This window comes from Mycobacterium sp. RTGN5 (assembly GCF_033804465.1).
GTDB lineage: Bacteria > Actinomycetota > Actinomycetes > Mycobacteriales > Mycobacteriaceae > Mycobacterium.
Window position 1 is genome coordinate 964,216 of sequence record NZ_JAPZLA010000001.1, and the last position, 112,694, is coordinate 1,076,909.

Below are 112,694 nucleotides of genomic sequence, written 5' to 3' on the forward strand. Positions count from 1 at the left end.
CGGAGTGCGGTGCAGCGCATGGCATTTCCCGGGTGAGGGCGACGCCTTTGCCGGCCCGGCCGGGCGTCCGGTGGTGGTGATGGGGCACGGCTTCGGGGGAACGAAAGACTCCGGCCTTGAGCCCTTCGCCGAGCGGATCAGCGCCGCCGGCGTCGACGTGCTGGCCTTCGACTACCGCGGGTTCGGTGCGTCGGAAGGCATGCCGCGGCAGACGGTTTCGGTCGCCGCGCAAATCGGTGACTTCGAGGCCGCGATCGCCGCCGCCAAACGCCTACCCGGGGTCGACCCGAATAGGATCGTGCTGTGGGGGTCGTCGATGTCGGGCGGCCACGTGTTCCCGGTGGCTGCCGACCATACCGACGTCGTGGGCGTCATCGCAATGACGCCGTTGACCAGTGGCGTCGCCGTCAGCCGCGCGGCCGTCAAACACCGTGACGTCGGATCGGCGTTGAAGTGGACCGTGATCGGCGTCAAGAGCCGGGTCGACGTGGCCAGGGGCGGCAAGCCAACCCTCATGCCGCTGGTCGCCCATCCCGGTGAGCCCGGGGCGCTGGCGCTGGACGGAGCCTACGAAAGCTACACCGCGATGGCCGGACCGACCTGGCGTAACGAGGTCGACTCCGCTGTCGGCCTGCAGATCGCCTCGATCCGAACCGCGGACGCCGCCAAACGATTACGGTGCCCGCTGCTGGTTCAGGTCGCCGACTTCGACCGCTACGTACCGGCCGAGTCGGTGGTCAAGACCGCGGTGCTGGGTAGGGGCGAAGTACACCACTACCCGTGCGATCACTTCGACGTCTGGCCGGGGCACGACTGGTTCGAGAAGGCCGTCGGTGATCAGGTGGCCTTCCTGACCCGCTCGCTCAGTACTTCGTCGAGCCCTGATCGACTGAAATCGCCTCAGCGGTAATCAATTTGGCGTCATCGCTGGCCAGGAAGCACACCGTGTCCGCGATATCCTCCGGCTCGGCGATGTAAATCGGCAGGAACGGCAGCATCATGTTGTTCAGCGCCGGGTTGGTTTCCATCGCCTTGCCCAGCTCGGCCACCATGTCACCGGTACCCATGTCGGTGTTGACCGGCCCGGGGTGAACGCTGTTCACCCTGATGTTGTGCTTGCCGAGTTCGGCGGCGAACGCCCTGGCCATGCCGGTGACGGCATGCTTGCTCGCGGTGTAGTGCACCATGAACGGCTGCATCTTGATGCCGGCCGCCGAACTGATCAGGATGATGGAGCCTCCGACACCACCTTCTACGATGGATGGCGCACCTGCCATCACGGTGTTCCAGGTCCCAGTCACGTTGACGTCCATGACATCCCGGAACGCCTCCGGCGTGATCTCGTCCCACGCCGACGGTGACGTGATGCCCGCGTTGGCGACGATGATGTCCAGCCGGCCCAGTTTCGCCACGCCGTCCGCGACCGCGTCCTTCAGGCCCTCGTAATCGCGGACGTCCACGACGGCGGGCACGATCCGGCGACCCGTCGCCTCGACCAACCGCACGGTCTCTGCCAGGTCCTCCGGGGTAGCCGGGTTGTACGGCACACAGGCCGGCAGCTTGCCCGCGATGTCGACGGCGATGATGTCGGCGCCCTCGCTCGCCATCTTCACCGCATGCGCGCGGCCCTGCCCGCGAGCGGCTCCGGTGATGAATGCGACCTTGCCGCTGAGTCTTCCTGTCATGTTTTGCGCTGCGCTTCCTTGACTAGTCCGCCGCCGATGATCAGGCGCTGAATTTCACTGGTGCCCTCGTACAGTCGTAACAGCCGGACCTCGCGATAGATCCGCTCGACCGGTACGCCACGCATATAGCCCGCCCCGCCGTGCACCTGGACCGCGAGATCGGCCACGTTTCCTGCCATTTCGGTGCAGAACAGCTTGGCCACCGACGGTGCGATCCTGCGGTCTTCGTTGTCGACCCACTTGCGTGCCGCGTCGCGTACCAGTGCGCGCCCGGCCATCACTCCGGTCTGCTGATCGGCCAGCATCGCCTGCACCAGTTGGAAACTGCCGATCGCTGTGCCGCCCTGGGTTGCGGTCGCCGCGTAGGCGACCGACTCATCGAGCGCACGTTGGGCGGAGCCGACCGCAAGTGCGGCGATGTGGATGCGCCCACGGGCCAGTGACGTCATCGCCGCCCGGTAGCCGATGTCCTCGCTCCCGCCGATCAGGGTGTCGTTGCCGACCCGGACGTCGGTGAAGTTCACATCCGAGGTCCAGGCACCCTCCTGGCCCATCTTGGCGTCCTTGACCCCGATCTCGACGCCGGCAGTGTCGGCGGGCACCAGGAAGACCGCGATCCCCGCGCCGTTCTCGTCGGCAGGCCGGGTGCGGGCGAACACGATGAACAGGTTCGCCACCGGTGCGTTGGTGATGTACTGCTTGCGGCCGTTGATCACCCAACTATCGCCATCGGCAACGGCTTTCGTCTTCAAGCCGGACGGGTTGGAGCCGGCGCCCGGCTCGGTCAGCGCGAATGACGCGACCACGTCGCCGGAGGCGATCGGTTCGAGCCAGCGTGCCTTCTGCTCGTCGGTGCCGAACCCGACCAGCACCTGACCGGCGATGCCGTTGTTGGTGCCGAACATCGATCGCAGCGCCAGGCTCGTGTAGCCAAGTTCCATCGCCAGCTCGACGTCCTGGGCGATGTTCAGGCCCAGCCCACCCCATTCCTCCGGGATCGCGTAGCCGAACAGGCCCATCTTCTTGGCCTGGTCGCGCAAATCGTCGGGGACCTTGTCCTCGGCGAGGATCTCCGCTTCCCGGGGCACCACGGCCGACCGGACGAAGTGACGGGTCTGGGCCAGGATCTCGCGGAAGTCGTCATCGCTGACGTCGCTCATCAGGTTCCTTGGGTCGGGGGCACTGGCTCGGGCGATCATATATGAAATATGATGTTGTCGATTCGGGGGTCCGTCGAAGGAAGAGGGAGATCAGATGTCGTTGCTCGCTGGCCAGACCGCGGTCATCACCGGCGGAGCGCAGGGCCTCGGCTTTGCGATCGCCGAGCAGTTCATCGCCGAGGGGGCCCGCGTGGTGCTCGGTGACCTCAACGTCGAAGCCACCCAGGAAGCGGTCGACAAACTTGGCGGTGCCGACGTGGCGCGCGCGGTGAAGTGCAACGTCACCACCTACGCCGATGTCGACGCACTGGTCGACGCGGCGATCGAGCAGTTCGGCAGCTTCGACATCATGGTGAACAACGCCGGGATCACCCGCGACGCCACCCTGCGCAAGATGACTGAGGACGAGTTCGACCAGGTCATCTCGGTTCACCTGAAGGGCACCTGGAACGGCCTGAAGAAGGCGTCGACGGTGATGCGCGAGCAGAAGCGCGGTGCGATCGTGAACATGTCGTCGATCTCCGGCAAGGTCGGCATGATCGGGCAGACTAACTACTCGGCTGCCAAGGCCGGCATCGTCGGGATGACCAAGGCCGCCTCCAAGGAACTCGCCCATCTGGGCGTGCGGGTCAACGCCATTCAGCCGGGCCTGATCCGCTCGGCGATGACCGAGGCCATGCCGCAACGTATTTGGGACTCGAAGGTGGCCGAGGTGCCACTCGGCCGTGCCGGTGAGCCGTCCGAGGTCGCCAAGGTGGCGCTGTTCCTGGCCTCCGACCTGTCGTCCTACATGACCGGAACGGTCCTCGAGGTCACCGGCGGACGGCACCTGTGACCCGCACGGCCGTCATCTGCGAACCGGTCCGCACGCCGATCGGGCGCTACGGCGGCATGTTCGCCTCACTGACGGCCGTCGACCTCGGGGTGGCCGCACTGAAAGGTCTGCTGACGCGCACCGGGGTCGCGCCAGACGCCGTCGAGGATGTGATCCTCGGGCACTGCTATCCCAACAGCGAGGCGCCCGCGATCGGCCGGGTCGTGGCATTGGATGCCGGCCTGCCGGTGACGGTGCCGGGCATGCAGGTGGACCGGCGCTGTGGTTCGGGCCTGCAGGCGGTCATCCAGGCGTGCCTGCAAGTCGCCTCTGGCAACAACGATCTGGTTGTCGCCGGCGGTGCGGAGAGCATGAGCAACGTCGCGTTCTACTCGACCGACATGCGTTGGGGTGGTGGACGGTCCGGGGTGCAGCTCCACGATGGCCTGGCCCGCGGCCGGACCACAGCCGGTGGCAAGCACTACCCGGTGCCGGGCGGCATGCTGGAGACCGCCGAGAACCTGCGCCGTCAGTACGGCATCTCCCGCCAGGAGCAGGACGAACTGGCGGTGGCCTCCCATCAGCGGGCGGTCGCCGCGCAGAAGGACGGCATCCTCGCCGAGGAGATCATCCCCGTCACGGTCACAAGCCGTCGTGGCGAGGACGTGATCGACACCGACGAGCACCCCAGGGCCGACACGACGGTCGAGGCACTGAGCAAGCTCAAACCCGTTCTGATCAAAGCCGATCCGGACGCCACTGTCACCGCGGGTAATTCCAGCGGGCAGAACGATGCCGCCTCGATGTGCATCGTGACCACGCCGGAGCGGGCGGCTGAACTGGGTCTCACCCCGCTGGTGCGGCTGGTGTCCTGGGGATCCGCGGGAGTCGGGCCCGAGGTGATGGGCATCGGGCCGGTGCCCGCCACCGAGGTCGCGCTCGCGAAAGCTGGCCTGACACTGGCAGATATCGACCTCATCGAGCTCAACGAGGCGTTCGCCGCGCAGGCCCTGGCCGTCATGCGCGCGTGGGATTTCACCGACGCCGACCACCAGCGCACCAACGTGCACGGGTCGGGGATTTCCCTCGGCCACCCGGTGGGCGCCACCGGCGGACGGATGCTGGCCACGCTCGCCCGCGAGCTGCACCGGCGGGAGGCCCGCTACGGGCTGGAGACGATGTGCATCGGCGGCGGCCAGGGGCTGGCCGCGGTGTTCGAAAGGGTTGCACCATGACCAGACTCGCGCAGACGCTCGGCTTGACCGAGATCCAGACCGAAATCGTCTCCACCGTCCGGCAATTCGTCGACAAGGAGGTCATTCCCACCGCGCAGGAACTCGAGCACTCCGACACCTATCCGCAGGCCATCGTCGATGCGATGAAGGACATGGGCCTGTTCGGGTTGATGATCCCCGAGGAGTACGGCGGGCTGGGGGAGTCGCTGCTCACCTACGCGCTGTGTGTGGAGGAACTCGCCCGCGGGTGGATGAGCGTGTCCGGAGTGATCAACACCCACTTCATCGTCGCCTACATGATCCGCCAGCACGGCACCGACGCACAGAAGCAGCACTACCTGCCGCGGATGGCCACCGGTGAGACCCGGGGCGCGTTCTCGATGTCCGAGCCTGAACTCGGCTCCGATGTCGCGGCTATCCGCACCCGCGGCGTGCGCAATGACGACGGCAACTACATCATCAGCGGGCAGAAGATGTGGCTGACCAACGGCGGTAGCTCCACTCTGGTGGCCGCGCTGGTGCGCACCGATGAGGGTGCCGACAAGCCGCACCGCAACCTGACCGCGTTCCTGGTGGAGAAGCCGTCGGGATTTGGGGAAGTCCTTCCGGGACTGACCATTCCGGGCAAGCTGGACAAGCTCGGCTACAAGGGTATCGACACCACCGAGCTGATCTTCGACGGGTACGTCGCCAGCGCCGACGACGTCCTGGGCGCCAAGCCGGGACAGGGCTTCTTCCAGATGATGGACGGCGTCGAGGTCGGCCGAGTCAACGTGTCCGCCCGGGCCTGCGGGGTGGGCATCCGCGCCTTCGAGTTGGCGATCCGATATGCTCAGCAGCGCAGCACTTTCGGCAAGCCGATCGCCGAGCATCAAGCCATCGCCTTCCAGCTGGCCGAGATGGCCACCAAAGTCGAAGCGGCGCACCTGATGATGGTCAACGCCGCACGCCTGAAAGACTCCGGCGAGCGCAACGACGTCGCCGCCGGGATGGCGAAGTACCTGGCCAGTGAATTCTGCGCGGAGGTCACCCAGCAGAGTTTCCGCATCCACGGCGGATACGGATACTCCAAGGAGTACGAAATCGAGCGGCTGATGCGCGACGCGCCGTTCCTGCTGATCGGCGAGGGCACCAGCGAGATCCAGAAGAACATCATCAGCAAGCGGCTGCTCGCCGACTACCGGATCTGACATGAGCGCGCCCGATTTCGCGCCACGCCCGCAGCTGGCCGAAGATGTCGCCCGGTTCGTTAGGACCCGGATCTTCAACGGCACCTACCCTGCCGGTGAATACATCCGGCTCGACCAGCTGGCAGCCGAACTGGGCATCAGTGTCACCCCGGTCCGCGAAGCGTTGTTCGAGCTGCGCGGGGAAGGCCTGCTGGATCAGCTGCCGCGGCGCGGATTTGTGGTCCTGCCGTTCACCGACCGGGACATCACCGACGTCTCGAACCTGCAGGCGTACGTGGGCGGCGAGCTGGCCGCACGCGCCGCGCTGAACATCACCGACGACCAACTACGGGAATTGTCGACGTTCCACGACGAGCTCGTCGCCGCCTATGCCGCCGACGACGGCGACCGCGCGGTGCGGCTCAACCACGAGTTCCACCGCGCCATCAATGTCGCGGCGCATTCCGCGAAGCTGGCGCAGCTGATGTCCCAGATCACCCGGTATGCACCGGAATCGGTGTTTCCCACCATCGAGGGCTGGCCGGACAAGTCGGTGGCCGATCACAAGCGGATCCTGGCGGCGCTCAAGGCGCACGATGAGGAGCGGGCCAGGGCCGCGATGGCACAGCACCTGTCGGCCGGGGCGGCGCCGTTGATCGAGCACCTGGTGAAACAAGGTGTGGCGCAGCGTTTTCAGACGATGGAGTAGCCCGCCGGAAGGGGGCCGCGGCCGGTGAGGGCGCACATCAGTGCGTGACTGTCGCCGCGGCGCTGCGCGACGGCGGCGGCGAGTGCGAGGACGTTGTCGGTGACCTCGGGCGGCAGTGCTTCGGGCACGCCGATGGCGCGGGCCAGATCGACGCTGTGTAACCCGAGTTCGAAGATGCGGGTGGGCAGGTAGTCCGACAGCCGCATGCCACCGGCGATGGTCTGGATGACCCGGTCGTCGGTGTCCAGCGCTGCGATCGCGCGATCCTGCAGTTCTCGGATGGCGTCCACAGGATGCTCGCCCAGCGTGAGTCCGGCCTGCGTGGCGCGGGCGTCGATCTGGTCGGGGTCGGCGAGCATTCCGGCGATCGCGAGGTAGTACTGCGCGGCGTCGGCAATGTCCATCCGGTCCGCCGGTCGCGCGGAGTATTCGATGACGGTGGTGAACGATCGGCCGATGTGGCCGACCAGCGTGCGCACCGTCCACGTCCCGAGCCCGGGACTGTCCCACCGGTCCGCGGGTACCTGGGCGATCACCGATACTGCGTGGTCACCGGCCCGGCGATAGAGGGTAGCGTGCGCCTCGAGGGGTTCCGTGGTCGTGGCCATGAAACAGATTTCACCAGATCTCTGAACAACCCTGGTGAGGGGCGCGAAATTGAGCCGCTGGCAGATCGACGGAGTGCCTACCGCCTACAAGAGTCCATCGGGGCAGCATGCGGTCCGACTGTGGTGCTCGGAAGCCATCGCCCGCGCAGACTTCCCGCTCACCAGCATGACCGTGGACACCAGCGCCGGCCAGGTGCACCTCACCGCAGCCGGGGCCGGACGCCCGCGCGTGGTCATGGTCCCCGGCACCGGCTTCAACGCCGCGGTGAACCTGCCCTGGCTGCGGGCGCTGTCGGCGCGCTGGCCGACCACCGTGGTAGACCTGCCCGGTCAACCGGGACTGAGTGACCCGCGCCGGCCTCGCCGGGCCTCGGCCGGCTGGTACGGCCGACTGCTGGACGAGGTCCTGGCGGCCGCCGAACTGGACCGCATCGTGCTGGTCGGCAATTCGTTGGGCGCCGCCGTGGCCCTCGCCGCGCAATCACCACGGATCGCCGCGCGGGCGCTGGTCTCACCCGCTGGGTTCATCCGCCTCACGGTGGACCCGAAACTGACACTGGCTTCGGCTGTTTGGCTACTGCGGCCAACACCCGAACACACCCGGCGGATGCTTCGCATGTTCGTCACACCTGGTCAGGAGCCGCCTGAGACCGAGGTCGAATGGATGACCCTGATGGCCGAAACCTGCCGCACCACCCTGGCCCCGCCGCCCCTGCCAACGGACCTGCTCTCGCGCCGTATCGAGCGGCCCTGTGTGGTCGCGGTCGGTGAGTATGACCGGTTCCTACCGCCCAGGCGACTGGCACCGGCGGTGCGGCGAGCCATGGCTCTCGAACTGCGGGTCATCGCCGGCATGGGCCACATGACGACTGCGGTCCACCTCGGCGACGTGGTGTCACTGGTAGCCGAGGTCGCCGATCCGATTATCGACTAAATACCCACTGCCGCAAACATTTTCACTGAGTACCTACGACTGGCCAGTCAGCAACTCCCGCAGCCGGCGGACATCGACCTTCCCGGTGGTGCCGCGCGGAACCTCGTCGTCGGAGTCGAGGAGCAGCCACACCGTCGGCACCTTGAACGCACTCAGCTTCGTCCGGGCCTCGGCACGCAGATCGTCGACGGCGCGGCCGTCGGAGATGACCGCGGCGCCGACCCGCCCGTCCACGTCGGTGACGAACGCCGCCCGCACACCGTCGATCTCCCGCAGGGCGGTCTCCACCTCGCTCGGGTAGACGGTGGCGCCGCTGACCTTGAACATGTCGTCGGACCGGCCCTGGTAGAACAGGAACCCGTCGTTGTCGAGGCGTCCCAGGTCGCCAGTCGGGTAGAAGCCGTCGACGGTGAACACCTCCTCGCGGCTGCGCCGGCACATGCCGCGCAGCGTGTGAGGACCGCGGATCTGGATCATGCCGATCGTGCCTGCGGGCAGCGGGTCGCCGCTGTCGACGTCGACGATGCGAACCTCCATGCCGTCGAACGGCTTTCCGCAGCTGCCCCACGCCGATCGCGGCATGTCGGTGTCGGCGGGGTAGCCGCAGTAGGGCCCGAAGGACTCCGTCATGCCGAACAGCTTCGCCCGAGCACCGGACGCGGCGCGCCGATCGGCAGGCAGCAACGCGTCCAGGCTGCCCTGCCGCAGCGCGGACAGATCGACCCGTACGTCGGCCGCGCAGCGGGCCAGCGCCTCGGCCTGATCCGGCCAGCCGCGGAACAGCGTGACCTTCTCCCGGTCCAGTAACCGCAGGGTCGCCTCGGGCTCGGGGATCTCCTCGGTCACCAGCGTTGCCCCGGCGATCAGCGCAGACAGGATGCCGCTGCCGAAGCCGCCGACCCAGAAGAACGGCATCGGCAGGTACAGCCGGGTATCGGCGTCGATACAGCGGGCCGCCAAGCCGGATCGCACGGCCGCCAACGCACTACCGTGCGAGTGGATCACTCCCTTCGGTGGCCCGCTGCTTCCTGAGGTGAACATGATGACCATCGGATCGGCGGGCGTCACAGTATCGGCGAGTTCACCGATCTGCGACCGGCCGGTGTCGGTGGGGAGTTCGTCGGCCCGCCACACCTGCCGCAGCGCAGGCAGTTTCGCCCGCTCTGGCGCGAGCTCGTCGAGGTAGCGGTGGCCACGGAACTCCTCGACGGCGATCAGGTAGCGCACCGAGGCGGCTTTGAGCTGCGCGACCAGCTCACGCGCGGTCAGCAGTGTGCTCAGTGGCACCAGGACGGCGCCGATCCGTGTCAGCGCGAGGGCCAGCTGTACCCATCGCACGTTGTTTCCCATGATCAGCCCGACTCGGCTGCCCTTACCGATCCCAGCGCCGACCAGGGAATCCGCCAGAGTGCTTGTCACAGTGTCGAATTCGGCGTAGTTCATCCGGTTCACCGGGTCGATGACGAACGGCTTGTCGCCACGTTTCGCCTGGGTCCGGATCAGCGCGTCGACGGTGTCAGGCATCGAAGATCGCCGCGAGCCGGGGCTGGTCCACCTTGCCGCTGGAGGTCAGTGGCAGCTCGTCGGGCGCGAGCGTGGTGAACCGCCGCGGGATCTTGTACGACGACAGTTCGCCCTTGAGCTTCTCCCGAACGGCTTCTTCGTCGAACGTCCCGCCGTCCGGGACGAGCACCGCCGCGGCGACGAGCTGCCCGCGTCCGGGGTCGGGCAGGGGGAGTACGTGGGCGACCAGGCCGCCGGTGACCCGGGTGATCGCCCTTTCCACCTCGGCCGGAAAGACATTGGCGCCTGCGGTCTTGATCATGGATCCGCGCCGCCCGATGAAGTAGAAGAACCCGTCGGTATCGGTCCGGAAGAGATCACCGGTGTGGAACCAGCCGTCGGCGTCGAAGCACTCCTCGCGGCTGCGCTTGTAGTACCCCTGCATCATGTAGCGGCCGCGGATCCACAGCTCGTCGTCGACGATCTGTGCGTCGAACCCGGGCGCGGGCCGGCCGAACGAGCCACGCCGGTGCTCGGGTTGGTCGGTGTCGTCCCCGCTTATCAGTACGACGCTGCCGGCCTCGGTCATGCCCAGCATGTTGTGGCGCAGTTCCGGATCGCGCGGACGCACGTCGGGCGCCATGATCGGGTAGAGGTTGCCGCGGCGCATCGACGACAGATCCCGGCCGGCGAAACTCTCGTGGCGGGCCAACTGCAGACTCCCGGCGGCGAATCCGTTGGTCATCGTCGGCCGCACCTCGTCCAGCAGGTCGAGGACCGCACCGGGGTCGGCGTTGGAACACACCAGTGTCGAGCCGGCGACCAGCGTTGCCAGCAGAGCGAACCCCAGACCGCCGATCCAAAAGAACGGCGAATTGCAGAACAGCCTGTCCTGAGCTGTCAGGCCGCGGATCTCGTTGAGATTGCGCTGATGACCCAGCAGGGACTCGTGCGTGTGTACAACCCCTTTGGGTGTGCCGGTGGACCCCGACGTGTAGACGATGGTCAGCGGGTCGGAGCCGTCGACGTCATCTTCGAGGGCGGCGGCCACCTCGGGTACGCACGCGTCGGCGATCTGCTGGTCGAACACGATGTGGCGCAGCCACGGTGCGGTCACGCTGGCAAGTCGCGCGACATAGTCGTGTCCGCGGAAGGACGGTGTTGCCAGCAGGATCTCGGTGTCGCTGTGCACGAGTTGGTCGCGAAGCTCGCGCTCGGTCGAGAATGTGGAGAACGGGACCACGACCGCACAGATGCGCGCGGCCGCCAGCATCGCGACCACGAACGCCGTGCCATTGGGGTAGAGCAGCCCGATGTGCGTGCCTTTGCCGGCGCCCAGCGCGATCAGCCCGCGCGCCAACTCCGCCGAGCGCCGCTCGGCGTCGGCGTAGCTGAGCCGTTCGGCGTCACACACGAGCAAGAGATGATCTCCGCGTACGGTGGCCTGCTCGCGCAGCAGCGCCCCGACGGTGTCAGCGCTCACGGCCGGTGAAGTGCTGCCGCACCGCGGTCAGATCGGCCTTCCCGGACGGTGTCCGCGGAATCGACTCGACGACCGCGATTTCCGAGGGAATCTCATAGGGTGCCAGCCGGATTCGCAGGTACTCGGTCAGCTCGGCGTCACTGGCCGAGCCGCCGGCCCGCAACTCGACCATCGCCACCGGGGTGTCGCCCAGTCGCTCGTCGGGTCGACCTACCACCGCGGCGCCCAGCACAGCGGGGTGGCTCTCCAGTGCAGCTCGCACATCGTCGGGCAGCACCTTGAAACCGCCGCGGATGATGGCCTGATCGGCTCGGCCGAGGATCCACAGGAAGCCGTCGGCGTCGATGCGCGCGAGGTCGGTGGTCCGCACCCACTGCGCGCCCGGCCCGAGCTGACCGGGCTTCACCTCGAGTAGACCCTGTTGGTCGGGTTCCAATGGTGTGCCGTCATCGGAGACCACTCGCAGCTGGGCGCCCAGGCTGGCCCGGCCGACGCTGCCCCGCTTGGATTGCCAGTGCGCCCGGTGGTCGGCCAGCGTCCACCCCGCGACCCCACCGCCGAATTCCGTTGCCGCGTAGGACGTCAGCACGGGGATGCCGAACTTGTCGGTGAACGCCTCGGCATCCACGGCCGACAGCGGCGCGGTCCCCGAGGTGACGGCGCGCACCCCGGCCAGGTCGTCGGGGCCCAGATCCGAGTGCAGCACCATCCGTAGAGCGGCGGGCACCAGCGACACGGCCTTGGGTTGGTGGCGGCGTACCGCCTCGGCCCATGACGCGAGCTCGAAGCGCGGCAGCAGCACGAACGGCCTTGCTTCGCAGACACACTGCAGCACTCGGTACACCCCGCCGATGTGCACCAGCGGCGCGTTGACGATCGCGACGCTGCTCGACACCGCCGTCGCCGCGGTGGCGGTGGCGAAGTCGGTGCCGATGACCGATACCGCCAGCATGTCGTAGGTGAGGTCGACCCGTTTGGGCGGTCCGGTGGTGCCGCTGGTCAACATCCGCACCGCCACCGCCACCGTCGCCGGGCCGGGGCTGGTTGGTGCCCCAGCCCGGATCTGCGGCGGGCTGTCCAGGTCGTCGATCGACACCACGGTGGTGGACTCGGCCGGCCTCGCCAGCAGTGTGATGTCGCCGGGAGTTCCGATGATCACCGGCAGGTTGAGTTCGGCGACGTCAGCTCGGATGCGTTCGTCACCCCGCGACGGGTTGATGACGACGACGCAGGCACCTGCCGATAGCACCCCCAGCGCCGCCGCCACGTGGGCAGGTGTGTTGCGCAACAGGATTGCCACCTGGGTGCCCGGCTGCACCGCGGCGGCGATCTGCCTGCTGAGTCCGCCGAGCTGCGCCCAGGTGAACCACTGGCCGTCATACTCGATCGCCCTGGCTCCAGGGTCCAGCTCAAGAACCTCGCCGATCCGCCGGCTCAGTGGGTGCACCTACCGCACCCTCGGTATGACCCGGACCTGCTCCTGTTCGGCCAACTCGGCCTGCCCCAGCGGATTGCCCAACCGGGTGTAGATCAGGTTCTGCTCCATGGCTGCCCGATACGGCTTGTCCAGTGACTCCCAGATCGCCTTGACCGTGCCCTGCGTGGCCGACGGCGGTTTGGCGGCGATGGTGGCGGCGATCTCATGCGCCCGTGACCAGAGGTCGTCGGGGGCGGTGACTTCGGACACCAGCCCGATCCGCAGCGCGGAGTCGGCGCTCACTCGTTCATCGTTGCCCATCAACGCGATCCGCAGTGACTCACCGAGGCCGATCTTGCGCATCAGCCCGATCGGTTCGAGCGCACAGACCAGGCCCGCACTGACGTGAGAGTCGAAGAACGTGGCCTCCGAGGAGCAGATCACCACGTCGGACTCATTGACGAAGTAGAACGCGCCTGCGGTGCACATACCGTGTACCGCGCATACGACCGGCTTCCACATCTTCTGCCACTTCGGGCTGAGTAGTTCGCCCGGATCCTCGTGATTCCACACATTCTGCGGCTGGCCGTACGGGGTCTTGATATCCAGCCCGGCACTGAACGCTCGGTCGCCAGCGGCGCGCAGCACCACCGCGTTGATGGCGTTGTCGTTCTTCACGATTCCCCACGCGGCCGCGACCTCTTCGCACATCGTGCGGTTGAAGGCGTTGAGCTGGTCGGGACGGTTCAGCGTGATGGTCGCGACGTGGTCGGTCCTGTCGAAGTCGAGAAGGATGGTCTCGAAGGCGGCGGTCATCGGCATTGCCAATCGGGAGTGCGCTTTTCGACGAAGGCCTTGGGACCCTCCAGCGAGTCGACCGTGTGCAGGTTGCGTTCACGGAACGCCTCGGCGAGCATCTCGGCCTCGTGCATCGGGATCTCGCGGCCCTTGATGATCGCCAACCGGGTGCCGCGAACCGCCAACGGCGCGTTGCGGTTCACGGTGTCTGCGATCTCGTGGGCGCGTTCGAGGAGCCGGTCGTGCTCGACGATCTCGGTGATCAACCCGAGCTGATAGGCGCGCTCCGCGTCCATCCGTTCGTGCTTGCCCATGATCGCCATCCGCAGTGCGACTGTGCGGGGCAGCACCCGTGCCAGTCGCACCATCTCCCGGCCCGCGACCAGACCGATCGACACGTGTGGGTCGAAGAACGTCGCCTTGTCGGAGGCGATCACAATGTCGCCGGTGGTCACCCAGTCCAGGCCTGCGCCACAACAGATTCCGTTGATCGCGACGATCACCGGCTTGGCCATCCGCCGGAACGGCGGCGTGCCCTCCTGCGGCGCCTCCCACTGGTCGTAGGTGGACAGGTATGGCCGTTCGTTGATCACCTTGCCGTCTTCGGGGATCTCCTTGACGTCCGCACCGGTGCAGAACGCCCGCCCGGTGGCGGTGACGATCAGCAGCCAGATGTTGTCGTCGTTCTCCGCCTCGTCGTAGGCCGTGCGCAATTCGGTGACCATGTGTGGGCTGAGCGCGTTGAGCGCTTCCGGGCGGTTCAACGTGATCGTGGCCGTATGGCCCTGCACCTCATAACCGATGGTGTCGTACGAACGCGGCGACATCTGTGTTCCCTTCATCTCATCGACCGGTGAAGTCGGGGTCGCGCCGTTCACGGAACGCCGCCAGCCCTTCTTTGAAATCCGTGGTCCGGCAGGATAGTTCGAGGTTGAACAGTTCCTGCGTCATGGATTGATTCAGGGTGGCGTGCTGGCCGTAGTTGATGGCTTGTTTGGCCAGGCCAATCGCGACCGTCGGACCCGATGCCAGTCGATCCAGCAGGGCAGCGACAGTCGCGTCGAGGTCGGCGTCGTCGGTGCTGCGGTGGATCAGACCCCACTGTGCCGCCGTCGCGCCGTCGACCTTCTCGCCCAGGAGCAGCATTTCCTTGGCGCGGGCCATCCCGACCAGCCGGGGGAGCAGCCACGTCGAGCCGGAATCCGGACTGAACCCGCGGTCCAGGAACGGCTCCCAGAAGACCGCATCGGAGGAGGCGATCGTGAAGTCCGCGGCCAACGCCAGGTTGCAGCCCATACCCGCGGCCCAACCGCGCACCGTGCACACCACCGGCAGGTGCAGGGTGTGCACCAACTCGATCACCCGGTGGGCGGTGTGCGGGATCCGGCGGACCAGATCGCCGGTTCGGGGCCGCTGGCCGGCACTGTTGGAGCCGACCCAATCCACGCCGGCGCAGAAGTCCGCACCCGCTCCGCTCAGGTGCACCGCGCGCAAGCTGTCGTCACTCGCCGCGGCCACCAGCACACCGACCAGTGTGTCGATCATGCTGTGGCTGAGCGCGTTACGTCGACCGGTCCGGTCGAGCGCGATATGCAGTACGGCACCATCGCGTGATGTCGTCACGACACCATCTGCCGACCGGGCCTCGTCACCCACTGAAGAATCCGCCCTTCACGACTTTACAGATAGCCATACAGTAGTGCTATCTTGTACAAGATAGCAAGGATAGCCGCACGAGGGGACCCATGGGCAACGGCGAGGACCTACGGTTCGGTGAGCTGCCGCTGGCACAGACCGTCGAGGCCGCCGCGGCGATGCGCCGGCTGACCGGGATGCTGGTGTCGCTCGAGCAGTCCAATGCAGTCGTCGACACCATGCTCGCGCAATTCGCCGACTGGGAGCGCCAGCTTGCGCCCGCGGTGCCCGCCGATTCCAGTCCCCGGATGGGCACCGACGACGACACGAAACGGGTCTATCTGCAGCGGGCCATCGACATCGGCACGTACAACCCGTGCTTTCCCGAGTACCAGTTCGACGAGATCGGTGCCGAAACCGCCTCGGGCCGGGTCAGTTTCCCGGTCAACTACGAAGGGCCGCCCGGCCTGGTGCACGGCGGCTTCCTCGGAGTGTTCTTCGACTGCGTGATCCAGCAGCACAGCTGTGCGGTGGGCCGGGCCGGCTACACCCGATCCCTGACGATCAGCTACCGCAGGCCGACCCCGCTGGATACGGAGTTGCGATTCGACATCGCGCGCACCGAGGACGACGGGGGGATCAACGCCACTGGTCGCCTGGTCCTCGGCGACACGGTGCTCGCCATCGGCACGGCGGACACGGTGGCCATGCCGTCGGACCGGATGGCGGCGAACCGGTTCGGCCAGCGCAGGACCGGCTGACGATGGCCGCTACTCCACGTATCCGCTCGCCTCGCGTCGCCGAGATCGTGGCGTCCCGGCTGCGCGACGACATCCTGTCCGGGCGATTGCGGGAGGGCGATGTCCTGCCCTCCCAGGAGAGTCTGTTCACCGAGTTCGGGGTCAGCCCGCCCGCGCTGCGCGAGGCGATCCACATCCTGGAAACCGATGGTCTGGTGTCGGTGCGCCGCGGCAACATGGGCGGTGCCGTCGTGCATCTGCCGTCCGCGGAACGCACCGCCCACATGATCAGCATGGTGCTGCAAGCACGGTCCTCGACCCCGGCCGACGTCAGCGGGGCGCTCATGCACCTGGAACCGATCTGCGCCGGTATGTGCGCCGCGCGCACTGACCGGATGACGGCGGTCGTGCCATACCTGGAGGCCGAGATCGACCGTCAGGAAGAACAATTCGCGGACACCTCGCAGTACGTCCCGAACGCCCGGCGTTTTCATGAGGCGCTGGTCTCGCGGTGTGGAAACGAGCCGATGATCCTGCTGATCGGGTCGCTGGAGCTGATCTGGTCGGCACACGAGTCCTCGGTGTGGAGCGACGAGCCCGACCCGATGCGGCACAAGACCATGCGGGCCGCGTTGCTTGACCACCACAAGATGCTCGACGCGATCCGGGACGGCAACGCCGATCGTGCGGTCCGGTTGGCCCAGGACCACCTCGCCGCCGCGCGGCGCAACACCCTGGCCTTCGGCCGGGACAAAACCATTGAAGCCAAGCTCATTTCGAACGCAGACACCAGATGAGGAAACGACCATGACAGACGACGACCGGGTGCTGTTCGAGGTGGACCGCGACAAGCGCATCGCCACGATCACGCTGAACAACCCCGCCCAGCGCAATTCCTACGACGCGGCGATGCGCGAGACCGTCGCCAGGCACCTGGATGTCGTCGCCGAAGACGACGACATCACCGTCGTGGTGCTGCGCGGCGCCGAAGGCGTTTTCTCCACCGGTGCGAACATGAACAACGCCTACGGCTGGTACGGCGAGGGCAAATCGGAGGCACCCGCTAAGAGCCGGCCCAGCCAGCGTCGCCGACTTACGGTGGACCGCAAGTCATTCGGCTTCTATCACAATCTGATGGGCTTCCCGAAGGTGACCATCGGCGAGATCAACGGATACGCGCTCGGCGGCGGTTTCGAGATGGCGCTGATGACCGACATCTCGGTCATCGCCCGCGACACCAAGATCGGGATGCCGGCCACCCGGTTCCTCGGACCTGCGCTGGGCAGCCTGCACATGTTCTTCCACCGGCTCGGTCCGGTGCTGGCGCGGCGCATGCTGCTGACCGGCGACATCATCACCGCAGGCGACGTGGAGCACCTCGGCGTCTTCACTGACACCTGCGACGCCGGCTCGGTGGCCGCGCGGGCCCGGTACTGGGCCGAGAAGACGGCCAAGATGCCGGCCGACGGCGTCGTCATCGCCAAGGAGGCCTTCCGGCTGGTCGAGCAGAGCCAGGCGTATCAGGGTGAGGAAGTGGCCAGTTACCTGTTCCACGCGTACGGCACCAACCTGCAGTTCGCGCCGGGGGAGTTCAACTTCGTCAAGACCCGCGCGCAGGTCGGAACCAAGGAAGCGTTCCGCCTGCGTGACGAGCATTTCCACGTGCCTGAGCCGGAGTGACGCGGACCACTTACCGTCAGCGCTACACATTCTGTTATTTTTGTAACGTTGCGCTCAGCGCAACGACTCAAAGTCGAAGTGAGGTCGTCATGCCCGAACCAGTCATTGTCGGTGCCGTCCGGACCGCGATCGGTCGTTCCTTCAAGGGGACGCTGGTCAACACTCCGCCCGAAACGCTGATCACCACGGTGTTGCCCGAGATCGTCCGGCGCTCCGGGATCAACCCCGCCGACATCGATGACCTCATCTTCGCCGAATCCCATTACGGCGGCGGCGACCTTGCTCGGTACGCGGCCACCGCGACCGGCCTTGAGCACGTTCCCGGCCAGTCGGTGAACCGGCACTGCGCAGGCAGCCTGACCGCGATCGGTAACGCGTCGGCTCAGATCGGGTCCGGCATGGAGCGCGCTCTGATCGCCGGCGGTGTGCAATCACTGTCGATGACGCCTCTGACCAACTGGCGTATCCCCGGACCCGAGCTCAAGTTCGAGGAGCGGTGGATGCCGCCGACCCACGTCGAAACCCCGGATGCGCCCGCCAAGGACATGTCCATCACCGTCGGCTGGAACACCGCGCAGGCGGCGGGCATCAGCCGCGAGGAGATGGACGCCTGGGCCGCGCGTTCGCATCAGCGCGCAGTGGCAGCGCAGGACGCGGGCAAGTTCCTCGACGAGATCATCCCGCTCAAGGTCGAGCAGTTCGACGGTTCTGTGGTCGACTTCAGCGTCGACGAGCATCCCCGCCGCGACACCACCGCCGAGAAGCTCGCCGGCCTCAAGGTGCTGCACCCGGAGATCGAGGGCTTCTCGATCACCGCGGGCAACAGCAGCGGCACCAACGACGCCTGCGCGGCGGTCGGGCTGGTCGAGCGCGGCTACGCCGATGCCGAGAAGCTGGACGTGCTGGCCACGGTCAAGGCATGGGGTTCGATTGGCGTTGCCCCGCGACTCACCGGTATGGGCGGCGTCAGTGTCATCGGCAAGGTGCTCGGCCGGGCCGGCCTCAAGCCGTCGGACGTGACGCTGTGGGAGATCAACGAGGCCTTCGCCTCGGTGCCGATCGCGGCCTGCAAGGAGTACGGCATCGACGAGGAGCTGGTGAACTTCTCCGGCAGTGGATGCAGTCTGGGCCACCCCATCGCGGCGTCGGGCGCGCGGATGATCACCACCCTGATCTACGAGCTGCGCCGTCGTGGCGGCGGCATCGGTGTCGCGGCGATGTGCGCCGGCGGCGGCCAGGGCGGCGCCGTCATCATCGAGGTCTAGTTTCTTACGCCGAGCAGACGCAAACTTGTACGTTTCCGGTCTCCGGAGTACAAGTTTGCGTCTGCTCGCGGAGAAAGGTGACTAGCTTTTGCGCCGCGCCTTGGCAGCGGGCTTCTTGGCCTCGATGAGCTTGCTCGCGTGATCGAGGATGCACTCGAGACCGAACTCGAAATTGCTCTCGTCGGCGGCGCCGATCCGGTGTCCGTCGGCGCTCACCCGCGCGAGTAGCGGGGTGCTTTCAGCGGTACCGATGATCGCGTCCTCCAGCGCGTGCGCGTCCTCGCCGGCGGCCTGGTTCTTCTCGTAAAGCCGGTGCAGCACAACCGAACCGCGCACGTGCACGGAGACCGCGGAGTAGGTGTTGAACGCGTCCTCGGTGGACAGGCCCGCCTCGACCAGGCTGGTGATCGCCTTCTCCACCTCCAGCTCACCCGCCCGCACCGCCCGCGGGCTGAGCGCCGAGCGGATCAGGATCAGGTCGCACAAGATCGGACTGCTCATGAAGGTCTTGCGCATCGCCCGTGCATGATTGGCCAGGGTCTCCCGCCAGTCGGCGGCTTCGACGTAGGGCGTGGCAAACACATACTCGCGCAGCGCCCGGTCGGTCATCGCGTTGAGCAGATCGTCCTTCTTGCGGAAATACCAGTAGATGCTGGTGACGCCGACGCCGAGATGCTTGCCTAGTAGCGGCATGCTCAGGTTGTCGATCGACACCTGCTCGGCGAGTTCGAAGGCGCCCGCGATGATGTCGTCGGGGTTGATCGACCCACGCTCGCGCCGGGGGCGCTTGGTGGCGGTCGCTGGCTTGGCCACTGCAGGTCCACCTTCCGTTTGAAGAACCGGCGTAGAAATCTACCGGGCGTTGCGCTGTGAACTGCGTCTCCGCTGCAGATCCGTAGGTCTTTACCCGTTACTGTAAAGCCTATAGTAGGTTTTACCGATACCAGCGAATCACACACAGAGGAGCACCGGGTGTCGGACGCAGTGTTGCGCGAACGCCAAGGCCGGATTCTGGTCATCACCATCAATCGCCCTGAGGCCCGCAATGCGGTGAATCTTGCTGTGAGCCAAGGACTTGCCGACGCGGTCGACGAGCTCGACAACGACCCCGATCTGACCGTCGGTGTGGTCACCGGAGCGGGCGGAAATTTCTGCTCCGGCATGGATCTCAAGGCGTTTGCTGCCGGTGAAGTGGTAGCCATTCCCGGGCGCGGCATTGGCTTCACCGAACGCCCGCCGCGGAAGCCGCTGATCGCTGCTGTCGAGGGGTACGCAGTCGCCGGCGGGACCGAGGTGGTTCTCGGCACCGACTTGGTGGTCGCCTCCAAGACCGCGAAGTTCGGCATCCCCGAAGTCAAGCGTGGACTCGTGGCGGCCGGTGGCGGATTGCTGCGGCTGCCGCAGCGCATCCCGTATCAGAAGGCGTTCGAGCTCGCGCTGACCGGCGAGACGTTCTCCGCCGAGCAGGGCGAGGCGTGGGGGTTCGTCAACGTGCTCACCGAACCCGGGGAAGCGCTGGCCGGTGCGATCGAGCTCGCCGCGAAGATCAGTGCCAACGGCCCGCTTGCCGTAGCTGCCACCAAAGACGTGCTGCTGCAGTCCGCGGACTGGAGCCAGGCCGAAATGTGGAAGAAGCAGATGGAACTCATCATTCCGGTCTTCACCTCCAACGATGCCCGCGAAGGCGCCGTCGCGTTCGCCGAAAAGCGGGCGCCGAATTGGACCGGGACCTAAATCCCAGCCGGCCGTGGATCTCGGACTCGCTGATGCCACCGCCGTCGTCGTCGGCGGTGGTCGCGGAATGGGACTGGCCGCCGCCAGGTGCCTGGCCGACGACGGTGCCAGGGTTGCGCTGGTCGGCCGCACGGCGGCGGTGCTCGACGCCGCAGCCGAGGAGCTGACCGGTCGCGGCAGCCCGGATGCCCTGGCTTTGGTGGCCGACACCGGGGACAACGCTGCGGTGCAGCGGGTGTTCAAGCAGATCGGTGACCGGTGGGGCGGCGAGCTCAACATCCTCATCAACGCCGTCGGACCAAGTGTGCAAGGCACTTTCGACGACCTGACCGACGACCAATGGGGTACGGCCCTCGACGAGGGCGCGATGGGCATGGTGCGCTGCGTGCGCGCCGCACTTCCCCTGCTGCGGGCCGCGGAGTGGGCGCGCATCGTCAATTTCTCCGCCCAGTCCACGCAGCGGCAGAGCCCACGGTTGTCGGCCTACACCGCGGCCAAGGCGATGGTCACCAGCGTCTCCAAGAACCTGTCGCTGTTCCTCGCCCCCGACGAGATCCTGGTCAACGTCGTCTCGCCGGGCAGCATCGCCTCGGAAGCACTCACCGGCTGGGCAGAGTCCGTCGGCGTCGACGGATCCGATCCGTACGCACTGATGGCCGCGATCGACGAGCATTTCGGCCATCCGGCCCATCTGCCGCGGGCCGGGCTGACCGACGAGATCGGTCCCGTCGTCGCGTTCCTGGCGTCGAGGCGGAACTCGTACATGACCGGAGCCAACGTCAACGTCGACGGCGGTTCCGACTTCACCTAGGAGCAGCGATGGTCACAGCACGCGACGCCCGGGAGTGGGCGCGAACGGGTCTGCGCGGAATCGGCAACAGCCTCTACACGCCGTTCGCCGGCACCGACGGTGACGACATCGACTGGGACGCTTACCGAACGCTGGTGCGGTACTGCGTCGGCGAGCTCAAGCACCCGATGCTGTGGTGCACCAGTGGCATCGCCGAGTTCTGGTCGTTGACGCTTGACGAGCGAAAGCAGTTGCTGGAGATCGCAATTGAGGAAGGTCGGCGAGCCAACCCCGATGTCGTGATCCAAGCCTGCACGGCGGCAACGGCTCCCAAGGACTGCCTGGAGCTCACCAGGCACGCCCAGCAGGCCGGCGCCGACATCGTCTACATCCAGACCCCGATGATGGAGGCCCACGGCGGGGAAGGGGTGCTGCGCTTCTTCCACTACATCGCCGACCGCACCGACATCGCGCTGGGCATGTTCAACTCCCCGTCGTCGGGCTATGTGCTGACGCCCGCGGAAGGGGCCCGCATCTACGCCGAGATTCCTGCGGTGTGCGCGACGAAGGAAGGCGCGTTCCGCCCCGGGAGTAGTCGGACACTGCACGAGCTGGCACCCGGCCTGACGATCTGGGAGTGCGATCTCACCGTCTACCGCGCGGGCTGGTTGCGGGAGGGGATCGTCGGCGCTGCCCAACTGGGCACCGCGGGATATCTGTACGAGACCCCACGGCAGCGGGTCATGTCCGAGTACTGGGAGCTGGTCTGGGCCGGCAAGCTCATCGAGGCGATGGACTACGCCCGTGACAGTGGGATGGATCAATTCGCCAGTGATATGGGGTCGGTGTTCATCTATTACCCGGGCCGGCCGGACTACTTCACGCACTGGGGCGGTGCCTTCAAATACGCGGCATCGCTCCTGGGACTTCCGATCGGCGACTATCCGCATTCGCGCCCGCCGCAGGCCGAATTGCCCGAGGCTGGAAAGGCCCAGATCGACAAGGCCTACCAGCGGCTTGGCCTCATCGCGCACTGATTGCGGAAGGTGATACCGATAGGTGTACAGTATGGACAAATCCGCATGCTGGCGCACCATTCCTGGAGGTACGCGTAGGTGACCGACACCCAAGCTGATGTCACCGCGAATTCCGCTGGCGCCCAACCCGTTCTGTACGAGGTTCGGGACAGCGGGGTCGCGGTTCTGACGTTCAACCGGCCGGAACGGATGAACGGCTGGGGTGGCGGTTTGGCCGCGGGGTTCTACGCGGGCATGGATGCGGCCGAAGCCGACCCGGATGTCCGCGCGATCGTGGTGACCGGGTCGGGGCGCGCCTTCTGCGCCGGAGCCGATATGGGTGACCTGTCGTCGATCAGCTCGGCCAGCGTCGACGATGCGGGCGAGGCCGACGTGACCAAGCTGGTGGGGGAGCGGCACCCGCTGTTCGTGACGACCGTGAGCAAGCCCGTCATCGCCGCGATCAACGGGGCCTGCGCCGGCATCGGGCTTACGCAGGCGCTGATGTGCGATGTCCGGTTCGCCGCGGCAGGGGCCAAGTTCACCACCTCCTTCGTCCGCCGCGGGTTGATCGCCGAATACGGCATCTCGTGGATCCTGCCCAGGGTCGTCGGCTGGGGTGCCGCTCTCGATCTGTTGATGAGCGGCCGGGTGTTCTACGCCGAAGAAGCTCTCGAGCTCGGGATGGTCAAGGAAGTCGTGGCTCCCGACGAGCTGCTTGGCCGCGCAGTCGAATACGCCGAGGATATCGCGGCCAACTGTGCGCCGAGCGCACTGGCCGTCATCAAGAGGCAGGTCTACGGCGATGCACTGCGGGAGGCGACCGACGCCAGCCAGCGGGCCGAGACGCTCATGCACGAATCCATGCAACGCCCCGATTTCATCGAGGGCATCACCGCGTTCTTCGAGAAGCGGACGCCGAACTTCCCTCCCCTGACGTGAGCTGAGAGGACGACACCGATGACTTTGGACTACAAGGCGATTGACGTCGACAACCATTACTACGAGACGACCGATTCGTTCACCCGGCATCTGCCCAAGGAATTCAAACGCCGTGGCGTGCAGATGCTCACCGAGGGCAAACGCACCTTCGCCGTCATGGGCGGCGTCGTCAACCAGTTCATTCCCAACCCGACGTTCGATCCGATCATCGAACCCGGCTGCCTGGACCTGTTGTTTCGTGGCGAGATCCCCGAGGGTGTCGATCCGGGGTCGCTGATGAAAGTCGACCGGTTGAGCGACCACCCCGAATACCAGAACCGCGACGCCCGGTTGAAGACGCTCGACAAGCAGAACCTCGAAACCGTGTTCATGCTGCCGACATTCGCCTGCGGTGTCGAAGAGGCTCTCAAACACGACATCGAAGCGACCATGGCGTCGGTGCACGCCTTCAACCTGTGGCTCGACGAGGATTGGGGCTTCGACCGGCCCGACCACCGGTTCCTCTCGGCGCCGATCATCTCGCTGGCCGACCCGGATGCCGCGTTGGCAGAAGTCGATTTCGTGCTCGGCCGGGGCGCCAAGATCGTGTGCGTGCGGCCGGCGCCGGTGCCAGGCCGGGTCAAGCCGCGCTCGCTGGGCGACCCGCTACACGACCCGGTGTGGGCGAGGCTGGCCGAAGCCGGCGTTCCGGTGGTCTTCCACCTGTCCGACAGTGGCTACCTGGCCATTTCGGCGCTGTGGGGCGGCACGGGGACCTTCGAAGGATTCGGGAAGCGGGATCCGCTCGACAGCGTCCTGCTCGACGACCGCGCCATCCACGACTCGATGGCGTCCATGATCGTGCACCAGGTCTTCACCCGTCACCCCACGCTGAAGGTCGCCAGCATCGAGAACGGCTCGTACTTCGTGTACCGCTTGATCAAGCGGCTGAAGAAGGCCGCCAACACCGCGCCGTACCACTTCAAGGAAGACCCGGTCGAGCAGCTGAAGAACAATGTCTGGATCGCCCCGTACTACGAGGACGACGTGAAGCTGCTGGCAGACACCATTGGTGTGGACAAGATCATGTTCGGCTCGGACTGGCCGCACGGCGAGGGGCTGGCCGATCCGATGTCGTTCACCGCGGACATTCCCCAGTTCCCCGAGTTCAGTGCCGTCGACACCCGAAAGGTCATGCGGGACAACGCATTGGACCTGTTGGGCGTCGCCGTGCCCTCGGTGGCCTGACCTATGCCCGAATGGACGATCGGCGCGGTGCTCGACGCCATCGCCGAGGTCATCCCCGATCGGCTGATGACGATCTGTGGTGAGCGCAGGAGCACCTACGCCGACTCGGCGGATCGCACCCGCCGGTTGGCGAACTTCCTGGCCGGCAAGGGCTTCGGGGCACACCGCGAACGCGACGAGCTGCGGAACTGGGAGTGCGGCCAGGACCGCGTCGCGCTCATCATGCACAACGACCTCTACCCCGACATGGTCATCGGCTGCCTCAAGGCCCGCGTCGTGCCGGTCAACGTCAATCACCACTACACGCCGCGCGAAGTCGCCGAACTGCTCGACTACGTCAAACCGCGCGGGGTGATCTATCACCGCTCACTGGGTGCCAAATTCGCCGACGTGTTGCCGCCCGACAGCGCCGAGCTGCTGGTGTCGATCGACGACGGCAGTGACGCGGCCGACCTACCTGGCGCGATCTCGCTGGACGATGCTCTGGCGCAGGGTGATCAGGACGCCGATATCGCCTCGTCGCCAGATGATGTGCTGATGATCTGCACCGGCGGAACGACGGGACGGCCCAAAGGGGTGATGTGGCGCCAGGCCGACACCTACGCCGTCTCGATGAACGGGGCCGACCACGCGTCGGTCAGCGAGATTCACGACAAGCTCGGCACTCCCGGCGCGCCGTGGTTCGCGGTGTCGCCGCTGATGCACGCGGCCGGGATGTGGACGGCGTTCGCCGGGGTGCTCAACGGGCAGACCGTCGTCCTCTACGACTCACCGAAGTTCGACCCGCAGCGCGTGCTGTCCATCGCCCAGCGCGAGAAGGTCGGCATGATGACGATGGTCGGCGACGCCTACGCCGCCCCGCTCGTCGAGGAACTCCGGCGCGGCGACTACGACCTGTCCTCGCTGTTCGCGTTGGCGACCGGGGGCGCCGCGACCAACCTCAAGCATCAGCATGCGCTGCTGGAGCTGCTGCCCAACATCATCCTCATCAACGGCTACGGGTCATCGGAGACCGGTAATGTCGGGTTCGGACGCAGCATGCGCGGTGACCACAAGGACACCTTCGAATTGCGCGAGGGGGCACTGGTTCTCGCGGAGGACTACAGCCGCTTCCTGGACGCCGGTGCGGACCAGGTCGGGTGGGTGGCCCGTGCCGGCCGGATCCCGCTTGGCTATCTCGATGACGCGGACGCCACCCAGAAGACGTTCCCCGAGGTCGACGGCGCGCGCGTGGTGATCTCGGGTGACCGTGGCTCGCTGGCTCCGGACGGCACGTTGCGGCTCTTCGGCCGGGACTCCCTGGTGGTCAACACCGGTGGGGAGAAGGTCTTCGTCGAAGAGGTCGAGGAGGTGCTGCGGGCGCATCCCGGAGTCGCCGACGCGCTGGTGGTGGGCCGGCCCAGTGAAAGGTGGGGACAGGAGATCGTGGCACTGGTCGCATTGAACGGCGACGTCGCGGATGATGCCCTGTACGAGCACTGCACCGCACAGTTGGCCCGCTACAAGGCACCGAAGGAGTTCATCGTCGTCGAACAGGTCAAACGCCTCGGTAACGGCAAGGCCGACTACCGTTGGGCCAAAGAGACTGCCGTCAGCGCGGTTTCGCTGTCATGACACGCACTGTGAGCCGAGTCATTGACGGGCTGGTCAACGTCCACTTCGGTGAGACCGAACAGCAGCCCACGTGGATGCTCAAGGTACGGGACGACTATTTCAAGGGCCCCACGTCGATGTTCGCCCCGGTGGACATGGCCGAGTTGCTCGACGAGATGGACGCCCATGGCGTGCAGAAGGCCGTCCTGATGGACAACATCGTCAAGCCGCACGTCACCGCCCGCAAGTTCGCGGAAGCCTGTCCGGACCGGTTCGCGCTGGCGATGGGTGGCTTCAATCTGCTCAAGCCGATGCCGACCCTGCGTGAGCTGACGGCGGTCGTCGCCGACCTGCCGGTCGTGTATGCCGCTGTGGGGCCGAGCTTCTGGGGCGACGGGATGTACCCGCCCAGTGACGCGGTGTATTACCCGCTGTACACCAAGTGCGCCGAGCTGGACCTGCCGTTGTGCCTCAACACGGGCCTGCCAGGGCCGCCGATTCCCGGCGAGGTGCAGAACCCGATCCACCTCGACCGGGTGTGTGTGCGCTTCCCGGAACTTCGCCTCTGCATGATCCACGGAGCCGATCCCTGGTGGGATGTCGCCATCCGGTTGATGATCAAGTACGAGAACCTGCGCCTGATGACCTCAGCGTGGTCACCGAAGCGGCTGCCGGACAGCCTGCTTCACTACATGCGCACTCGCGGCCCGAACAAGGTGATGTTCGCCTCGGACTGGCCGGTACTCAAGATGGCGCGTCTCGTGCCGGAAGCCGAAGCGCTGGACCTGCCACCAGAGGTCCTCGACAACTACCTCTACAACAACGCCAACGAATTCTTCTTCAGGGAGCGCTGAATGGACCGTTACGAATTGCGCAGGCTGGACTACAGCCTCTCCGAGGATCACACCGATCTGCAGAGCGCCTACCGGCAGTTCTTCAAGACACACAGCCCGATCGACACCGTGCGTGCGGCCGAGGCCACCGGCTTCGACAAGAGCCTGTGGGAACGCCTGTGCGCCATGGGCGCAACCACGATGGCGGTTCCCGAGACGGCGGGCGGCGACGGTGCCACCCTGGTGGATCTGACGCTCGTCGCCGAGGAGATCGGGCGTTCGATCGCGCCGGTGCCGTGGATCGACCACGTGTGCGCGGCCCGCCTGCTGGCGGAACTGGGTGCGCTGACCGACGAGATCATGTCCGGAAACCAGGTGGCCGCGCTGGACGCCGCGGTGGAAAGCGCCTCCGGTGTGCGGCTGATCCCCGCCGGCTCCATCGCTGATCACATCGTCGTCCGCGACGGTGACGACGTGGTTCTGCTGACCTTCGGAACGCGGCCCGCCAAGGTCGACAACATCGGCAGGCTCCCGATGGCGTGGGTCGATCCCGCGGCCGCGGACAGCCGGACGGTGCTGGGCAGCGGGGCCGATGCCCTCGCCAAATATGGCCGGGCGCTGGATGAGTGGCGGCTCTTGACCGCGTCCGCGCTGGTCGGCCTGGTCGAGGAGACCATGACCATCGCTGCGGAGTTCGCCAAATCCCGTTACACGTTGGGCGTACCCATCGCCACTCTGCAGGCGATCTCGCACCCGCTGGCCAACATGGTGATCACCGTCGAAGGTGGCCGCAACCTCGCCCGGCGCGCCGCCTGGTTCCTCGACAACGAGCCCGATGCGCGTCCTGAACTTGCCCCGTCGGCATTCGTGTTCATGGCGGAGGAAGCTTCGAAGGCGGCGACGATGGCTGTGCATATTCAGGGTGGTCTCGGAGTGTCCTCGGAGGCTGCGGCGACCGCCTATCTGGTGCGGGCCAGGGGCTGGCCGTTGGCAGGCGGCGACCCGGGCGCCAGCGCCAAGCAGATCGCCCATATTCTCGCAGACCGCGAAACTGCCTAGGAGACAACCGCAATGGATTTCTCACGCGTCGAACTCGACGCCGAGGACCAGGGCTTCCTCGACGAGGCCCGCGCCTTCCTGAAGACGCACATCACCGACGACGTGATCCGGCACGACCGGGAGACCGGTGACAACTTCCACGAAGGCGTGCACCTGGCGCTGGGTGCCGCCGGATATCTCGAGTCGGAGTGGAAGACGCAGGCGGAGGGCGGGTTCACCCGGGTGCGCCGGCGCATCTGGGAGCTCGAGAAACGCCGCTTTCATGTCCCGTGGGTCACCTGGGGCACCACGTCCATGGTGGCGCGCTCGGTCAACAGCTTTGGCTCCGAGGGACTGAAAGACGAAGTGCTGCCGAAGGTTTTCAGCGGCCATGTCCGGCTGTGCCTGGGCTACACCGAACCAGAGGGCGGCTCGGACATGGCCACCTGCAAGACCCGCGCCGTACGCGACGGCGGGGGCTGGATCATTAACGGATCGAAGATGTTCACCACCGGCGCGCACAACTGCCAGTACGTCTTTCTGCTCACCAACACCGACCCGAACGCGCAGAAACACAAGAGCCTCACGATGTTTCTCGTTCCGCTGGATTTGCCGGGTATCGAAATCCAGGGCATCCGCACCGTCGACGGTGATCGCACCAACATCGTCTACTACAGCGACGTCCGCGTCGACGACAAGTACCGGCTCGGCGAGATCAACGACGGGTGGACGGTGCTGCGGGAACCGCTCAGCGTCGAGCATGGCGCGGTGGCCGCCGCTCCCGACGGGCTGGCCGACGTGTCGATCATGATGCACCAGGCCAATTTCATGGCGACGGCCGTCGACAAGGTGGCCGCCACTGTCGGCCGGCCGGACCCCAGTGGCCGCCGCGCGGTCGACGACGGTGCGGTGGCCTATCGTCTGGGCCGCAGCGCCGCCCGGGTAGAGGTGGCTATGAGCTCGCTGAGCCTTTACGGTCGGGTGGCCATCGCGCAGACCATGCGCGATATCGCCCCTGACCTGATGGACGTACTGGGCGCTGCGGCAACACTTCCGGTGGAGGCCGATGGCGCGGCCGACGATGGGGCATCGGAGTACGTGTACCGCTTCGCGCCGCTGTCGGGCATCTACGGCGGCACGCTGGAGGTGTTCCGCAACATGATCGGACAACACGTTCTGGGTCTGGGCAGGCCGGCCTACGCACCGCAGGCGAAGAAGGCGTCATGACCGCCGAGCAGCTGCGGGATGTGCCGATCTTCGATGCCGATCAGCACATGTACGAGACACCCGAGGCGCTGACCCGGTACCTGCCCGAGCGCTACCGGTACGCGGTGCAGTACGCGCAGATGGGCAGGCAGACCCGGCTTGTCATCAACAGTCGGGTCAGTGATTTCATCCCCAACCCGACGTTCGAGCGGGTCGCCGCACCCGGTGCGCACGAGAAGTTCTTCGCCGGCGAGAACACCGAAGGCCTGACACTTCGCGAGATGCAGGGCCCCGCAATCGAAGCGCCGGCGGCGACGAAGAACCCGGCGGACCGCATCGCCGAGCTCGACCGCCAGGGTGTCGCGGAAGCGCTGAACTATCCGACGCTGGCCAGCCTTGTCGAGCACTCATCGGCCGACGACCCCGAGCTGACGCTGGCCATCATCCACGCGCTGAACCAGTGGATGGCCGAGCACTGGTCGTTCGCCTACGACAACCGGCTGTTCTCCACTCCGATCATCAATCTCTCCGAAGTCGACGCAGCGCAGCGGGAACTCGAGTACCTGCTGTCCGTCGGCGCCAAAGTTGCGCTGATCAAACCGGGCCCCGTCCGCGGTGTGCACGGGTGGCGCTCACCCGCACTGCCGGAGTTCGATCCGTTCTGGCGTGATGTCGAAGCCGTCGGCCTGCCGATCGTCCTGCACGCCAGCTACCCGCCGCTCGACGAGTACGTCGGTAAGTGGGAGCCACCGCACACCCAGAACTTCATGAAGCAGAGCGCATTCCGGTGGATGGTGCTGGGTCATCGCGAGATCGCCGACATGATCACCAGCCTGATCTGCCACGGCACGCTCACGAGGTTCCCGCAGCTGCGGATCGCCAGCGTCGAGAACGGCAGCTCGTGGATCTTCCCGTTGTTCAACGACTTCGAAGACCTGTACAAGAAGATGCCGCAGAACTTCCCCGAGCACCCCCACGACGTGTTCCGGCGCAATATCTGGGTCAGCCCGTTCTGGGAGGGCAGCGTGTCGGATGTGGTCAACACCGTCGGCTGGGACAAGGTGCTGTTCGGGTCGGACTACCCCCATCCGGAGGGGCTCCCCGAGCCGCGCGGCTTCTGGAAATACGCCGAAGGCATGGACGAACGCCGAACCTACGACTTCATGGGCGACAACGCGCGGCGGTTCATGGGTCTGCCGCTGGCCAACCCGGACCCGGCCGCGGTCAATCCGCCGGCGCTCGCGGTCCCTTCCTAAGCCGAGGAGCTGTCATGGATTTCACTGAAGTCGAGCTGAGCACTGACGACGCGACGTTCCAACGGGAGCTGCGGGCCTTTCTGTCCGAGTTGGTGACCGACGAGGTGATCCAGCACGACCGCCAGACCGGGGACAACTTCCACGAGGGCGTGCACCTGGCGCTCGGCGCCCGCGGCTACCTCCAGCAGGAGTTCAACTCGGGGACCGACGCCGGATTCAGCCGCGTCCGTCGCCGGATCTGGGACCTCGAGCGTCGCCGGGCCCATGTGCCGTGGGTGACGTGGGGCACCACAACGATGGTCGCCAAGGCCGTCGCCGCCTTCGGCAAGCCGGAACTGGTCGACGAGGTGATGCCGAGGGTCTTCGACGGCACCGCGCGCATGTGCCTCGGCTACACCGAACCCGAGGGCGGCTCGGACGTGGCGACCTGCAAGACGCGTGCCGTGCGCGAAGCGGATGGATCAACTTGGGTTATTAATGGGTCGAAGATGTTCACCACCGGCGCGCACAATTGCCAGTACGTCTTCCTGCTGACGAACTCCGACCCCGATGCGCCAAAACACAAGAGCCTGAGCATGTTCCTGGTGCCGCTGGACCTGCCGGGCATCGAGATCCAGGGCATCCGCACCGTCGACGGCGACCGGACGAACATCGTGTACTACACCGACGTCCGCGTGCCCGAGAAGTATCTGCTCGGCGAAGCCAACGGCGGCTGGACGGTACTACGCGGACCCCTCGACGCCGAACACGGTGCGGCACCGACGGAGGCCGACGGGCTGGCCGACGTGTCGATCATGGCCCATCAGGCCGGTGTCATGGCCGCCGCGGTCGATTCCGTCGCAGCCAGCGTCGGGCGCGCTGACGCCACGGGAACACGGATGGTCGACGACGGTGCGGTCGCCTACCGCCTCGGCCGCAGTGCGGCACGGTTGGAAGCATCTCTCTCCACGCCAAGCATTTTCGGACGGGTGGCCCAAGCACAGACGATGCGTGACATCGCCCCCGACCTCATGGACCTTGGCGGGGCTGCCTCGGTGTTGCCCGTCGACACCGAAGGGGCCGCCGATAACGGCGCGTCCGAATACGCGTTCCGGTTCGCGCCGCTGTTCGGGATCTACGGCGGCACACTGGAAGTGTTCCGCAACATGATCGCCCAACACGTGCTCGGGCTCGGCAAGCCCAACTACTCCCCACCGGCAAGCAAGGCCCCGGCAGCGAAATGACAACGGCATCGGTGGTCTTCGATCCGTTCTCGGAGGAATTCTTCGCCAGTCCCTACGAGACCTACCGGCGGATGCGCGACGAGGCCCCTGTCTATTACAGCCAGGAGTACGACTTCTACGCGTTGACCCGGCACGACGACGTCGCGGCGGCGTTCAAGGATTTCGAGACGTACTCCTCGGCGTACGGCGTGGATCTCGGTCAGGTCCGCAAGGGCGAGATCACCAAGCACGGATCGATCATCGCGATGGACCCGCCCGCGCACCGACGGATGCGCAGCCTTCTCAACAAGGTCTTCACGCCTCGGGCCATCGAAGCGCAGCGTGCCCTGGTCGTTGCACTGGTCGACAAGCACCTCTCTGCCGTCGACCCGTCGGGGTTCGACTTCGTGCAGGATTTCTCGGCTCTGTTCCCAGTCGACATCATGACGGCGATGCAGGACGTGCCCGCCGAAGATCGGCAACAGATCCGGTTGTGGATCGACGAACTGCTGCACCGCGAGAGCGGCGGCGTCGAGATGACCGAGGGAGGCCAGAAGTCCGCCGTGGACATGGCGATCTACTACTTCCGGCTGATCAAGAAGCGACGCGACAACCTTGGCGATGACCTGTTGAGCAAGCTCATCTCCGCCGAGATCGAACGCGACAATGGCCAGATGGAGCCGCTCGACAACATCGAGATCACGGAATTCGCAATGCTATTGGGTGGTGCCGGTGCAGAAACGGTGACCAAGCTGATCGGAAATGCGGCCGTGGTCTTCGCGCAGAATCCCGGCCAGTGGGAGCTGCTGCAGAACGATCGCAGCAAGATACCGCTGGCCGTCGAAGAATTGCTGCGTTACGAGGCCCCAGCCCAGTACAACGTGCGCTGCTCACTGCGCGAGATCACCCTGCACGGCGTCACCATCCCCGCCGGTAAGCCGGTCTTTCTGGTCGGTGGATCGGCCAACCGTGACCCGCGGGCCTGGTCCGAACCGGACCGATTCGATATCGACCGGGACCGCACGCAGGCCCAAAACCTGGGACTGGGCTACGGAATTCACAGCTGCCTTGGCGCGGCGCTGGCGCGGCTGGAAAGCGCCATCGCGCTGGACAAGATGCTTGACTTCATGCCCCGCTACGAGGTGGACTTCGGCGGCTGCAAGCGGGTCAACATGCAGAACGTCGCGGGCTGGAGCAACGTGCCGGTGAAGGTGCTGAGCTGACCAGCCGGTGAGAGCTCCGGGTTTTCCGCGCAGGGGCGATGTTGGTCGTGGGTGGTGCCACTGTGGAATTATCAAGGTGCACAATAGTTTTCAGTGTTGATCGCTAGGCGGCGTCGTCGAGGTGCATGGTACGCCGGTTGTATGCGGGGAGTGGTGTTCGATCTGGGTCGACCGTTGCGGGCGGGATGAGCCACGGGTGTTTGTCGTAGCCGAGGATGACGTTCCAGCCGTTGTGGTGGACATCGGCGTGACAGCCTGGGCACAGTAGGCAGCCGTTGTTCAGGCTGGTTTCGCCCTGGTGGATCCAGTGCTGAATGTGGTGGCAATGGGTCCTGCTGGCGGGGGCACCGCACTTGATACAACACCGATCCCGCAGATACAGCGCTTTGCGCAGATGTGCTGGGAACAGGCGTTTGTTATGCCCCATGTCGAGGGGGACCTGGTGTCCGTCCATGATGATCGTGGTGACGCTCGTATCGCAGGACAACCGGCGCAGGCTAGCGAGGCTGATCGGTCCCATGAATTCCAGCTCCGCCGCGTCGGGGGCGTCGGCGGGCACGGTCAACAACAACTGCGTGCGCGGCGGTGAGGCGCTGTCGCCGGCGCGTGAGGCGGTGTCGAGTACCGCTTCCAGGGCGTCGGCGCGGCGTCGCTCGGCAGGCCGAGGATCGGGTGTGCCGTCGGGCTCGGGGCGTGGTGCTGACCCTTCCTCCAAGGCGGCGGCGAGTTTGACGCCCACTTCGGCATCTAGATCCCCCCGCACCCGCCAGCGCCCCTCGCTCGTTTTGACGCAGTGGATTTCGTTGATCGAGCGGTCCTCGGCCGCCGGTAACCCATCCTGCTCCCCGGCGAGCTGGTTGCCCAGCTTCCGTGCCCGGTCAGCGATCTCGGCCGGAGTGGCGCCGGACAGGACTTGACTCAACAAGTCGACCTGATGCCGATACCGGGCGTCCTCATCAACCGACTCCGCCGCCCGCATCTGAATATGGTGGACACCCTTCACCACTGCATCCACATGTTCACCGGACAACGCCCCGTCGGCGGCGTGGGCCATTACCACCGGCAACGCTTCGGCAGCTGCGCCGACACGGAGCATTCGCGCGGCCACCGATGGTGCACACCCCAACATCATCAGCACTTCTCGCGGTCGTCTCCCGCCCCGGGCCGCGACATCCAGACGTGCCAGAGCGCCGGCCAGCATTGCAGCTCGGTGATCGGCGAGATGGCGCACCGCCAGCACTGCCCGTAGTTCGCCGATCACGTCAGCATCATCGAGCTCCAGATCGCGCAGTTCCTCGGCGATCCGGATGAGTTCCGCGGTTGCGGCGTTCATGTCACAACTTTAATCGAACATATGTTCGATGTCAAGCGAGATATACAGCACCAGTTCCTGTTATCTCCCAGGCTGTTGGCTACACGATCTTGTTGGCTCGCAGATCCGCGATTTCGTCAGCGCCATAACCGATTTCGTGCAGCACCTCGTCGGTATGCTCACCGAGCAGCGGAGCCCGTCGCCGGATCGAGCCCGGTGTCGCCGATAGGCGAAACGGTGTCTCGATGAGCGGAACGGGGCGAGACGCGCCAGGGAAGGGCACTCGTTTCAGGTATCCCATCGCCTGCACGTGTGGGTCGTCGAGGACCTCTTGCGGGGAATTCAGCGGTGCGGCAGGAAGTTTCGCCGCTTCGAGCAGTTCGAGCGCTTCGGCCTTGGTTTTGCCCTCGCACCACTGCTGCATCAGGTCGTTGAGGAGATCGCCGTGCTGCCAGCGCGAGTCGTCGTCGGCGAAGCGCGGATCGTCGAACAGGTCTTCCCGGCCCATCAGCCGGCACCACCGCTTGAACATCGGTTGGCCGGCGATCTGAAGGAGGACCCAGCCATCGGTGACTTTGTACAGATCGCACGGGGCGACCGAGGTACCCCGGTTGGCAGCCCGGGGCTTGTCGACGCCAAGCAGCTCGCGCTCGATGAGGAAGGCGTTGGACATCATCAACGCCGTGGGCAGCAGGGCGCCTTCGACGTGCTGACCCTGCCCGGTCTGGAGTCGGTGGTACAGGGCCATCATGACCCCGATGGTCAAGGTGAGTGCGGTGCCAAAGTCGGCTTGCGGGACCACGGTACGGATCGGCAGGTCGGGCAGACCTTGGCGGTACACCGCGCCGGACATCACCTGCCCGGCACCGTCGAACCCGATGCGGTCGCTGTAGGGGCCGCCCTCGCCGTACGCGGTTGCGCTGGCCAGAATGATGTCGGGTTTGACGGCGCGCAATGAGTCGTAGTCGAGCCCGTTGGCCCGCATGCCGGCCGCGGGCATATTGGCGATGACGATGTCCGAACGGGCCACCAACCGCCGGGTGATGTCGGCGCCCTCGGACGTCGTCGAATCGAGGGTCAGTGAGCGCTTGTTGCGGTTGCACTGCAGGAAGGTGCCGCCTTCGCCGCCGCTGGTGACCGATTGCACCCAGCGGTCTTCCCCGCCTTCGCGCTTCTCGACGCGCAGGACGTCGGCACCCATATCGGCCAGCAGCGCGCTGCACCAGGGTGCGGCGATGAAGCGGCCGTAGTCGAGCACCCGGATGCCATCGAGAACACCCATCAGTTGCTCAAAGCGTGAGGACGGTCGCCGCGGCAGTGCCTGGCGCACCGTAGAGCTGGGTGAACCCGACCTTCGGCTCGCCGGGCACCTGGCGATCACCGGCTTGGCCGCGCAGCTGCCGGACGATCTCGTGGATCTGCCGCAGCCCGGACGCGCCGATCGGTTCGCCGTTGGCGATCAGACCGCCGTCGGTGTTGATCGGCATGGATCCGGTGATCTCGGTCTCGCCGTCGGCCAGCAGCCGCTCCTGGTCGCCGTCGGCGCAGAACCCGCACTCGGCCATGTGGATGATCTCCGCGCCGGCATCGGTGTCCTGGAGTTGGATGACGTCGACGTCTTGCGGTGAGACACCGGCTTTTTCGAACGCCGCGCGGGCCGCGTGAACGGTGGGTGCGACGTCCTCGTCGACCGGGCCGAACGTGGTGTTGACCTCGTAGGCGCCGTAGCGGCGGGTGCGAACCTCGACCGCTTTGAGGTAGACCGGCTTGGAGGTATAGCGATGCGCGATGTCGGCGCGGCACATCACCACCGCCGCAGCGCCCTCGTCGGGCGCGCAGAACATGTACTGCCGCAGCGGGTAGTTCAGCACCGGCGACGCCATGATCTCGTCGACGGAGATCTCCTTGCGGCGGAACGCATTCGGGTTGAGCACACCGTTGCGGAAGTTCTTGTTGGCCACCCGCGCCAGCGTCTCCTCGGAGATGCCGTGCTCGTGGAGGTAGCGGTTGGCCTTCATGCCGAAGAACTGGGTGGTGAGGTACTGGCCGTTCTCGGCGTACCAGCGCGGCATACCCACCAGTGCGGGATCTTCGGTGAACGCGCCGCGAGGGTGCTTGTCCAACCCGATCGCGATGCCGATGTCGTAGTCGCCCAGCCGGATTCCGTCGGCACAGGCCTTGGTGGCGCTGGCGGCCGTCGCGCAGGCGTTGAACACGTTGGTGAACGGGATCCCGGTCAGTCCGACCATGGCGACGATCGCGTCGGGGTTGGCGACGGTCCAGCTGCCGCCGGTGGCGAACTGGATGTCCTTCCACTCCAGGCCGGCGTCGGCGACGGCGGCGAAGATGGCGTCGACCCCCATGGCCATCGCGGACTTACCGTCGAACCGGCCGAACGGGTGCAGGCCGACGCCGATGATGGCGACATCGTTCATCGATGGTCTTCCTCTCGGGATCCGCCGGAGACGGGTGCAAACTGTAACACTTACAGTATCTTAGCTAGTGTGGCGTCTACGATCGAGCACAAGACCACGTTCTGCCGGATCTGCGAACCGCTGTGCGGCATGGTGGCCACCGTCGAGGACGGCCGGCTGACGGCCCTGCGCCCCGACAAGGACCATCCGCTCTCGGCAGGTTTCGCCTGCCAGAAGGGCATCGCGTTCACCGAGGTCCAGAACGATCCGGACCGGGTCACCACACCCCTTCGAAAAACGTCTACCGGGTACGAGCCCGTGAGCTGGGACGAGGCACTCTCGGACATCGCTTCCCGGTTGACTGCGATCCTGAACGCCCACGGGTCGGGGGCGGTCGGTTGGTACATGGGCAACCCGGGCGCCTTCAGCTATGCGCACACCTTCGCGGCACTGATGTTCATCAAGGGCCTCGGCCGCGACGGCCACTACTTCACCGCGTCGTCGCAGGACACCAACAGCAGGCTGATCGCCAGCCAGTTGCTGTACGGGGCGCCGACCTCGGTGCCGATCCCCGATCTGACGCGCACCGACCTGCTGGTCATGATGGGCGCCAACCCGGTTGTCTCCCATGGCAGTTTTCTCACCGCGCCGCGGATCAAGGACCGCATGCACGACATCGTCAAGCGAGGCGGTCGCGTCGTGGTCGTCGACCCGCGCCGTAGCGAGACGGCGGCGGCGTTCGAATGGCTGGGCATCGTGCCCGACGCTGACTCTTTCCTGCTGCTGTCCCTTCTGCGGGTGATGTTCGCCGACGGTCTGGTCGACATCGCACATGTGACGGCGCAGGCTGACGGCGTCGAATGGCTGCAGTCGCTGTGCGCGCCGTTCACCCCGGAATTCACCGCGGCCCACACCGGCATCGATGCGGACAGTGTCCGCTCGCTCGCGCGGGATCTGGTGCGCGAACCGAGGGCGGCCGTCTACGGCAGGCTCGGCACCTGCGTCGGCCGCTACGGCACACTGACCACCTACCTGATCGATGCGGTGAATCTCGTCGCGGGCAACCTCGATACCCCGGGTGGATCGGTGTTCAGCTCGATGGAGACCATCGGCGGACGCTGGCAGGCCACGATGATGGGCTTCGCGATGCGCCGCTCGTATCGCAACCGGTCTCGGATCGGCGGCATCCCCATCGCCGTCGCGATGGAACCGGCCGCGCTGATGGCCAAGGAGATCACCACCCCGGGCGACCGGCAGATCAGGGCGATGTTCGTCTCCGCGGGCAACCCGATGCTGTCGGTACCCAACGGCGACGAACTCGAAGCTGCCTTCGAATCCCTGGAACTCTCTGTGGGACTTGACTTCTACGTCACCGAGACCACGGGCCGGTGCGACTACATCCTGCCGGTGACCACGATGTACGAACGCGACGACTTCCCGTACACGTTCCAGGCTTTCCAGGCCACGCCGTTCCGCCAGGCCACCGAGGCCGTGGTCGCGCCGGCAGGCGAGGCGCGTTCGGAATGGGACATCGTCGAAGACCTCACGGTCCGGCTGGCGCCCAGCGTGCGTGCGTTCGCCAAACTGGGTGTCGTGCGAAAGGCGTTGGGCCGCTTCGGGGTCGACCTGAAGCCGCGGCTGATGATCGATGCGCTGATCCGGATGTCACAGGGCGGAGACCTGTTCGGGCTGCGTCGCGGCGGGCTCACCCATCGCCGGCTGACCGAGGACCACCCGCACGGTGTGGTCGTGGCACCGCATATCCGCACCGGTGTGCTGCGTAATGCGGTGGCCTACCTGTCCCGCCGGATCCGGCTGACCCACGCCGGTATCGCCACCGAAGTCGAGAAGCTCACGCGCAGCGAACATCCCGATGGATATCCGTTGCGGATGATCGGCATGCGCGAGCCGCGCTCGGAGAACTCGTGGATGCACAACTCGCCGCTGCTGATGCGGGGCGAGCGCGGACACCGTGCACTCATCCACGTCGACGATGCGGCCGAATTGAGCATCTCGGACGGTGATGTGGTGCGGGTGTCCTCGCCGTACGGCGAGATCACCGTCGAGGTGACCACCACCAAGGATCTGATGGCCGGCGTGATCGCCGTACCGCACGGGTGGGGGCACAAGGGCACCGGGACCTGGCGGGTGGCCAATCAGGCCGGCGGGTCCAACGTCAACAGGCTGACGTCGAGCGCGCCCGAGGACGTCGAGTCATTGTCCGGGATGGCGTGGCTGACCGGCGTCCCGGTACGCGTCGAGCGAGTCGCCGAGGCAGTCGCCGCGGAGAGCCCCTGAGTCAGGCGATCGCGCCCGATTCTTTGAGCGCCTCGATGCGGTCCCAGTCCAGGCCGACCTCCATCAGCACGATCTCGGTGTGCTCACTGGCCTGCGGCGCGCGGGTGGTCTCCAGTGCCTCGTGGTTGAACTGCACGGGCCCGCGGACCACCTTGAACGGAGCTCCGCCGTCGGCGGATTCGACCTCGACGATCATGTCGTTGGCAATGGCCTGCTCGTCGGTGCCCAGATCGACCAGACTCTGGAAGGGCGCCCACTGGCCCTTCATCGTCTTGAGATGCTGGCGCCAGTAGTCGAACGGCTTGCTGGCGATCGCCTGCGTGATGAGTTGCACGCCCGCTTCGGCATTCTGGATCAGCGGCATCACTTCGGAGAATCGTGGGTCGTCGGCGAGTTCGGGCAATCCGAGATGCTCGAACGCGTCGCGGATGTAGCCGGTCGGGCTGACGATGCACAGGTTGATGGTGCCGCCATCGGAGGTCAGGTAATTGGCCATGAACGGATTGACGGACGCCGTGGTGCCCGGCATCAGCGACCGCATGGTTTCCCCGGTCTCCATGCCCTGGGTGACGCTGGCGCCCGCCGCCCACCAGGCGGTGCTGAGCAGCGATACGTCGATCTCGAGCGCTTCGCCCGTCTTCTCCCGGTGGAACAGCGCCGCGGAGATGCCGCCGGCGATGTTCATCCCGCCGATCGAGTCACCGAACGCCGGGATACCCTGTGGCAGAGCACCTCCGAGCTCTTCGGGAGTCAGGGCGTGACCTACGCCGCTTCGAGTCCAGAACGCGGTGCCATCGAAGCCGCCGGTGTCCCGTTCCAGGCCCTTGTCGCCGTAGGCACTGCCGCGCGCGTAGATGATGTTCGGGTTCGCCGCGCGAATGTGCTCGACGTCGAACTTGTTCTTCTGACGCTGCGCAGGCATGTAGTTGGTCAGGAAGACGTCGGCCGTCTTGGCGATCTCGTAGAGCACTTCCTGGCCGTCGGGTGTGGACACATCGATGCCGACGCTGCGCTTGCCGCGATTGGGATGCTCGATCAGTGGGTGACGGTTGGGATCGAGCTGGAAGCCGCCCATGTTGATGAAACCGCGCTGGGTGTCGCCGCGGACCGGGTGCTCGACCTTGATGACGTCGGCGCCCCAGTCGGCCAGGATCGCGCCGGCCGCCGGAACGAACGTGAATTGCGCGACCTCCAATACCCGGACGCCGTCCATCACCTTGATCAAGTCATTCCCCTTTCGGATGCGGTGGTATCCACATTCTCATGCCCCGGCCGCCGCCAGCCGGGGAATCGGCCCAACACTGCCGCAGATAATTACTGTAACCTTTACAGTTGACCGTCCGAGAACAAGAAGGTGGTGCCTGTAGTGGGCGAGCAGGGTGCGACGAGCGTCGAGTTGGGGATGCGTGCGGGACAACGGGCCGAGACCCGGATGCTCATCGACGGAAAGCTGTCCGCGGCCGCCGACGGCGCTGAGTTCGACAACCTCAGCCCGGCCACCGGGCAGGTGCTCGGGGTCACCTCCGCCGGCGGGCACGCCGATATGGACCGTGCCATCGGAGCGGCCAGAAGGGCATTCGAGGACACCGACTGGTCCACCAATCGGGAGTTGCGCAAGCGCTGCCTGGCCCAGCTGCAGTCCGCGCTGGAGGCCGAAAAAGAAGACCTGCGTGAAGAACTGGTCGCCGAAGTCGGCTGCCCGGTGATGTCGACCGGCGACGCTCAGCTGGACTGGCCGCTGACCGAATCGCTGCGCTACCCGAGCCGGCTGATCGACGATTTCGACTGGGAACGACGGCTGGACGGCGGCGGGCTGTTCGGCGAGCGCAATGTGCGCACCGTCGTCAAGGAGCCGGTCGGCGTGGTCGCCGCCATCACCCCGTCGAACTACCCGATCGAAGTCATCCTCAACAAGCTCGGTCCCGCGCTGGCCACCGGCAACACCGTCATCCTCAAGCCGGACCCCAACACACCGTGGAACGCCACCCGCATCGGCCGGCTCGTCGCCGAGCACACCGATATCCCGGCCGGCGTCCTCAATGTCGTGCCCACACCGTCCAACGAGGTCGCCGGGCTACTGGCCACCGACCCGCGGGTGGACATGGTGTCGTTCACCGGCTCCACCGCGGTCGGCAAGCAACTGATGCGCGACGGCGCCGACACCATGAAGCGCACCTTCCTGGAATTGGGCGGCAAGTCCGCGCTGATCGTGCTCGACGACGCCAACCCGGCCCACGTCATCGGCGGCGCGATCGGGGTGTGCTCGCATGCCGGGCAGGCCTGCGCGCTGACCACCCGACTGGTGATCCACGAGTCTCTCTACCCCGAGGCACTGGCCGCCATTGTCGAGGCGTATCAGGCTGTGCCGGTGGGTGATCCGGCACTGCCCGGAACGTTCGTCGGCCCCGTTGTCAGCGCCAAGCAGAAGCAGCGGGTGCTCGACGCGTGCGATCAAGCCCGTCGCGACGGCGCCGACATCCTGATCGGGGGCGGACGTGTCGAGGGCTTGCCCGACTATCTTGCGGGCGGCCATTTCGTCGCGCCCACGGTGATCGTCGGCGTCGACAGCCGCTCGGCCATCGCCCAGCAGGAGATCTTCGGTCCGGTCCTGGTGGTGCTGCCCTTCCGCGACGACGACGAAGCCGTCCGCATCGCCAACGACAGCGCCTACGGTCTGGCCGGTGCGGTGCTGTCGGGATCGCTCGATCGGGGCATGTCCGTCGCCCGCCGGATCCGTACCGGCTCGATCGGGGTCAACGGCGGAATGTTCTACGGCGCCGACGCGCCGTTCGGTGGTTACAAGAACAGCGGTGTCGGGCGCCAGTGTGGCATCGAGGGTTTCCAGCAGTACACCGAAACCAAGACCGTCGCGTTCCGCGCTCCGCGCACATCCTGACCTCTCCTGCCGCGAAAGGAACCCCAGTGGGCAAGTTGGACAACAAGGTCGCCGTCGTGTCGGGAGCCGCACGGGGACAAGGCCGTTCGCACGCCATCGCGCTTGCCGCCGAAGGAGCGGACGTCATCATCCTCGACATCTGCGCCGACCTTGAGGGCAACACATACCCGTTGTCGCGTCCGGAGGACCTCGACGAGACGGCACTGTTGGTCGAGAAGGAAGGCGCGCGGTGCTTCAGTGCGATCTGCGATGTTCGCGAACGCGGTGCGGTGTGGCAGACCATCGCCGAGGCCGTCGAGGAGCTGGGTCACCTCGACATCGTCGTCGCCAACGCCGGAATCTGCCCGATGGGCAAGAGGCAAACCCTGCAGTCATGGTCGGACACCATCGACACCGACCTGGTCGGCGTGTTCAACGTGATCCAGGCCAGCATGCCGCATCTCAACGATGGTGCGTCGGTGATCGCGACCGGATCCCTTGCCGCCCAACTGGGTAGCGCCAGCAACCAGGGCCCGGGTGGGTCGGCCTACAGCCTGGCCAAGCAGATGGTCGCGCACTACGTCAACGACCTGTCAATCCAGCTGGCCAAGAGGATGATTCGAGTCAACGCTCTGCACCCGACCAACGTCAACACCGACATGCTGCACAACGAGGGCATGTACCGGGTGTTCCGGCCCGACCTGGCCGCGCCGACCCGTGATGACGCCGAGATGGCGTTCCCCGCCATGCAGGCGATGCCGGTGCCCTACATCGAACCCTACGATGTGTCGGCCGCGGTGGTGTTCCTCGCCAGCGACGACTCCCGTTATATCACCGGGACGCAATTACGCATCGACGCAGGCGGATTCGTGAAAGCGAAGCCCTGGAGGGGATGAGAAAGGCTAGCGGATGGCGTCGAAGGTCACCGGCAGCGATGTCGGTGACCGGAACGGCTGGCCGTGGATGTGCGGATCGTCGTTGTCCAGCAGCGTGATGTTCGTCAGCCGGTTCAACAGCGACTCGACGGCGACCCGGGTCTCCATGCGCGCCAGATGCAGACCCATGCAGGTGTGCTCGCCCGCGGCGAACGAGATGTGCGGCATGTGCTTGCGGAAGATGTCGAATTCCTCGGGCTTGTCCCACCGTCGTTCGTCGCGGTTGGCCGAGCCGATGCACACGTCAACCACCGAACCGGCCGGTATCGCAAGGTCTTCCACCTCGCTGTCCTCGGTGGCGAACCGTTGCACGGTGGTCAGCGGGGTCTCGTAGCGCAGGCCTTCCTCGATCGCGGGACGGACCAAGTCACGGTCGGCCTGCACCGCGGCCAGCTGCTCGGGATGCGTGAGCAGCAGGTACAGCAGATTGCCGGATGACCGGTACGTGGTTTCCAGGCCGGCGGGCAGCAGGAGTCGCAGGAACGAGTAGATGGCCTCGTCGGTGAGCTTCTCGCCGTCGATCTCCGCGGTCACCAGATCGCCGATCACGTCTTCGGTGGGCTTGGACCGGCGCTTGTCGATCTGCTCGAGGAAGTACTCCTTGAGGGCGGCCGAGGCCTCAAATGCCTTCTCGTAGTTGACCGCATAGCTGATCAGCTGGACCGCCCGGCGGCGGAAGGTGGGCAGATCTTCTTCGGGCAGCCCCAGCAGGCGGGTGATGACGCGGGTGGGGAACTCGAAGGTGAACAACCGGACCAGGTCGACCTCACCGGCGTCGATGAACTCGTCGATCAGGCCATCGACGATGGGCTGGACGATTTCGGGTTCCCACCGGGACAGCGATTTCGACTTGAACGCGGCCGACACCAGGTTGCGATGCTCCCAGTGCGCCTTGCCTTCCATGCCGAGGATGCTCGGGCCGATGAACAGGCCGATGGTCGCGTCGTAAATCTTGGAGTTGAACACCTTGCTGTCACGGAACACCCGGTTGACGGCGTCGAAGGACACCGCGGCGTACTCGTTCTTCGGGCGGAGGGATTCGGGGGTCTTGGAATGGTCGATGACCGTGCCGCGGAAGATTCCTGTTCCGGCCCGCATCTCGGCGAAGAAGGGGTAGGGGTTGCGCAGGTAGTCGGCGGGCAGCGGCGGCACGGTGGCGTCGGTGTCCTGGGTCTGGCTTGCCACGCGCACCCTCCGCTAGCACTCTACTGTAATGATTACAGTAGAGTACACGACGCTACCCGCCGTTGAAGTTGGGATCTTCGTGCGGAGGGGCGGGGCACCACATCAAGCCGCAATTGAATCCCGACGGGTTGTCGCCGGGCGGGTTGTCGCCGTTCCAGATACCCGAACCGGACAGCGTCGAGGCGCCCTCCACGAGTCGTGGCACATTGCCGTACCCGTAGCCCACTCGATACCAGGTGTGGCAGGTGTTCATGTCCCAGGCATAGACGAAGGATTGGTTCGGGCCTGAGGGCCACTCCATCGACTGGCCGGGGCACCAGTTGAAGGGGCCGCTGGTGGCGTGCGCGGTACCTGGGCCCAGGGCAAGCCCCGCGGCGCCGACGGCGCTCGAGAGCAGCGCGGCGGCCATGATCCGTTTGGCGTAGTCAGTGTTCTTCATGATCCCTAGCCTGCGCGGCGAGGTGCTGGCAGGGCATCGGGATTTCTCCCTATATACCGCTTACTCCCAGGCCGCGATCAGCTCATCGGTCGTGGTGACGGTGGCCAGCAGCGACAGGGTGTTGTCGATGATGGCCGTGCCGTAGTCGGTGGGCACACCGGCCACCGCATCGCGTGGCAGGACAACTCGATAGGCGGCGTTGACGGCATCCATCACCAGGTTGGGGATCGCGACGTTGAGTGACACACCGACGGCCACGATGGTGGTCACGCCGAGGTTGCGCAGGATCGCATCGAGGTCGGTGCCGCCCATCGGGCCGAGGCCGTGCCAGCGGCTGAGCATGAGATCGGTTGGTTCGGGCCCGAATTGGGGGAGCAGTGTGGCGCCGGGGCTACCCGGGGTGATGTCCACGCCGCTGGCGCCGATCGCGAAAAGCTTTGCGTTGTGGTTGGCGCCCAGTCCATCGGGCCGGCGCTGCACCAGGCAGTGCACCACCTTCACGCCCGCCGCGCGCGCGACGGGCAGCAGCCGCGCCACGTTGGGCAGTGCCTCGCGTTCCGCTTCCCGCGCCAGTGCGGCCAGTCCGGCGTCCGGGCCGACGACCGCGCCCTGCAGTTCCTGGGTGACGATCGCGGTGTGTGCCGGGTTGACCAGATCGGGCTTCATACCGGGGCCGCCGCCGCGACGTCGTAGAACTGCAGCGCCCACTTCCGCATGGCCATATAGGGTTTCGCGTCGATTTTGGCCAGGGCGGGATGTTCGACGTATTTCTGGTAACGCCAGATCTCGAGGTCGTCCCACACCGTGCCGAGGTATTGCTTCTCCACCCGCTCCCGGACATCGTCGGGGGGAATATCGCTGGTGTCACCGGCTTTTCGCGGCCACCAGATGGAGTAGAACATGTTGGACACCTCGTCGTCGACGGGCGTGCAGGCGAAGATCAGCCGGTGGTTCGACGAGCCTTCGAACGCACTGATCGCGAAACCCAGCCCGGAGAAGTGGCTGTGGATGCGCAACGCCATCTTGTTCGGGTCGTCGCTGCGGGCGTCGGGCCAGCCGGTGAGGAACCGCCACTCTTCGTCGACTGCTTCCCAGTCCAGGCACACCGGGGTGACGGTGGCATGGTGCACGTAGTGGAAATGCGCACTGTCCGGGCCATTTTCGGCCACGATCTGCGGATGCACAGGTTCGTTCTCGGCGAACCGGGAAAATTCGGGGTAGGGCCGGTAGTAGCCGTCCGGGTCGACGGGAAACTGCGGGAACTTGGTGAAGATGTCGGGCAGCTCCCACCGGGGTGGCTCGCCGGCCGGATGGTGCCACAGGAAGATGCAGCCGTGTTGCTCGGCAACCGGGTAGGCCCGAAGGCGAAGGCCCTTGTTGGGCCGGTCCGGTTGGTAGGGGATGTAGGTGTTGGTGCCGTCCGGTCCCCACCGCCAGCCGTGGAACGGGCACTCGACGCAGTCGCCGACGACGGTGCCGCCATGTCCGATGTGTGCACCGAGGTGCTTGCAGTGGCCCTCCAGCACATGCAGTTCGCCGGACTGGTCGCGGTAGATGACGAGGTCTTCACCGAAATAGCGAAGTGACCGGACGTCGCCGACACCGTATTCCGCCGACCAACCGATCATGAACCAGCCGGTGACCTTCCAGGTGAACGGAACTTTCACGCGGTGTCTCCTCCGAACTAAACGTGTACTAAGAGTATTACAGTAGTGCTTTCAGGCTGGCCCGAATGGAGGCGTCCGGTGGTCGATGTCAGCGACGAACTCGAAGCGATTCGACAGCTCAAGGCGCGGTACTGCCGCTTCCTGGACACCAAGGACGTCGAGTCGTGGCGGGGTGTCTTCGCGCCTGACCTGACCGTGCTGCTGGATGGCGCGGTATCGACCGGCGGCGCCGACCCGAAGACCGGGCCACCCATCCACGGCGTCGACGAATTCGTGCCCATGGTGCTCGGCACCCTGGAGGGCGTGGCGACGGTGCACCACTGTCACACCCCGGAGATCACGCTGACGTCGCCGACCATGGCGACGGGCATCTGGGCCATGGAGGACCTGCTGTTCTTCGGCGACGGCACGCACCTGCACGGTGCCGGCCACTACCACGAGACGTACGAGAAGCGAGACGGCCGATGGCTGATCACGTCGCTGCACCTGACTCGCACCCTGCTGCGGTTCAGCTGACCAGGGCGCCGGCGATGACGGCCTCGCCGAACGCGTCGAGGTAATCGGTGGCCTCCTGCGGGGTGGCCGCCTGGACGTGGGCGACGGCCCAGTTCGCGCCGTGCGCGGCGAGTTCGCCGAGCACATCTTGGGCTTGGCGCAGCGAGGAGTTGTCGTCGAGGTCGATCCACGGGCAGATCACCTGGACGTCGACGGACAGCGGATCGCGCCCGGCATCGGCAAGTGCGTCCCGCAGCCGGGTCAGCAGGGCGCCGAACTGGTCGGCGTTCTCCACCGCCGCGGTGCCGATCGCCGATGCCATGCCCGCGGGCGCGATGAGCGGCATCCAGCCGCTGCCGTATTGGACGACCCGGCGGATCGCCGCGGCGGTGTTGCCCCCGATCCAGATCGGCGGATGCGGTCGCTGCACCGGCGGCTGCAGCCACATCGGGCTGGTCGCCGTGAATCCCTTTCCGCTGACCGGTGTTTCGGGGTCCGTCCAGATCGACCGCAGTGCCGCCAATGCCTCGTCGAGCAGCTGGGCGCGGTCGGCGGCGTCGACGCCGAGCGCGGCGAATTCTGAGCGCAGGTACCCCGCGCCCACCCCGGCGATCAACCGGCCGCCCGACAGGATGTCGAGGCTGCCCAGTGACTTGGCGGCCAGATACGGGTTACGAAACGGCAGTACGTACAGGTTGGTCATCAGCTTGATGTCGGTGGTCACTCCGGCCATGAAGCTCAATGCTGCGATCGGGTCGAGGGTGTCGTGGCCGCCGTTGCGCCGCCACTTCAGCGAGGGCGCGGGGTGCTCGGACAGTGCGACCGCCGAAAAACCGGCAGCCTCGGCCCGGGTGGTGACGTCCCGGATCACGTCGGGGGAGAGGAAATCGTCGGGCGCGGTGGGGAGCTCGCTCGGATACTCCAGGGTGTACCGCATCGCCCACCTGAGGATTTCGGGGTTCCGGCGACCAGGCCGGTTCCAATACTGTAATAGTTACAGTAGCATCCGCCGTGCGAGGAAGAGAAGGGTCCGTTGATGGACAGTGCTGACGTGCTCGTGATCGGGGCCGGATTCTCTGGTCTCTACATGCTGCACCGGCTGCGAGAGCTCGGGATGCGGGTCCAGGTTCTGGAGAAGGCCGAAAAGGTCGGCGGTACTTGGTTGTTCAACCGGTATCCGGGTGCCCGCTGCGATATCGAGAGCATCGAATACTCCTACAGCTTCTCCGACGAGATCCAGCAGGAGTGGGTGTGGACCGAGACGATGCCGGCCCAGCCGGAGATCGAGGCGTACCTGAACTTCGTCGCCGACCGGCTCGACCTGCGCCGTGACATCCGGTTCAACACCGATGTCACCGCGATGACCTTCGACGAGGACACCGCGACCTGGACGCTGCAGACCGGCACCGGCGAGACGTTCGTCGCCCCCTTCGTCGTCGCGGCATCGGGCATCCTGTCGGTTCCACTGGAACCCGACATTCCCGGCATGGCGAGCTTTGCGGGGGAGTCGCTGTTCACCAGCCGCTGGCCCGAGGGCGGGTTCGATCTGACCGGCAAGCGGGTCGGTGTCATCGGGACCGGGTCGACCGGCGTTCAAATGATTCCGGTGATCGCCCGGGACGTGCAGGAGCTGACCGTCTTTCAGCGCTCACCCGCCTTCACGCTGCCGTGGGACGTGCGGTCGTTCGAACCCGGCGAGCTCGATGAGATGAAGGCCAACTACGGCGAGATTCGCGAAGCCCAGCGCCAGCATCCGGTCGGTGCGGCACGGTTGTCGGCGTTCTCGGTCCTGATCGACATGCTGATCAGCCCGCCGATCAAGGCGGCTAGCCGCGACGAACAGCTGCGCGCGGTCGAGGAGCGCGGCGTGATGGGCGCGCTCAACTGGGGCGACATCTTCTTCGACATCGAGGCCAACCAGATGGCCACCGCGTTGTACGGCGAGGCGATCGCCCGGATCGTCACCGATCCCGAGACCGCCGCGGCGCTGGTACCAAGCCACCCGTTCGGCTGCAAGCGCCCGATCATCGACCAGGGCTACTACCAGACCTACAACCGCGACAACGTGAACCTGGTCGATCTCCGCAAGGACCCGATCCGCGCGGTCACCCCGGATGGCATCGACACCGCAGACGGGCACTACGAGCTCGACGTCATCGTCTACGCCACCGGCTTCGACGCGATGACCGGTGCGCTCACCCGCATCGACGTGCGGGGCCGCGACGGTGCGTTACTGCGCGACGTGTGGGCCAGCGAGGGCCCGGTGTCCTACCTCGGGCTCGCGGTCGCCGGGTTCCCCAACCTGTTCACCGTCCAGGGGCCGGGCAGCCCGGCGGCGGCGACAAACTTTGTCAGCGCGCTGGAACAGCACATCGAATGGATCGGCGACTGCATCGCGTACCTGAAGAAAGGTGGGTACCGGACCATCGACGCGTTGCCGGCCGCGCAGCAGGAGTGGATCGAGCACACCACATCCCTTGTGGCGCCGACGGTTCTGGTGCATCCGAGTTGCAATTCGTGGTACAACGGCGCCAACGTGCCAGGGAAGAAGCGGATGTACATGGGCTACACGGCAGGGATCCCCGAATACCGCAGGCGCTGCGACGAGATCGCTGACGGCGGCTACGTCGGCTTCAAGCTGGCGTGACCGGATGCTGCTGAGCACACACGCGCACCGTCTGGCCACCCAGCTCGGCGGTGTGCTGCCGCGGTCGGTGGCCGCGCTGCGGGGCGAGGATGGTTGGAATCCCCTGTCCGGGCGGGGGATACGTCAGGTCGCCGAGGTTGCCCTCGACGAGCTGGTGGTCACCGGGATGACCCTGATGTCGTCGCCGCCCCAGCTGGGCCGGCCGGTCGAGGACTATGCCGGAGTGGCCGCGGAGTTGGCTGCGCTCGGCGTCGCCGGCGTTCATCGCGGCCCGGAGCCATTGCAGGTGAAGGAGATTCGCCGAGTCAACGCCGGCGTGCTCTCCTATGAGCGGATGAGCTACGACCACGACCCGCGGCTGGTGCCTGCGCTGGCCTTAGAACACGATGGGCCGGCCCGCGCCGAGGTGGTGCTGTTCCGTCACGACGACGGGCCACGGCCGTGGCTGGTGTGGGTGCACGGTGCGGGCCAGGGCGGGATGTCGGACATCCTGGTGGCCAGGGTCGGGCGCATTCACCGCGAACTCGGCTTCAACGTGGCCCTGCCCGTGCAGCCCGGGCACGGGCCGCGGCGAGATCGGTGGCCGGCCTACCCCGGGACCGATCCGGTGGCCAACGTCGCGGGGATGGTCCGGGCCGTCTCTGAGGTGCGGGCGGTGCTCGGCTGGATCGAGCCCGACTCGACGGCCATCGCACTGTCGGGGCTGTCGTTGGGCAGTGCGGTTGCCGCGTTGGTCGCGGGCCTGGATCAACGGGTCGACGCCGTTGCCCTCTACACACCGATCCTCGGCCTCAACGGAATGATCGCCCGGCATCTGCACCGGTGGGGTTCGGCGGCCGATACCGTCGGCGCGGCAATGGCATCCGAGATCGTGTCGGACTTGACGTCGGTGATCGATCCACTGGCCCTCGAGCCGCTACCGCCGGCGGAGCGGCGGATGATCGTCGGCGCCTGGCACGACCAGATGGCCTATCGGCAATGCGCGCTGGCGATGCACGACCGGTGGGGCGGCGAGATGTACTGGCACGACGGCGGACACGTCGGGCACCTGTTCTCCGGTGCCGTGCAGGCGCAGACCGAACGGTTCCTGGGTGCGCTGACTCAGGCGCCGTAGTCCCGAACGATCCGCTCGCGTGCGTGCGCCAGCTCGGTGTCCAGGTCGAAGCCGGCGGGAAGCGCGATCCACAGGAATGCGATGCCGAAGAACACCGCGGTGATATCGCTGACCGCCCGGTCCAGATCGATGCCTTGGCGAACAGATTTGTCCCGCTGCCCTTTTCGCAGGCCATCAGCCATATTTGCGATCCCGCCGGTCAGCTGGTCGCTCATCCGTTCGCGCAGCGGGGACGTCGTCTTCATGGACTCGAAGGTGGAGACGAACATGGCGCGCAGCACGTCGGGGTCATGGGCGTACAGGTCGCGGATGCGGTCGATATGGGCGAGCACCTGGTCCATGCCCGTCGCGCCCGGATTGAGATCCGGGCTCAGTCTGCTCACGTACTCCAGCAGGAAATCCTCCAGGATGGCTTCCTTGCCGCCGAAGCGGGCATGGACCATCGTGCGGCTGTATCCCGCGCGCCGGCCGATCTCGGCGGCCGTGGTTGCCTCCCAGCCCTTCTCAACGATCAGCTCGGCGGCAGCCTCCATCAGCCTGCGTCGGGAGGTTTCGACCCGTTCAGGTTGCGTCAAACCGCGCGCGGGAGAGGGCACCCTTGCATATTAAACACACGACAACTATCTTGCGAGGGGTGACTTCAGCCACGGCATCGGTGCCGCCCAGCATCGACGCGGTCGACTCGGCGTGGCTCACCGACGCGCTGCGGGCGGACCCGACGATCCCCGACGACGCCATCGTGACCGGCGTGGTGGCCGAGCGGATCGCGGAGGACAGTGGCTTCTCGTCGCTGCTGTATCGCCTGCACCTGACCGGCAGCCCCGGTCTGCCCGCGACGGTGATCGCCAAGCTCGCGGCGCAGTCGGAAGCCCGCGGCGCGATGGAACTGCTCGGCGGTTACCGGCGCGAGCTGGCGTTCTACCGCGATATCGCCGGCCGCGCGCCGATGGATACCCCGCACGTCTATGCCGCGCGGATCGCTGACGACTCTGCCGACTTCGTGCTGTTGCTGGAGGACTTGCGGGACTGGGACAACGCCGACCACCTTGCCGGATTGTCGCTCGAGCGGGCCCGGCACTGTATCGCGCAGCTGGCCGGGCTGCATGCCTGGTCGGTGCAACCGTTGAATGCGCCAGCGCTGCAGGTCTTTCCGAGCTTCGATATGCCCGCCGTCCGCGATCTGCTGGTGCCCGCCTTCGGCCCGGGGTGGGATATCTACCGGGCGCACTCGGATGCGCCGGTCCCCTCCTCTGTCGCCCGCTTCGCGGAGCATTTCACCGAGCACGCCGCCACCGCGCTGGCCGGCCTGACCGAGCGCTCGATGCTGTTGCACGGCGACATCAGGGCCGACAACATGTTCTTCGCGGGTGACCGAATGAAGGTGGTGGACTACCAGTTCGCCTGCGTGGGAGCCGGTGCGGCCGATATCGCCTATCTGGTCAGCCAAGGGTTGCCCACCGAGATCCGGCGCGGCCAGGACGAAGCGCTGCTCCGCGGCTACCTGGATAACCTTGGGGACATGGGGCATTCAGTGGGGTATTCGTTCGACGAAGCGTGGCGGCACTACCGGCTGGCGGCGGGTTTTCTGATGGTGCTTCCCGTGATCACCCTGATCGGCTGGGACGCATTGCCGCAGCGGTCACGCGACCTCTGCCTCACTCTCACCGACCGGGCGGTCGCCACTATCGCCGACATCGATGCGCTGGAGGTCTTCTGATGAGCAGGACAGCGCGTGAGGTCGTCGAGTTGTACAACCTGGTGGTCTGGAACGATCGCGATATCGCGCTGGCCGAGGAATTGCTGGGCGACAGCGTGATTCGCCACGACGTCGGCGAGGCCGTGGTGCTCACCCACGACGAGGCGGTCAAGCGCGTCGTTGACCATCTGGAGATTTTCGAATCGATTCGATTCGACCTGAACCTTGTGGTGGCGGACGACGACGGCGAACACGTCGCGATCGTCTATCAGTCGCCGATGAGGCTCAAGGACGGCATGGAGACGACGGTCGGCAGCATGGAGATCTTCCGTGTCGTCGACGGCCGGATCACCGAAGTGTGGAATTGCGGCTATAAACAAGGAGTTTGGGCGTGACAGATACGGCGGGCAGGAACGAAGCGACATGGGGATAAACACGCGCGTGCTCGACGAGCTCGGCTATTACCTGCTGGCCGGGGCCGGCGGCGAAGGCCCGGCCACCCTGATGGACGAGGCGCGCCGCGGTGAGGAGCTGGGCTTCGGCACCGGCTTCATCTCCGAACGCTGGAACGTCAAGGAGGCCTCATCGCTGGTCGGTGCGGCCCTTGCCGTCACCAGCCGGATGCAGATCGCCACGGCGGCAACTAATCACAACACCCGCCACCCGCTGATCATCGGATCGTGGGCCACCACGATGCACCGGCTGTCCGGTGGCCGATTCACGCTCGGCATCGGGCGCGGCATCGCGGCGATCTACGGGGCGTTCGGTATCCCGCCGGTGACCACCTCGCAGATGGAAGACTTCGCGCAGGTGATGCGACGCCTCTGGCACGGTGAGCTGATCTTCAACCATGATGGGCCGCTGGGGAAGTACTCGATTCTGTTCCTGGATCCGGACTTCAACGAGGACATCCGACAGGCCATTGTGGCGTTCGGGCCCGAGACGCTGAAGCTCGGCGGGCGGGAGTTCGACGACGTCATCTTGCACACCTATTTCACCCCGGAGACGCTGGCGCGCGCTGTCAAGACCGTCAAGGACGCCGCCGAGCAGGCCGGACGTGATCCCAACAGTGTGCGGGTGTGGTCGTGCTTCGCGACGGTCGGAGACCACCTCCCCGAGGAGCTGCGGCTGAAGAAGACCGTCGCACGGCTGGCCACCTATCTGCAGGGCTACGGCGACCTTCTGGTGCGCACCAACAACTGGGATCCCGCTGTGCTGGAACGCTTCCGCGCGGACTCGGTGGTGCAGTCAGTCGGCGGCGGTATCGATCACAAGGCGACTGCCGAGCAGATCGAGCACATCGCGACGCTGATTCCCGACGAGTGGCTGGAACCGTCGGCCACCGGGTCGGCGCAGCAGTGTGTCGACCGGATCCGCAAGGAATTCGACTACGGCGCCGACGCGGTGATCCTGCACGGCGCCACCCCCGACGAACTGGAACCGGTCGTCGCGGCCTACCGCCGGTCGGACAAGTAGCAGAATTGTCCCGGCTGCGGGTGGGTCTGATGGACCCTGTGATGGCTGCCGCCCGTCCGACGGCCGACGCGTTCAGCCGGGCCAACTATCTGTCTGCGGTGGCCGGCCGGGTCGACTCGTACTGGGTGCCCGACCACATCAACGGACAGACACCGCGACCGCTGTGGGATCCGAAATACACTGCGGCGGCTCGGCTTCTGCAGTCACCTGATGCGGCAATGGAGGCGTGGACCCTGCTCGGCAGCCTCGCGGCGCGCCGGCGGTTCAACCGGATCAGCCTCGGCATCGGGGTCACCGATACCGGCAAGCGCCACCCCGCCGTCACCGCACAGGCCGCCGCGACGCTGAACCTACTCACCCGTGGGCGCGCGGTCCTGGGCATCGGGCCAGGGGAGCGGGTCGGTAACGAGCCCTACGGGGTGGACTGGTCCAAACCAGTGGCCAGGTTCGAGGAGGCGCTGGCGACCATTCGCGCATTGTGGGACTCCAAAGGGGAAGTGGTCAACCGGGACTCACCGTTCTTCCCGCTGCGCAATGCGATCTTCGACCTGCCGTCGTACCGGGGCCGGTGGCCGAAGATCTGGGTGGCCGCCCATGGGCCGCGAATGCTGCGCGCGACCGGCCGCTACGGTGACGGCTGGTTCCCCGGGTTCGCGCACAGGCCGCAGGATTACGTTCAGCGCCTCGAGGTGATCCGCACTGCCGCTTCGGATGCCGGGCGTGACCCGATGTCGATCACGCCCGCCTTCTGGATCCCGGTCTTCGCCGGGTCGAGCCGGGATGCCGTCGACCAAGGTCTCGACACGACCGTCGTCAAGGCTTGGTGTCTCAACGCCCCCGCAGAGTTCTTCGCCCACCAGGGGGCGTCGCACCCGCTGGGCGAGGACTGCACGGGCATGCAGGATCATTCCAACTTCACAATGGACGAAGCCGCGGTGCACTCTGCGGCCGCACAGGTGCCGCTGTCGGTGATCAAGGCGATGATGCTGACAGGTACCGTCGACGATGTCCTCGAGCAGGCCGCGGTATGGCGTGATCACGGCGTGCGCCACCTCGTCGTGGTCAACTTCGGTGCGATGCAACCGAATCTGCGCAGGGGCCTGGGAACCATGCTGCCCTTCAGCAAGGTGCTGCGCGGCCTGCGCAGGTTGTGACGCTAGGGCGTGATGACGGTACGGCTCACCGGCTCAGCGCCTTCCTGACGGCTGAAGATGCCGCGCTGGAGTGCCAGCAGTAGCGCGTTGCGGGTCTCCTCTGGCGCGATCAGCTCGTCGAAGCCGAGATGACTCGCCGAGCGGTAGGAGGCCTCCAGCTCCATGTTCTTCAGGATCTCGGTGACATCCTCGTCGGCGTGTGATGCCCGGCCCAGTGCGGCAGCGCTCATCGCCCCCATGGTGGCGCCGGGGTAGGCGAACGTCGCGACCTGATTGTCGAACCCCAGCAGCGACATGACCATCGAGCCGAAGCCGAACGCCTTGCGCAGGGTGACATGGAGTTTGAGTGTGGTGGCCGCGGTCTGGGCAGCGAACATCCTTGCGCCGCTGCGTAGTACGCCGCTGCGTTCGGATTGGCTGCCCGGAAGCATGCCGGGGTTGTCGGCCAGGAACACGAGCGGCAGGTGGAACGAGTCGGCGACCATGATGAAGTGAGCGGCCTTGTCGGCGGCATCGGAGTCGATGGACCCCGCAATTTGGGTGGGTTGGTTGGCGACAACCGCGACGGGATACCCGCCTAGGTGGGCGAGTGCGCAGATGATGGCCTCGCCGAACTTCGGCTGGATCTCCAGCCAGTCCGTCTCGTCGAACACGACGTCGAGGACGGTGCGCATGTCATAGATGTTGCGGTTGTCCCGCGAGACAATGTCGATCAGCTCAGGGGTGGGGCGAAGGCCGGCATCCTCGTCGTACAGCCGGGTCGGGGGATACGACCATGCGCTGGAAGGGAAGTAGGACAGGTAGCGCCGGATGTCGTCGAGCACCGCCTCGTCGGTCTCGGCGTAGTTGTGAATGACGCCACTGGGCAGCGCGACCGTCGGGCCGCCCAGGTCCTCCTTCGAGATCTCTTCTCCGGTAGCCTCTTTCACCACCGGGGGACCTGCGGTGAAGATCGCACCCTGATTGCTCATGATGGAGAAGTCGCACACCGGTGCGACGAGCGCGCCGTGACCTGCCGACGGGCCGAGGACGGCGGATATCGTCGGGACCTTGCCGGAGCACCGCGCCTGGGCGATCAGGTCGGTCGGTGTGCGGCCGTAGTGTTCGCCGCCTGCCGCCCGGAATCCGGCGCCCTCCAACAGCATCACCAGTGGAATCTTGTTGCGCAGCGCGAGCTCGGCAAGCCGATACCGTTTGGCGTTGCCGCCGGGTCCGATGCTGCCGGCCAGGGTGGTGAAATCCTCCGCACCGACCATGACCGGCGTGCCGCCGATGCGACCGGCGCCGGCAACGAGACCGTCCGCGGCGATGTCACCGCCGACCAGGGTGCCGAACTCCTGAAAGGTGCCCGGATCGAGGAGGTGATCGACGCGGCCGCGGGCGTCGAGCTTCCCCTTGCCGTGGTGTTTGGCGACGCGCTCCTCACCGCCCATCGCGTGCGCGTGTTGGCGACGGCGACTCAGGTCGTGAAGCGTCTCCTGCCAGTCCTGGGCGTTGCTCATCGACTGTCCTAACGGTGGCGGCGTTGACCATACTGAAGTGCTTACTGTAGCGTCTGCCGCCATGGGCGAGGTCGGCGGTCTCAAGGTCGATCGCGGGGTGATCAGCCGGCTCGCCGACGTTGCCGATTCGGCTCGTGAAGTGGAACGTCTCGGTTACGACGGGTGCTGGACCGCCGAGATCAGTCACGACCCGTTCCTGCCGCTCACGCTCGCCGCCGAGCACACCACCACGATCGAACTGGGGACCAGCATCGCGGTCGCGTTCGCCCGCAATCCGATGACGGTGGCCAACATCGGCTGGGATCTGCAGGACTTCTCCCGCGGGCGGCTGCTGCTCGGGCTGGGCACCCAGATCAAGCCGCATATCGAGAAGCGATTCAGCATGCCGTGGAGCCAGCCGGCCCGCCGGATGCGCGAATTCGTCCTTGCGCTGCATGCTATTTGGGACTGCTGGCGGGACGGCACCAAGCTGAGCTTCGACGGCGACTTCTACACCCATCGCCTGATGACACCGATGTTCGTGCCGGAGTCGCACCCGTATGGGTCACCGAAGGTCGTGATCGCGGCAGTTGGTGAATTGATGACGGAGGTATGCGGCGAGGTCGCCGACGGCCTGATCGCGCACGCCTTCACCACCAAACGGTATTTCGACGAGGTGACAATTCCGGCGCTGCAGCAGGGGATGGCCAAGTCGGGGCGCTCGCGGGCCGATTTCCAGGTGATGGCACCGGTGTTCGTGGTCACCGGGGTGGACGAGGCGGAGATCGCGGCCGCCGCGGTGGGCACCCGCAAGCAGATCGCGTTCTACGCGTCCACACCTGCGTATCGGAAGGTGTTGGAGCTGCACGGCTGGGGCGACCTGCAGACCGAGTTGCACCGGCTGTCGCTGGAGGGCCAGTGGGATGCCATGGCCACGCTGATCGATGACGAGATTCTGTCGACGTTCGCTGTTGTCGCCCCGGTCGATGGGTTGGCAGCGGCGTTGCGGGAACGCTGCGACGGCATTATCGACCGGGTGATGGTCGGGCTGCCGTCCTCGGCGTCGGAGGCCACCGTGCGCGCGTTCCTCGACGAGGTCCGCGCCAGCTGAGTTCCGTTGTGGGCATTGGCTTATCCCCAGTTTCGGATTGGTCCACAGATTGCTTCTGGTCGCAGTTTTTGTCGTAGGGTGGGCATAGTATTCGAACATGAGTTCGATCGATGTGGCGCTGGATGCGCTCACCGCCGCGGTCGAATTGGTGGGTGCCGCTGATATCGAGGAATTACCGGCACCGGAACGCTTCGCGCCGATCGAACGCCTCGAAACCGCGGTACGGCGCCTGGTCGCGGTGTCGCACACCCAGATCACCCATCTGGAGCGTTACGAGGGCTGCCCGCCGATCCCGATCGTGTTGGCTGATGTGTTGCGGATCAGCCGGCCCGCGGCCAACCGGCGGGTCCGTGATGCTGAACAGTTGACGGCGCGCACCACGTTGACCGGCGACCCGTTACCGGCCTTGCTCCCAAACACCGGCTCGGCGTGGGAGGCCGGGGACCTCGACGGTGAGCATGTGCAGGTGATCCAGAAGTTCTTCCGCGACCTGCCCGACCATGTGGGGCCGGTCGACGTGGACAAGGCCGAGAAGTCCTTGGCCGAGCACGCCCGGACGTTGCGGCCCGATCAGCTGGCGAAGGTCGCCTGCCGCCTCGCGACTCACCTCAACCCCGACGGGAAATTCTCCGAGGAAGACCGGGCCCGCAAGCGTGGCTTCCTCTGGTGCGGGGGTCAACGCGCCGATGGCATGAGCGTGGGCAAGCTGACCGCTGCACCCGAACTGCGCGCGATGTTGGATGCGTGGCTGGCGAAGTTCGCCGCACCGCAGCCCGACGATCTGCGCAGTCACGCCCAACGCCAACACGACGCACTCTCCGAGCTGGTAGGTGGTCGGTTGGGAGATCCGAAACTCGGTCAGCACAACGGGTTACCGGTTACCGTCATCGTCACTACAACCCTGCAGGAATTGCAGAATGGTGCCGGCCACGCGGTCACTGCGGGCGGTACGTTGGTCCCGATCTCGGACCTGATTCGCATGGCTACTCCGGCGAACCCTTATCTGGCGGTCTTCGACGGGGTCACCGGAAAATCCTTGTGGCTGGGCAGATCCAAACGCTTGGCCTCAGCTGATCAACGCATTATGTTGCTGGCCAAATACCGTGGCTGCACCGCGCCTGGCTGCACCGTCAACGGCTATAACAGCCAGGTCCACCACGCCACCAAAGACTGGAAACACGGCGGCACCACCGACATCGATCACCTCACGTTGGCGTGCAAATGCGACAACCTGCTGGTCGAAAACGACGGCTGGACCACCCAACAACTCCCCAACGGCCAAACCCACTGGACCCCACCGCCGGGCGTCCCACTGCGCGGCGGCACCAACGACTACCACCACCCCGAACGCCTCCTCCCGAAGGACGACGATCCGTAGCGCGGGGAATGAATCGGCACGTTGGGGCACTTGTAGCCGAACATGACGTTCACCCTGGCCGACGACGCAGCCTTGTTTCAGCCGATCACCATCGGGGCGAATATCGCCCGGAATCGGCTGTTCATGGCGCCGTTGACGCGCTCGCGTGCCGAGGCGGACGGCACACCCAGTGACCTGCAGGTCGAGTACTACGCGCAGCGCGCGTCGGCGGGGCTGATCATCACCGAAGCCACAGCCATCTCCCAGGTCGGCAACGGCGCCTACGTCAACACCCCGGGCATCTACACCGACGGCCATCAGGAGAAGTGGGCCGAGGTCGCCTCGGCCGTCCACGCCCAGGACGGGCTGATCTTCATGCAGATCTGGCACGTCGGCAGGATGGCGCACCCGGACATCAGCGGCGCCGAGTCGGTCGCACCCTCACCGATTGCGGCGGACATGCTGGCGCACACCCCGAACGGCAAGAAGCCGCTCCCGGTGCCTCGGGCGCTCGAGGCGAGCGAAATCGCCGGTGTGGTGGCGCAATTCCGCGCAGCCGCCCGCCGCGCCATCGACGCCGGACTCGACGGCGTCGAAATCCATTCCGCCAACGGCTATCTGCTGCACCAATTCCTGGCCGATGCCACCAACACCCGCACTGACCGCTACGGCGGATCCGCGCAGAACCGCGCGCGGCTGACGTCCGAGGTCGTCGAGGCTGTAGCCGACGAGATCGGCGCAGACCGTGTGGGGTTGCGTATCTCGCCAGGAAACGGCGCAGGCGACGTCAACGAAATCGACACCGCCTCGGCCTATGAGTCTCTGCTGGAACGGATCTCACCGCTCGGGCTCGCCTACCTGCATGTGCTGATCCACCCGGACGCGCCCGAATTCGGCATCGTCCGGGCGCTGTGGTCCGGGCCGTTCGTCCTCAACACCGGCCGCGACGTCGACACGAGCTTCTGCGAGTTGGAGAACCTCGCCGACTGGGGTGCCATCAGCGCCGCCGCCGTCGGCCGGGCCTATCTGGCCAACCCCGACCTCATCGAACGGCTGCGCACTGGCGCCGAACTGACCGAGCCCGACGTGGCCACGTTCTACTCGCCGGGTGCTGCGGGCTACGTCGATTATCCGATGCTGGCGCCGACGGTCTGAGCCGACTTCTCGTGCAGCCGCTGGCGTTCCACGGTGGCGAGATAGAACGCCCAGCCGAACGCGAAGCTGGTGAACAGGCTGGAGACGAAGAACAGCCACGGCCGGCGAATCCCGCGCCGGTAGCCGTCGATGATCGTGAACAACGGCAGCAGGAGCACATTGCCGATCGTGTAGTCCTGGCTGGCTGACGACGCGGCAGGGTTGGCGTATCCCAGCGTGATGTACTGCCACCAGCTGCCCGCACCGGTGAAGACGTTGCCGCTGCCGTCGGCGTACTGGTGCACGAACTGGATGTTGAAGTACCAGCCCAGCGCGATCGATGCGAGACCGATGACGTAGTAGAGGATCTCGAGGGCACTGACCGCGGGCCCGGTGGCCGGCCGCCGGAAGATCGACGAATTGGATCCGATGATCCACGCGATGACGAGGACAGCCAGCACTGCATGCACAAGAAGCGTCATGGCTTCGCAACTGTAGTGAAGATTGCCGCACGTTTTGTCAATTTTGACAATACTTTTTGCGGTACGTTACCCCGGTGGTTCGGCCTGCTCAGACAGCGCGCAGCGAGCGCACGCGCGATGCGCTGAGGCGTGCCGCCCTGGTGCGCTTCCTCGCCCAGGGCGTCGAGGACACCTCCGCCGAGCAGATCGCCGACGACGCCGGCGTCTCATTGCGCACCTTCTATCGGCACTTCACGTCCAAACACGACCTGCTGTTCGCCGACTACGACGTAGGCCTGGAGTGGTTCCGTGCCGCACTCAACGCGCGCTCCCCGGGGGAGTCGATCATCGCATCGGTGCAATCGGCCATCGACGCCTCGCCGTATGACCCGGAAGCCGTCGCCCAGATCGCCGCGCTGCGGGCCAAGGAACTCGACCCAGGCCGTATCGTCCGTCACACCCGGCAGGTGGAGGCCGAGTTCGCCGACGCGATCGCCGACCAGCTGTCGCTGAGCGCGCCGCCGGTCACCCCCGATGAGCGGCTGCGCGTCATCGTCACCGCGCGGTGCATCGCCGCAGCAGTCTTCGGTGCGATGGAGCTGTGGATGGTCGGCGAGGACCGGTCGCTGGCCGAGCTGGCGCGGCTGTGCCGTACCGCGCTGGAGTCGCTGCGCGACGGCATCATCGAGGGGTGACGGCGTCGTGGCATGCTGACCACATGCATGCATTTCGCGCCGCCGTCGAAGCCGGTGATTTCGATGCCCTGCCCGCCCTCTGTGCCGAGGATGTCGTCTTCCGCAGCCCGATCGCCCACAAGCCGTACCAGGGCCGCGACCAGATCGGCGTCATCCTGCGGGCGGTATCGAGGGTGTTCGCCGACCTGACCTACATCAAGGAGATCGGCGGCGAGGGCCAAGCCGACCACGCGCTGGTGTTCACCGCCAAGGTCGGCGATCTCGACATCAACGGGTGCGATTTCCTGCACACCCGCGACGACGGCCTGATCGACGAGTTCACCGTGATGCTGCGCCCGCTCAAGGCCGTCACCGCATTCGCCGAGCGGATGGCCGTGGAATTTGAAAAGGAAATGGCTGCGGCCGGATTGGCGTAATCCCCGGCGTGTGCTTCCGCACTTCGGCCGCCGACCGGAGGACTATCTAATGCATGGCGAGGATCGGTGACGACTCCCTGATCGTGTCCGGGGAGCAGCGTTCCGATGGCACTTGGCTTTTCACCATCCGCTATGTCGTGCACTTCGAGCCCGGTGAGCTCGGGACCCGCTATTCCGATTCGGTGCAGATCTGCGAGGACGGCGTGGTGACCCCGGTTCCGTTCGTCGCCTGTGGCCGCTCCGTCCTGCGCAAGAAGCGGGTCGTCGTCGATAACGACACCCTGACCGACGACGCCCGCGCGACGGTGTGCGTGCGGCGCCGCGGTGGCGCCGATGCGCTGACTCAGTCGGCGCGGCTGCGCAGGATCTCCACCCAGTCGGTCGGCACCCGCCCGCGCGGGCCCGGGGTGGTCTCCTCGGACGGGCGGCTTTCCGGCGGGGCCAGATCCGGTCCGTCGTAGTAATCCTTGGACTGGTAGTCCCAGAACCAATCCTCGCCCGGCTCGAAGGACCGGATGATCGGGTGCCCGCTCTCCCGCCAGTGTGCGGCGGCGTGCCGCATCAGCGAATCGTCGCAGCAGCCGATGTGACCGCACGCCGCGCAGCGACGGAGATGCACCCACCAGCCATCGACGGCATTACATTCGACGCATCCGGTTCCGCTCGGTGGTACCGACGGATCGACCGCTTCACCCATGTCTGAGAGCTTACTGGCGGCCGGGGCGGCGGCACGGCAAGACTTCGGCTCGCTCCGATTTAATCCATCTGCGTCAAACCAAAGGTGTTGCGGCAACCAGCCGATACCCGCTATTGACGAGCATGTCCGCGCAACCATGTGCGTTGACAGCTAATCATCGCTCTCTTAGCGTCCCGCTCAGGCTTGCCGACGAGAGGACTGCATGTGGGATCCGCCGAGGGGTGCTGGCGCAAGGCGGCGATGACGCCGCCGTCGCCGCGCCGCTCCTCACCGCTCCTGCATCCATGAGCATCGCGTGGTCCAAGCCGATTTTCTCGGTGGGGGACTTCGTCGTCCTCGTCGGGGAGACCTTCGCCGCGATGTTTCGGCGGCCCTTCGCCTGGCGTGAACTGCTCGACCAGATCTGGTTCGTGGCGCGGGTGTCGATCGTCCCGACGTTGGTGCTGTCCATTCCCTACACCGTGCTCATCGTGTTCACGCTCAACATCGTGCTGCTCGAGGTGGGCGCCGGCGACCTCTCGGGTGCCGGTGCCGCGTTGGCTTCGGTGACCCAGGTCGGTCCGGTGGTGACCGCGATCGTCGTCGCCGGGGCCGGCTCCACCGCGATGTGCGCCGATCTGGGCGCCCGCACCATCCGCGAAGAGATCGACGCCATGAAGGTCATCGGCGTCAACCCGATCCAGGCGCTCGTGGTGCCGCGGGTGGTCGCCGCGACTTTCGTTGCGCTGATGCTGTATTCGGTGGTCGCCGTCGTCGGGCTGGCCGGAAGCTACTTCTTCGTCGTCTACCTCCAGCATGTGACCCCGGGGGCGTTCGTCGCCGGGATGACCCTGCTGACCGGGCTGCCGCAGGTGATCGTCTCCCTGGGGAAGGCGTTGTTGTTCGGCCTGTCCGCCGGTCTGATCGCCTGCTACAAGGGGCTGTCGGTCGGTGGCGGGCCGACCGCGGTGGGCAACGCCGTGAACGAGACCGTGGTGTTCGCGTTCATGGCGCTGTTTCTGATCAACATCCTGGCGACCGCGTTCGGCGTGAAGGTGGCGCCGTGAGCGACAGCAGGATCATCGACACCACCCGCAGGCTGGGGGAGCAGACCGCGTTCTACGGCAGCGCGCTGGCCTCCACCGGCGAGGCCATCCGGCGCTATCCGGCCGAAGTGCTGCGGCTGATCGCGGTGATGGGAATGGGCACCGGCGCGCTGGCGGTCATCGGCGGCACCGTGGTGATCGTCGGCTTCCTCACCCTGTCCACCGGCGCCTTGATCGCCGTCCAGGGCTACAACACCCTGTCCAACGTCGGGATCGAGGCCCTCACCGGGTTTCTCGGCGCCTTCCTCAACGTGCGGTTCATCGCCCCGGCCACCGCGGGGGTGGCGCTGGCCGCGACCATCGGGGCCGGTGCCACCGCGCAACTGGGTGCCATGCGCATCAACGAGGAGATCGACGCGCTGGAGGTGATGGGCATCCGCGCCATCACGTATCTGGCGTCCACCCGCATCGTGGCCGGAATCATCGCGGTCGTCCCGATCTACACCGTCGCCGTGCTGATGTCGTTTCTGGCCACCAGGTTTGGCACGACGATCATCTACGGCCAGTCCCGCGGCGTATACGACCACTACTTCACGACGTTCCTGCACCCGACCGACTTGTTGTGGTCGTTCGTCGAGGCGCTGGCGATGGCCGCGGCGGTCATGGCCGTGCACACCTATTACGGCTACACCGCCACCGGAGGCCCGGCCGGTGTCGGGGAGGCGGTCGGCCGTGCGGTGCGGACGTCGATCACCGCGGGCGTCTTCATCCTGTTGACCATCACACTGTCCGTCTACGGGCAGTCCGGCAATTTCCACCTTTCGGGGTAGCGGTGGCGGCGAATTCATCTCGGCGGGGCAGGATCGACCCGATCTGGTGGGCACCCGTGCTGATCCTGGTGATCGCCGCGCTGACCACGTTGACGGCCCTGCTGTTCACCGGCACGCTGCGGAAATCCGTTCCGCTGACGCTGATTTCCGATCGGGTCGGGCTGGTCATGGAGGACGGCGCGAAGGTCAAGTTGCGCGGTGTCCAGGTCGGTGAGGTGTCGTCGGTTGGCACCCAACGCGGCGCGGGTGGAATCAACCTGTCCACACTGAACCTGAAGATCGATCCAGGACCGTTCCAGTACCTGCCGAGCAATGTCGAGGCGGAGATCAAGTCCAGCACCGCCTTTGGCGCCAAGTACGTCGACCTCATCGTCCCGGCCGACGAAACCGGGCGCCTCACGCCGGGGGCCGTGGTGCGCTCGCGCAACGTGACCGTCGAGGTCAACACCGTGTTTGAGAACCTGCAGTCCGTGGTGCACTCCGTCGACCCGGCCAAGCTGAACGCGGTGTTCTCCGCGGTGGCCGAATCCGTGCGCGGCAAGGGCGATCGAATCGGCCAGGCCATCACCGACGCCAACACCGTGCTGCTCGCCGTCAACCCGAGAATGCCTACCGTGCAACGGGACTGGCAGCTGTTCGGGAAGACCAGCCAGGCGTATTCGGATGCTGCGCAGGACATCGTGTCGATCCTGGACAACTTCACCACCACCAGCGCCACGATCACTTCCAACGCCGCCGCCCTCGACAGCCTGCTGCTGTCCGCGGTCGGCTTCTCGCAATCGGGTATCAACACGATCGGAACCAACCAGCCCAACCTGGTGCGGGCGATGAACATCCTCGATCCGACCACCGCCCTGTTCATGAAGTATTCGCCGACATACACCTGCCTGTTCCAGGGCGCCCAATGGTTCCTCGAGCACGGCGGCCGAGAAGCCATGGGCGGCAACGGGAAATCGGTGATCATGGATGCGGCACTGCTGGCCGGTGACGACCCCTACCGCTATCCCGACAACCTGCCGATCGTCAATGCCAGCGGTGGCCCCGGCGGCAGGCCGAGCTGTGGCTCGCTGCCCGATGCCAGCAAGAACTTCCCGGTCAAGTATCTGGTCACCGACACCGGCTTCGGTACCGGCCTGGACGTGCGGCCCAACCCCGGCATCGGCTTCCCGGGCTTTGCCAACTACTTCCCGGTCACCAAGGGCGTACCCGAAGACCCGAAGATCCGGTATCCCGGCGGCCCGGCACCGGGCCCATGGCCGGCATACCCCGGCCAACCGGCCTACGGCGCACCCGATTACCTCCCGCCGCCACCGCCAGGGGGGCAACCATGAGACACCGGACCATCCACTCGGCCATTCGGGTAGCGCTCTTCACTGCGATGTGCCTGCTGTTCACGTTCATCCTCGTCACGGTGTTCGGGCAATTCCGCTTCGACTCCCGCGCCCCGTACAGCGCGGTGTTCACGAATGTGTCGGGTCTCAAGGGCGGCAACTTCGTTCGCGTCGCCGGCGTCGAGGTCGGCAAGGTCACCGACATGACCCTGCACAAAGACGGCACGGTCACCGTGGACTTCGCCGTCGACAAGGGCCTTCAACTCACCGAGGGCACCCGCGCGGTGGTGCGCTACGAGAACCTGATCGGCGACCGGTATCTGTCCCTGGAAGAGGGTGCCGGTTCGGTGCGCAAACTCCAACCGGGCCAGACCATTCCGCTCGCCCGCACCTCACCGGCACTGGACGTCGACGCACTGATCGGCGGGTTCCGGCCGCTGTTCCGTGCGCTGGACCCCGACCAGGTCAACGCACTGTCCGGGGATCTGCTGCGGGTGTTCCAGGGACAGGGCGGCACCATTTCGTCGGTGCTGGCCCAGACCTCCGCGCTGACCACGACGCTGGCCGGGCGTGACCAGCTGATCGGCCAGGTCATCACCAACCTCAACACCGTGCTGGGCACCTTCGCCACCCACGACGACCAGTTCTCCACCGGGCTGGATAAGTTGTCCCAATTGGTCCAGGGGCTGGCCGAGCGCCGAACCGACATCGGTAACGGCGTGGCGTACATCAACGCCGCGGCGGGCTCGGTTGCCGACCTGTTGACCGCCGCGCGGCAGCCGATCAAGGACACCGTGGTGCAGACCGACCGGTTCGCCGGCCAGGTGATGGCCGACCACGACTACGTCGACGATCTGGTCAAGACTCTGCCCGACGCCTACCAGATCCTGTCCCGCAACGGCCTGTACGGCGACTACTTCGGTTTCTACCTCTGCGACGCCATCCTCAAGGTCAACGGCAAGGGCGGCCAACCCGTCTACGTCAAACTCGCGGGCCAGGACACGGGACGGTGCACACCCAAATGACGCGAATCAGCCTCAAACGCCCGAACATCAAGCCATTGGCCGAACGTAATCGGCTGACGGTGGGCATCGTCGGTGTCCTTGTCATCGTCGCGCTGGTGGCCGCGGTCTTCTCCTACGACAAGATCCCGTTCATCAAGGGAACCAGTGACTACTCCGCGTACTTCGCCGAAGCGGGCGGCATCAAGACCGGCAGCGACGTGCGGGTGTCCGGGCTCGGCGTGGGCCGGATCTCCGATATCAAATTGCAGGGCACCAAGGTACTGGTGGACTTCACCGTGCGCGACGGCGTCGACCTGGGCGATCGCACCGAGGCCGCGATCAAGACCGAAACCGTGCTCGGCACCAAGTATCTGGAGTTGACGCCGCGCGGCGACGGGTCGCTCGAAGGCCCGATTCCGTTGGAGCGCACCAAGTCTCCCTACGATCTCACCGATGCGCTGGGGGATCTCACCACGACCATCAGCGGCTTGGATACCAGTCAATTGTCCTCGGCGCTCACCACGTTGGCCGACACCTTCAAGGACACTCCGCCCGATCTGAAACTCGCACTGCAGGGCGTGGCGCGCTTCTCCGACACGCTCAACGCCCGTGACGCCAAGCTGCGCGACCTACTGGTCAACGCGAACAAGGTCACCGCAGTGCTGGCCAAGCGCAGCGATCAGATCGCCCAGCTGGTCGCCAATGCCAATGCGCTGCTGGTTGAGCTGCTGGGACAGCGCAATTCGGTGGATGCGTTGATGGGCAACCTGAGCGCGGTGTCCGCGCAGATCTCCGGGCTTGTCAACGACAACCGCACCCAGCTCAAGCCCGCCGTCGACAAGCTCAACGGGGTGCTCGGCATCCTGGACAACCGCAAGCAGGAACTGCAGCGCACCCTGTACCTGCTGCGGCGCTACGCGATGTCGTTCGGCGAGGTACTCGGTTCGGGACCGTTCTTCAAAGCCTCACTGGTCAACCTGGCGCCGGGCCAGTTCTCCCAGCCGTTCATCGACGCGGCGTTCTCCGACCTGGGGCTTGACCCCAATACGCTGCTGCCGTCGCAACTGGTCGACCCCGGTGTGGGCCAGCCGGGAACCCCGCCGCTGCCGGTGCCGTTCCCGCGGACCGGCCAGGGCGGGGACCCGAATATGACGCTGCCCGAGGCGATCACGGGAAATCAGGACCCCAACCTGCCCGCACAGTTCCCTGGCCGGTATCCCTACCGCGAGCCGCTGCCTGCGCCGCCGCCCGGCGGCCCGCCGCCGGGGCCGCCCGCGCTGGCGCCCGCGCCCGGTGAACTGCCGCCGCCGTCCATCCCGCCGGTGCCCCCGGCCGCGGGAGGGAACTGACGATGCTGAACCGACATCGGCGCCTCACCCAGATCGTCACCGGGATCAGCCTGGTGGTGATCCTGGCCGTAGCCATCGTCGTCGCCACCCCGTGGGGACGCCACGTTGCGCGCAACACCTACGTCGCCTACTTCTCCAACACCAACGGCCTGTACACCGGCGACGAGATCCGCATCCTCGGTGTCGCGGTCGGCACGGTGGACAAGATCGAACCGCAACCGAATTCGGCGAAGGTCACGTTCTCCGTCGACAGCCAGTACAAGGTGCCCGCTGAGGCCAAGGCGGCGATCCTGTCGCCGTCGCTGGTCTCGGCGCGTGCGATCCAACTGATTCCGGCCTACTCCGGCGGGCCGACGCTGGCCGACGGGGCGAGCATCCCGATCGAGCGCACCGCGGTTCCGATCGAGTGGGACGACCTGCGCAGACAATTGGAAAAGCTCACCGACACACTGCAACCCACGACCCCCGGTGGCGTCAGCTCGCTGGGTGAATTCATCAACACCACCGCCGACAACCTCCGCGGGCAGGGCGAGACCGCCCGTGACACCGTCATCAAGCTCTCGCAGGCCGCGTCCGCGTTGGGCGACCACGCCACCGACATCTTCAGCACGGTGCGCAACCTGCAGCTGCTGGTGTCCGCGCTGTCCTCGAGCAGCGATCTGCTCGCCTCGTTCAACACCAACCTCGCCGACGTCACCACCGTGCTGTCCAACTCTCCCAACGAGATCGCGAACGCCACCCACGGCCTCGACGGCGCCGTCAACGACCTGCGTGGCTTCGTCGCCGACAACAGAGAAGGTCTCGGCGTGACGTTCGACCACCTCAATGCGATCACCACCGCACTCAACGACAGCCGCGGCGACGTCAAGCAGGCCCTGCACATCGCGCCGACGGTGTTCTCCAACTTCACCAACATTTATCAGCCGGCCCAGAGCGCCATCACCGGGATCCTGGCGCCGGTGAACTTCGCCGACACCGTCCAATTCATCTGCAGCTCAATCCAAGCCGCGGCCCGCGAAGGCGCCGAGCAGTCCGCCAAACTCTGCACTCAGTACCTCGCGCCGATCATCAAGAACCGGCAGTTCAACTACCCGCCGCTCGGCATCAACCCCTTCGCCGGCGCGGTCGCGCGTCCCAACGAGATCACCTACAGCGAAGACCGGCTCAACCCGCACCTGCCGCCGGCCGCGTCTGCACCACCGACCGACGCGGGTGCACTGGCCGCCGAAGCGGCCACCCCGACCGATCCCAGCCAGGGACTTGCGGGCATGATGGTGCCGGGCGGCCCACCATGAGGCGGCTAGTGGCGTTCGTGCTCGGTGTGGTGTGCCTTTCGGTGATCCCGGGGTGCGAATGGCGCGGCCTGAATTCGCTGAGCCTGCCGGGCACCACCGGTACCGGGCCCGGCTCCTTCACCATTCAGGCGCAGCTGCCGGATGTGGTGACCATCCAGCAGAACACCCGGGTGCGGGTCGCCGACGTCAACGTCGGAAACGTCACCAAGATCGAAGTCCAGGACTGGCACGCCCTGGTGACGATGCGCATCGATGGCGATGTCCACCTGCCTGCGAACAGCACCGCGAAAGTGGGGCAGACCAGCCTGCTGGGATCGATGCACATCGAATTGGCCCCGCCCTCTGACGAAGCGCCGCAGGGGCAGCTCAAGGACGGCTCGCTGATTCCGCTGTCGCGGGCCAGCACCTATCCGACCACTGAGCAGACGCTGGCGTCGGTGTCGGTGCTGCTCAATGGTGGTGGGCTGGGCCAGCTCCAGGAGATCAACCAGGCCTTCGCCACTGCGCTGACCGGCCGCGAGAGCGATATGAAAAGCCTGCTGACGCAGCTCGATACGTTCATCGACCAGCTCAACGCCCAGACCGACGACATCATCACCGCCACCGAACGACTCAACAATCTGGCCGGGCAGGTCGCGGCCAAGGATGCGGTGGTCGACAAGGCGCTCACCACGATCCCGCAAGCACTTGCGGTGCTTGCCGATTCGCGCACCAAGCTGGCCAACGCGATCGACGCGCTTGGCAAGTTCGGCGCCATCGCCGCCGACACCGTCCACCAGACCAAGCAGGCACTGGTGGACAACCTGCGCAATATCGCCCCCGTCCTGCGCGAACTGGCCAACGCCGGGCCCGCGCTGACCAAGGGCCTGGACTTCCTGTCCACCTATCCGTGGGTGAAAAGCAACCTCGCCAACTGGTTTCGTGGTGACTTCGCGAACATCACGCTGGTCATCGACCTCACCCTCAGCCGCATCGACAGCAGCTTGTTCACCGGAACCAGGTGGGAGGGCAACCTGACCGAACTCGAAATGCAGTGGGGCCGCACCATCGGCCAGATGCCGAGTCCGTACACCGCGGTCAACCCGTTGATCGCGCCCTACCATTTCGACGGGTACTGACGTGCTGCGGCTATCGCGACAGATCTGGACCCAGCTGGCCATCCTGGGTGCGGTCACCCTGATCGCGGTCGGGGTGATGGCATTCGGATTCATTCACCTGCCCGCGTTGTTCGGGATCGGGCGCTACCACGTCACCGTCGAATTGCCCACCTCGGGTGGGCTGTACCCGACGTCGGTGGTGACCTATCGGGGCACCGAGATCGGCCGGGTCGAATCGATCGATGTCACCCGCACCGGGGTGCGCGCGGTCCTGAAACTCGACTCGGGCCAACCGATTCCCGGGCCGGTTACGGCCGCGGTGCACAGCCGCTCTGCGGTCGGCGAACAGTTCCTCGAACTCACCCCGCAACCGGGTGCGAACGCGAAACTGCGCGACGGCGATGTCATCCCCGCCGCCGAAGTCCAGACCCCACCCGATATCGGGCGCCTGCTCGATGCGACCAACACAGGGCTGCAGGCGATCCCGCAGGACAACCTGCGCACCGTCGTCGACGAAGCAGCCACCGCGGTCGGCGGTCTTGGACCCGAGCTGTCCCGCATTGTCGATGGCTCCACCGCGCTGGCCATCGAGGGCGGCAAGACCGTCGGGCCGCTGACCCAGCTCATCGATCAATCACCGCCGGTGCTGAATTCGCAGGTGCGGACCGCCGATTCGATCGCCGTGTGGGCCGCCCACATGGCCTCGGTCACGGGGCAGTTCAAAGCCCAGGACCGCGCTTTCGCCGACCTGCTCAACACCGGTGGCCCAGCACTGGAGGAGGGCAGGGCACTGTTCGACCGGATCGCGCCCGCACTGCCGGTGTTGCTGGCCAATATGGTGAGCCTCGGCGACATCGCGGTCACCTACCGCAACGACATCGAGCAGCTGCTGGTGCTGTTCCCCCAGGGCACCTCGGTGATGCAGGCCATCGCGGTCGCCGACTCCGGGGTCAAGCAGCCCTACCGCGGCATCTACCTCGACTTCAATCTCAACCTCAACCTGCCGCCCCCGTGCAACACCGGGTTCCTGCCCGTGCAACAACAGCGCTCACCGTCGGACGTCGACTACCCGGAGCGCCCCGCCGGTGATCTCTACTGCCGGCTCCCACAGGATTCCGACATGAATGTCCGTGGCGTGCGCAACATTCCGTGTGAGAACAATCCGGCCAAGCGCGCCCCGACCATCGAGATGTGCGAAAGCAACGAGAACTACGTGCCGCTCAACGACGGCTACAACTGGAAGGGCGATCCCAACGCGACGTTCTCCGGTCAAGGGGTGCCGCAGTATCCGCCGGGCGCCGACCCGCGGGTGCCACCGCCCCACGGCACCGGCACCGCACCCCCGCCGGTGGCCTTCGTTCCGTACGACCCGGCCACCGGTGACTACGTCGGCCCGGACGGCAAGCGCTACACCCAGGGCGATCTGGCACACCCGGGGAACAAGACCTGGCAGTCCATGCTCGCGCCGCCGGGATCGTAACGGGTCAATACCTTCCCCGGCGCCGCCTGCCTCGCTATGGTCACGCCATGGCAGTCAAAGATTCCCGTGAGGTCGTGATCGAGGCCACCCCCGACGAAATTCTCGACGTGATCGCCGACGTCGCATCGACGCCGTCGTGGTCGCCGCAGTACCAGAGTGCGGAGGTCCTGGAGGCCTACGAGGACGGCAGGCCGCACAAGGTCAAGATGAAGATCAAGGCGGCGGGGCTGACCGATGAGCAGATCGTCGAATACACCTGGGCCGACAACGTGGTGAGCTGGACGCTGGTCAAGGCCGGCCAATTGCGGGCGCAGGACGCCAAATACACGTTGACTCCCGACGGCGACAAGACCAAGCTGCGCTTCGACCTCTCCATCGAGGTGGCTGTGCCGCTGCCCGGCTTCGTCGTCAAGCGCACCATCAAGGGGGCGATGGAAACCGCCACCGACGGACTGCGCAAGCAGGTGCTGAAGGTTCAGAAGGGCGGCTGAGTTACCTTACCCGCGTGACGAATTCCGGACCCCTGGCCGGGGTGAGGGTGATCGAGCTCGGCGGGATCGGGCCGGGACCGCACGCCGGCATGATCCTGGCCGACCTCGGTGCGGACGTGGTGCGGGTGCGTCGGCCCGGCGGGCTGAGCATGCCTGCCGAGAACGTCGACCTCCTGCACCGGGGGAAGCGGGTGGTCGACCTCGACGTGAAATCCGAACCGGGTGCGCTGCTGGACCTGGCGGCCAAAGCCGATGTCCTGCTGGACTGCTTCCGTCCCGGCACCTGCGAACGCCTCGGCATCGGCCCTGACGACTGCGCGGCGGTCAATCCGCGGTTGATCTTCGCCCGCATCACCGGCTGGGGCCAGGACGGGCCGCTGGCGTCGACCGCCGGGCACGACATCAACTACCTCTCGCAGACCGGTGCGCTGAGCGCGATCGGGTACCGGGACCGCCCGCCGGTCGCGCCGCTGAACCTCGTCGCCGATTTCGGCGGCGGCTCGATGCTGGTGCTGCTCGGCATCGTCGCCGCCCTCTACGAGCGGGAGACGTCCGGCCAGGGCCAGGTGATCGACGCCGCGATGGTCGACGGGGTCAGCGTGCTGTCGCAGATGATGTGGACCATGAAAGCCACCGGCTCGCTCAAGGACCAGCGGGAGTCGTTCCTGCTCGACGGCGGCGCGCCCTACTACCGGACCTACGCGACCGCCGACAGCGGGCACATGGCCGTCGGTGCGATCGAACCGCAGTTCTTCGCCCAGTTGCTGGCAGGCCTACAGCTGTCGGCCGACGAGGTGCCCAACCAGTTCGACCGCGCCCGCTACCCCGAGATGCGGGAGCTGTTCACGTGCGCGTTCGCCAGCAAGAACCGTGACGAGTGGACGGCGATCTTCGCCGGGACTGACGCCTGCGTCACGCCCGTGCTGAGCTGGACCGAGGCCGCTTCGAACGAACATCTTTTGGCGCGCCGAACGGTCATTGACGTCGACGGTACCGAGCAGGCCGCGCCCGCGCCGCGGTTCTCCCGCAGCGTCACCGGCCCCGTCGGCTCGCCGCCGCAGGGCACCACGCCGCTGTCCGAGATCGGCTGGTAATCGGCGAACTGGGCCAAAGCCGACACGGCGCGCCGTTTCGGTAGTTATGTTTGCTGGTGTGGCGGTTCGGGCATCACGCGAGATCGTGATCGACGCCCCGCCGGAGGCTGTTCTCGACGCGCTTGCCGATGTCGAGGCGGTGCCGACGTGGTCGTCGATCCACAAGCATGCCCATGTCGTGGATCGCTACGCAGACGGCCGGCCGCGGCTGGTCAAGGTCACCGTCAGATTGCTCGGCCTGGTCGATCACGAGATCCTCGAGTACCACTGGGGCCGGGACTGGGTGGTCTGGGACGCCGACCGGACCGCGCAACAACACGCCCAGCACGGCGAGTACACCCTGCAACGGGAAGGGGAGTCGACCCGCGTTCGGTTCGACCTCACCCTGGAACCGTCCACGCCGCTGCCGCTGTTCCTGGTCAAGCGGGCCAAGAAGGCGGTCCTCGCGGCGGCGACCGAGGGCTTGCGCCTCTTCGTCCTGGGCGGCAAGGGTTCACTTCAGCCCGATTAGATCGGAATGCCCGCGGGTCGGGTCCGCGTTGGGGTGAGGCATGACGACCGGAGTGGTGCTGCTACCGAATCCTGATGCCGACAACGCCGTGGACGATGTCATCGACCAGGCCCAGGGCGCCTACGCCGCGGGTGTTCGCCAAGTCTGGTTCGCCCAGCGGTTCGACCTCGACGCCATCGCGCTGGCCGCGGTAGTCGGCGCCGCGGTGCCCGGCCTTGGCGTGGGAACCTCGGTGGTGCCGCTGAATCCGCGCCACCCGCTGATCGTCGCCTCGCTGGCGCAGACCGCGCAGGCCGCCAGTCACGGCAACTTCAGCCTCGGCCTTGGACTCGGCGCCCACGAGCCAGAGCGGGTGGCCTTCAGCCAGGCGTGGCCCAACACGATCACCCGGCTGCGTGAGCATTTGACCGTGTTGCGATCGGTATTCGACACTGGCGCAGTCGATTTCCACGGATCCGAGCTTTCCGCCGCCCCGGAATGGGATGTCGCGGTGCCCGGGGGCAGACCGGTGCCGGTGTATGTGGCGGCGATGGGCCCCAAGGCGCTGGCGGTCACCGGTGAATTGGCCGACGGGACACTGCCGTATCTGGCCGGCCCGCGCACCATCGGCGAGTTCATCGTGCCGGTCATCACCCACGCCGCCACCGAGGCGGGTCGCCCCCGGCCGCGCGTCATCGCCGCGGTGCCGGTGCTGATCACCGACGACGAGGCGGCCGGGCGTGCGGTGGCCGCCGAGGAACTCGCCTTCTACGCCACGATTCCCTCGTATCGGAACGTGATTGCCCGCGAGGGTCTCGACAATGTGGCCGACCTCGCCGCCGTCGGGTCGGTACCGGCCGTGGTGCGCCAATTGCAAAGCTATCTCGACGCGGGCGCAACGGATTTGGTGCTGAGCCCGCTGCGGTCGCAGGACGTCCCGCCGCAGGCGCTATGGGATGTCGCGGCCGCCCTGTAGCGCGCCGAGTCGCCGGATCGCTTCGTCGAGGGTGTCATCGCGTTTGCAGAAAGCGAAGCGCACCAAGTGATTCCACGCCCCGAAATATGGTGAGGCCGGATCGCAGAACGCCGACATCGGGATGGCCGCCACCCCCGCCAGACCCGGTAGCTCCGCGCAGAACGCGGTGCTGTCGGAGTAGCCGAGCGGTCGCGGGTCGGCACACAGGAAGTAGGTGCCCGCACTGTCGTGCACCCCGAAACCCAACTCGGTCAGCGCTGCGGCCAGCCGATCGCGCTTGGCCTGCAACGAATCCCGCAGCGCGCTCACCCACGCTTCCTCGAAATTCAGGGCATAGGCCACCGCGGGCTGGAACGGGGCGCCGCCCACATAGCTGAGGTACTGCTTGGCCGCCCGCACCCCGGCGATCAGCTCCGGAGCTCCACACGCCCAGCCGATCTTCCAGCCGGTGCAGTTGAACATCTTGGCCGCACTCGAGATCGTCACCGTCCGCCCGGCCATCCCGGGGTAGGCCGCCAGCGGCAGATGCCGCTTGCCGTCAAAGACCAGGTGCTCATAGACCTCGTCGGTGATCACCAGCAGATCCGCCTCGACGGCGAGGGTCGCCAGCGCCCGCAGGTCGTGGTCGGAGAGGACCATGCCGGTGGGGTTGTGCGGTGAGTTGACGATCAGCGCCCTGGTCCGCGGCGTCACCGCGGCCCGAAGGGCATCGACGTCAAGGGTGAAACCGCGGCCGTCGGGCACCAGCGGCACCGGTACCCGCGTTGAGCCGGCCATCGCGATCACGGGGGAGTAGGAGTCGTAGAACGGCTCGATCAGAAGCACCTCCGAGCCCGGCTCGACAAGGCCGATGACGGCGGCCGCGATCGCTTCGGTGGCGCCGACGGTGACCAGCACCTCGGACTCGGGGTCGTACTCCACGCCGTACTGCCGCTTGCGCTGGGCGGCGATGGCCTCCCGCAGCGGGGCGATGCCCAGCCCCGGCGGGTATTGGTTGACGCCCTCGGCGATCGCTTTCTGCGCCGCCTCCAGCATGCCGACCGGGCCGTCCTCGTCCGGGAAGCCCTGGCCGAGGTTCACCGCGCCGATGCGCGCGGCAAGTGCCGACATCTCGGCGAAAATGGTCACCGCGTAGGGCTGTAGCCGCGACACCGGAGCCGGGCGGCCGGCGACATGGGAACCAGTCATAGCCGGCGAGCCTACCCAGCAGATTCGCAGCGCAGATTATCTGCGCGCTCGTCAATAGTGGGTTTACCGTGTGCGGATGGTCGGATCACTCTTGCGTTCGGGTGCCATAGCGTTCGCCGCGGCGCTGACGATTGCGCTGGGTCAGGGCACCGCGCTGGCCGATCCGTCGGGTTCATCCAGCGGCGTCTACGGCGATCCGGCCGCGGCCGCGCCGTACTGGGCGGCCCAGTCGCTTCAGGACAACTGCGGGGCCATGTCGGTGGGCGACATCGTCGGTCAGCTCACCGGCGAGCGGCCGACCGAGGCGCAGATCCTGATGGTGGCCGAGCAGACGCCGTCCGAGGTCAACCCGGGGACCAAGATCTACAAGCCCAACGACGGCGGCATCTCGGTCGGGGACCTGCCTGCCCTGTTCAAGCACTACGGCATCACGTCGGTGAACAGCGATACGTCGGGACCCGACGCCACCGGCCTGAACGCCCTCGAGCAGTACCTCGGCGCCGGCCGCAAGGTCATCGCGTTCGTCAACTACGCGCTCGTCGAGGAAACCAGTGATCAGCGGACCGCGGCCGACCACTTCGTCGTGGTCACCGGGGTCGACACCAACAAGAACGTCGTGCACCTCAACGATCCCGCTGCCGACGAGGCGAACACCACGCTTTCGATACCCGCCTTCATGAAGGCCTGGGACACCTCGAACGATTCGATCATCGTCACCGCCGCAGCCTGACGTTCGGTAGCGGCCCCAACCATCCGGTTGGGCGGGCTTGCTAAGCTTCGCGTTTAGAGGATGACCGTCATTCGGTCGTCACACCCAATTCCGAACAGGACCTGGAGAGAACACACATGTCCGAAGAAGCCTTCATCTACGAGGCCATCCGCACCCCGCGCGGCAAGCAGCGCGGTGGCGCCCTCAACGAGGTCAAGCCGATCAACCTCGTCGTCGGCCTGATCGACGAACTCCGCAGCCGGCATCCCGACCTGGACGAGACGCTGATCAGCGATGTCGTCCTCGGTGTCGTTTCGCCTGTCGGCGACCAGGGCGGCGATATCGCCCGCACCGCCGTGCTGGCCGCAGGTCTGCCCGACACCACCGGCGGCGTGCAGCTCAACCGCTTCTGCGCGTCCGGCCTCGAGGCCGTCAACACCGCCGCACAGAAGGTGCGCTCGGGCTGGGACGACCTGGTCCTCGCTGGCGGGGTCGAGTCGATGAGCCGCGTCCCGATGGGCTCCGACGGTGGCGCCATGTTCAGCGACGTCGTCGTGACGTATGACAACTACATCGCCCCGCAGGGCATCGGTGCCGATCTGATCGCCACCATCGAGGGCTTCTCCCGCGAGGATGTCGACGCCTACGCGGCCCGTTCGCAGGAGCGCGCGGCTGCGGCTTGGTCGGGCGGCTACTTCGCCAAATCCGTCGTTCCGGTCCGCGATCAGAACGGCTTGCTGATCCTCGACCACGACGAGCACATGCGCCCGGGTTCGACGGTGGAAAGCCTCGGCAAGCTGCGCACCGCATTCGACGGCATCGGCTCGATGGGCGGCTTCGACGATGTGGCGCTGCAGAAGTATCACTGGATCGAGAAGATCAACCACGTCCACACCGGCGGTAACAGCTCGGGCATCGTCGACGGCGCCGCGCTGGTGCTCGTCGGCACCGAGAAGGCCGGTAAGTCACAGGGACTCACGCCGCGGGCGCGCATCGTGGCGACCGCCACCAGCGGTGCCGACGCGACGATCATGCTGACCGGACCCACCCCGGCCACCCGCAAGGTGCTGGACCGGGCCGGCCTGACGGTCGACGATATCGACCTGTTCGAGCTCAACGAGGCCTTCGCCTCGGTGGTGTTGAAGTTCCAGAAGGATCTGAACATCCCCGACGAGAAGCTCAACGTCAACGGTGGCGCCATCGCGATGGGCCACCCGCTGGGCGCCACCGGCGCCATGATCCTGGGCACCATGGTCGACGAGCTGGAGCGCCGCAACGCGCGACGTGCGCTCGTCACCCTGTGCATCGGCGGCGGCATGGGTGTCGCGACCATCATCGAGAGGGTTTAGGGAAAAGCTATGGCAGAGAACACGATTCAGTGGGACAAGGATGCCGACGGCATCGTCACGCTGACACTGGACGACCCGACCGGGTCGGCGAACGTGATGAACGAGCACTACACCGAGTCGATGGACAAGGCCGTAGAACGTCTTGTCGCCGAGAAGGATTCGATCACCGGCGTGGTGATCACCAGCGCGAAGAAGACTTTCTTCGCCGGCGGTGATCTCAAGTCGATGATCCACCTCGGCCCGGAGAACGCCGGTGACGCCTTCACCACGGTCGAAACCGTCAAGAAGGCGCTGCGCACGCTGGAGACCTTCGGCAAGCCGGTCGTCGCCGCCATCAACGGCGCCGCCCTCGGCGGCGGCCTGGAGATCGCACTCGCGTGCCATCACCGCATCGCGGCCGACGCCAAGGGCAGTGTCCTTGGTCTGCCCGAGGTTTCGCTGGGCCTGCTGCCCGGCGGCGGCGGCGTGACCCGCACCGTCCGCATGCTCGGTATCCAGAACGCGTTCATGACCGTGCTGAGCCAGGGCACCCGGTTCAAGCCGGCCAAGGCCTTGGAAATTGGGCTGGTGGACGAGGTTCTGCCGACCGTCGAAGAGCTGGTTCCCGCTGCCAAGGCGTGGATCAAGGCCAACCCCGATGCGCATGAGCAGCCGTGGGACAAGAAGGGCTACAAGATGCCGGGCGGCACGCCGTCCAGCCCGGCGCTCGCGGCTATTCTCCCGTCGTTCCCGGCGCTGCTGCGCAAGCAGCTCAAGGGCGCGAATATGCCTGCACCCAAGGCGATCCTGGCTGCAGCCATCGAGGGTGCGCAGGTCGACTTCGATACCGCCAGCCGCATCGAGAGCCGCTACTTCACCGAGCTGGTCACCGGCCAGGTCGCGAAGAACATGATCCAGGCGTTCTTCTTCGATATGCAGTTCATCAGCTCGGGCGGTTCGCGGCCCGAGGGCATCGGCAAGACCCCGATCACGAAGATCGGTGTCCTTGGTGCCGGCATGATGGGCGCCGGAATCGCCTACGTCTCGGCAAAGGCCGGTTACGACGTCGTGCTCAAGGACGTCAGCATCGAAGCCGCTGAGAAGGGCAAGAACTACTCCGAGAAGATCGAGGCCAAGGCGCTCGAGCGCGGCAAGACCACGCAGGAGAAGAGCGACGCCCTGCTGGCCCGGATCACCCCGAGTGCGGACCCCGCCGACTTCAAGGGTGTCGACTTCGTCATCGAAGCCGTCTTCGAGAGCCAGGAACTCAAGCACTCGGTGTTCCAGGAGATCGAGGACATCGTTGAGCCCAACGCACTGCTGGGCTCGAACACCTCGACGCTGCCGATCACCGGACTCGCGTCCGGCGTCAAGCGCCAGGACGACTTCATCGGGATCCACTTCTTCTCACCGGTCGACAAGATGCCATTGGTCGAAATCATCAAGGGCGAGAAGACTTCTGACGAAGCGCTGGCCCGGGTGTTCGACTACACGCTGGCCATCGGCAAGACTCCGATCGTCGTCAACGACAGCCGTGGCTTCTTCACCAGCCGCGTCATCGGCACCTTCGTCAACGAGGCGCTGGCCATGCTCGGCGAGGGTGTCGCCCCGGCCAGCATCGAGCACGCGGGCGGTCAGGCCGGTTACCCGGCGGCGCCGCTGCAGCTGTCTGATGAGCTCAACCTCGAGCTGATGCACAAGATCGCCGTCGCCTCGCGCAAGGGCATCGAAGACGCGGGCGGCACCTACGAGGCGCACCCGGCCGAGGCGGTCGTCGAGAAGATGATCGAGCTCGATCGGCCCAGCCGCCTCAAGGGCGCCGGGTTCTACGAGTACGTCGACGGTAAGCGCACCCAGCTGTGGCCCGGGCTCAAGGAGACGTTCAACTCAGGAACCTCCGAGATCCCGATCCAGGACATGGTCGACCGCATGCTGTTCGCCGAGGCACTGGAAACCCAGAAATGCCTCGACGAAGGCGTGCTGATGACGACAGCCGACGCCAACATCGGCTCAATCCTCGGCATCGGTTTCCCGCCGTGGACCGGTGGCTCGGCGCAGTTCATCGTCGGCTACGAGGGCCCGGCCGGTATCGGTAAGGAAGCCTTCGTGGCGCGAGCCAAGGAACTGGCGGCCAAGTACGGCGAGCGGTTCAACCCGCCGGCATCGCTGCTCTAATCCGACAAGACGTAAAAGCCCCCGAGACAACGGCGTTTCGGGGGCTTTTGCGTGTCAGCCCTTCTGTGTGACCGTGTTGCTGTCGTCGAAGTTGGTGATCGCGGGCGATCCGCTGCGATAGGTGACGACGTTGTGGGTGCCCGATGTGCGGATGCTGTCCGCGGTTTCGAGGGTGACCGAGTTGTCGTCGCCGGAGACCCGCACCTTGCGGCAATGGCCGGTGACGGTCACGGCGTTGTCGTCACCGACGACGTCGATGTCGCCGCCGTCGCAGGCGTAGGTGGCCATCTTGTCGTTGCCCACGACGTCGAGCCCGTTGCTCGCGGTGGCGGTCTGCGGCCCGTCGGGGCGGTTGAGGGTGACGCCGACGAACCCGGCCAGCGCGAGCCAGCCGATCATCACCACCAGCCAGACGACCATGCCGACGATCAGGCGCGGCCGCAGGCGGCCGATCCAATTGCCGGATTCGTCGCGGTCCAGGTCGTAGGCGAACGCGGTGACGCACCGCGCCCGGCTGGGCTTGCGCGGGTCGGCCAGCACCACCCCGTCGGTGTACTCGCGGCCCCGCACGACGATGTCGCCCTGGTAGTCGCCGAGGCGATAGCGGACCTTGGTCTTGGTGCTCGGTCCGCTGTAGCGCGGCCGCTGCACGGTCCAGCCGTTGGCCACCGGCAGGTAGGAGTTGTAGTAGGTCGTGCCGCTGTAATACGTTCCGCGCGTGAGGGTATCGGCACCATCGACCGTCGCGACCTCACCCCACTTCAGCAACGCGAGCCGCTGGGACATGCCGTAGATCTGGTAGGCGTAGATCGCCACCAGGGTCGCGACCGCCGTGATCGTGAAGCCCAGGGGGAAGGCGCCCCAGAGCGCGATCAGCGCGACCGCGATCATGAACATCGCCCACAGGTACCACCAGCGGAACGGCAACAGCTCGGCGAGCACGAAGCTGGCGGGCACCCGTCGCGGCGCGGCCGCGAGCTCGAGCTCCTCGACGCGATCCCCGGGATCATCGGACGACGACACGGGCAGATCGTGGCATACCGGCGAGGCGGCTGTGTATCGATGAGCTGCGGGTCTGCTGTGAACCCGGGGCCTATGGTGTGCGGCGGAAGCGGACGATGTCCTTCCACCGGGACTGCTCGGAGCGGTCCAGGACGAAGCCGGCCGGCTCGCACAGTGCCCGCAGCTCGTCGACACTGAGGCGGTCGGGGTCGGGAAACGCCTCGTGGAACACCAGCTTCCCGCCGGGCTTGAGGACGGCCGCGAGGGAACGCACGCACGCCTGTTTGTCGGGCACCTCGCCGATGACCTCGGCCAGGAAGGCGGCGTCGAACGTGCCGGCGGGGAACGGCAGCTCCGCACCGGCCTGCCCGGCGGTATAGCCGACGTTGTGATGGCCGGCTTGCTCGAGCTTGCGCCGCGCCTTGGCCAGCATCTGCGGCTGGATATCGAAGAGGTCAAGCTGGCCAGAGGTCAGGCGATCAGCCAGCTCGACACTGAAAAACCCTGGGCCCGGGCCGATTTCGAGGACTCGCTCGCTACCGGTCAGCTCGATCACGTCGATCGACTGGCTGGGATTCTCCATCTTGCGGCGCAGCGGATTGTCCAGAAGTGCGGCTGCCTGATGCGGGTAGGGAAATGTGCCGATGCCGGCGCGGGCACGCCGCAACACCGAGTCGAGGAATGTCGTCGTCATTCGCGCTCCTAAGTTAGGTAACCCTAACTATGACCCACGGGGTGTGCCCTGTCAGGGCCACGTGGAGGGGGCGTCGGTTAGCGTGACCCCGTGACCGACGGCGCCGCGACCATCAGCAGCACGCTGGCCACCAGCCTGGCCGGATACGGCAGCGCGCCGTGCATCGAGTTCAAGGGCCGGTGGTACACCGGCGCCGAGATCGCCGCCTACGCCGACGCGATCGACGAGGCGTTGCGTGCGGCCGGCGTCGCCGACGGTGCGGCCGTGGGGGTGGTAGCGCGCAACCGGCCACCCCAAGCGGGCGCCGTGGTGGGGTTGCTCGGCGCAGGCCGGTGGGTGTCGATGATCTATTCGTTCCAGTCGGCCGAGGCCCTAGGGCGCGATATCGAGAAGCTGGAGCTGGCGGCGGTTGTCGCCGACCGTGAGGACTGGACCGAGCCGGCGATCGCCGCGGCCCGCCGCACGGGCACGGCGGGAATCGCGGTCGATCTGAAACCGCCGACCGTAGAACGTGTTTCCGGCATCGAGCGGGTGTCGGACCGGCTGCACGCGGCGGGCCGGGACGGTTCCACCGGCCTTCACGTGCTCACCAGTGGGACCACCGGCCCACCCAAACGACATGCCATCCCCGCCTCCGTGCTGGAACACACCGTGGCCAGCGTGGCGATCGGCGGCGCCTCCGCCGACGATCCGCCCGAACTGATGTACTGGCCGCTGGGCGGGATCGGCGGGGTGTGCCAGTTGATTACCGGCGCCTACCTCGGTAAGCGGATCGCCCTGTTGGAGAAGTTCAGCGTCTCCGAATGGGTACGTGTGGTGAAGACGTACGGGGTCCGCCGCTGCGGCCTGCAGCCCGCGGCGGTGCGGATGCTGCTCGACGCCGACCTACCGCGCGAGGATCTCGCCTCGCTGGACTACGTGATCAGCGCGGCGGGCCCGCTGGATCCCGAGACCCGGGACGCTTTCGAGGAGCGTTACGGCGTCCCGGTGCTGTTGGCTTACGGCGCAACGGAATTCGCCGGCTCGGTGTGCACCTGGACGCCCGAGCTCTATCGCGAGTTCGGTGCCGTCAAGCGGGCGAGCTCGGGGAGGGTGATGCCCAACACCCAGGTCCGCATCATCGACCCGCACAGCGGTGCCGAGGTGCCGGCCGGCGATCAGGGTGTGCTGGAGGCCAGGATCGCGGCCGTCAGCCCGGACTGGATCCGCACGAATGATCTGGCTGCCGTGGACGTCGACGGGTTCATCACGCTCCATGGCCGCGCGGACGGGGCGATCAACCGCGGCGGATTCAAGGTCTTGCCGGAGACGGTTCGCCGGGTGCTTGTCTCCCATCCTGCGGTGCGCGACGCGGCGGTGGTCGGCGTCCCCGATGCCCGGCTCGGCGAGGTGCCGTTCGCGGCGGTGGAGGCGATCGCCGGCTCTCCGCCGCCCGACCCGGCCGAACTCGTCGGCCTGGTCCGCGACGCTCTCCCCAAGCACTGTGTGCCCGTCGCGGTGGTCGTGGTTGCCGAGTTGCCGCGGAACCCGTCGCTGAAGGTCGCCCTTCGTGAGGTGGCCGCGATGTACACCGGCGCCGCACCGTAGGGGTCAGACCCTCTCAGGTCATTGCCAGGGCGACGGCTCGGGTACCGACGGCGGGGGCCGCGGCCTGTTCTCGCAGGCGGCGGACCGCCGCCAAGTCGCAAATCCGCTATGCGGACTTTCGTTGCGGCGTGAGCTGCAACAAACGTACGGCCCCGCGGATACGAGCAAACATTGGTTCATTGTCGCCTATACCGATCCGAGACCTCGGTTGCTGGCCGAATTGCCCTATTGCCGAGTTGACGCGCGATTTGCCGCCGCGTGTTATTCGGCTAAGTGGGTCTGAACTCGACATTTGTCAAAAATGAATGGCGGACGGCGGTCCCGACTCTCATTTGCCCACGTGGGGGAAAATTTTTGCTGAATTACAGCATCTCAGCTTGCTCTCAGCTAGATTTTGGGGTGTGATGGGGATTACGCCAGGGGAATGAGGAGGCTAGGGGGAGCATTGGCCCCTCCCGGATGGGAGGGGCCGATTGCCGTCCCGGGGCTGGTCAAGGGCGCGGGTTCTTCGGTCAAACCGGGGAAGTCGCGCCCTTTGCGTATCACCATTGCGAGATGACCGATCTCTGTCATTTGCCCGCCCACGAGCTGGTTCGCATGATGGCGGGACGGGTCGTGTCTTGCCGGGAGGTCCTCGACGCGCACCTGGCGCGCATCGACGCCGTCAACCCCGCGCTCAACGCCCTGGTCGCGGCCGCCGACCCGGAGCTGCTGCGGCGCTCCGCCGAGGCGGCCGACCAGCGGGCCGCGCGGGGTCAGCCACTGGGCCGGGCGCATGGGCTGCCGGTGGTGGTCAAGGACGTGATGCTGGTGTCCGGGCTGGTCTGCTCGGGCGGCAGTCCGGCGCTGCGAGCGGTGGCCGAGCGCGACGCGACGGTGGTGTCCCGGCTCCGCGCCGAGGGCGCCATCGTGCTGGGCATGACCAACGTGCCGGAGATGGGGCGCGGGGGTGAGTCCAACAACAATCTTTACGGGCGCACCACCAATCCGTTCGATCACCAGCGCACCCCTGGCGGCAGCAGCGGCGGGTCGGCCGCGCTGATCAGTGCGGGCGGGGCGGCGCTGAGTGTCGGCTCCGATGGTGGCGGCAGCATTCGCCAGCCGTCGCACAACTGCGGCATCGCCGGGCTCAAGCCCACGCATGGGCGGATTCCCAGAACCGGCAGCGTCTTCGGTGACGCCCCTGGCATCTTCGGGCCCTTCAACTGCTATGGGCCGCTGGCCCGTTCGGTAGCCGACCTGCAGTTGGGCCTGTCCATCATGGCCGGCCCCGATCTCGGCGATCCGTATGCCACGGCCGCGCCGCTCGGCAGCCCCGATGACGTCGACCTCGCCTCGTTGCGGGTGGCGACCTATCTGCTCGACGGCATCTCGCCACCGGAGGCGCAGGTCGCCGCCGTCGTCACCGCGGCAGCGCAAGCCGTCGCCGACGCCGGTGCGACCGTCCGCTGGGATCAGCCCGCATGCCTGAACCGAACCATCGAATTGCTCTGGGAATCAGTCTTTCTGGGTGGGGATCGGGGTGAGGGCTTCGAGGCGGACCTCGCCGCGATGGGGGCTACCGAACCGTCGGAAGAACTCGCCGAGTTCCTCCGGCAGGCGCGCGGCCTCGAGTTCACGCTCTCGGAGGCCCGGCGCCGGCTCGTCGACATCGACACCTTCCGCCTCGAGATGCTGTCGTTCATGGGCGGCTACGACGTGATCATCGGACCCGCCATGCCTTCTCCGGCCAAGCCGCACCACCACGGCCTCGTGGAGATCAGCGACTTCTCCCACTTGATGGTGCACAACCTCACCGGCTGGCCTGCCGTCGTGGTCCGGTGCGGAACGTCGGCCGAAGGCCTGCCGATCGGAGTCCAGATCGCCGCCCGGCCATGGCAGGACGCCACGGCGCTGGCGGTCGCCGCACACCTCGAGGCGGCCCTGGGCGGCTGGCGGCCGCCGCCGTAGAGTCGGTGGAATGCGATTCGGACTGTTCATTCCCCAGGGCTGGCGATTGGATCTGGTCGGCATTCCCGTTGAAAAGCACTGGCAGGTAATGCGGGATCTGGCCGATCACGCCGATGCGGGACCGTGGGACTCGCTGTGGGTCTACGACCATTTCCACACGGTGCCGATGCCGACCAACGAAGCCACCCACGAGGCATGGACTCTGATGGCGGCGTACGCGGCGAGCACCTCGCGGATCAAGCTCGGCCAGATGTGCACGGCGATGAGCTACCGCAACCCCGTCTACCTCGCCAAGGTCGCGGCCACCACCGACATCATCTCCGGTGGCCGAGTGCAGATGGGTATCGGCGGCGGGTGGTACGAGCACGAATGGCGCGCCTACGGCTACGGGTTCCCCTCCGCGGGTGTGCGGCTGGCCCGCCTCGACGAGGGTGTGCGGATCATGCGCGACGCCTGGCGGGAAGGGAAGGTGAGTTTCGACGGCAAGCACTACCAGGTCGACGGCGCGATTGTTGCGCCTAAGCCATTGCAGGAGAATGGAATTCCGCTGTGGATCGCCGGCGGCGGGGAAAAGGTGACGCTCAAGATCGCCGCGAAGTACGCGCAGTACACCAACTTCACCTCAGAGCCCGACGGCTTCGCGCACAAATCGCAGGTGCTCGCCGAGCACTGCCGTGAGGTCGGTACCGACTTCGATGCCATCGTGCGCTCGGCCAACGTGAACGCGATCATCGGCACGTCGCAGGACGACGTCACACAGCGGGTGCAGCGAGTGCGTGACCGGCTGGCCGGGGTCTGCGGGGACGCCGCCGCCGACGCGATGATGACGACGGTCAGCGCGCCGGGCTCCGCCGCGGGCACGCCCGCGCAGGTCATCGAGAGCCTGACGGCCTTGCGGGACCTGGGCTGTGAGTACGTGATCTGCTACTTCCCGGAGGCCGCCTACGACCGGTCCGGCATCGAGCTGTTCGAGCGTGAGGTGATCCCCGCGCTGGCGTGAGCTCGTGTTAGTCCGAGAAGGGCGTGCACTCAGATGAGAATGGGGTTTCCATCCACGGCCAACAGTGTTGTACGATCGCCGCACTGACCTGGACTACGAAGGATGCCGCTATGCAAAAGGCCCTGGCGCCCGAAATCTCCACTTGGCCGGAGGAGAATCCGCAGCTGATCGGCAGTGAATGCGCCAGCTGTTCGGCCACGGTCTTTCCCAGTCAGGAACGGTGCCCGCGCTGCAGTGCAGCCGGTATGAGCGAGGTCAAGCTGCCCCGGCGCGGCACCCTGGTGGCCTGGACCACCCAGGGCTTCGCACCCGGAGCGCCCTACATCGGCCCCACCGGTAAGGACTTCGTCCCGTTCGGTGTCGGCCTGGTGCAGCTGGATGACGTCGTGCGCGTCGAGGGCCGGCTCACCGAGAACGACCCGGCAAAGCTGAAGTGGGGCATGGACGTCGAGCTCACCATGATCCCGTTCGCCACCGATGCCGAGGGCAACGAGGTCGTCACCTTCGCCTTCCAGCCCACCGAGGCGGCGCAGGCATGAGCAACGATGTCGCGATCATCGGTGTGGGTCTGCACCCGTTCGGCCGGTTCGAGAAGACCGCCATGCAGATGGGGGCCGAAGCCATCGAGCTGGCGCTGCAGGACGCAGGCGCGGACTGGAAGGACATCCAGTTCGGTTTCGGCGGCAGCTATGAGGTGTCCAACCCCGACGCGGTGACGCGCCTGGTGGGCCTTACCGGGATCACGTTCACCAACGTCTTCAATGCCTGCGCCACCGCGGCCAGCGCCATCCAGCAGACCGCCGACACGATCCGGCTCGGCAAGTACGACATCGGTATCGCGGTGGGTCTGGACAAGCACCCGCGCGGCGCCTTCACCGACGACCCCGCGAAACTGGCTCTGCCGCAGTGGTATGCCGAGAACGGGCAGTTCGTCACGACCAAGTTCTTCGGCATCAAGGCCAACCGCTACCTCCACGATCACGGCATCTCCGAGGAGACGCTGGCGCGGGTGGCCAACAAGAACTTCCGTAACGGTGTGCTCAACCCGAATGCGTTCCGCCGCAAGGAGATCTCCGTCGAGGAGATCATGGCGTCGCCGGTGCTGAACTACCCGTTGCGGCAGTACATGTTCTGCGCTCCCGACGAGGGTGCCGCAGCGGTCATCATGTGCCGCGCCGAGATCGCCCATCGGTTCACCGACAAGCCAGTGTACGTGCGCGCCAGTGAGATTCGCACCCGGACCTTCGGCGCCTACGAGGTGCACGGCACCTCGGCGCCGCTCGATGAGGATGTGTCGCCGACGGTCTACGCGGCCAAGGCGGCCTACGAGGCGGCCGGGATCGGGCCCGAGGACGTCGATATCGCCCAGCTGCAGGACACCGACGCCGGTGCCGAGATCATCCATATGGCCGAGACCGGTCTGTGCCTCGACGGTGAGCAGGAAAAGCTGCTTGCCGACGGCGCCACCGAGATCCACGGCTCGCTGCCGATCAACACCGACGGCGGACTGATCGCCAACGGCGAGCCGATCGGCGCTTCGGGTCTGCGCCAGATGCACGAACTGGTGCGACAGCTGCGCGGCGAGGCCGGGGAACGTCAGGTGCCGGGCAACCCCCGCATCGGGCTGGCCCAGGTCTACGGCGCGCCCGGAACCGCCTCGGCGACAATACTTTCGCTGTAGTTAGACGTCGGTCTCCTGGCCCAGGAAACCCTGGACGGCCTGAAGCAGGACGAGCGCCTCGATAAGTCCTGCCGTTGTCACCAACCCCACGCTGGCGGCCAGTGGTCTGCCGATCGCGTTCACCAAACCGTTGATGACGTCTCCGGACAGCGCTTGCTGGATGCCTTCGAGGAAGACGTAGACGGCGTATGCGGGCAGCATCGTGACAACGGCGTTGGCGAGGTCGGCGGTCGGCAGCAGGGCGGCATAGAGCGCGGCCGACGAGTTGGAGATGTTGTACGCGACATCGTTGATCGAGTTCTGCAAGAACGGGATCAGGCCGGTCGGCGTTGGCAGTGTGAGCGGACCCGGCGTTGGCGGTTTCAGTGCGGCGAGTTCCCGCGACATGATGCCGCCCGGGCTGATGTCGGCCGCGAAGTCTTCGATGCCCTGCCCGATGCCGTCGACGAACATGCGGGCCGCCTTGCCCCACATCTCGGGTGCGGGCAGGAAGCCGAAAGGCTGTTGTTCGTTGGCGTTTCCGTCATTGGACCAGCCGTACTCGGGATCGCCGTACCCGAGGTTGACGATGACCGACAGGGCGGGCTGCAGCAGATCCGCGATGGGGTTGCCGATCACCGGGATCAGGCGTAGCGGTTCGAGCAGGGGGAGGTCGGGGTGTTGGATGATGTAGTACTTCTCGGTCGGTTCGCTGCTGTTCAGCAGGATGGCCGAATTGATGTCTTCCGGCGTGAGGTTGGCGTACTGGGTGTGGACGAAGATGATGCCCAGTCCCGCGTTGAGCACCGACAGGAAGTTGAGCGGATACCTCGGGAAGTCGGCGAAACCGTCGTAAGCGAGGGTGTAGTTCGTCAGGTTGTAGTTGCCCACCGGGGTGGCGCCCCCGAAGTTGATGCCGAGGCTCGGCAGATTCAGCCCGGGGAAGCGGGAAAGGAGGCCGCCGCGGGGGTTCATCTCGTTGCCGACCAGGACGAAGTCGATGTCATCTCGCTGGTCGGCTGGCAGCTGCGCCATGAAGAGCGAGGAGATGATCGAGCTCTGCGAATAGCCGAACACAACGGGGTGATTTCCGGCGACCCACTCTTTGAGCACCTGTGCGCCAAGGATGTCGAGACCCTGCTGGACGGAGACGTTCAGCGGCAGGCTCTTCACGCCGGTGATCGGGTACAGCCCCTCGGGGGTGTCCAGCTGAAACGGTAGCGCGTCGGGATAGGGCCCATGGATGTACAGGTTCATCACGCTCTGGATATAGGTCGGCGTTGGGATCGGATGGCCGCTGGCCCCCATGATCAACGCCGGGCCAACCGCGGCGGCAGCTTGGACCGAGACCTCCGGTGCCGGCGATGACGCTGCGGTCGGGCGAGCCGAAAGACCCGAGTCACGCCGGCTATAGGCCAGCGCCGCCACCTCCAGCGCCGAATCGGCCGGAGCCACAGGAGCATCGGGCGTCGACGTGCCGGTCGACGCGGCGGCACTGGCGGTCGCCACCGGCGTGATCGACTGTGCTCGCACCGATGCCGTCGCGCGCGTGCGCTTCGGGGCAGCCTTCTTGGCCGGGCCGGCAGCAGAACCCGCGCTGGATGCGGAGTGGGTAGAACTGGCGTGTGTCGAGGAATTGCCGGGGCCGGAACTATCAGCCCACGCCACCGCACCGTTGAACGCCGCAGCGCCCACCCCCAGTGCAACCGCCAGCCCGCCAACCCGTCCGACGAAACCTGCTGCGCTCATCAACGCCCCTCTTGTCGGCAACCACGTGTTGTGGCGAAGACTAACGTGCCGCTGAGACGTTCGCTGTCAGATTGGTTTCACGATCGCAGCGTCCATCGAATCGAGGGCTGAGCTTTTGCTGTCGACCAGGCGTGGCAACTTTGGCCGCGCCAGGTCAGATAGCCGGACCGAGCAGGTCGTCGGCGTCTTGAATGATGTAGCCGTAGCCCTGTTCAGCCAGGAAGCGCTGCCGGTGCGCGGCGTATTCGGCGTCGAGACTGTCGCGCGAGACCACGGAGTAGAACACCGCACCGCCGCCGTCGTGCTTGGGGCGAAGCAGCCGGCCGAGCCGCTGCGCCTCTTCCTGGCGCGAGCCGAAGGTTCCCGAAACCTGTACGGCCACCGATGCTTCCGGCAGATCGATGGAGAAGTTCGCCACCTTGGAGACGACCAGTGTCTTGACCTCGCCACTGCGGAACGCGTCGTACAGCGCTTCGCGCTCGGCATTCTTCGTCGAGCCCTGGATCACCGGTGCGTCCAGTTCGGCGCCCAATTCGTCGAGCTGGTCGAGGTAGGCGCCGATCACCAGGGTCGGCTCGTTGGGGTGTTTGGCGAGGATCGACTTGACCACCGCGATCTTCGAGTGCGCGGTCGAGCACAGCCGGTAGCGCTCTTCGGGTTCGGCGATCGCGTACAGCATCCGTTCGTTGTCGGTCATCGTGACGCGGACTTCGATGCATTCCGCAGGCGCGATCCAGCCCTGAGCCTCGATGTCTTTCCACGGTGCGTCGTAACGCTTGGGGCCGATGAGGCTGAAGACGTCGCCCTCGCGGCCGTCCTCGCGGATCAGCGTTGCGGTGAGCCCGAGCCGCCGGCGGGACTGCAGGTCGGCGGTCATCCGGAACACCGGTGCGGGCAGCAGGTGAACCTCGTCGTAGATGATCAGGCCCCAGTCGCGGCTGTCGAACAGCTCCAGGTGCCGGTACTCGCCCTTGGTGCGCCGGGTGATCACCTGATAGGTGGCGATGGTGACCGGTCGAATCTCCTTGCGCTCACCGGAATACTCGCCGATCTCCTCCTCGGTCAGTGACGTCCGCGCAATCAGCTCGCGCTTCCACTGCCGTCCGGCGACGGTGTTGGTGACCAGGATCAGCGTCGTCGCCCCGGCCTTGGCCATCGCGGCCGCGCCCACCAGCGTCTTGCCCGCCCCACACGGCAGCACCACCACGCCCGAGCCGCCCGCCCAGAACGAGTCGGCCGCCATTTCCTGGTAGTCGCGCAGCTGCCAGCCGTCCTGGGCAAGCGTGATCGGGTGGGCCTCGCCGTTGACGTAGCCGGCCAGGTCCTCGGCCGGCCAGCCGATCTTGAGCAACAGCTGCTTGATGTGGCCGCGCTCGCTGGGATGGACGATCACGGTGTCGTCGTCGATGCGCGCGCCCAGCATCGGGGCGATCTTCTTATTGCGCATCACCTCCGCCAGCACCGCGCGATCGAGGCTGACCAGCACCAGGCCGTGGATCGGGCTCTTGACCAGCTGTAGCCGGCCGTATCGGGCCATCGTGTCGACGATGTCGACCAGCAGCGGCTGCGGCACGGCGTAGCGCGAGAAGCTGACCAGTGCGTCGACCACCTGCTCGGCGTCGTGGCCCGCGGCGCGGGCGTTCCACAAGGCCAGGGGAGTGATGCGGTAGGTGTGGATGTGCTCGGGCGCGCGTTCCAGCTCCGCGAACGGGGCGATCGCCGCCCTGGCGGCGCCGGCCTGCTCATGGTCGACCTCGAGCAGCACGGTTTTGTCGGACTGCACGATCAAGGGGCCGTCGGTCATTGCCCCATTATCCAGCGTCCGCCGACATGACCGACGTCACGCGGTGCACGGCGAACTCTCGCGGGCGGCCCTGGGTGGGATCCCAGGCCAGCAACTGGCCCCCGCTGACCGTCAGCGGACGCACCACGCGCTGGGTGGCCACCCCTGCGGCGTCGACGTAGCCGATCACCACATCCTTGTGCTCCATGGCCGCCTGCTGCAGCAGCGCCATCGACACGGCAGGGTCCAGGCGGACGTTGGCGAAGGGGGTGCCGGAGTCGACCCGGCGCAGCACCGCCACCACGGAGGCCAGGGTCTCCACACTCGGCTTGGACAGTGCGCGGAACGGCCGGCGATGCGGAGGCGCGGACACCCGGGAACCGCGCTTGCGAAGGTCGACGATCGTGCCGGAGGAGTCTTCGGCGGCCGGTGCGAACCCCGCCGCCCGCAACGCGGCGAGCAGGTCGCCGATCGGCGCCTGCGACACCGCCACCGTCGGGGCCAGCAGCCGCACCCCGAGGTGCTCGAGGGCGGGTGCCGCCACCGCGTGCGCGATCAGGGTCGGGTCCTCGCAGCGCAGGAACGACGACGCCATGCCGACGCGCAGCTGGCCGTGCCGCCGGGCGACGTCGTTGATGAGATATGTCAAACCTTGGGGGACAGGGGTTTTCGAATGACGCTCGAAGAATGCGTGCAGCGCGCCCGCAGTGCGACCGGTATCCAGTGCGTGCCGGATCGAGGCTTCGCTGACCCGGTACACCATTGCGGCGCCTGCCGATTCCACCGCGGCCACCGCCGCGAGCTCGTCGGCCAGTTCGCGTTGCAGGGGTCCGGGCACCACCACGGTGAGATCGGCCTGCACCAGGAAATGATCGATCGGGGCGGGCAGGATCTTGCTCATCGCCTGGATGGCAGCGTCCTCGCCGCCGGTCAGCAGCACTCGCGCCGGTGTGCTCAATGCCCCGCGGCCGACCAGACCCAGAGTGTGCGCCTCGTCGAGCAGGTGCGCGATGGGTTCGGGCTGTAGCCGCGCCGCCCACCGGGGACGCTGCCAGATCAGCGCCTGCGAGGCGCGCAGTGCATCCACGCCCGAGCCGGGCGGCAGTGTGGCCAGCAGTTCCAGCAGCAGCCGCCGGTCCAGCGGCGCGGCTGTCGAGTACAGCGAATCGGACAGTGCCGCATAGGGTTTGCCGTCGGGTCCACGGCTGCCGATCAAACCGGGGCGGGACGGAAGCTCCAGCCAGGTGGTGGCCAGCAGGTGCCAACGTGCTGCGGTGGGCGTCTCGAGGAAGCGGTCGGCGGCCACCGTCGGCGTCCAGTACGGGCCGGAGCCGTCCGACGGCTCGGGGTCGGGCATACCGCTGGCGATCAGGCCGGCGGCCGAACTGATCTCGAGCACCAGCCCGAGGCGTTGTTCGTCGATCCCGGTGACTTTGCCCAGTCGCTTGGCTTCGCGAACCCCCAGCCCACCGCTGCGCAGCTCGGGAACCGGTGCCGCGGAAAGGCTTTCGACCACCATCTCGATCTCGCGGATCAGATCCAGCAGGGCGCCCGCCGCGGCGGCGTTGACGTCGGCGACGGTGGTGGTGCTGGCCACCGGGTCCGGCGCGCTCAGGTGCGTCGGGCCGGGCTCCTCGCCGCGCAGCACCTGACCGACGTGGCGCGGCAGGATCACCGTTTCCTCATCGAGTTGGCGCAACAGGCCGGTCGCGAGCAGTCGGGGCACCGGCCGGTCGGCGGGCGCGCCCGGCGCGGCGTCGCGGGTGCGGCCCACCGGGGAGCCCATCAGCAGCCGCTCCAGTAATTCCGTCTGGGGTTCGTCGAGCGCATCGATGGCCGCCGAAAGCTCGGTCCCGGACCGCGTCGAGTCTTCGAGGATGGCCTGCCCGGGATACCAGGGCAGGCCGGCGGCTGCCTCGGTCGACACCCGTACCCCGGCGTCGTCGCCCCACGCCAGGGCCCGCTCGCGCAGATCATCCAGCGCGATCAGCACCGACTGCTCGTCGGCCCGCTCACCGATCAGCGCGACCAGCTTGGCCACCGGCACCGCGGTGATCTCGGCATGCAGCACCAGCAGCGCGTCGAGGACCGCAAGCCGCAGGAAGTCCAGCTCGTCGGTCGCGGCCTTGACCGACTGGCGGGCCACCGCCCGGGCGGCCAGCGCCGCGATGCTGCCGGGTGCGGGTTGGGCGAGGTCAGGGCGCAGTTCCAACAGGCGGATCAACTGCTCGTCGGGCAGATCAGCCAGCCACGCGCCCAGCGGCATCCCTGGGCCAATTTCCCGGGTCGCTTCGCTCCTGCGTGCGGGCCCGGACTGTTCAGTCATTGTTGACCAGCGTAAAACAGCCGCCTGTGTGCACAAGCCGGCCGTAGGAATGTCAGAATGTTGCCGTGGCTGAGAAGAAGACTCCGTATGTCGACAACGGCTGGCCGACGCGTGATCCCGAGGACCACGCCGTGAGCGAGCTGGCCGCCGACCGGGTGGGCGCGCTGTCCCCCTTCGGCGACATCACGTTCCCGCTGCCCGCGTCCGAGCTGCCGTATCTGCACCCGGTCACCGTCGTCAACAAGTAACCGGTGACCAGCGGACCGCAGCCTCGCCTCTCGCACCTTGACGAGCACGGTGCGGCGCGCATGGTCGACGTCACCGAGAAGGCCGCGACCACCCGCACCGCGCTGGCGGCCGGCACCGTTCACACCACCGCCGAGGTGGTCGCACTGATCGCGTCGGGCGGCCTGCCCAAGGGCGACGCCCTGGCCACCGCCAGGGTGGCCGGCATCCTGGCCGCCAAACGCACCAGTGACCTCATCCCGCTGTGCCATCACCTGGCGCTGACCGGGGTGGACATCGAGTTCGCGATCGGCGAGACCGAGGTCGGCGTGACCGCCTCGGTGCGAACCACCGATCGCACAGGCGTCGAAATGGAAGCGCTGACCGCCGTCAGCGTCGCGGCGCTGACGGTCTACGACATGATCAAGGCCGTCGACCCCGCCGCTCGCCTGGAGAACATCCGGGTGCTGCGCAAGGAGGGCGGCAAGACCGGCCTGTGGGTGCGCCCGGCGTGAGTCACGCTCGGGTTGTGATCGCCTCCACCAGGGCCGCGACCGGTGTCTATGAGGACCGCTGCGGGCCCGTCATCGTCGCCTGGCTCGCCGAGCGCGGGTTCAGCGTCCCCGATCCGATCGTGGTGGTCGACGGCAGCGCGGTCGGTGACGCCCTGCGCGGGGCGATCGACGCGGGATCGGATGTCGTGATCACCTCCGGCGGAACCGGGATCTCGCCGACCGACGCCACCCCGGAGGCCACGCTCGGCGTGCTCGACTACCAAATCCCGGGACTGGCCGACGCCATCCGCCGCGCCGGGCTGCCCAAGGTGCCGACATCGGTGCTCTCCCGCGGCGTGTGCGGCGTCGCGGGGCGCACGCTGGTGGTCAACCTGCCGGGATCCCCTGGCGGGGTACGCGACGGACTGGCGGTACTGGCCGACGTTCTCGACCACGCGCTGGACCAACTGTCCGGAGGAGACCACCGCTCATGACACGCATTCTGCGAGCCGCCCTCGTCGATGGCCCGATCTCGCTGACCGAGCACGAGGAGCTCGTCGCCAGCGATGCCGCCGGCGCGGTGGTCGGCTTCTCCGGGGTGGTGCGCAACCACGACGGCGGCCGGGACGTGGTGCGGCTGGAGTACTCCGCGCACCCGTTGGCCGAGCAGACGTTGTTCGAGGCGCTCGCCGAGGTGGCCGCGCAAGCCACCGGTGTGCGGGCGATCGCCGCCAGCCATCGGGTCGGCGCGCTCACTATCGGAGATGCCGCGCTGGTGGCCGCCGTGGCGGCCGATCACCGCGGCGCGGCGTTCGAGGCGTGCGCCCTGCTCGTCGACACCGTCAAGGCGCGGCTACCGGTGTGGAAGCACCAGTTCTTCGTCGACGGAACCGACGAGTGGGTGAATTCGGCCTGACGGCTTACTGAGCCGGTGCCGGTACGGGCAGCGCATCCGGTGCGGGAGCGGCGGGAGCCGGTGCGGGAGCATCTGGACCCGGCAGCGGAGCATTCGGGTCGCCCGGAGCGCCGGGAGCTATACCCATGCTCGGATCGTTGGTCACCGGGGTGTTCATCGGCCGCTGGGTCAGTGCCAGCAGCGCGTCACCCTTGTTGACCTGTTGGGTCTGGACCGCGTGCCACAGTTCCTTGAGGTAGGTCACGTTCGGACCGTCCTGCGGGCCCTCGGGCTGGTCGCTGGTCCCCGGCGGGAGGTTCTCCGGGCTCGTCAGGTGCGGGACCCCGTCCGGCAGCTGAGCCGGCTGGCCAGCGGCCACCACGGTGGCGTCGGGCGCGGGAGCCGCGGCAGGATCAGCGGGCGCAGGGGCGGGCGCCGGCGGCAGCACGGGCGGAACCGCCGGGTCGGCCGGAGCCTGCGGCAGGAAGTGGATCGAAGTCGCCTGCACGGTGATGGTCTGCTCGTCGGGGTTGGCCGGTGCCTCGGGGGCGGGCAACTGCAGAGCGGTGTCGACGACGGGCTCGGCGGCCGGCGCGGGGATCTCCTGGGAGACCGCGACGACGTCAGGCTGCGGAGCGGGCGGCAGATCGGCCGGCGGGGCGATTTCCTGGGAGACCGCGACGACGTCAGGCTGCGGGGCCGGCGGCAAGTCAGCCGGCGCGGGCGGGAGATCCTGCGGGGCCGGCGGGAGGTCCTGGGGAGCCGGCGGCAGATCGGCCGGGGCGGGGGCCAGGTCCTGCGGAGCGGGCGGCAAGTCTTGCGGAGCGGGCGGCAGGTCAGCCGGAGCGTCCGGGGCCGGCGCGTCGGGCAGCGGCGCGTCGAACGCGGCAGCTTCGACCGGCAGGGCGTCGGGAGCGGGCTCGTTCACCACGTTGCGCGGGGTCGCACCCGAGAGGCCGCGACCGCACACCGGCCACGCGCCGCGGCCCTGAGTGGCCAGGACGTGCTCGGCAATGGCGATCTGCTGGTCCTTGGAGGCCATGTTGGCGGCCGGGGCGTACTGGCCGCCACCGTGCGCGGACCAGGTGCCGGGGGAGAACTGGAGGCCACCCTGGTAACCGTTACCGGTATTGATGGCCCAGTTGCCGCCGGACTCGCAGCGGGCTACCTGATCCCATTCGTTATCGGGGGCCGCTTGTGCCTGGGCGGCGAAGGCGATGGTGCCGCCTCCGATGACCGCACCAGTAACCGCGATCTTGGCGACGCTGACAGACGATGAAGTGGGCTTGCGATGCCGTCCACTCATATGGCGATGTATTCCTCTCGTCATTGCGCCTGCGAGGTCAGCTGTCGGGTTCGGGCTGGAGAGGTTGCCCGGCCGTTGTCGTCTCTGGTGGAAACGATTCTGGCTTCACCCCAAGGAGCTTGCGGCTCCTGGTCCTCGGTGGACCGGTGGGTCCCCCGCCTCCATCCATGGTTCTCGTTGGTCCCTCCGCTCCTTGGATGGAGCTCAGCGCTAGAAGCGAAGGGGGTCTTCCCCCGATGAGGGGTGGACCTGGCAGAGACGCTAACTGCAACCGAGAGTGCCGTCACCTTTTGCAATTTCGGGCGTTTCTGCTAGTGGCAAACCTTATAAAAGGTTAAAGCCCCATGACTTCTCGCCGTTCCCCCAGGTGATTCAGACGGAAAATTCCCCGGTGGCCATCTCGTTACCTGATCGTGATGTGACGTAAATCACGATCAGCCGCCGGCAAACGGGGGTAGCACGTCGAGGGTCTGGCCCGAGCGCAGTTCAATGGCCTGATCGCGGACCGCGATGCCGTCGCACAGATATGAACACCGCTGTAACACCCGTGCCAATTCATCACTGCGGCAACGTAGTTCGCTCACCAGGTCGGCGACTGTGGCGCCATGGGGCACGTGGAGTAGATCGGACTCGGCACCCGCGGCGGCCCGGGCCGCGGCGAAGAAACGCACAGTTACTTCTACCGGCGCGCTCACCTCAGCCACCGATGGCGCTCATCGGCCGTTGTGGCTGAACAAATCCCGGATCGTTGATGCCGTGGCCGGCCGCCTTGCGCCACATCGCGGCGCGCCAGACCAACTCCAGTGCGTCGTCGTCTGCGCCGTTGCGCAGCAGCGCCCGCAGGTCGGTTTCCTCGGCGGCGAACAGACAGTTGCGGATCTGCCCGTCGGCGGTTAGGCGGGTCCGGTCGCAGGCCGCGCAGAACGCGTGCGTGACCGACGCGATGATGCCGACGGTGGCCGGACCGCCGTTGACCTGCCACAGCTGAGCCGGAGCGGATCCGCGCGGCTCCGAGTCGGCGGTCAGGTCGAAGCGCGCGGCCAGGGCCGCGAAGATCTCGTCGCCGCTCAGGTTCGCGTCACGCCGCCACAGGTGCCCGGCGTCCAGCGGCATCTGCTCGATGATGCGCAGCTGGTAGCCGTACCGCAGGCAGTAGTCCAGCAGCTCGACGGCATCCTGCAGACCGGTCACCGGGTCCAGCACGGCGTTGACTTTCACCGGCCCCAGGTCGGCGGCCGCCGCTGCGGTGAGGCCGTCGAGCACGTCGGCGAGCCGGTCGCGACGGGTGATGGCGGCGAAATGCGCGGCATCGAGGCTGTCCAGTGAGACGTTGACCCGGTCCAAGCCCGCATCGGCCAGGGCCTGGGCGCGTCGGGCCAACCCCACTCCGTTGGTGGTGAGCGCGATCTCGGGACGCGGGCGCAGCGCGGCGACCGCGGCCACGACGTTCTCGAGCCCCCGATACAGCAGCGGCTCCCCGCCGGTGAAGCGGACACTGTCGATCCCGAGCCGGGTGACGGCCAACGACAGCAGCCGGGCCAGCTCGTCTTGGGTCAGCAGCTCGTCGCTGGGCAGCCAGTCCAGTCCTTCGGCCGGCATGCAATAGGTACAGCGCAGATTGCACCGATCGGTCAGCGACACCCGAAGGTCGGTGGCCACCCGGCCGAAGGTGTCGACCAGCGGGCCGCTGCGCGGCATCTCCGCGGCGAAGTCTTCGGCATCGCGGCGGATCGCCGGCAGGCCGAGGGATGTCATCGTCATATCGCCACCCGAGGCCCGCCGGCGGGGACGATCTCCTTGCCCAACGGCAAGAGTGAGACCGGAATGAGTTTGAGGTTGGCCAGCGCCAGCGGGATCCCGATGATCGTGATCGCCATCGCGGCGGCGCTGACCAGATGGCCGATCGCCAGCCACAGCCCGAACAGCAGCACCCAGATCACGTTGCCGACGACGGCGCCCGGGCGCGGACCGGGCTTGTCGACGATGGTTCGCCCGAACGGCCACAGTGCGTAGTCGGCGATCCGCAGCGCGGCAAAACCGAAGGGAATGGTGACGATCAGAACGAAGCAGACGAGCGCGGCCAGCAGGTAACCAAGGGCAAGCCATAGTCCGCCGAATAGCAACCAGACGACGTTCAAGATCAGGCGCATGTCTCCTCCAGCGGTTTGCCCAGCCTACCGAACTAAACAGGGGTGCTCGGCCCACCTCTTCCCGAGTACTATCACCGACACGCGTCCTGCACCGGCGGGACGCTTCGTCATGTTGTCATGGACCCGTTAGACAAGCAGGTGAGACCAGTGCCGACCGGCAAGGTGAAGTGGTACGACGCCGAGAAGGGATTCGGCTTCCTATCCCAAGAGGAAGGCGAGGACGTCTATGTCCGCGCGTCGGCGCTGCCCGACGGTGTGGAGGGTCTCAAGGCAGGTCAGAAGGTCGAGTTCGGCGTCGCTTCCGGGCGCCGCGGGCCACAAGCGTTGAGCGTCAAGCTGATCGACCCGCCGCCGAGTCTGACCCGGACGCGACGCGAGGCCACCCCGGTCGAGCGCAAGCACACCCCGGACGAACTGCACGGCATGGTCGAGGACATGATCACGCTGCTGGAAGGCGCGGTGCAGCCTGAGCTGCGCAAGGGCCGCTATCCGGATCGCAAGGTCGCCCGGCGGGTGTCCGAGGTCGTCAAGGCAGTCGCCCAGGAGCTAGACGCCTAATCTGGACCTGTGGGTGCCTATGTCGCCGGCGGCGGCGAGTTCAAGCGCGATACCAACTACATCACCACCCGGATCACCGCTGACGGTGCCGACGGCTATCCCGTCGAGCCCGGTCGGTACCGGCTGATCGTCGCCCGGGCGTGCCCGTGGGCGAATCGGGCGATCATCGTGCGCCGACTGCTCGGCCTGGAGGACGTGCTGTCCATCGGGTTCTGCGGGCCGACGCACGATGAGCGCAGCTGGACCTTCGACCTCGATCCCGGTGGCGTCGACCCGGTGCTCAAGATTCCGCGTCTGCAGGATGCGTACTTCGCCCGCGACCCCGATTACCCCAAGGGCATCACCGTCCCGGCGATCGTCGACGTCGCCACCGGCCAGGTGGTCACCAACGACTTCGCCCAGATGACGTTGGACTTCTCCACGCAGTGGCGTGCCTTCCACCGCGAGGGTGCGCCGCAGCTGTATCCCGAGGACCTGCGCGACGAGATCGACGATGTTGCCCAGCGGATCTACACCGAGGTCAACAACGGCGTGTATCGCTGCGGGTTCGCCGGTTCACAAGAGTCGTACGAGGCGGCCTACGACCGGTTGTTCACCGCATTGGACTGGCTCTCGGAGCGGTTGGCGGACCGGCGCTACCTGGTCGGTGACACCATCACCGAAGCCGACGTGCGGCTGTTCACGACGCTGGCCCGATTCGATCCCGTTTACCACGGCCACTTCAAGTGCAACCGGGCCAAGCTGGCCGAGATGCCGGTGCTGTGGGCCTACGCCCGCGACCTATTCCAGACTCCTGGGTTCGGCGACACCACCGACTTCGTCCAGATCAAGCAGCACTACTACATCGTGCACAAAGACATCAACCCGACTCAGATCGTCCCGAAGGGGCCCGACCTGTCCGGCTGGCTGACGCCACACGGACGAGAAGCCTTGGGCGGCAGACCATTCGGCGATGGAACCCCGCCGGGGCCGACGCGCGAGGGTGAACGGGTACCGGCTCAGTTCTGACGGGCTCTGCGCTGCCTGCGAATGTTGAAGATCAGCAGTGAGACCAGGCCAAGCCCGAGCCCGATCTCACACCAGAAGTACGACAAATAGTCGCTGAGCACACCAAGGCTCGGCATGTTGGGCACCGAGTTTCGCACCGCCGGGAACGCGAACAGCAAGACGCCGAGGAGTGTGATCGCAGCACCGTCGATTTCTTCCGCGCTGCGGATCTCGCCGAGCGCCATGGTCAGAGCCAGTGCCGCCAACGCCCACATCAGTACGTCGATGAAGATCGCGAACGCCACGGTGGTCGGCGCTCGGCGGACCGCGAAGTTGAGGTTGTTGCCCCGGTTGGGTTCGGCGAGGCCGCTGGTCACGGTGAATCGATAGCCGTGCACCGACGCTTCGCCGACGAGAACCGATGGGACGGGCTCGCCGGTGGGCGACACCACCCGAACCTGTACCTGTGCGTCGTATTCGTCGAATGGGAACTCGCCGACGTCACCATCGCCGAGCTGGATATCGAGTCCTTCGGCCGGCATCGTCTCACCTGCCTCGAACTTCTCGTCGAGGATCTCTGAACCGCCCACGGCGAGCACGCGCAGCGGCCGACTCAAAAAGTATCTGTCGGCCACGAAGCTCCCCTGCGGTGTGAAGGTGAGTCGCACCACAGCATTGTCGTGATCGGGGACAACCTGGATCAGGTTGGCGTGCACCCGAACCCCGTCGTGCAGACCGGTGTCACCACACACTGCCGAGGAGCGGGCCGACGCTTGAAACGATGAGACGGCAAGGGCCATAAGGCCGATGCCGACCGACGCAACGAACACGAACAGAAGCCGGCCGAGCCAGGGTGACCGTTGGCGTTCCGTCGACGAGTCGACTCCCCGTCTGATCATCGCCGGAGCGTAGGGGCCGAGTATGACCAGCACTTGCCTGGCGCGCGAACGGGTCCCGAAGGTTCAGGAGCTCGCTAGGGCCAGACCAGCCGCACTGACCACTCCGCGTGCGGGGCGTCGCGCAGCTCGCCGTTCTGGTCCTGCACGAGCGTGAGCAGCTGCACCACGACGCCGGTGAGCTTGCCGCGTTGTGGGTCGACGGTCGGAATCGTCACGGCCAGTTCGGTATCGGGCCGGTAGATGGTGGTGGTCGAATTGCGTTCGTCTTCGTAGACCCGCAGCAGCCGCCACGGCGCCCGCCCGATGGAGGTCGGCACCGAAAGCTGAACGGGATAGCGCTCGGTGACCGACAGCTCGCCCTGGGTCTGCGGATTCTGGCAGTCGTTGAGGTTCATCACGTTGCAGTAGACGAACGGCCCGATGCGCACGGAGTGCCCGTGCGAGTACGCACTGATCTCGGGCAGCTTCGATCCGGTGTCGCGGGTCAGTGCCCACGCGCCGAAACCGGCGCCGATCGACGCCAGGGCGACGAGCACCACCAGAAGCCAACGGACCAACCTCGTCACCGGTTGGTCACCGCCGATGCCCCTTCCGGTTCGGCGAGCACCGGACGGTTACCGCCGAAGCCGGGGATCAAGGAATCGCCGCGATAGCTGACGATGGTCTGCGCCAGGCCGAGGATCAGCATCGCGGTGATCGCGGTGAAGCCCACCCACAGCTGGGTGGACACCAGCACGCCCAGCGCGCCGCCGAGCACCCAGGCCAGCTGCAGCACCGACTCCGAACGCCCGAACGCCGACGCCCGCGACTCCTCGGGCAGGTCGTCCTGCAATGACGCATCCAGTGACGCCTTGCCGATCGCGGTCGCTCCCGAGGTGACCAGTGCGGCCACCGCAACGGCGATCAGGTTGCCGGTGACCGCGGCCACCAGTGCCATCACCGTCACCGCCACGGTGGCGCGTGCGACGAGCATCGCCGGGTGGCCCAGCTGCATGCGTGCGGCGGCGAAGTTGCCCGCGAAGTTCCCGATCCCGGCCGCCGCGCCGATCAAGCCAAGTATGGCCAACTGTTGCCAGCCGCTGGCATCGTGGGACTTGGCGACAAAGGCCGGGTACAGGAACAGGAACCCCACCATCGCCTTGATCGTGCAGTTACCCCATAGCGAGGTGATGATGTTGCGGCCCAGCGGTTGTCGTCGTTTGCCCTTCTTATTGGCCGGCTCGTGGTCGCCCCATCGCAGCGGCCCGGTGTCACCGTGGTAGGTGAGGGTGGCGGGCACCTCACCTTCGGTCACCTCCACCCAGCGCGGGATCCGCATCGACCATGAGGCGCCGGCGACGGCGACGAAGACGACGACGAACAATGCGCCGGGCAGTTGGAAGACCGTGGTGAGCAGATATTCCGCCCCGGCGGCGATACCGCCGCCGACGATGGTGCCGCCGATCAGGCCGAACATCGTCAGCCGCGAGTTCACCCGGACCAGGTCGATCGTCGGTGGCATGACCCGCGGAGTGACCGCGCTGCGCAGCACGCTGAAGGACTTCGACAGCACCATCATTCCCAGCGCACAGGGGTAGAGCACCCAAGACTCGTAGCCGCCGCTGGCGCCGTCGTAGTTCATGATCAGCACGATCCCCAGCGCGGCACGCAGGATGAACGACATCGCCAGCGCCGCGCGCCTGCCGTGTTGCACCCGGTCCAGCGCCGGCCCGATGAGCGGGGCGATCACCGCGAACGGCGCGATCGTGATCAGCAGGTACAGCGCGACCTTGCCCTTGCTCTCCCCGGATGCGGCGGCGAAGAACAACGTGTTGGCCAGGGCGACCGCCATGGCCGAGTCGACCGCGAAGTTGGCCACCACCGGCCACGTGAGCGCGGTCAGACCGGACTTGTCGGCGCCGTCGGCGGTGGCCGCCCGGTGCACCATCGAATACATCCGCGACCCCATCTCGCGGCTGCGCATCGCCGCGGCACGGGTGACCGTGACGCGTTCGCCCGCCCCGCCACCCACGCCGCCACGCGAGCCCGGCGGCGGGCCGGACAGGTTCTCGGTGCGCTGATCCTGATCGCCAAGGGGCGGCAGGTAGCGGTTGGCGCTGGGGATCGGGTTGGACCGCCGGGTGGCTCCAGGGCGGCGGAGGCCCTCCCCGTCGCTGGGGTAGTTGGCCATGCCGGGGTGTTCGTCGGATGCGTCGGCCGGCGAGCGGCGATCCGGCCCGAAAGCCGGATTCCCGCGGGGTTCGTCACGCCGGCTTCCAGACACGCCACGATTGTCCCCCATACCCGGATGCAGGGCGCGCACGTGACCGGTGTGGCTGCACACACCGACCGTGAGGCAAGATTAGGGACGATGGACAGCTCGATCGACTCCGCAGAACCCACGGCTCCAGCCCAATACGGCCCGCCGTCGGACGCGGCTGCCGCAGTACTGAGCGGCGCCGAGGACCAAGCACGGCAGGCGATCGTCGAGTTCAGTGGCGACACGGTGGGCGAATACCTCGGCGTCAGCTTCGAGGATGACTCCGCGGCAACCCACCGCTTCCTGGCCAAGATGCCCGGCTATCAGGGCTGGCAGTGGGCGGTTGTGGTGGCGGCCAGCCCCGGCGCCGACCACGCGACAGTCAGTGAAGTCGTGCTGGTGCCCGGCCCGACGGCGCTGCTGGCCCCGGCCTGGGTGCCCTGGGATGAGCGCATCAAGCCGGGCGATCTGAGCCCGGGTGACCTGCTCTCGCCGCTAAAGGACGATCCGCGGCTGGTTCCTGGGTACACCGGGACCGGCGACCCCGCGATCGACGACGTCGCCTACGAAATCGGGTTCGGCCGCCGCCAGGTGCTCAGCGCCTTCGGCCGCGACGAGACCGCACAGCGCTGGCATGACGGCGACCACGGTCCGGGCGCGCCGATGGCCCGCGGGACCAAGCGGGTCTGCCGCGATTGCGGATTCATGGCTCCGCTCGCCGGTGCGCTCGGCACCATGTTCGGGGTGTGCTGCAACGAGATGTCGGCCGACGCCCACGTCGTCGATTTCGAGTACGGCTGCGGCGCACATTCGGACACCCCGCCGGCACCGGGCACCGGATCGCCGCTCTACGACCCGTACGACGACGGCGTGATCGAGGTCGTCGAGGTTGCGGCTGCGGTCGAGGAGCCGACGGTTGTCGTCGAGAGCCCTGAGACCGACGAGAGCCCTGAGACTGACGAGAGCCCTGAGACTGACGAGAGCTCCGAGCCGGTCGAGAACGCAGAAGCCGTCGAGACCCCCGAAGCGGTCGAGCCGACCTAGCCTTCGGCGGCCGCTTTGATGCGGGCCAGCGACGTGTTCATCCCGTCGACGAGTTCCTTCTCGAAGTTCGGTACCCCGCCCATGACCGCGTTGATCGTCATGCTCGAGACGGCCTTGACCCCGTTCTCGGCGTGCCGGGACTCGACGACGCGGGTGCCGGTGGCGGTCTCCTCGAGCTCATAGCTCCACACGGTGTTGTTGGCGTTGACCCGGAACGCCAGCTTGCGCTCCGGGATCAGCTCGGTGATCGTCGACGTGGTCGGCCAGAACAGCTTGTTACGCCGGTTCAGGTTGACGGTGCGAGTGCCGGGACGGACCTCGCCGAGTGCCTTCATCAGCCGGCACTGCGGGCTCCACTTGGGCATGTTGTCGAGGTCTGCGATCAGGGACCACACCCTGCTCACCGGAGCATTGATGTCGATCTCTGCTTGTAATAGCGGCGCTGCCATCACTTCTCCTTGTCGTCGGCGGATCAATCGGCGCGCGGCGCCCGCCCGGTTTCCAAGCCGGTCTGCGCGCCCCGCGCACCGCGGCGGGCAGCGGTGCGCTGCCACAGGAATATCGAGGTGCCGACAACCCCGGTGCCCAATCCCGCAATCGCGATCGGGCGCCACGGTTCCAGGGCGCCAACGGTGAACGCTGCGATCGTGGCGAGCGCCCACAGCACGGCTCCGGCGACGATGACCGGCCACGGATCTAGCAGGGCCGCGGGCAGCGCCGGCGGCTGGGGTTCGGCCGTCGGTGACTGGCTCGGCTCGTGCTGATCGGAAGGCATTGCCGTCCAAGGTAACCGATCGAGTCCGCGGCCCGCTCCGCAGCTCGGCAGTTGGCCGGTTCATCATGGATCGAGTGTTGTTGTGTCGTACTGTTTGCGTCGTGAAGGACGTTGACCTGCGGCTGGCCAGTGATTTGTCGCTGGCCGTCATGCGCCTGGCGCGCCAGTTGCGCTTCCGCCGGCCCGAATCACCGGTCACCCTTTCGCAGTTGTCCGCACTTGCCACCCTGGCCAAAGACGGGGCGATGACCCCTGGTGCGCTGGCCGTCAAGGAACGGGTCCGGCCGCCGTCGATGACCCGGGTGATCGCCTCGCTGGTCGAACTCGGGCTGGTGGTGCGCACGTCGCACCCCGCCGACGGCCGCCAGGTTCTGGTGGCGGTGTCCGAGGCCGGTGCGGGGCTGGTCGACAGCGAGCGCCAGGCCAGCCAGGAGTGGCTGCGCGGCCGGCTGGCGACCCTCGACAGCGAGGAGCGCGGCATCCTGCTGCGAGCCGCGGACCTGATGACCGTGCTCGTCGACGAAGACGCGTGAGCGACAAGACTTTTGGGGATTTCGACCCTTCTGGAGAGTTCGAGGTTGTCGACATCACCGATCCCGGTGATCCCCGCGTCGACGACTTCCGCGACCTCAACAGCCTCGATCGCAGACCCGACCTGCCCAGTGGCAAGGGGCTGGTGATCGCCGAGGGCGTGCTGGTGGCTCAACGCATGATCGCCTCGCGGTTCACCCCGCACGCCTTCCTGGGCACCGAGCGTCGCCTCGCCGCACTGGCTGACGATCTGACCACCGTGCGGGCGCCGTTCTATCGCGCCTCGGCCGAGGTGATGGCCGAGGTGGTCGGCTTTCACCTCAACCGGGGTGTGCTCGCCGTCGCGCGACGGCCCGCTGAGCTGACGCTGGCCGAGGTGCTCGACGGAGCGCGGACGGTCGCCGTCGTCGAGGGTGTCAACGATCACGAGAATCTCGGGTCGGTCTTCCGCAACGCGGCCGGGCTCGGCGTGGACTCGGTCATCTTCGGCACCGGCTGTGCCGACCCGCTCTACCGGCGCGCGGTACGGGTGTCGATGGGCCATGCCCTGCTGGTGCCGTTCGCCCGGGCCCAGCAGTGGCCTGCCGACCTGGATGAGCTGCGCAGGCGCGGGTTCCGGCTGCTGGCCATGACGCCCGATCCGGCGGCGCAAACCCTGGCCGAGGCAATGACCGGCCTGGTCGATCAGAAGGTCGCGGTGCTGGTCGGGGCGGAGGGGCCGGGGCTGACCGAGACGGTGATGCGGGCCAGCGATGTCCGGGTCCGGATCCCGATGTCGCGGGGGACCGATTCACTCAACGTCGCGACCGCGGCGGCGCTGGCGTTCTACGAGCGAGCCCGCGGATAGGCTTCCCGGAGGGCAGGAGCGAAGCGACCCGGGAAAGGGGTGAGCCATGAACGAGGAGTCGACGCCGTGGGGGACCGGCCTGACCGTGTCGGCGTTCATCGCCGCGATCACCGGCGCCGCGATTGTGGTGCTGAGCCTGGGCATGGTCCGGGTGCACCCGCTGGTGGCGATCGTGCTCAACCTGATCGCGGTCGGCGGGCTGGCACCCACGCTGTGGGGCTGGCGGGACATCCCGGTGCGGCGTTGGTTCGTCCTTGGCGCCGGTATCGGCGTCGCGGGCGGCTGGGTGACGCTACTGGCGATGGCCGCCGCGCACTAGGCGCAGGTTAGCGCTCGCCGCTGGAACGCACGCCCAGCAGGACGTCCTCCCAGCCGGGCACTGCGGGCCTGGCCTTGGCGCGCTTGGCGCGGGGGGCCGGGGCGGGAGCAGGCGCGGGCGCGGGGGCAGGTGTCTCCTCGACCGGGGCCGGGGCGGGTTGCGGCTGCTCCTCGAAATCCAGCAGTGCGACGGGAGCCACCGGCCGCAGCACCGGGCGTTCGAACGCGGGGTCGATCAGCTCGCTGGCGGCGTCGTCGAGGGCAGCGACCGTGCCGCCGTGCGCCCCCGGGCTGAAGCGGAAATGAGCGACGTTGTCGGACAACCCGGCCTGCCAGGCCATCTGTACAACCCAGCGGCCGTCCTCGCCGCGCCACGCATCCCACTCGGTCGCATCGGGGCTGAGGCCACGGGCCATCAGGGCTTTGGTGATGGTCTCGTGCAGCGAACCCACGGCGGGCCCGTCGGCGAGGATCGGATGGGCCGCGGAGGCCAGCTCGGCTGCCCGCGAGCGCTCCAGAAGCACCGGATGAGCGAACCGCTCGACCTTGCTGAGGTCCATGCCGGATGATTCGGCAACTTGCTCGGCGGACGCACCCGCACGGATGCGCGCCTGAATGTCCCTGGGTCGCAACACGCCTTTGACCTCTTTGTCCCTCAGGGTCTGGCCCAGCGACCGGTCGCCGCGAACGGCGGCGCGCAGTCGGTCGTCGACCTGCAGAGCGAACCTGTCGACCGGGTCGGGACCTTCACAGATGATGTGCCTGCCGTCGACATCGAGTCCGATCACCTTGAGTTCTCGCATGTCGACCTCCTTCTCCGTCCGGAATTTAACCCAGGCGACGGAATATAACGGTTAGGACACGCCGGGCAGTTCGAGCCGGTTGTCCTAGAGGCGTTCGACGACCCAGTCGACGCACTGGGTGAGCGCGGAGACGTCGTCGGGCTCGATGGCCGGGAACATCGCGACGCGCAGCTGATTGCGGCCCAGTTTCCGGTACGGCTCGGTGTCGACGATGCCGTTGGCCCGCAGCACCTTGGCCACCGCCGCGGCATCGACCGCATCATCGAAATCGATGGTCCCGACCACCTGCGAACGCAGGGCGGGGTCGGTGACGAACGGGGTGGCGAACGACGACGCCTCGGCCCAGGAGTACAACCGCTGAGACGAGTCGGCCGTGCGCTTGACCGCCCAGTCCAGCCCGCCGTTGCCCAGCATCCAGTCGATTTGCTCGGCCATCAGCACCAGCGTGCCGATCGCCGGGGTGTTGTAGGTCTGGTTCTTCAGGCTGTTGTCGACGGCGATCGGCAGCGACAGAAACTCGGGCACCCAGCGGCCGGCGGCGGCGATGGACTCGATGCGGGCCAGCGCCGCGGGGGACAGGACCGCCAGCCACAGCCCGCCGTCGCTGGCGAAGTTCTTCTGCGGTGCGAAGTAGTAGGCGTCGACGTCGTTGACATCGACGGGCAATCCGCCCGCTCCGGAGGTGGCGTCGATGAGGACCAAGGCGTTTCCGGAATCCGCCGGGCGGCGCACCGGCACGGCGACGCCGGTCGAGGTCTCGTTGTGCGCCCAGGCGATGGCGTCGACCGAGGGATCGGACTGCGGCTCGGGGGCGCTGCCCGCGTCGGCCTTGATGACGATCGGGTCGTCGATGAACGGGTTGGCGGTGGCCGCCGAGGCGAACTTCGAGGAGAACTCGCCGTAGGTGAGATGCAGCGACCTCTTCTCGATCAGGCCGAACGCGGCAGCATCCCAGAACGCGGTCGCGCCGCCGTTGCCCAGGATCACCTCGTAGCCGTCGGGCAGCGAGAAGAATTCGCGCAGGCCGTCGCGGACGCGCCCGACCAGGTTCTTCACCGGCGCCTGCCGGTGTGAGGTGCCGAACAACGCGGCCGAATCGCTCAGCGCTTTCAGTTGCTCGGGGCGCACCTTCGAGGGTCCGCAGCCGAAGCGGCCGTCGGCGGGCTTCAGGGATTCGGGGATCACGAGATCAGCCATGCCCTCAAGCCTAAGAGTCCGCGCCATCGCATTTGAAACCGAGGCATGCAGCAAACCCGAAAAGGGGTGTAGACATGTATGCGATACCTGCGGTACCGTTTGGACAACACCCGCCCCAATGTAAACCTCTCTGAGGAGGCTGTCATGGCGAGAACCAAAATCATCCGGCGCTGGCGTCGCAACATGGATGTCCAGGACGACATCGCCTACGTCGACAAGCTCATGACGCTTTCCGAGGGCTCCGTGCGGCGCAACTTCAACCCGTACACCGATATCGACTGGGATTCGCCCGAGTTCGCGGTGGTTCCGAACGACGAGCGCTGGATACTGCCGGCGACCGACCCGATCGGACAGCACCCCTGGTATCGGTCGCAGTCCACAGAGCGGCAGATCGAAATCGGCATGTGGCGCCAGGCCAACGTCGCCAAGGTCGGCCTGCACTTCGAGTCGATCTTGATCCGGGGATTGATGGAGTACGCATTCTGGACGCCGAACGGCTCACCGGAGTACCGGTACTGCCTGCACGAGGCGGTCGAAGAGTGCAACCACACCCTGATGTTTCAGGAGATGGTGAACCACATCGGGGCCGACGTGCCTGGCATGCCTCGCCTGCTGAAGTGGATTCAACCGGCGATTCCTCTTGTCGCAGGGCCGCTGCCGATTCCGTTCTGGTTCGGCATCCTTGCCGGCGAAGAGCCCATCGACCACACCCAGAAAAACGTTCTGCGCGAAGGCAAGTCGCTGCATCCGATCATGGAGCGGGTGATGGCAATCCACGTCGCCGAGGAGGCGCGGCACATTTCGTTTGCGCACGAGTATCTGCGCAAGCGGGTGCCCCACCTGCCGAGACGGAAGCGATTCTGGCTGTCGCTATTCGTGCCGGTGGTGATGCGCGTGCTGTGCTCGGCCATCATCGTTCCGCCGAAGGCGTTCTGGAAGGAATTCGACATCCCGCGCTCGGTGCGCAAGGACATCTTCTTCTCCTCGCCCGGATCGCGACAGATGTTGCGCGACATGTTCGGCGACGTCCGCATGCTCGCCACGGACACCGGGTTGATGAACCCGCTGGCGAAGCTCATCTGGCGGATCTGCCGGATCGACGGACCGCCCAGCCGCTACCGCAGCGAGCCGCAGCGCCGGCACGTCGTGAGCGCCGCGTAAGAATCGACGCCACACACCTATGCCTCACGTCATCACGCAGTCGTGCTGCAGCGACGGGTCGTGCGTCTACGCCTGCCCGGTCAACTGCATCCATCCCAGCCCCGACGAGCCGGGATTCGCCACCGCTGAAATGCTGTACATCGATCCGGTGGCCTGCGTGGACTGCGGCGCCTGCGTCAGCGCGTGCCCGGTCGGCGCCATTGCGCCGGACAGCAGGCTGACCGACAACCAGTTGCCGTTCATCCCGCTCAACGCCGCTTTCTATCCCGAGCGGCCCGCCGATGTGAAGCTGCCACCGACGTCCAAACTCGCTCCGGTGCTGCCCGCACCTCAGATACGCCGCGGCGGAGCGAATCTCACGGTGGCCGTGGTCGGCTCGGGGCCCGCGGGGATGTACGCCGCCGACGAGTTGCTCACCCAGAGCGGGGTGCGGGTCAACGTCTTCGACAAGCTGCCCACCCCGTTCGGACTGGTGCGCGCCGGGGTCGCCCCTGATCACCAGAACACCAAGGGCGTAACGCGCATCTTCGAGCAGATCAGTGCGCGTTCACATTTCGCGTTCTATCTCAATGTCGAAGTAGGTCAGCATATTTCGCATGCCGAATTGCTAGAACACCACCACGCCGTGTTGTACACGGTCGGTGCGCCGAACGACCGCAGGCTCGACATCGCTGGGATGGAGCTGCCGGGAACCGGCACCGCCACCGAGACGGTGGCCTGGATCAACGGACATCCGGATTTCGCCGGGCTGACCGTCGACCTCCGCCACGAGCGCGTCGTCGTGATCGGCAATGGCAATGTGGCCCTCGACGTGGCGCGGATCCTCACCGCCGACCCAGATGACTTGGCGCGCACCGATATTTCCGATACCGCGCTGGGCGCCCTGCGCAACTCCGGCGTACGCGAGGTTGTCATCGCGGCGCGCCGCGGACCAGTCGACTCGGCCTTCACGCTGCCCGAGCTGATCGGGCTGACGTCGACGGCCGAAGTTGCGCTCGACGCCGACGACCACGAACTCGTCCAGCAGGATCTGGCCCGCGCCACCGACCCCGTCACGGTGGGCAAGCTCGAGATCCTGGCCAAACTGCCCGTCGCCGCCGAAATCGCCACGCGTCCCCGAATCCGGTTGGCCTACCGGCTGACACCGCACCGCGTGCTCGGCACCGAGCGGGTGAGCGGGATCGAGTTCCGCCACACCGGCACCGACGAGGCGGTCCAGCTCGACGCCGGGCTGGTGCTGACCTCGATCGGCTACCGTGGCGCGCCGATCGCCGACCTCCCGTTCGACGAGGCGGCGGCCGTCGTCCCCAATCGGGATGGACGGGTGATCGACCCCGCCACCGGCGAGGCCGTCGCAGGCGCGTACGTCGCGGGCTGGATCAAGCGCGGCCCAACGGGTTTCATCGGCACCAACAAATCCTGTGCCATGCAGACTGTGTCGAATCTGGTCGACGACTTCAACGCCGGCTTGCTCACCGACTCGGCCGCGCGACCGACCGCGCTGGACAGGCTGATCCGGTCCCGCCGGCCGGATGTCGTCGACGCGGCCGGCTGGCGTGCCATCGATGCGGCCGAGACCGCCCGCGGGGAGGCCGAGGGCCGGCCCCGGGTGAAGTTCACCGAGGTGGCCGACATGGTCGCGGCGTCCGCCACGGCGGCGGACCCACCGCTGGCCCGACGGCTGCTGGCCGGCCTCCTGCGCTAGCGCGCTCCAGCGTCAGCCCCCGCTCATCGCCTGTTGGATCTCCTCGTAGCTGACCTCGCGGACCGGCTGCCCCAGCGACCACTGATGCCCGAACGGATCGCGGACCATGCCGTATCGGTCGCCCCAGAATTGGTCGTCGAGCGGCATCACCACGGTGGCGCCGGCGTCGACCGCCTGCTGAAACTTCTTGTCGACGTCGGTCACGGTCAAGTGGATGGTCACCGGGGTGCCACCGAGTGCCGGCGGGGTCGTCGACTTGCCGTCGGTCATCTCCGTGAAGTCGTCGTTGAGCATCACGGTGGACCCGTTGATCGCCACGGCGGCGTGGATCAGCTTGCCGTCCGGACGGGGGACACGACCGATTTCGACGGCGCCGAAGGCCTTGACGTAGAAGTCAATTGCCGCGGCCGCGTCATCGACGACCAGGTGCGGGGACAGTGCGGGTTGTACATCGATCGCCATAACGGGCTCCTGTCGGTGATGGCGGCCCGACGGACCGCCTCGGTTTATAGACATCAGGGGCGGGCGGAACTCATCGCCCACGCCCCATGCAACCACCGGGCACCGACAGAAAATGGAGTACGGTTCGGGCTGACACAGGGAGGCCAACGATGACCACCACGACAGTCCCACGGTCGAGCCCCGCCGAAACCCGGCGGGCCATCTGGAACACGATCCGAGGGTCCTCGGGCAACCTGGTCGAGTGGTACGACGTCTACGTCTACACCGTGTTCGCAACGTATTTCGAGGGCCAGTTCTTCGACGAGTCCGAGAAGAACTCGACGGTGTACGTGTATGCGATCTTCGCGATCACCTTCGTGATGCGCCCCGTGGGGTCGTGGTTCTTCGGCCGCTACGCCGACCGGAATGGCCGACGCGCGGCGCTGACGGTGAGCGTGTCACTGATGGCACTGTGCTCCTTGATGATTGCGCTTGTGCCGTCGCAAGCGGTGATCGGGATGGCGGCGCCGATCACCCTCGTCGTCGCTCGAC

General features: G+C 66.8%; 112 protein-coding genes and 1 riboswitch (2 of these 113 only partly in view). Of the genes, 71 read left to right on the forward strand and 41 right to left on the reverse strand.

What is annotated here, in order from left to right:
- Positions 1-910, forward strand: partial view of an alpha/beta hydrolase gene (locus SLQ31_RS04730; RefSeq protein ID WP_319430098.1) — the 3' portion only. 32 nt of this gene lie to the left of the window's left edge; the window shows 910 of its 942 coding nt (coding positions 33-942); its start codon lies beyond the left edge, outside the window; it ends in the stop codon at positions 908-910.
- On the opposite strand, the gene SLQ31_RS04735 is transcribed toward SLQ31_RS04730, so the two are convergent.
- Complete coding sequence (locus tag SLQ31_RS04735) at positions 864-1,685, reverse strand: mycofactocin-coupled SDR family oxidoreductase (protein ID WP_319430099.1); 822 nt, start codon at positions 1,683-1,685, stop codon at positions 864-866. The genes SLQ31_RS04730 and SLQ31_RS04735 overlap by 47 nt on opposite strands.
- Positions 1,682-2,845, reverse strand: a complete 1,164-nt coding sequence (locus SLQ31_RS04740) for an acyl-CoA dehydrogenase family protein (RefSeq protein ID WP_319430100.1) — start codon at positions 2,843-2,845, stop codon at positions 1,682-1,684. Before SLQ31_RS04740 ends, SLQ31_RS04735 begins: the two co-directional genes overlap by 4 nt.
- 94 nt (positions 2,846-2,939) lie before the next feature.
- Here SLQ31_RS04740 and fabG point away from each other — a divergent pair, with 94 nt between their 5' ends.
- The 4 genes from fabG to SLQ31_RS04760 are packed head-to-tail and all read left to right on the forward strand — an operon-like array spanning position 2,940 to position 6,772.
- Positions 2,940-3,680, forward strand: coding sequence for a 3-oxoacyl-ACP reductase FabG (gene fabG / locus SLQ31_RS04745; protein ID WP_319430103.1), 741 nt, complete (start codon positions 2,940-2,942; stop codon positions 3,678-3,680).
- Entirely contained in the window at positions 3,677-4,894 is a 1,218-nt protein-coding gene (locus SLQ31_RS04750) for an acetyl-CoA C-acetyltransferase (RefSeq protein WP_319430105.1), read from the forward strand. Before fabG ends, SLQ31_RS04750 begins: the two co-directional genes overlap by 4 nt.
- Positions 4,891-6,084 carry an acyl-CoA dehydrogenase family protein gene (locus tag SLQ31_RS04755; RefSeq protein WP_319430107.1) on the forward strand — a complete coding sequence of 398 codons (1,194 nt, stop codon included), beginning with the start codon at positions 4,891-4,893 and terminating at the stop codon, positions 6,082-6,084. Before SLQ31_RS04750 ends, SLQ31_RS04755 begins: the two co-directional genes overlap by 4 nt.
- 1 nt (position 6,085) lies before the next feature.
- Positions 6,086-6,772 (forward strand): GntR family transcriptional regulator, encoded by a 687-nt coding sequence (locus SLQ31_RS04760; protein WP_319430109.1) that lies wholly within the window; start codon positions 6,086-6,088, stop codon positions 6,770-6,772.
- Here the strand turns inward: SLQ31_RS04760 and SLQ31_RS04765 are convergent.
- On the reverse strand, positions 6,757-7,380 hold the full coding sequence (locus tag SLQ31_RS04765; RefSeq protein WP_319430111.1) for a maleylpyruvate isomerase N-terminal domain-containing protein: 624 nt from the start codon (positions 7,378-7,380) through the stop codon (positions 6,757-6,759). The genes SLQ31_RS04760 and SLQ31_RS04765 overlap by 16 nt on opposite strands.
- Positions 7,381-7,429: 49 nt before the next feature.
- On the opposite strand from SLQ31_RS04765, the gene SLQ31_RS04770 reads away from it, so the two are divergent.
- Positions 7,430-8,314 (forward strand): alpha/beta hydrolase, encoded by an 885-nt coding sequence (locus SLQ31_RS04770; protein ID WP_319430112.1) that lies wholly within the window; start codon positions 7,430-7,432, stop codon positions 8,312-8,314.
- Positions 8,315-8,347: 33 nt separating this feature from the next.
- On the opposite strand, the gene SLQ31_RS04775 is transcribed toward SLQ31_RS04770, so the two are convergent.
- Genes SLQ31_RS04775 through SLQ31_RS04800 form a run of 6 tightly spaced genes read right to left on the reverse strand, consistent with a single transcriptional unit; the run spans position 8,348 to position 15,171 of the window.
- Positions 8,348-9,838, reverse strand: a complete 1,491-nt coding sequence (locus tag SLQ31_RS04775; protein WP_319430114.1) for a class I adenylate-forming enzyme family protein — start codon at positions 9,836-9,838, stop codon at positions 8,348-8,350.
- Complete coding sequence (locus SLQ31_RS04780; protein ID WP_319430116.1) at positions 9,831-11,300, reverse strand: class I adenylate-forming enzyme family protein; 1,470 nt, start codon at positions 11,298-11,300, stop codon at positions 9,831-9,833. Before SLQ31_RS04780 ends, SLQ31_RS04775 begins: the two co-directional genes overlap by 8 nt.
- Positions 11,290-12,747 carry a class I adenylate-forming enzyme family protein gene (locus tag SLQ31_RS04785; RefSeq protein ID WP_319430117.1) on the reverse strand — a complete coding sequence of 486 codons (1,458 nt, stop codon included), beginning with the start codon at positions 12,745-12,747 and terminating at the stop codon, positions 11,290-11,292. Before SLQ31_RS04785 ends, SLQ31_RS04780 begins: the two co-directional genes overlap by 11 nt.
- Complete coding sequence (locus SLQ31_RS04790; RefSeq protein ID WP_319430118.1) at positions 12,748-13,539, reverse strand: enoyl-CoA hydratase/isomerase family protein; 792 nt, start codon at positions 13,537-13,539, stop codon at positions 12,748-12,750.
- Positions 13,530-14,342: an enoyl-CoA hydratase/isomerase family protein gene (locus tag SLQ31_RS04795; RefSeq protein ID WP_319430120.1), complete on the reverse strand. Its 813-nt coding sequence runs from the start codon at positions 14,340-14,342 to the stop codon at positions 13,530-13,532. The genes SLQ31_RS04790 and SLQ31_RS04795 overlap by 10 nt, the downstream gene beginning before the upstream one ends.
- 16 nt (positions 14,343-14,358) lie before the next feature.
- Complete coding sequence (locus SLQ31_RS04800; protein ID WP_319430122.1) at positions 14,359-15,171, reverse strand: enoyl-CoA hydratase/isomerase family protein; 813 nt, start codon at positions 15,169-15,171, stop codon at positions 14,359-14,361.
- Positions 15,172-15,260: 89 nt separating this feature from the next.
- Between SLQ31_RS04800 and SLQ31_RS04805 the strand changes: the two genes are divergently transcribed.
- From SLQ31_RS04805 to SLQ31_RS04820, 4 genes are all read left to right on the forward strand, one after another.
- Entirely contained in the window at positions 15,261-15,911 is a 651-nt protein-coding gene (locus SLQ31_RS04805; protein ID WP_319430124.1) for a hypothetical protein, read from the forward strand.
- Between the two features lie 2 nt (positions 15,912-15,913).
- A complete protein-coding gene (locus SLQ31_RS04810; protein ID WP_319430126.1) occupies positions 15,914-16,687 on the forward strand; it encodes a FadR/GntR family transcriptional regulator in 774 nt (257 codons plus the stop codon).
- A gap of 10 nt (positions 16,688-16,697) precedes the next feature.
- Positions 16,698-17,570, forward strand: coding sequence for an enoyl-CoA hydratase/isomerase family protein (locus SLQ31_RS04815; RefSeq protein ID WP_319430128.1), 873 nt, complete (start codon positions 16,698-16,700; stop codon positions 17,568-17,570).
- 89 nt (positions 17,571-17,659) lie between these two features.
- Positions 17,660-18,835 carry a thiolase family protein gene (locus SLQ31_RS04820; RefSeq protein WP_319430130.1) on the forward strand — a complete coding sequence of 392 codons (1,176 nt, stop codon included), beginning with the start codon at positions 17,660-17,662 and terminating at the stop codon, positions 18,833-18,835.
- A gap of 81 nt (positions 18,836-18,916) precedes the next feature.
- Here the strand turns inward: SLQ31_RS04820 and SLQ31_RS04825 are convergent, their stop codons facing one another.
- Positions 18,917-19,648 carry a TetR/AcrR family transcriptional regulator gene (locus tag SLQ31_RS04825; RefSeq protein ID WP_319430132.1) on the reverse strand — a complete coding sequence of 244 codons (732 nt, stop codon included), beginning with the start codon at positions 19,646-19,648 and terminating at the stop codon, positions 18,917-18,919.
- Between the two features lie 159 nt (positions 19,649-19,807).
- Here SLQ31_RS04825 and SLQ31_RS04830 point away from each other — a divergent pair, with 159 nt between their 5' ends.
- The 12 genes from SLQ31_RS04830 to SLQ31_RS04885 all read left to right on the forward strand — a co-directional run bounded on the left by SLQ31_RS04830 (position 19,808) and on the right by SLQ31_RS04885 (position 32,895).
- Positions 19,808-20,569, forward strand: a complete 762-nt coding sequence (locus tag SLQ31_RS04830; protein WP_319430134.1) for a crotonase/enoyl-CoA hydratase family protein — start codon at positions 19,808-19,810, stop codon at positions 20,567-20,569.
- A gap of 13 nt (positions 20,570-20,582) precedes the next feature.
- Positions 20,583-21,380 (forward strand): SDR family NAD(P)-dependent oxidoreductase, encoded by a 798-nt coding sequence (locus tag SLQ31_RS04835; RefSeq protein ID WP_319430136.1) that lies wholly within the window; start codon positions 20,583-20,585, stop codon positions 21,378-21,380.
- Between the two features lie 8 nt (positions 21,381-21,388).
- On the forward strand, positions 21,389-22,396 hold the full coding sequence (locus tag SLQ31_RS04840) for a dihydrodipicolinate synthase family protein (RefSeq protein WP_319430138.1): 1,008 nt from the start codon (positions 21,389-21,391) through the stop codon (positions 22,394-22,396).
- A gap of 78 nt (positions 22,397-22,474) precedes the next feature.
- Positions 22,475-23,317 carry an enoyl-CoA hydratase gene (locus SLQ31_RS04845; RefSeq protein ID WP_319430140.1) on the forward strand — a complete coding sequence of 281 codons (843 nt, stop codon included), beginning with the start codon at positions 22,475-22,477 and terminating at the stop codon, positions 23,315-23,317.
- An 18-nt stretch (positions 23,318-23,335) separates the two neighbouring features.
- Complete coding sequence (locus SLQ31_RS04850) at positions 23,336-24,544, forward strand: amidohydrolase family protein (protein ID WP_319430142.1); 1,209 nt, start codon at positions 23,336-23,338, stop codon at positions 24,542-24,544.
- Between the two features lie 3 nt (positions 24,545-24,547).
- Complete coding sequence (locus SLQ31_RS04855) at positions 24,548-26,158, forward strand: acyl-CoA synthetase (protein ID WP_319430143.1); 1,611 nt, start codon at positions 24,548-24,550, stop codon at positions 26,156-26,158.
- On the forward strand, positions 26,155-26,991 hold the full coding sequence (locus SLQ31_RS04860; RefSeq protein WP_319430144.1) for an amidohydrolase family protein: 837 nt from the start codon (positions 26,155-26,157) through the stop codon (positions 26,989-26,991). The genes SLQ31_RS04855 and SLQ31_RS04860 overlap by 4 nt, the downstream gene beginning before the upstream one ends.
- Entirely contained in the window at positions 26,992-28,029 is a 1,038-nt protein-coding gene (locus SLQ31_RS04865) for an acyl-CoA dehydrogenase family protein (protein ID WP_319430146.1), read from the forward strand.
- A gap of 12 nt (positions 28,030-28,041) precedes the next feature.
- Complete coding sequence (locus SLQ31_RS04870; RefSeq protein WP_319430147.1) at positions 28,042-29,235, forward strand: acyl-CoA dehydrogenase family protein; 1,194 nt, start codon at positions 28,042-28,044, stop codon at positions 29,233-29,235.
- Entirely contained in the window at positions 29,232-30,470 is a 1,239-nt protein-coding gene (locus SLQ31_RS04875) for an amidohydrolase family protein (RefSeq protein WP_319430148.1), read from the forward strand. The genes SLQ31_RS04870 and SLQ31_RS04875 overlap by 4 nt, the downstream gene beginning before the upstream one ends.
- Positions 30,471-30,484: 14 nt before the next feature.
- Complete coding sequence (locus SLQ31_RS04880; protein ID WP_319430149.1) at positions 30,485-31,693, forward strand: acyl-CoA dehydrogenase family protein; 1,209 nt, start codon at positions 30,485-30,487, stop codon at positions 31,691-31,693.
- Complete coding sequence (locus SLQ31_RS04885; protein WP_319430150.1) at positions 31,690-32,895, forward strand: cytochrome P450; 1,206 nt, start codon at positions 31,690-31,692, stop codon at positions 32,893-32,895. Before SLQ31_RS04880 ends, SLQ31_RS04885 begins: the two co-directional genes overlap by 4 nt.
- A gap of 103 nt (positions 32,896-32,998) precedes the next feature.
- Here SLQ31_RS04885 and SLQ31_RS04890 read toward each other — a convergent pair whose 3' ends face one another.
- The 3 genes from SLQ31_RS04890 to SLQ31_RS04900 all read right to left on the reverse strand — a co-directional run bounded on the left by SLQ31_RS04890 (position 32,999) and on the right by SLQ31_RS04900 (position 36,642).
- Positions 32,999-34,228: an HNH endonuclease gene (locus tag SLQ31_RS04890; protein ID WP_319430152.1), complete on the reverse strand. Its 1,230-nt coding sequence runs from the start codon at positions 34,226-34,228 to the stop codon at positions 32,999-33,001.
- 79 nt (positions 34,229-34,307) lie between these two features.
- Entirely contained in the window at positions 34,308-35,489 is a 1,182-nt protein-coding gene (locus SLQ31_RS04895) for a CoA transferase (RefSeq protein WP_319430154.1), read from the reverse strand.
- A gap of 7 nt (positions 35,490-35,496) precedes the next feature.
- On the reverse strand, positions 35,497-36,642 hold the full coding sequence (locus SLQ31_RS04900; RefSeq protein ID WP_319430156.1) for a thiolase family protein: 1,146 nt from the start codon (positions 36,640-36,642) through the stop codon (positions 35,497-35,499).
- 69 nt (positions 36,643-36,711) lie between these two features.
- On the opposite strand from SLQ31_RS04900, the gene SLQ31_RS04905 reads away from it, so the two are divergent.
- Positions 36,712-38,919 carry a molybdopterin-dependent oxidoreductase gene (locus SLQ31_RS04905; RefSeq protein ID WP_319430158.1) on the forward strand — a complete coding sequence of 736 codons (2,208 nt, stop codon included), beginning with the start codon at positions 36,712-36,714 and terminating at the stop codon, positions 38,917-38,919.
- A 1-nt stretch (position 38,920) separates the two neighbouring features.
- Here SLQ31_RS04905 and SLQ31_RS04910 read toward each other — a convergent pair whose 3' ends face one another.
- On the reverse strand, positions 38,921-40,132 hold the full coding sequence (locus tag SLQ31_RS04910) for a CaiB/BaiF CoA-transferase family protein (RefSeq protein WP_319432840.1): 1,212 nt from the start codon (positions 40,130-40,132) through the stop codon (positions 38,921-38,923).
- A gap of 189 nt (positions 40,133-40,321) precedes the next feature.
- Here SLQ31_RS04910 and SLQ31_RS04915 point away from each other — a divergent pair, with 189 nt between their 5' ends.
- Both SLQ31_RS04915 and SLQ31_RS04920 read left to right on the forward strand, forming a co-directional pair.
- A complete protein-coding gene (locus tag SLQ31_RS04915) occupies positions 40,322-41,815 on the forward strand; it encodes an aldehyde dehydrogenase family protein (protein ID WP_319432842.1) in 1,494 nt (497 codons plus the stop codon).
- A gap of 26 nt (positions 41,816-41,841) precedes the next feature.
- The gene (locus SLQ31_RS04920; protein WP_319430160.1) at positions 41,842-42,690 is read left to right on the forward strand and encodes a mycofactocin-coupled SDR family oxidoreductase; all 849 of its coding nucleotides are present in this window, start codon (positions 41,842-41,844) and stop codon (positions 42,688-42,690) included.
- 6 nt (positions 42,691-42,696) lie between these two features.
- On the opposite strand, the gene SLQ31_RS04925 is transcribed toward SLQ31_RS04920, so the two are convergent.
- From SLQ31_RS04925 to SLQ31_RS04940, 4 genes are read right to left on the reverse strand one after another with little or no spacing between them, the layout of a single operon-like run.
- Positions 42,697-43,914 carry a cytochrome P450 gene (locus SLQ31_RS04925; RefSeq protein ID WP_319430162.1) on the reverse strand — a complete coding sequence of 406 codons (1,218 nt, stop codon included), beginning with the start codon at positions 43,912-43,914 and terminating at the stop codon, positions 42,697-42,699.
- 52 nt (positions 43,915-43,966) lie between these two features.
- Complete coding sequence (locus SLQ31_RS04930; protein WP_319430164.1) at positions 43,967-44,353, reverse strand: hypothetical protein; 387 nt, start codon at positions 44,351-44,353, stop codon at positions 43,967-43,969.
- Between the two features lie 60 nt (positions 44,354-44,413).
- Positions 44,414-45,019 carry a cysteine hydrolase gene (locus SLQ31_RS04935; protein WP_319430166.1) on the reverse strand — a complete coding sequence of 202 codons (606 nt, stop codon included), beginning with the start codon at positions 45,017-45,019 and terminating at the stop codon, positions 44,414-44,416.
- On the reverse strand, positions 45,016-46,020 hold the full coding sequence (locus SLQ31_RS04940; protein ID WP_319430168.1) for an aromatic ring-hydroxylating oxygenase subunit alpha: 1,005 nt from the start codon (positions 46,018-46,020) through the stop codon (positions 45,016-45,018). The genes SLQ31_RS04935 and SLQ31_RS04940 overlap by 4 nt, the downstream gene beginning before the upstream one ends.
- 78 nt (positions 46,021-46,098) lie before the next feature.
- Between SLQ31_RS04940 and SLQ31_RS04945 the strand changes: the two genes are divergently transcribed.
- The gene (locus tag SLQ31_RS04945) at positions 46,099-46,536 is read left to right on the forward strand and encodes a nuclear transport factor 2 family protein (protein WP_319430169.1); all 438 of its coding nucleotides are present in this window, start codon (positions 46,099-46,101) and stop codon (positions 46,534-46,536) included.
- On the opposite strand, the gene SLQ31_RS04950 is transcribed toward SLQ31_RS04945, so the two are convergent.
- Positions 46,529-47,452, reverse strand: a complete 924-nt coding sequence (locus tag SLQ31_RS04950; RefSeq protein WP_319430171.1) for an LLM class F420-dependent oxidoreductase — start codon at positions 47,450-47,452, stop codon at positions 46,529-46,531. The genes SLQ31_RS04945 and SLQ31_RS04950 overlap by 8 nt on opposite strands.
- A 99-nt stretch (positions 47,453-47,551) precedes the next feature.
- Here SLQ31_RS04950 and SLQ31_RS04955 point away from each other — a divergent pair, with 99 nt between their 5' ends.
- Both SLQ31_RS04955 and SLQ31_RS04960 read left to right on the forward strand, forming a co-directional pair.
- Positions 47,552-49,162: an NAD(P)/FAD-dependent oxidoreductase gene (locus tag SLQ31_RS04955; RefSeq protein ID WP_319430173.1), complete on the forward strand. Its 1,611-nt coding sequence runs from the start codon at positions 47,552-47,554 to the stop codon at positions 49,160-49,162.
- 4 nt (positions 49,163-49,166) lie between these two features.
- The gene (locus SLQ31_RS04960) at positions 49,167-50,276 is read left to right on the forward strand and encodes an alpha/beta hydrolase (RefSeq protein ID WP_319430175.1); all 1,110 of its coding nucleotides are present in this window, start codon (positions 49,167-49,169) and stop codon (positions 50,274-50,276) included.
- Here the strand turns inward: SLQ31_RS04960 and SLQ31_RS04965 are convergent.
- Complete coding sequence (locus SLQ31_RS04965) at positions 50,264-50,872, reverse strand: helix-turn-helix domain-containing protein (RefSeq protein ID WP_319430176.1); 609 nt, start codon at positions 50,870-50,872, stop codon at positions 50,264-50,266. The two genes, SLQ31_RS04960 and SLQ31_RS04965, sit on opposite strands and share 13 nt — an antisense overlap.
- A gap of 38 nt (positions 50,873-50,910) precedes the next feature.
- On the opposite strand from SLQ31_RS04965, the gene SLQ31_RS04970 reads away from it, so the two are divergent.
- The 4 genes from SLQ31_RS04970 to SLQ31_RS04985 are packed head-to-tail and all read left to right on the forward strand — an operon-like array spanning position 50,911 to position 54,602.
- The gene (locus SLQ31_RS04970) at positions 50,911-51,993 is read left to right on the forward strand and encodes a phosphotransferase (RefSeq protein WP_319430177.1); all 1,083 of its coding nucleotides are present in this window, start codon (positions 50,911-50,913) and stop codon (positions 51,991-51,993) included.
- A complete protein-coding gene (locus SLQ31_RS04975) occupies positions 51,993-52,367 on the forward strand; it encodes a nuclear transport factor 2 family protein (RefSeq protein WP_319430178.1) in 375 nt (124 codons plus the stop codon). The genes SLQ31_RS04970 and SLQ31_RS04975 overlap by 1 nt, the downstream gene beginning before the upstream one ends.
- A gap of 28 nt (positions 52,368-52,395) precedes the next feature.
- The gene (locus tag SLQ31_RS04980) at positions 52,396-53,448 is read left to right on the forward strand and encodes a TIGR03857 family LLM class F420-dependent oxidoreductase (RefSeq protein WP_319430180.1); all 1,053 of its coding nucleotides are present in this window, start codon (positions 52,396-52,398) and stop codon (positions 53,446-53,448) included.
- 5 nt (positions 53,449-53,453) lie between these two features.
- Positions 53,454-54,602: an LLM class flavin-dependent oxidoreductase gene (locus SLQ31_RS04985; protein ID WP_413641512.1), complete on the forward strand. Its 1,149-nt coding sequence runs from the start codon at positions 53,454-53,456 to the stop codon at positions 54,600-54,602.
- Between the two features lie 2 nt (positions 54,603-54,604).
- Here SLQ31_RS04985 and SLQ31_RS04990 read toward each other — a convergent pair whose 3' ends face one another.
- Positions 54,605-56,104: an acyl-CoA carboxylase subunit beta gene (locus SLQ31_RS04990; protein ID WP_319430184.1), complete on the reverse strand. Its 1,500-nt coding sequence runs from the start codon at positions 56,102-56,104 to the stop codon at positions 54,605-54,607.
- 61 nt (positions 56,105-56,165) lie between these two features.
- Here SLQ31_RS04990 and SLQ31_RS04995 point away from each other — a divergent pair, with 61 nt between their 5' ends.
- The 3 genes from SLQ31_RS04995 (at position 56,166) to SLQ31_RS05005 (ending at position 59,706) form a co-directional block, all read left to right on the forward strand.
- Positions 56,166-57,194: an LLM class F420-dependent oxidoreductase gene (locus SLQ31_RS04995; RefSeq protein ID WP_319430186.1), complete on the forward strand. Its 1,029-nt coding sequence runs from the start codon at positions 56,166-56,168 to the stop codon at positions 57,192-57,194.
- Positions 57,195-57,291: 97 nt separating this feature from the next.
- Complete coding sequence (locus SLQ31_RS05000; RefSeq protein WP_319430188.1) at positions 57,292-58,572, forward strand: HNH endonuclease signature motif containing protein; 1,281 nt, start codon at positions 57,292-57,294, stop codon at positions 58,570-58,572.
- A 42-nt stretch (positions 58,573-58,614) separates the two neighbouring features.
- Positions 58,615-59,706, forward strand: coding sequence for an alkene reductase (locus SLQ31_RS05005; RefSeq protein ID WP_319430190.1), 1,092 nt, complete (start codon positions 58,615-58,617; stop codon positions 59,704-59,706).
- Here SLQ31_RS05005 and SLQ31_RS05010 read toward each other — a convergent pair.
- Positions 59,679-60,167: a DUF2834 domain-containing protein gene (locus SLQ31_RS05010; RefSeq protein ID WP_319430192.1), complete on the reverse strand. Its 489-nt coding sequence runs from the start codon at positions 60,165-60,167 to the stop codon at positions 59,679-59,681. The genes SLQ31_RS05005 and SLQ31_RS05010 overlap by 28 nt on opposite strands.
- Positions 60,168-60,241: 74 nt before the next feature.
- Between SLQ31_RS05010 and SLQ31_RS05015 the strand changes: the two genes are divergently transcribed.
- From SLQ31_RS05015 to SLQ31_RS05025, 3 genes are read left to right on the forward strand one after another with little or no spacing between them, the layout of a single operon-like run.
- The gene (locus tag SLQ31_RS05015) at positions 60,242-60,841 is read left to right on the forward strand and encodes a TetR/AcrR family transcriptional regulator (RefSeq protein WP_319430194.1); all 600 of its coding nucleotides are present in this window, start codon (positions 60,242-60,244) and stop codon (positions 60,839-60,841) included.
- A gap of 23 nt (positions 60,842-60,864) precedes the next feature.
- Complete coding sequence (locus tag SLQ31_RS05020) at positions 60,865-61,257, forward strand: nuclear transport factor 2 family protein (protein ID WP_319432844.1); 393 nt, start codon at positions 60,865-60,867, stop codon at positions 61,255-61,257.
- A 53-nt stretch (positions 61,258-61,310) separates the two neighbouring features.
- Positions 61,311-61,718, forward strand: a complete 408-nt coding sequence (locus tag SLQ31_RS05025) for a hypothetical protein (RefSeq protein WP_319430196.1) — start codon at positions 61,311-61,313, stop codon at positions 61,716-61,718.
- Here SLQ31_RS05025 and SLQ31_RS05030 read toward each other — a convergent pair.
- Positions 61,601-61,954 (reverse strand): UBP-type zinc finger domain-containing protein, encoded by a 354-nt coding sequence (locus SLQ31_RS05030; protein WP_319430198.1) that lies wholly within the window; start codon positions 61,952-61,954, stop codon positions 61,601-61,603. The two genes, SLQ31_RS05025 and SLQ31_RS05030, sit on opposite strands and share 118 nt — an antisense overlap.
- A 284-nt stretch (positions 61,955-62,238) precedes the next feature.
- Between SLQ31_RS05030 and SLQ31_RS05035 the strand changes: the two genes are divergently transcribed.
- Genes SLQ31_RS05035 through SLQ31_RS05090 form a run of 12 tightly spaced genes read left to right on the forward strand, consistent with a single transcriptional unit; the run spans position 62,239 to position 74,416 of the window.
- Complete coding sequence (locus SLQ31_RS05035; RefSeq protein ID WP_319430200.1) at positions 62,239-63,000, forward strand: ABC transporter permease; 762 nt, start codon at positions 62,239-62,241, stop codon at positions 62,998-63,000.
- Positions 62,997-63,809, forward strand: coding sequence for an ABC transporter permease (locus tag SLQ31_RS05040; protein ID WP_319430202.1), 813 nt, complete (start codon positions 62,997-62,999; stop codon positions 63,807-63,809). Before SLQ31_RS05035 ends, SLQ31_RS05040 begins: the two co-directional genes overlap by 4 nt.
- 2 nt (positions 63,810-63,811) lie before the next feature.
- The gene (locus SLQ31_RS05045; protein WP_319430204.1) at positions 63,812-65,140 is read left to right on the forward strand and encodes an MCE family protein; all 1,329 of its coding nucleotides are present in this window, start codon (positions 63,812-63,814) and stop codon (positions 65,138-65,140) included.
- The gene (locus tag SLQ31_RS05050) at positions 65,137-66,165 is read left to right on the forward strand and encodes an MCE family protein (protein WP_319430206.1); all 1,029 of its coding nucleotides are present in this window, start codon (positions 65,137-65,139) and stop codon (positions 66,163-66,165) included. Before SLQ31_RS05045 ends, SLQ31_RS05050 begins: the two co-directional genes overlap by 4 nt.
- The gene (locus SLQ31_RS05055; protein ID WP_319430208.1) at positions 66,162-67,493 is read left to right on the forward strand and encodes an MCE family protein; all 1,332 of its coding nucleotides are present in this window, start codon (positions 66,162-66,164) and stop codon (positions 67,491-67,493) included. The genes SLQ31_RS05050 and SLQ31_RS05055 overlap by 4 nt, the downstream gene beginning before the upstream one ends.
- Positions 67,494-67,498: 5 nt before the next feature.
- Positions 67,499-68,788 (forward strand): MCE family protein, encoded by a 1,290-nt coding sequence (locus tag SLQ31_RS05060; RefSeq protein WP_413641889.1) that lies wholly within the window; start codon positions 67,499-67,501, stop codon positions 68,786-68,788.
- Complete coding sequence (locus SLQ31_RS05065) at positions 68,785-69,906, forward strand: MCE family protein (protein WP_319430212.1); 1,122 nt, start codon at positions 68,785-68,787, stop codon at positions 69,904-69,906. Before SLQ31_RS05060 ends, SLQ31_RS05065 begins: the two co-directional genes overlap by 4 nt.
- A gap of 1 nt (position 69,907) precedes the next feature.
- Positions 69,908-71,365 carry an MlaD family protein gene (locus tag SLQ31_RS05070; RefSeq protein WP_319430213.1) on the forward strand — a complete coding sequence of 486 codons (1,458 nt, stop codon included), beginning with the start codon at positions 69,908-69,910 and terminating at the stop codon, positions 71,363-71,365.
- 47 nt (positions 71,366-71,412) lie between these two features.
- Positions 71,413-71,856: an SRPBCC family protein gene (locus tag SLQ31_RS05075; RefSeq protein ID WP_319430215.1), complete on the forward strand. Its 444-nt coding sequence runs from the start codon at positions 71,413-71,415 to the stop codon at positions 71,854-71,856.
- Between the two features lie 14 nt (positions 71,857-71,870).
- Positions 71,871-72,950, forward strand: coding sequence for a CaiB/BaiF CoA-transferase family protein (locus SLQ31_RS05080; RefSeq protein WP_319430216.1), 1,080 nt, complete (start codon positions 71,871-71,873; stop codon positions 72,948-72,950).
- A 58-nt stretch (positions 72,951-73,008) separates the two neighbouring features.
- Positions 73,009-73,461 carry an SRPBCC family protein gene (locus SLQ31_RS05085; RefSeq protein ID WP_319430217.1) on the forward strand — a complete coding sequence of 151 codons (453 nt, stop codon included), beginning with the start codon at positions 73,009-73,011 and terminating at the stop codon, positions 73,459-73,461.
- Between the two features lie 40 nt (positions 73,462-73,501).
- On the forward strand, positions 73,502-74,416 hold the full coding sequence (locus SLQ31_RS05090) for an LLM class F420-dependent oxidoreductase (protein WP_319430219.1): 915 nt from the start codon (positions 73,502-73,504) through the stop codon (positions 74,414-74,416).
- Here the strand turns inward: SLQ31_RS05090 and SLQ31_RS05095 are convergent.
- A complete protein-coding gene (locus SLQ31_RS05095) occupies positions 74,390-75,604 on the reverse strand; it encodes a pyridoxal phosphate-dependent aminotransferase (RefSeq protein WP_319430221.1) in 1,215 nt (404 codons plus the stop codon). The genes SLQ31_RS05090 and SLQ31_RS05095 overlap by 27 nt on opposite strands.
- Before the next feature lie 76 nt (positions 75,605-75,680).
- Here SLQ31_RS05095 and SLQ31_RS05100 point away from each other — a divergent pair, with 76 nt between their 5' ends.
- From SLQ31_RS05100 to SLQ31_RS05110, 3 genes are all read left to right on the forward strand, one after another.
- Positions 75,681-76,334 (forward strand): C39 family peptidase, encoded by a 654-nt coding sequence (locus tag SLQ31_RS05100; protein ID WP_319430223.1) that lies wholly within the window; start codon positions 75,681-75,683, stop codon positions 76,332-76,334.
- Between the two features lie 116 nt (positions 76,335-76,450).
- Positions 76,451-77,662, forward strand: a complete 1,212-nt coding sequence (locus tag SLQ31_RS05105) for an acetyl-CoA C-acetyltransferase (RefSeq protein ID WP_319430225.1) — start codon at positions 76,451-76,453, stop codon at positions 77,660-77,662.
- Positions 77,663-77,671: 9 nt separating this feature from the next.
- A complete protein-coding gene (locus SLQ31_RS05110; RefSeq protein WP_319430227.1) occupies positions 77,672-79,816 on the forward strand; it encodes a 3-hydroxyacyl-CoA dehydrogenase NAD-binding domain-containing protein in 2,145 nt (714 codons plus the stop codon).
- A 54-nt stretch (positions 79,817-79,870) separates the two neighbouring features.
- Here SLQ31_RS05110 and SLQ31_RS05115 read toward each other — a convergent pair whose 3' ends face one another.
- Positions 79,871-80,839 (reverse strand): DUF3060 domain-containing protein, encoded by a 969-nt coding sequence (locus tag SLQ31_RS05115; RefSeq protein WP_319430229.1) that lies wholly within the window; start codon positions 80,837-80,839, stop codon positions 79,871-79,873.
- Between the two features lie 70 nt (positions 80,840-80,909).
- Positions 80,910-81,512 carry a class I SAM-dependent methyltransferase gene (locus SLQ31_RS05120; RefSeq protein WP_319430231.1) on the reverse strand — a complete coding sequence of 201 codons (603 nt, stop codon included), beginning with the start codon at positions 81,510-81,512 and terminating at the stop codon, positions 80,910-80,912.
- 90 nt (positions 81,513-81,602) lie between these two features.
- Here SLQ31_RS05120 and SLQ31_RS05125 point away from each other — a divergent pair, with 90 nt between their 5' ends.
- From SLQ31_RS05125 to SLQ31_RS05145, 5 genes are all read left to right on the forward strand, one after another.
- Complete coding sequence (locus SLQ31_RS05125) at positions 81,603-83,099, forward strand: fatty acid--CoA ligase family protein (RefSeq protein ID WP_319430233.1); 1,497 nt, start codon at positions 81,603-81,605, stop codon at positions 83,097-83,099.
- A 555-nt stretch (positions 83,100-83,654) separates the two neighbouring features.
- Entirely contained in the window at positions 83,655-85,049 is a 1,395-nt protein-coding gene (locus SLQ31_RS05130; protein ID WP_319430234.1) for an amidase, read from the forward strand.
- Between the two features lie 10 nt (positions 85,050-85,059).
- Positions 85,060-86,049 (forward strand): LLM class F420-dependent oxidoreductase, encoded by a 990-nt coding sequence (locus tag SLQ31_RS05135; RefSeq protein ID WP_319430236.1) that lies wholly within the window; start codon positions 85,060-85,062, stop codon positions 86,047-86,049.
- A 110-nt stretch (positions 86,050-86,159) separates the two neighbouring features.
- Positions 86,160-86,588 (forward strand): Zn-ribbon domain-containing OB-fold protein, encoded by a 429-nt coding sequence (locus tag SLQ31_RS05140; RefSeq protein ID WP_319430238.1) that lies wholly within the window; start codon positions 86,160-86,162, stop codon positions 86,586-86,588.
- On the forward strand, positions 86,585-87,730 hold the full coding sequence (locus SLQ31_RS05145) for a thiolase family protein (protein ID WP_319430240.1): 1,146 nt from the start codon (positions 86,585-86,587) through the stop codon (positions 87,728-87,730). Before SLQ31_RS05140 ends, SLQ31_RS05145 begins: the two co-directional genes overlap by 4 nt.
- Here SLQ31_RS05145 and SLQ31_RS05150 read toward each other — a convergent pair whose 3' ends face one another.
- The 3 genes from SLQ31_RS05150 to SLQ31_RS05160 all read right to left on the reverse strand — a co-directional run bounded on the left by SLQ31_RS05150 (position 87,731) and on the right by SLQ31_RS05160 (position 93,567).
- On the reverse strand, positions 87,731-89,458 hold the full coding sequence (locus SLQ31_RS05150; RefSeq protein WP_319430241.1) for a PE-PPE domain-containing protein: 1,728 nt from the start codon (positions 89,456-89,458) through the stop codon (positions 87,731-87,733).
- Positions 89,459-89,612: 154 nt separating this feature from the next.
- A complete protein-coding gene (locus SLQ31_RS05155; protein ID WP_319430242.1) occupies positions 89,613-91,262 on the reverse strand; it encodes a DNA repair helicase XPB in 1,650 nt (549 codons plus the stop codon).
- A gap of 7 nt (positions 91,263-91,269) precedes the next feature.
- Complete coding sequence (locus SLQ31_RS05160; RefSeq protein WP_319430244.1) at positions 91,270-93,567, reverse strand: helicase-associated domain-containing protein; 2,298 nt, start codon at positions 93,565-93,567, stop codon at positions 91,270-91,272.
- A gap of 65 nt (positions 93,568-93,632) precedes the next feature.
- Here SLQ31_RS05160 and SLQ31_RS05165 point away from each other — a divergent pair, with 65 nt between their 5' ends.
- From SLQ31_RS05165 to SLQ31_RS05180, 4 genes are read left to right on the forward strand one after another with little or no spacing between them, the layout of a single operon-like run.
- Entirely contained in the window at positions 93,633-93,815 is a 183-nt protein-coding gene (locus SLQ31_RS05165; RefSeq protein ID WP_179965078.1) for a hypothetical protein, read from the forward strand.
- A 60-nt stretch (positions 93,816-93,875) separates the two neighbouring features.
- Positions 93,876-94,307, forward strand: a complete 432-nt coding sequence (moaC, locus tag SLQ31_RS05170) for a cyclic pyranopterin monophosphate synthase MoaC (RefSeq protein ID WP_319432848.1) — start codon at positions 93,876-93,878, stop codon at positions 94,305-94,307.
- Positions 94,289-94,780: a MogA/MoaB family molybdenum cofactor biosynthesis protein gene (locus tag SLQ31_RS05175; protein ID WP_319430247.1), complete on the forward strand. Its 492-nt coding sequence runs from the start codon at positions 94,289-94,291 to the stop codon at positions 94,778-94,780. The genes moaC and SLQ31_RS05175 overlap by 19 nt, the downstream gene beginning before the upstream one ends.
- Positions 94,777-95,202, forward strand: a complete 426-nt coding sequence (locus tag SLQ31_RS05180) for a molybdenum cofactor biosynthesis protein MoaE (RefSeq protein ID WP_319430249.1) — start codon at positions 94,777-94,779, stop codon at positions 95,200-95,202. Before SLQ31_RS05175 ends, SLQ31_RS05180 begins: the two co-directional genes overlap by 4 nt.
- 4 nt (positions 95,203-95,206) lie before the next feature.
- Here the strand turns inward: SLQ31_RS05180 and SLQ31_RS05185 are convergent, their stop codons facing one another.
- The 4 genes from SLQ31_RS05185 to SLQ31_RS05200 form a co-directional block, all read right to left on the reverse strand.
- Complete coding sequence (locus SLQ31_RS05185) at positions 95,207-96,487, reverse strand: transglycosylase family protein (RefSeq protein WP_319430251.1); 1,281 nt, start codon at positions 96,485-96,487, stop codon at positions 95,207-95,209.
- A 9-nt stretch (positions 96,488-96,496) separates the two neighbouring features.
- A riboswitch (cyclic di-AMP (ydaO/yuaA leader) is annotated at positions 96,497-96,707 on the reverse strand.
- A gap of 214 nt (positions 96,708-96,921) precedes the next feature.
- Positions 96,922-97,191, reverse strand: a complete 270-nt coding sequence (locus SLQ31_RS05190; protein WP_319430253.1) for a MoaD/ThiS family protein — start codon at positions 97,189-97,191, stop codon at positions 96,922-96,924.
- Positions 97,184-98,248, reverse strand: a complete 1,065-nt coding sequence (moaA, locus tag SLQ31_RS05195) for a GTP 3',8-cyclase MoaA (protein WP_319430255.1) — start codon at positions 98,246-98,248, stop codon at positions 97,184-97,186. The genes SLQ31_RS05190 and moaA overlap by 8 nt, the downstream gene beginning before the upstream one ends.
- Positions 98,245-98,637: a YccF domain-containing protein gene (locus tag SLQ31_RS05200; RefSeq protein WP_319430257.1), complete on the reverse strand. Its 393-nt coding sequence runs from the start codon at positions 98,635-98,637 to the stop codon at positions 98,245-98,247. The genes moaA and SLQ31_RS05200 overlap by 4 nt, the downstream gene beginning before the upstream one ends.
- A 147-nt stretch (positions 98,638-98,784) precedes the next feature.
- Here SLQ31_RS05200 and SLQ31_RS05205 point away from each other — a divergent pair, with 147 nt between their 5' ends.
- Positions 98,785-99,195, forward strand: coding sequence for a cold-shock protein (locus SLQ31_RS05205; RefSeq protein ID WP_319430259.1), 411 nt, complete (start codon positions 98,785-98,787; stop codon positions 99,193-99,195).
- 9 nt (positions 99,196-99,204) lie between these two features.
- Positions 99,205-100,203: a glutathione S-transferase family protein gene (locus SLQ31_RS05210; protein ID WP_319430261.1), complete on the forward strand. Its 999-nt coding sequence runs from the start codon at positions 99,205-99,207 to the stop codon at positions 100,201-100,203.
- Here the strand turns inward: SLQ31_RS05210 and SLQ31_RS05215 are convergent.
- The 3 genes from SLQ31_RS05215 to SLQ31_RS05225 form a co-directional block, all read right to left on the reverse strand.
- Positions 100,194-101,081, reverse strand: coding sequence for a DUF4436 family protein (locus SLQ31_RS05215; protein ID WP_319430263.1), 888 nt, complete (start codon positions 101,079-101,081; stop codon positions 100,194-100,196). The genes SLQ31_RS05210 and SLQ31_RS05215 overlap by 10 nt on opposite strands.
- Positions 101,082-101,155: 74 nt before the next feature.
- Complete coding sequence (locus SLQ31_RS05220) at positions 101,156-101,647, reverse strand: DUF2771 domain-containing protein (protein ID WP_319430265.1); 492 nt, start codon at positions 101,645-101,647, stop codon at positions 101,156-101,158.
- Complete coding sequence (locus SLQ31_RS05225; RefSeq protein ID WP_319432850.1) at positions 101,644-103,251, reverse strand: MFS transporter; 1,608 nt, start codon at positions 103,249-103,251, stop codon at positions 101,644-101,646. Before SLQ31_RS05225 ends, SLQ31_RS05220 begins: the two co-directional genes overlap by 4 nt.
- A gap of 180 nt (positions 103,252-103,431) precedes the next feature.
- Here SLQ31_RS05225 and SLQ31_RS05230 point away from each other — a divergent pair, with 180 nt between their 5' ends.
- Positions 103,432-104,364: a DUF3027 domain-containing protein gene (locus SLQ31_RS05230; protein ID WP_413641513.1), complete on the forward strand. Its 933-nt coding sequence runs from the start codon at positions 103,432-103,434 to the stop codon at positions 104,362-104,364.
- On the opposite strand, the gene SLQ31_RS05235 is transcribed toward SLQ31_RS05230, so the two are convergent.
- Together SLQ31_RS05235 and SLQ31_RS05240 are read right to left on the reverse strand one after the other, a co-directional pair.
- Entirely contained in the window at positions 104,361-104,813 is a 453-nt protein-coding gene (locus tag SLQ31_RS05235; protein WP_319430269.1) for an SRPBCC family protein, read from the reverse strand. The genes SLQ31_RS05230 and SLQ31_RS05235 overlap by 4 nt on opposite strands.
- A 23-nt stretch (positions 104,814-104,836) precedes the next feature.
- Positions 104,837-105,139, reverse strand: a complete 303-nt coding sequence (locus SLQ31_RS05240) for a DUF2530 domain-containing protein (protein WP_319430271.1) — start codon at positions 105,137-105,139, stop codon at positions 104,837-104,839.
- 101 nt (positions 105,140-105,240) lie between these two features.
- On the opposite strand from SLQ31_RS05240, the gene SLQ31_RS05245 reads away from it, so the two are divergent.
- The 3 genes from SLQ31_RS05245 to SLQ31_RS05255 are packed head-to-tail and all read left to right on the forward strand — an operon-like array spanning position 105,241 to position 106,836.
- Positions 105,241-105,672 carry a MarR family transcriptional regulator gene (locus SLQ31_RS05245; RefSeq protein ID WP_319430273.1) on the forward strand — a complete coding sequence of 144 codons (432 nt, stop codon included), beginning with the start codon at positions 105,241-105,243 and terminating at the stop codon, positions 105,670-105,672.
- The gene (locus tag SLQ31_RS05250; protein ID WP_319430275.1) at positions 105,669-106,517 is read left to right on the forward strand and encodes an RNA methyltransferase; all 849 of its coding nucleotides are present in this window, start codon (positions 105,669-105,671) and stop codon (positions 106,515-106,517) included. Before SLQ31_RS05245 ends, SLQ31_RS05250 begins: the two co-directional genes overlap by 4 nt.
- Positions 106,518-106,563: 46 nt before the next feature.
- Entirely contained in the window at positions 106,564-106,836 is a 273-nt protein-coding gene (locus SLQ31_RS05255; protein WP_319430277.1) for a DUF2537 domain-containing protein, read from the forward strand.
- Between the two features lie 7 nt (positions 106,837-106,843).
- Here the strand turns inward: SLQ31_RS05255 and sepH are convergent, their stop codons facing one another.
- Positions 106,844-107,638: a septation protein SepH gene (gene sepH / locus SLQ31_RS05260; protein WP_319430278.1), complete on the reverse strand. Its 795-nt coding sequence runs from the start codon at positions 107,636-107,638 to the stop codon at positions 106,844-106,846.
- Between the two features lie 84 nt (positions 107,639-107,722).
- Positions 107,723-108,835, reverse strand: coding sequence for a phosphoserine transaminase (gene serC / locus SLQ31_RS05265; RefSeq protein ID WP_319430280.1), 1,113 nt, complete (start codon positions 108,833-108,835; stop codon positions 107,723-107,725).
- Between the two features lie 144 nt (positions 108,836-108,979).
- Between serC and SLQ31_RS05270 the strand changes: the two genes are divergently transcribed.
- Together SLQ31_RS05270 and SLQ31_RS05275 are read left to right on the forward strand one after the other, a co-directional pair.
- Positions 108,980-109,996 (forward strand): diiron oxygenase, encoded by a 1,017-nt coding sequence (locus tag SLQ31_RS05270; protein WP_319430282.1) that lies wholly within the window; start codon positions 108,980-108,982, stop codon positions 109,994-109,996.
- 19 nt (positions 109,997-110,015) lie between these two features.
- Positions 110,016-111,701, forward strand: coding sequence for an FAD-dependent oxidoreductase (locus SLQ31_RS05275; RefSeq protein ID WP_319430284.1), 1,686 nt, complete (start codon positions 110,016-110,018; stop codon positions 111,699-111,701).
- A gap of 12 nt (positions 111,702-111,713) precedes the next feature.
- Here SLQ31_RS05275 and SLQ31_RS05280 read toward each other — a convergent pair whose 3' ends face one another.
- The gene (locus SLQ31_RS05280; RefSeq protein ID WP_319430286.1) at positions 111,714-112,163 is read right to left on the reverse strand and encodes a VOC family protein; all 450 of its coding nucleotides are present in this window, start codon (positions 112,161-112,163) and stop codon (positions 111,714-111,716) included.
- A 149-nt stretch (positions 112,164-112,312) separates the two neighbouring features.
- Here SLQ31_RS05280 and SLQ31_RS05285 point away from each other — a divergent pair, with 149 nt between their 5' ends.
- A protein-coding gene (locus SLQ31_RS05285) for an MFS transporter (protein ID WP_319430288.1) crosses the window boundary here: on the forward strand, positions 112,313-112,694 show its start. It continues 959 nt past the right edge of the window; only the first 382 of its 1,341 coding nucleotides appear in the window; its start codon is at positions 112,313-112,315; its stop codon lies off the right edge, out of view.

Excerpts from the sequence above, each read along its gene's own strand:
- moaA (WP_319430255.1), bottom strand. The coding sequence starts at position 98,248 with ATGACGATGACATCCCTCGGCCTGCCGGCGATCCGCCGCGATGCCGAA.
- SLQ31_RS04975 (WP_319430178.1), top strand. The coding sequence starts at position 51,993 with ATGAGCAGGACAGCGCGTGAGGTCGTCGAGTTGTACAACCTGGTGGTC.
- SLQ31_RS04935 (WP_319430166.1), bottom strand. The coding sequence starts at position 45,019 with ATGAAGCCCGATCTGGTCAACCCGGCACACACCGCGATCGTCACCCAG.
- SLQ31_RS04900 (WP_319430156.1), bottom strand. The coding sequence starts at position 36,642 with ATGAACGATGTCGCCATCATCGGCGTCGGCCTGCACCCGTTCGGCCGG.
- SLQ31_RS05105 (WP_319430225.1), top strand. The coding sequence starts at position 76,451 with ATGTCCGAAGAAGCCTTCATCTACGAGGCCATCCGCACCCCGCGCGGC.
- SLQ31_RS05255 (WP_319430277.1), top strand. The coding sequence starts at position 106,564 with ATGAACGAGGAGTCGACGCCGTGGGGGACCGGCCTGACCGTGTCGGCG.
- SLQ31_RS05025 (WP_319430196.1), top strand. The coding sequence starts at position 61,311 with ATGGCGAGGATCGGTGACGACTCCCTGATCGTGTCCGGGGAGCAGCGT.
- SLQ31_RS05050 (WP_319430206.1), top strand. The coding sequence starts at position 65,137 with ATGAGACACCGGACCATCCACTCGGCCATTCGGGTAGCGCTCTTCACT.
- SLQ31_RS05020 (WP_319432844.1), top strand. The coding sequence starts at position 60,865 with ATGCATGCATTTCGCGCCGCCGTCGAAGCCGGTGATTTCGATGCCCTG.
- SLQ31_RS05000 (WP_319430188.1), top strand. The coding sequence starts at position 57,292 with ATGAGTTCGATCGATGTGGCGCTGGATGCGCTCACCGCCGCGGTCGAA.
- SLQ31_RS05240 (WP_319430271.1), bottom strand. The coding sequence starts at position 105,139 with ATGCCTTCCGATCAGCACGAGCCGAGCCAGTCACCGACGGCCGAACCC.
- SLQ31_RS05280 (WP_319430286.1), bottom strand. The coding sequence starts at position 112,163 with ATGGCGATCGATGTACAACCCGCACTGTCCCCGCACCTGGTCGTCGAT.
- SLQ31_RS05185 (WP_319430251.1), bottom strand. The coding sequence starts at position 96,487 with ATGAGTGGACGGCATCGCAAGCCCACTTCATCGTCTGTCAGCGTCGCC.
- SLQ31_RS04960 (WP_319430175.1), top strand. The coding sequence starts at position 49,167 with ATGCTGCTGAGCACACACGCGCACCGTCTGGCCACCCAGCTCGGCGGT.
- SLQ31_RS04755 (WP_319430107.1), top strand. The coding sequence starts at position 4,891 with ATGACCAGACTCGCGCAGACGCTCGGCTTGACCGAGATCCAGACCGAA.
- SLQ31_RS05030 (WP_319430198.1), bottom strand. The coding sequence starts at position 61,954 with ATGGGTGAAGCGGTCGATCCGTCGGTACCACCGAGCGGAACCGGATGC.
- SLQ31_RS05065 (WP_319430212.1), top strand. The coding sequence starts at position 68,785 with ATGAGGCGGCTAGTGGCGTTCGTGCTCGGTGTGGTGTGCCTTTCGGTG.
- SLQ31_RS04760 (WP_319430109.1), top strand. The coding sequence starts at position 6,086 with ATGAGCGCGCCCGATTTCGCGCCACGCCCGCAGCTGGCCGAAGATGTC.
- SLQ31_RS04865 (WP_319430146.1), top strand. The coding sequence starts at position 26,992 with ATGGACCGTTACGAATTGCGCAGGCTGGACTACAGCCTCTCCGAGGAT.
- SLQ31_RS04840 (WP_319430138.1), top strand. The coding sequence starts at position 21,389 with ATGGTCACAGCACGCGACGCCCGGGAGTGGGCGCGAACGGGTCTGCGC.
- SLQ31_RS05035 (WP_319430200.1), top strand. The coding sequence starts at position 62,239 with ATGAGCATCGCGTGGTCCAAGCCGATTTTCTCGGTGGGGGACTTCGTC.
- SLQ31_RS04790 (WP_319430118.1), bottom strand. The coding sequence starts at position 13,539 with ATGCCGATGACCGCCGCCTTCGAGACCATCCTTCTCGACTTCGACAGG.
- SLQ31_RS04870 (WP_319430147.1), top strand. The coding sequence starts at position 28,042 with ATGGATTTCTCACGCGTCGAACTCGACGCCGAGGACCAGGGCTTCCTC.
- SLQ31_RS05270 (WP_319430282.1), top strand. The coding sequence starts at position 108,980 with ATGGCGAGAACCAAAATCATCCGGCGCTGGCGTCGCAACATGGATGTC.
- SLQ31_RS04810 (WP_319430126.1), top strand. The coding sequence starts at position 15,914 with ATGGCCGCTACTCCACGTATCCGCTCGCCTCGCGTCGCCGAGATCGTG.
- SLQ31_RS04995 (WP_319430186.1), top strand. The coding sequence starts at position 56,166 with ATGGGCGAGGTCGGCGGTCTCAAGGTCGATCGCGGGGTGATCAGCCGG.
- SLQ31_RS05160 (WP_319430244.1), bottom strand. The coding sequence starts at position 93,567 with ATGACTGAACAGTCCGGGCCCGCACGCAGGAGCGAAGCGACCCGGGAA.
- SLQ31_RS05075 (WP_319430215.1), top strand. The coding sequence starts at position 71,413 with ATGGCAGTCAAAGATTCCCGTGAGGTCGTGATCGAGGCCACCCCCGAC.
- SLQ31_RS04860 (WP_319430144.1), top strand. The coding sequence starts at position 26,155 with ATGACACGCACTGTGAGCCGAGTCATTGACGGGCTGGTCAACGTCCAC.
- SLQ31_RS04890 (WP_319430152.1), bottom strand. The coding sequence starts at position 34,228 with ATGAACGCCGCAACCGCGGAACTCATCCGGATCGCCGAGGAACTGCGC.
- SLQ31_RS05095 (WP_319430221.1), bottom strand. The coding sequence starts at position 75,604 with ATGACTGGTTCCCATGTCGCCGGCCGCCCGGCTCCGGTGTCGCGGCTA.
- sepH (WP_319430278.1), bottom strand. The coding sequence starts at position 107,638 with ATGCGAGAACTCAAGGTGATCGGACTCGATGTCGACGGCAGGCACATC.
- SLQ31_RS05225 (WP_319432850.1), bottom strand. The coding sequence starts at position 103,251 with ATGGCCAACTACCCCAGCGACGGGGAGGGCCTCCGCCGCCCTGGAGCC.
- SLQ31_RS05230 (WP_413641513.1), top strand. The coding sequence starts at position 103,432 with ATGGACAGCTCGATCGACTCCGCAGAACCCACGGCTCCAGCCCAATAC.
- SLQ31_RS05275 (WP_319430284.1), top strand. The coding sequence starts at position 110,016 with ATGCCTCACGTCATCACGCAGTCGTGCTGCAGCGACGGGTCGTGCGTC.
- SLQ31_RS05110 (WP_319430227.1), top strand. The coding sequence starts at position 77,672 with ATGGCAGAGAACACGATTCAGTGGGACAAGGATGCCGACGGCATCGTC.
- SLQ31_RS04765 (WP_319430111.1), bottom strand. The coding sequence starts at position 7,380 with ATGGCCACGACCACGGAACCCCTCGAGGCGCACGCTACCCTCTATCGC.
- SLQ31_RS05215 (WP_319430263.1), bottom strand. The coding sequence starts at position 101,081 with ATGATCAGACGGGGAGTCGACTCGTCGACGGAACGCCAACGGTCACCC.
- SLQ31_RS04735 (WP_319430099.1), bottom strand. The coding sequence starts at position 1,685 with ATGACAGGAAGACTCAGCGGCAAGGTCGCATTCATCACCGGAGCCGCT.
- SLQ31_RS04820 (WP_319430130.1), top strand. The coding sequence starts at position 17,660 with ATGCCCGAACCAGTCATTGTCGGTGCCGTCCGGACCGCGATCGGTCGT.
- SLQ31_RS05090 (WP_319430219.1), top strand. The coding sequence starts at position 73,502 with ATGACGACCGGAGTGGTGCTGCTACCGAATCCTGATGCCGACAACGCC.
- SLQ31_RS04990 (WP_319430184.1), bottom strand. The coding sequence starts at position 56,104 with ATGAGCAACGCCCAGGACTGGCAGGAGACGCTTCACGACCTGAGTCGC.
- SLQ31_RS04885 (WP_319430150.1), top strand. The coding sequence starts at position 31,690 with ATGACAACGGCATCGGTGGTCTTCGATCCGTTCTCGGAGGAATTCTTC.
- SLQ31_RS05055 (WP_319430208.1), top strand. The coding sequence starts at position 66,162 with ATGACGCGAATCAGCCTCAAACGCCCGAACATCAAGCCATTGGCCGAA.
- SLQ31_RS04930 (WP_319430164.1), bottom strand. The coding sequence starts at position 44,353 with ATGAAGAACACTGACTACGCCAAACGGATCATGGCCGCCGCGCTGCTC.
- SLQ31_RS04955 (WP_319430173.1), top strand. The coding sequence starts at position 47,552 with ATGGACAGTGCTGACGTGCTCGTGATCGGGGCCGGATTCTCTGGTCTC.
- SLQ31_RS04850 (WP_319430142.1), top strand. The coding sequence starts at position 23,336 with ATGACTTTGGACTACAAGGCGATTGACGTCGACAACCATTACTACGAG.
- SLQ31_RS05100 (WP_319430223.1), top strand. The coding sequence starts at position 75,681 with ATGGTCGGATCACTCTTGCGTTCGGGTGCCATAGCGTTCGCCGCGGCG.
- SLQ31_RS04875 (WP_319430148.1), top strand. The coding sequence starts at position 29,232 with ATGACCGCCGAGCAGCTGCGGGATGTGCCGATCTTCGATGCCGATCAG.
- SLQ31_RS04855 (WP_319430143.1), top strand. The coding sequence starts at position 24,548 with ATGCCCGAATGGACGATCGGCGCGGTGCTCGACGCCATCGCCGAGGTC.
- fabG (WP_319430103.1), top strand. The coding sequence starts at position 2,940 with ATGTCGTTGCTCGCTGGCCAGACCGCGGTCATCACCGGCGGAGCGCAG.
- SLQ31_RS05135 (WP_319430236.1), top strand. The coding sequence starts at position 85,060 with ATGCGATTCGGACTGTTCATTCCCCAGGGCTGGCGATTGGATCTGGTC.
- SLQ31_RS05180 (WP_319430249.1), top strand. The coding sequence starts at position 94,777 with ATGACACGCATTCTGCGAGCCGCCCTCGTCGATGGCCCGATCTCGCTG.
- SLQ31_RS04880 (WP_319430149.1), top strand. The coding sequence starts at position 30,485 with ATGGATTTCACTGAAGTCGAGCTGAGCACTGACGACGCGACGTTCCAA.
- SLQ31_RS05145 (WP_319430240.1), top strand. The coding sequence starts at position 86,585 with ATGAGCAACGATGTCGCGATCATCGGTGTGGGTCTGCACCCGTTCGGC.
- serC (WP_319430280.1), bottom strand. The coding sequence starts at position 108,835 with ATGGCTGATCTCGTGATCCCCGAATCCCTGAAGCCCGCCGACGGCCGC.
- SLQ31_RS04895 (WP_319430154.1), bottom strand. The coding sequence starts at position 35,489 with ATGGGTGTTCTCGATGGCATCCGGGTGCTCGACTACGGCCGCTTCATC.
- SLQ31_RS05005 (WP_319430190.1), top strand. The coding sequence starts at position 58,615 with ATGACGTTCACCCTGGCCGACGACGCAGCCTTGTTTCAGCCGATCACC.
- SLQ31_RS05010 (WP_319430192.1), bottom strand. The coding sequence starts at position 60,167 with ATGACGCTTCTTGTGCATGCAGTGCTGGCTGTCCTCGTCATCGCGTGG.
- SLQ31_RS05235 (WP_319430269.1), bottom strand. The coding sequence starts at position 104,813 with ATGGCAGCGCCGCTATTACAAGCAGAGATCGACATCAATGCTCCGGTG.
- SLQ31_RS04775 (WP_319430114.1), bottom strand. The coding sequence starts at position 9,838 with ATGCCTGACACCGTCGACGCGCTGATCCGGACCCAGGCGAAACGTGGC.
- SLQ31_RS04795 (WP_319430120.1), bottom strand. The coding sequence starts at position 14,342 with ATGTCGCCGCGTTCGTACGACACCATCGGTTATGAGGTGCAGGGCCAT.
- SLQ31_RS04950 (WP_319430171.1), bottom strand. The coding sequence starts at position 47,452 with ATGCGGTACACCCTGGAGTATCCGAGCGAGCTCCCCACCGCGCCCGAC.
- SLQ31_RS04805 (WP_319430124.1), top strand. The coding sequence starts at position 15,261 with ATGGGCAACGGCGAGGACCTACGGTTCGGTGAGCTGCCGCTGGCACAG.
- SLQ31_RS04915 (WP_319432842.1), top strand. The coding sequence starts at position 40,322 with ATGCGTGCGGGACAACGGGCCGAGACCCGGATGCTCATCGACGGAAAG.
- SLQ31_RS05130 (WP_319430234.1), top strand. The coding sequence starts at position 83,655 with ATGACCGATCTCTGTCATTTGCCCGCCCACGAGCTGGTTCGCATGATG.
- SLQ31_RS05155 (WP_319430242.1), bottom strand. The coding sequence starts at position 91,262 with ATGACCGACGGCCCCTTGATCGTGCAGTCCGACAAAACCGTGCTGCTC.
- moaC (WP_319432848.1), top strand. The coding sequence starts at position 93,876 with ATGGTCGACGTCACCGAGAAGGCCGCGACCACCCGCACCGCGCTGGCG.
- SLQ31_RS04980 (WP_319430180.1), top strand. The coding sequence starts at position 52,396 with ATGGGGATAAACACGCGCGTGCTCGACGAGCTCGGCTATTACCTGCTG.
- SLQ31_RS04740 (WP_319430100.1), bottom strand. The coding sequence starts at position 2,845 with ATGAGCGACGTCAGCGATGACGACTTCCGCGAGATCCTGGCCCAGACC.
- SLQ31_RS05200 (WP_319430257.1), bottom strand. The coding sequence starts at position 98,637 with ATGCGCCTGATCTTGAACGTCGTCTGGTTGCTATTCGGCGGACTATGG.
- SLQ31_RS05120 (WP_319430231.1), bottom strand. The coding sequence starts at position 81,512 with ATGACGACGACATTCCTCGACTCGGTGTTGCGGCGTGCCCGCGCCGGC.
- SLQ31_RS04815 (WP_319430128.1), top strand. The coding sequence starts at position 16,698 with ATGACAGACGACGACCGGGTGCTGTTCGAGGTGGACCGCGACAAGCGC.
- SLQ31_RS05150 (WP_319430241.1), bottom strand. The coding sequence starts at position 89,458 with ATGAGCGCAGCAGGTTTCGTCGGACGGGTTGGCGGGCTGGCGGTTGCA.
- SLQ31_RS05140 (WP_319430238.1), top strand. The coding sequence starts at position 86,160 with ATGCAAAAGGCCCTGGCGCCCGAAATCTCCACTTGGCCGGAGGAGAAT.
- SLQ31_RS04910 (WP_319432840.1), bottom strand. The coding sequence starts at position 40,132 with ATGGACGGCGTCCGGGTATTGGAGGTCGCGCAATTCACGTTCGTTCCG.